This window comes from Mucilaginibacter panaciglaebae (genome assembly GCF_039539265.1).
In the GTDB taxonomy this organism is placed as follows: domain Bacteria; phylum Bacteroidota; class Bacteroidia; order Sphingobacteriales; family Sphingobacteriaceae; genus Mucilaginibacter; species Mucilaginibacter panaciglaebae.
Genome location: NZ_BAABCV010000010.1, coordinates 1 through 115343, shown reverse-complemented (window position 1 = coordinate 115343; position 115343 = coordinate 1). Strand labels below are relative to the sequence as shown.

Sequence of the window (115343 nt, the reverse complement as noted above, 5' to 3'; positions counted from 1 at the left end):
ACTTGGCATTCTGATTGATTGATTAATTAATATTAATGAGACAAAAAATTTATGATACTGCTGTAAAGCAGGAGCGTGCAGTGCTGGTTGGTGTTATTACCGCTAACGAGAACGACGAGCGCGCAAAAGAATACTTAGAAGAACTACAATTCCTGGTGGAAACCGCCGGTGCAAAAACCGAAAAGATCTTCACTCAAAAACTGGCCAAGCCTGATCGTGCTACTTTCGTAGGCTCGGGGCGTTTGGAGGATATCAAAGTATATGTGAAGGAAGAAGAGATAGACATGGTAGTTTTTGACGACGAGTTGAGTCCATCACAGTTACGTAACATTGAGAACGAGCTGCAGGTAAAGATACTAGACCGCAACAACCTTATTCTGGACATTTTTGCTAACAGGGCCCAAACGGCACAAGCCAAAACCCAGGTAGAGCTGGCGCAGCTGCAATACCTGCTGCCGCGATTAACCCGTATGTGGACACACTTGGAGCGCCAGAAAGGTGGCATAGGGATGCGTGGGCCGGGTGAATCGCAGATTGAGACTGACCGTCGTTTGATTTTGAATAAGATCTCATTATTGAAGGACCGCTTGAAATTAATTGACCGCCAAAACGAAACCCAGCGTAAAAACCGTACTCAAATGGTACGTGTAGCGCTGGTGGGATATACCAACGTGGGTAAGTCGACCATTATGAATATGATCTCCAAGTCGGACGTGTTTGCAGAGAACAAATTGTTTGCTACGCTGGACACAACCGTGCGTAAGGTGGTAATAGATAATGTGCCATTCTTACTATCCGACACGGTAGGGTTCATCCGCAAATTACCCCATGACCTGGTTGAGTGTTTTAAATCGACCCTTGACGAAGTGCGTGAGGCGGACCTGCTGGTACATGTGGTAGACGTTTCACATCCAAGTTTTGAAGACCATATCCGGGCGGTAAATGAAACGTTAAAGGATCTGGGCGCAAGCGATAAGCAGACTATTACGGTATTTAACAAGATAGACGCTTTCAAACCCATGCAAATGCACCCTGACGAAGAGGTGGAACCGGTAACGCTGGAGGATTTTAAACATAGTTGGATGGCCAAAAATAATAGTCCGGCAATATTTATATCAGCCACCAAAAAGGAAAATATAGAAGAGTTCAGGTCGATGCTCTATCAATATGTAAAAGATATACATATGGACAGGTATCCGTATGATCATTTGCTGTATTAATGCTCCAATCCTAAAGGGCAGGAATGTTATAGCAAAGGGTGGGGGTATGCTTCACCCTTTGCTATTTATAATTTGCCATTCTGAGTATAGCAAGAATGACAAAAAAGGGTATTATGTCAAAAAGATATTCTTCTCTATCGCCGGAATAATGCCTTTCTCCAACGCGGTATCAAACAGTAATTGAATAGCCTTGCGACCTTCCCCACCTAAATCGACAGAGTACTTGTTCACGTAAAGCTCAATGTGTTTATACATTACTTCTTCACTCATTTCCTGCGCATGCTGGCGGATAAAATCCAATCCTGATTTTGGATTAGCAAATGCAAACTCCACCGATTTTCGCAATACACGATTAATTTTATGCTGAACATCCTCAGGTAAATTACGATTAGCCACGATGCCGCCTAACGGGATAGCGCAGCCGGTTTCCTTCTCCCAGTAATCGCCCAAATCAATGATCTTATTAAGGCCTTTGTCCTGGTAAGTAAAACGATTTTCGTGGATGATCAATCCGGCATCAACGCGACCTTCTAAAACGGCATTTTCAATGTCAGAAAATACCAGCTCAACTTTACTGGTAGCTTGGGGGAATGCCAGTCCTAACAGGAAGTTTGCAGTAGTATATTTCCCGGGGATGCCTATTTTAAATTCTGAGCCCTGAGTTTTAAGTTTGGGGTAAAGCGCTTCAGGATCACCTTTACAGATCAGCATCGGCCCCACTCCAAAACCCAGCGCGCTGCCGGCATCCAGCAACACATAATTATCTACAACATAAGCAAAAGCGTGGTAGCTTAGTTTGGTGATATCCAGTTCGCGGCGAAAGGCTTTTTGGTTAAGCGTTTCAACATCATCATAAAACACCTCAAAGTCCAGGCCTTCGGTGTCTATTTTATGATGTATCAGCGCGTCAAAAATAAAGGTATCATTGGGGCATGGCGAAAAGCCAAGTGTCAGTTTCATGGTATCAGAGGTTAGAGATTAATTAATCAGGATAGCTGCGACATTCACTAATTCGCTCATGTATTATTAAAGCTGTCTGATCAATTCCAGCGCAAATGTATTCAGATTTTTAACAGCAAGCCCTATCTTCCAGTTATCGCGATTGCGTTTTTCTACATAATTTGACACTGCCCTGATTTGCACGCAAGGCACCTTCAGCTCGCGGCAGGCATAGAAGAATGCTGCGCCCTCCATGCTCTCCAATTGCGGGTTAACCCGATCAATAACTCCGGCTATGGTTCCTTCATTGCCGTGCACAGTATTAACCGTAATAGACGATACTTTTGGCAGCGCTATCTTTTGAGTAAAATGTCCGAGGCTGCTGGTGGGATTGAAAATGCTTGCGCCTAAGCCTAATTGTTCTATGTTAATGAAACGGGTATCATCTTCAGCACCCAGTTCCGCAAAGGTGTCTTTGGTAATCTCTACCACATCGCCCAATTGGATATTACGATCAAAGCTGCCGCCTATACCCAGGTTAATTACCAGGTTATATACGTTATGCGGCAAATGCCTGCCTAAGGCAAATGCCGTAGGCACCATACCTGCGCCTGTAACCAGCACCGAGCAGTTAGCTACCGATGTATGCCTGGGCATAAAGAGATTATCGGCCTCGTCTGATTTCTGCATACCCAGGGCTTGCATTAAAGGCTCAACCTCGGGTTGGGTGGCAACAACAATTAGTATGCGCATTGTGGCTTTTTATGCTAATATAACTAAAAAATTATCTGGCGTATTATCATCGTAATGTAATTGTCATGATAAGGGCAAACCGTATGCCGCAATTAAATAGCCTAACTAAACTTTTGTATATTTGCCATCGTAATTATTATGATGATACATATAACGCGCAAAGAACATTTTAACGCTGCACACCGCATGTACCGCGATGAATGGAGCGCTGAAAAAAATATTGAGGTATTTGGCAAATGCGCCAACCCAAACTGGCATGGTCACAACTATAATTTGTTTGTAACTGTTAAAGGAGATGTTACCGCTCAGACAGGTTATTTAATAGACTTGAAAGAGCTTAAGACTATCATTAACGACTACGTTATCGAGAAGCTTGACCATAGGAATATTAACCTGGATGTTGATTTCATGAAGGGCAAAATGGCATCGACCGAATTGCTTTGCATTGAGATATTCAGACAACTAAAAGCCCCCATCGAAGCTCATGCAGGTGTATTTTTACATTCTGTAAGATTATTTGAGACCGAAAATAACTCGGCAGAATATTTTGGCGAATAACCCCATATCATGATTGAAGATAGCAATATCCCCGACAGGGATGATGACATTAACGGCTACGAAAAAATTGACCGTTATAACCCTGAACTGATACAAAGCCTGTCAGTACACTACAAAGAGATTTTAACGCAATTAGGCGAACATCCCGGGCGCGAAGGGTTATTAAAAACACCTGAGCGTGTAGCTAAGGCCATGTTATATTTAACCCACGGGTATGATGTCGATCCTAAAAAGATATTAAACTCTGCCCTGTTTAAAGAGGAGTATAGCCAGATGGTAGTGGTTAAGGACATTGAAGTATACTCCATGTGCGAGCATCACATGCTGCCGTTTTTTGGCAAGGCGCATATTGCCTATATTCCTAACGGATATGTGGTAGGTTTAAGTAAAATACCACGTGTGGTCGACGCTTACTCGCGCCGTTTACAGGTTCAAGAGCGTTTAACCAATGAAATACGCGATTGTATCCAGGAAGCGTTGCAGCCTGTTGGCGTGGGCGTGGTTATTGAGTGCCGCCACCTGTGCATGTGCATGCGCGGCGTGCAAAAACAAAATTCGGTTACTACTACCTCAGCCTTCTCCGGCGGATTCTTCCAGGAGAAAACAAGGGCAGAGTTCCTTAACTTAATTTCGCAAAAATTAAGTTAGTGATCGAAAATTAGCTAATTAGAGATTGGGCTTTAATTCACACAATACCTTTTCAATAATGTTATTAACTAATCACTGATCGATTACCAGATTTGAAAACCAACTAATCTCTAATCAACCAATCACTAGTCACCACATATGAAAGCATACATTTTTCCAGGACAAGGCGCGCAGTTTGTAGGTATGGGTAAAGACCTTTATGAGCAATCTGAACAGGCCCGCCAACTATTTGAACAAGCCAACGATATTTTAGGCTTCCGTATTACCGACATAATGTTTAATGGTACCGATGAGGATTTAAAGCAAACCCGCGTTACACAGCCTGCTATATTTTTACACTCAGTAGTATTGGCTAAAACATTGACAGACTTTAAGCCGGCTATGGCAGCAGGTCACTCACTAGGCGAATTTTCCGCTTTGACGGCTGCAGGTGCTTTGTCATTCGAGGATGGTTTACGTTTAGTAGCGGCACGCGCCAATGCTATGCAAAAAGCCTGCGAGATACAGCCTTCAACTATGGCCGCTATTTTAGGCCTGGATGATTTTACTGTGGAGGACATCTGCCAGCGCATTAGTGACGTAGTGGTTCCGGCAAATTATAACTGCCCGGGTCAACTGGTTATATCGGGCACGATATCAGGCATCGACAAAGCATGCGAAATGATGACCGAAGCCGGTGCTAAAAGAGCTTTAAAATTAAATGTAGGCGGTGCGTTCCATTCGCCGTTAATGGAAGCTGCACGGGTTGAATTAGAGCATGCTATTGTACATACTAACATCAATAAGCCGGTATGCCCTATCTATCAAAACATAGATGCACGGCCGCATACAGACCCTGAGCAAATTAAACATAACTTAATTGCCCAGCTTACCGGCCCGGTTAGATGGACGCAGACCGTTATACACATGATTGAAGACGGCGCTACCTCATTTACCGAAGTTGGACCAGGCAATGTGTTGCAGGGGCTGGTTAAGAAGGTTGACCGCGCTATGCCTACAGCGAGTGCGTCGTTGGTATAATTACTTAGTTTAAATTAGGAAAAAGGGATTATGCAGTTAACTGCGTTATCGTGAAATCCCGCCTAAGTGCAGGCGGGATTTTTAGTACATACTCTCCAAAGACGCTTAATTCTCTGTGGCATCGCTTAATCTGCAAATAATGTTTTGTTGTTGTAACAAACAGATAGCAGCTTAGTCTATTATGCGGCTTCGTCTTTGGTGTTACGAACCAGGCTTATACCAGTGAAAAAGAATATAATTGCGATTATACCTATCACTGTCAGATTCGTGAAATCACCGCTGCGCTGGATAATGCTAACGCCGGTATAAATAAGGCCAATAATGCCCAAAATAGTGAGGATGGTGCCAAAAGTTCTTTTTACGTTCATTGCTTCGTTTATTTTTAAACAAGTAATAAATAACACTATATTTATTTTCAACTAAATCTAAAAGTCATGACAAGCCAAATAGTTTCATTATTTGTTGTTTTTATTTTAATCATTATTGTTTTCTCGTCGTTTGTAACTGTTAAACAAGGTACTATAGCCGTAATTACGGTCTTTGGCAAATATCGCCGCATATTAACCCCGGGCTTAAATTTTAAAGTGCCGCTCATTGAATCCATTTATTCAAAAATATCTATTCAGAATCGTTCGGTCGAACTGGAATTCCAGGCGGTAACGTTTGACCAGGCCAATGTTTATTTTAAGGCGATGCTGTTGTTTTCGGTGTTAGATCAGCAGGAGGAAACCATTAAAAATGTAGCCTTTAAGTTTGTGGACGAACGTAACCTGATGCAGGCGCTGATCCGTACGGTTGAAGGTTCTATTCGTGCATTTGTAGCTACTAAGCGCCAGTCGGAAGTATTAATATTAAGGCGTGATATTGTAGAGCATGTAAAAGAACAGCTTGACCAGATACTGGAAACGTGGGGCTATCACCTGCAGGATCTGCAACTGAACGACATCACATTTGATGAGGTGATCATGAAATCAATGAGCCAGGTAGTGGCTTCAAATAACCTGAAAGCCGCCGCGGAAAACGAAGGCCAGGCGCTGTTGATTACCAAAACCAAAGCTGCCGAGGCTGAGGGAAATGCTATCAAAATATCAGCTGAGGCCGAGCGTCAGGCATCGCAGCTTCGTGGTCAGGGTGTGGCGCTGTTCCGCCAGGAAGTAGCTAAGGGTATGACAGTAGCTGCAAAAGAAATGGAGACTGCACATATGGATACTTCAGTAATCTTATTTACCATGTGGACCGAATCCATTAAGCATTTTGCAGAAAACTCTAAAGGTAACGTGATTTTCCTGGATGGCTCGACCGACTCGATGCAAAAAACCATGAAGGAGATGATGAGTCTCAGCGTTTTACAGGCAGAAAAGACTAAAAAATAAATAATAGCTCGTTAAGTTAATAGAATAAACCTTTGCGTTTTGGCGTAGTCCAAAGGGGCAAATATTTAAACTATTAATTTAATGAGATTGATTTTCGTGAGGGCGATCTGCGCTTTAGGCATCACCCTGTGTGTAACTGATTTAGCCCTCGCCCAATCAAGCTACAGGCAATTAACGGTTAACGATTTCAGGGGAGCGCCCCAGAACACCGGCGACAATACTGTCGCTCACACTAAATGCACTATTGATTTTAAGTATTATCTTGCCGGTATCCGGAACGGGGCTTACCAACTTACTTTTGATGTAAGGGTATTGATGCGCCCGGATAGATCATGGATTGATTTTCGTCGGGTTACTACGCAAGCCATGTTGCGACGTGTGCTTAACCACGAGCAGGGGCATTACAATATATCTTGCTTAGAGCAGCAGGAAATTTTGCGTGAAGCCAGTCGGCTGCGCTTTAGCGAAAACTACCGCGCCGAGGCAAGTGCACTATTTGACCGCATACATGCAAAATACGACCTGCTTAACCAAAATTACGATATAGATACCCGCCATATGCTTGACGACAAACAGCAGCACAGTTGGGATGTATATTTTCAGCGCCGGATAATGTATGCGCCGCCAATTGCAAAAGCGGGTTATTAAAATCCCTTTTTGCGCGTCACTCCTGGTTTTCGCGCCTTTTTACTCTCAGTAACGCCGACACCCTCGGCACCATACTGACGGGCCATTTTGGCTATTCGGTCTTCCAGGCTCTCAGTCGTAAATCGTTCGCGGCCCAGGCTGTCTACCATTATGGGGAAGGCAAACGGGGTAGGGCGATCAACAGTTTTCAAGATGATGTTTTGTGTTTGAATGCGTTGCAAAGCAGCGCGTAGCCTGAATTCTTCGAGCTGAAAAGCTAATGCTTCATTATAAGCCTGACGTACCAACAGGTTATCGGGTTCATACTCGCTGAATACATCAAACAATAACGACGACGATGCCTGTAAATGTTTGTTTTTAACCTGTTGACCGGGAAAACCTGTAAATACGAGTCCGCCAATATGAGCAATGTCTCTAAAACGGCGACGGGCCATTTCATTAGCATTCAAACTGTGCTGAATATCGTCAAGTAAATTATCTATCGAGAAAAAATCGGCATCTTCTAAAACTTCTTCAATCGGTACGTCATCATCGGTTAGCAATTCAAAACCATAATCGTTCATAGCAATAGAGAAACTGGTTGGCCTTATGCGTGCTATGCGATAGGCCAGCAAAGATCCCATCCCCTCATGCACCAACCGGCCCTCAAATGGATAAAATAACAAGTGATGCCCCTCTCGCGATTTAAACGACTCGATCAAAAACTCATGGCTTTGGGGCAGGTGCGATAGTTCCTGCTGCAAATTAAACAGGGGTTTTAACGCTTTAACCTCAATATCCTTTTCGATGCCATGGGCTACTTCATCCAGTTTGTCTCTGAATACTGCCGCCAGTTGCGATGACAGCGGCATGCGCCCACCGTTCCAACTGGGTATCATTCCTTTGTTAGCGTTTGATTTTTTGACATAAGCGGTCATCTCCTTTATACGTACAAACTCCAGGCTACGGCCTGCAAACCAAAAGGTGTTGCCCGGTTTTAGCTTAGAGATAAAAGACTCCTCAACCGTCCCAAGGCTGCCTCCGCTGAGCCACTTTATGCGGATGCTCATATCGCTGGTAATTGTACCAATGCTTAAACGATGTCGCATGGCCACGCGCCGGTTGAAAACTTTATATACTCCGTTCTCGATCTCGACCTTTAAAAATTCATCATACTGCGCCAGTGTTTTCCCGCCGTGAGTAATAAAATCCAGCAATTGGTTAAACTCACTGCGACTCATATCGGCAAAAGCGTAGGTTGTCTTTACTTCGTCAAAAAGCTCATCTGCACGGAAACCTTCAGAAACCGCCAATGTAACCATGTACTGTATTAGCACATCCATTGCCAATAAAAGCGGATCGCGGCTTTCAAATATTTTGCGTTTTATGGCTTCTTTGAGTGCCGCACCTTCCAGTAATTCCAAAGAATGTGTCGGTACAAAATAGGCTTTAGAGACCGCTCCGGGATGGTGGCCGCTTCGACCGGCCCGCTGCATGAAACGCGCTACACCCTTAGGACTGCCCACTTGCACAACGGTATCTACAGGGCGAAAATCCACGCCCAGGTCCAGGCTTGATGTACAAACTACAACTTTTAGGGCCTCGGCGTGCAAGGCTTGCTCCACCCAGTTTCTCAAATCATTGTCCAGCGATCCGTGATGCATAGCCATTACGCCTGCATATTCCGGGTAATTATCTAAAATAGCGTGATACCAGATCTCTGACTGTGAGCGGGTGTTGGTGAATATGAGTGTGGTTTTGCTTTTGGCTACAATCTCCATTACCTGCGGCAAAAGTTTCAATCCTATATGCCCTGCCCACGAATAGTTTTCGATGTTCTCTGGTATAATGGATTGGATATCCAACTTTTTGTCCACATTGGCACGCACCATTTTAACCTGCTCTGGTGGAAAATCATTACCTAATAGTACTTCTGCGGCTTGTTCCAGGTTGCCGATGGTTGCGCTGATACCCCATATTTTAAGTCTTAAGTCTGTAGTTTTAAGTCCTAGGTCTTTTATTCTTGAGATTTTAGACTCCTGACTTCCGGCCTCAGACTTCCGGCTCATGAATTTCAACCTACTCACCCCCAACTCCACCTGTACGCCGCGCTTAGTGCCCAGTAGCTCATGCCATTCATCGACTACTAAAACCTGCAGACTTTGAAAAATTTTGGGATATTCTTTCTGAGCCAGCATCAGGTGCAGGCTTTCGGGAGTGGTGAGTAATACTTCGGGTAGTTTTTTCTTTAGTGCAGCTTTTTCGGCAGCCGACGTATCGCCGGTGCGTGTGGCTATTTTCCAGGGGATTTGCAGGTCATCGCAAACCTCTTGCATAGCTTTGCGGATGTCGTTGGTGAGCGCACGTAAAGGCGTTATCCAAAGCATCTGCAAGCCATTGTTTTGCCTTGTTTGATAGTCGGGGTGCTTATTGATGAAATCGGCCAGGAAAGGCAGAAATAAAGCGAAAGTTTTACCGCTGCCGGTGGGCGCATTAAGTAAGCCTGAATAGCCGGAAAGGTAAACCGATTCCATCTCGCGCTGAAACGGAAACTGGTGCCAGTTTTTTCGTTGGTACCAATCCTGTATAACTTTTTGCCCCGGGCTCATCATTATGTAGCTAACAAAATAGCAAATCTTTTGTGAAGAAAATAAAAAGTCCCGCCTGCAAAGGCGAGACCAATATTATTTTGCTGATCAAATGACTTATTTCTTCTCAGGCATTAAAATTAGCTTGATCAAATTAGTACTGTTCAGATACTTGTTGGCTGTATCTTTAATGGTTTGTGCGCTAACGTGCTCCAAAGTCTGTACGCGCGACAAAAGTTTATCCGGATTTTCCTGGTTTTGGGCAGCCGACGTTAATTCAGCTTGCCAGAATGCATTTTGTTTGTATTGTGATTGTATGTTATGTGCCTCCCGCTCTACAAACAGCTTGGCCTCGTTAGCTGTAGGGCCGTTTTGTTTAAGTTTGTTGATCTCGCCCAATAAAAAAGTTATCGCTTTATCAGTATTACCCGCATCAGCCATGAATGAGATAGTTACTTTATAGCGGCCTTCCGGAATTTTAACATAGCTTGCACGTACGCTTGGCGAATAAATACCATTGCCGTCTTTTAATGAGTCGACCAGACGGATATTAAGCACTTCTTCCAATCCGTCCAATTGAAGGTTGTTGGCATCGTTATAAGCATAAGCACCGTCAAATATCAGCTGAACGGTTGATTTATCGCCTGTGCCTTTAGTTATAGTTTTGGTGATCTGCCCTGCCGGCGGATGTATATTCAGATTTTTAAATGTCTCGTGGCTATTTGTCGACGGCAAGCTGGCCAGGTAAGTAGCCACAAACGGGATAATATCTTTCACCGTAAAATCGCCGGTAATGGTAAAAGTAAAATTGCTGGCATCGGCAAAGCGAGCTTTATAAAAGTCATAAGCTTTATCAAGGCTGGCAGCGTTTAGCTTGTCTGCGGTTGCAGGCATGCTCCTGACGTTGTATCCGCCTAAAACAGCTAATACCGTATCCTGGTAAACGGTACCGGGATCATCTGCGTTTTTTACTAGTGCTGATTTTGCCTGATCAATATAGTTTTTCCAAACCGTTGCATCCTTACGCGGATTGGTAAAATACAGGTAAAGCAACTGCATCGCCGGCCCAAAGTTATCTGCTGATGCATAACCAGAGACACCTTGTGAAATATCGCTGATATAGGGGGTGATGCCGAAGCCCTTATCGCCGATCATTTTATTGACCTGTGTTTGGTTAAATGAGGCAACACCGCTGCTGGCAATAACCTGCGCCGCTATATTGGCCGATGTGAAGTCGGCATCAGGAGCCAATGAAGTACCTCCCATGGCATAAGCCGAGATCAGCACCTGGTTAGGAACAAATGTAGTGGGCTTTAAGATAACTTTAGCTCCGTTGGATAGTTGAAGATTAATAACTGACAACGTGCTGTCAATTTTTATATCGATAACTTTGCCGGGGATTGGTGGTTTATCCATAAATGGCACCGCGCTATCATCTACATAAGCGGTAAGCCCGTTGCCCGCTTCGGCTACCCATTTTAATACGGTTTGCCCGGTGGGGAGCTTGTCTTTTTCGCTGTCATCAGCCTCGATTAAAATTACGCGGTTTTGATCGCTGATTAATCTGGCAGCCAATGTGTTAATATCCGTCAAAGATATTTTGCCAATGTTATTTATGTAGTAATCATACTCGTAATCAATACCAGGGATAGCCTGTTTGATGATAAATGCATGCTCATATTCGGTAGCAAGGTTTGCAGAGAGCGAATTGTCTTTAGCAGAATAAGATGCCGAAACCTGTTGCAAAATGTTTTGCTTGGCGCGTTCTAACTCGGTTAATGTAAACCCAAATTTACGGATACGCTCGGTTTCAGCTACTACAGCTTTAAATGTGGTTTCCAGATCTTGCGGTGATTTTGCTAACGCGATGGTTGTAAAAGCATCTTGCTTGCCAATAAATTCGGCGTAGCCGGCCTGGCCGTATTTAATAGGCGGCGAAGGTATTTTGGTCAGATCGCTTATCCGACTATTGATTAACTGGTTAAATATCGCAATGCGCATGTTCTGCATTTCATCGGCAGGCGTTTTAACAACTGTCCCCGGATGTTTGGACACCATTTGGATAAACGTATAAGGGAAACCCTTTTCAGTAGCAAGTTTTACAACTGTGCCCGGCGCCGCAGGCACTGTAAATTGAGGTTGTGGCTTTTCAGTAGCCGGGTTTCTTAATGATGCAAAGCTGAATCTGATCATTTCTTCAACCTTTTTCGGGTCGAAATCGCCCACGGCTACAATGGCCTGCATATCGGGCCGATACCAATCTGCATAAAAGCTTTTGATGGCTGCTACGTCCATGTTTTTTAGAGTAGCCTCGGTGCCCATAGGCAACCTGTTGCTATAGCGCGAGTTATTTAAAAGGACGGGTAATGTGGCTTGTTGTAATTTATCTTGTGGATTTTTGCCACCCGCAGCAGCCTGTTTAGCCATTAGGTCTTTCTGTGTGTCTAATGCTGCCTGATCAAAAGTGATGCGTGCAGCCCAGTTGGCTAAAAGATTAAATCCATCAGCAAATATTTTCGCGGTGTCCGTTGGTACGGTTAGCTGGTAAGTAGTTTCATCAAATGAGGTAAAGGCGCTGATATCGGCACCGTAACGGTCGCCCAGTCTGGCTAAATAGTTATCCAGATTTTTTTTGGGGAAGTCGCGGGTTCCTTCAAAAGCCATGTGTTGCACCAACATGGCCATACCACGTTGTGCATCAGTTTCTAAAACCGAACCAACTTTAGTTACCAGCATTAATTGAGCTTTACCTTTTGGCTGGCTGTTGGCTCTGATATAGTAGCTTAAGCCATTAGGTAATTTTCCTGCAATTACGTTTGCATCAAGCGGTAATACATTTGGATTGGCAGCCTTTGCAGCCGGTTTTGCGGCGATATTTGTAGTAGCTTTATTTGCGGGAGGAGTTCTTTTCTTCTTTACCTGGGCAATAACATTGCCCGTAGTGAAAAGCAATGCCGATGCCCCTAAAAAAACGATATGTTTAAAATTCATTTCAAGATCTGGAATATTATTCTGCTAAGATGCAAAAACGGTAAGAATAGTTAAAAATTATGGTAATGTTTATTCATTGGCCTGTTTTATTTTGCGTTGAATTTTAACGCATTAACTATCGCGAATTTCAGATTTTTAAAATCTGAAATTCAGGCTTGTTAATGTTAAACCTTGATGAAGATCTTTCGTTTATACAAAACCCACATCATTGCCCAGATCAGCAGCGTCATGCAAATAGCACTTACCAATGAGGCATTTTTAGGCGACAGGTAGGGCTGAAAAAGTATCTGGTACAATGACGAGTTGCCTGGCCGTATTTTATTGATATAATGCGGGATAAAATCTGACAACACATAGGCTGTTATAGCGTTAGCCCCAAAAGGCACAAAGAATGTAGTGAAACGTTTATGCCCCTGTACATCTATAAGCCAGTACGAAGCGGTTAGCGCAATGGTAGACCAGCCAGCGGCGTACAATACAAATGAGCTGGTCCATAAAGCTTTATTGATAGGGAAGAATAGGTCCCAAATCAATCCCAATACAATAGCCAGTGTCCCGTAGAAAAACATCCAGCTTGCTTTCACAGCATCCTCGCGGTCTTTGCGTTTTAGCCATGTGCCCACACGTATGCCGAATAAGCCTGTTGCGATAGCAGGCAATGTACCCAATAAACCCTCCGGGTCCCAGGTGTGCGATTCGCTCCATAAGTGATTGGTGGTAAAAACCAGGCGGTCAAGCCAGGCGCCTATGTTAGTTTCAGGATTGAGGCTTGCTACGTGCGTGTCAGGCACGGGGATAAAATTCATGAGCAGGTAATAAGCTATCAGTGATGCGGCAAACACCCAATCGCGCACGCGTTGCGATGCCTTGACGTATAGGACTGCGCAGATAAAAAATACCAAGCCGATACGCTGCAATACGCCCGGAAAACGCAGATGCTCAAAACCGGGATGCAGAATTAGTTGAATGCCCAGGCTTATTGCAATCAAAACTACCGCACGGCGTAAGGCCCCCCATAATATTTTTGCATGGTTAGCCGGATCGGCAGCTTTGCGCTCCATTGAATAAACGATAGACACCCCAACAATAAACAGAAAAGTGGGGAAAATCAGATCAGTAGGCGTGCAGCCGTTCCATTTAGAATGCTCCAATGGAGCGTAGATATTACCCCAGTCGCCGGGGTCATTAACCAGCACCATCGCAGCCACGGTAATACCGCGCAGCACATCTAAGGACAGCAGTCGCTTGTTTTGTGGTTTTGCCATTTAAAGGAGTATAATGCTCCTAAGTTAGTTAATAATAGCTAAAGCGTTGCGTATACATATTTAACTGTCCTGGTTACAATACCATTACTGGTTCTGCGGGTTAGCGGGTAACCATCGCTGTTATAAGTATAAGTGTAGGTTATCACCGCGTTGCTGTACATTGCTTTTTGGGTCAGAATATTATTTGTTGAACAGACATCGGCCGAACCCGCCATTGCACTTTTAATAGCTAACGACCAAGCAGTATAGGGGCTTTTCTTATCGTCGAAAGTGTAAAAGTTTACCTGGTCTTCCAGGTTATAGTCAGATTTGATCAGGTTATTATTGGCGTCAAATGTATACACGGTAACCTTGTAGCCGCTATCGCCATTAATGTGCAACTCGGTCACGTTATTTCCGGTATACACATAAGCATAGTTATCAACTAACTGGGGCACATGAGTGTAAGAGTGTCGCACGGCCGTTGTTATTTTTCCGCCGTTATAGCGAAACTCCTGGCTATATATGCTAAACTGGCTATTTAAATTATTGGTAATTGAAAAAAGTTCGCCATAATCATTGTAGACAAACGTATAGTTGCCTCCCGTAGATTTTTCTGTTGACAGCCTTTTTTTATCATCGTAGGTGTAAGTGGTGGTGGTGATGGTAACGCCATTTTTAGTACTATCTGAAAAAATCTGTCCAACCAGATATTTGATCTTATTGGTAGTTACTGTTGGCGATGTAAGAGTAGCCGGGACAGAATCGACCTTTTTGCAGGAGACACCAAGCGATGCCAACAAAATAGTTAGTGCTAACTGGTTTACGGTTTTCATAAGGATTGGTTTTGGAGGTTGTAGTAATAAAGTTACAGAGGCTGCCTGTAATAACCAAACACCAATCCTTACCTATACATCAGAAATAATAACGCTTAAAAGCCTCCATAGCAGCATAATCGGCCAGACCCAGTTGATCGTACGCTTCGGCGGTCTCGCGGTTGCGGTCTTCGGCGCGTACCCAAAACTCACGAGCATCCTCGCCGGGGAATACGGCCGGATCTTTTTGCGATTGGTGCTTGAATATGGCATGACGCTTAAGCAGTACTTCGTCGGGCGATAATGGTACGGCCATTTCAATTTCATGCGTAGCAAACTCAAACCACGCACCACGATACATCCACAGCCAGCAATCTTTAATCCAGTCTTCGGTGTCTTTTAACTGATTCAACGCAGCCACGATGATATTAAAACATACGATGTGCGTGCCATGCGGGTCAGCAAAATCGCCGGCGGCAAAAATCTGGTGCGGTTTTACTTGTTGCAGCAGGTCGATAGTCATTTGTACGTCGATCTGGCTTACAGAGTTTTTACTGACCTTGCCTGTTTCATAAAAAGGCAGTGCCATAAAGTGGATATGATCATCATGCAAACCTGCAAAGCGTGCACCTGCAATAGCCTCGCTTTTGCGGATAAAACCTTTTACTGCCCTTACTTCGGGTGTGTCTATCTGGTTAGGTTGTTTAGTTGCAAAGAACGCACGCATGTCGCTATGAATTTTTTGCAGTCTACCGGTATCGTCGCCAATGCTTTGATTAAAATCGATGGCAAACTCCATGTAGCGTAATACGTCGTCATCCCATACCGCAGTATTGCCCGAGGTTTGATAGGCCACGTGCACATCATGCCCCTGGTCAACCAGGCGTATAAAAGTACCACCCATTGATATCACATCATCATCAGGATGGGGTGAGAAAATAATGGATCGTTTTTTGGCAGGCAATGCACGCTCGGGCCGCTGGCTATCGTCGGCATCTGGTTTGCCGCCCGGCCAGCCGGTAATTGTATGCTGTATCTGGTTAAATATGTCAATGTTAATTTCATAAACCGGCCCTTGCTCTGTAGCCAGCTGCGCCATGCCATTGTTGTTGTAATCTTCCTCAATCAGCTTAAGGATAGGTTTGCCAACTTTTTGCGACAGCCAGATCACGGCTTTCTTTTTAAGTTCGTTGTTCCAAACGCAGTCTTTAACCAGCCATGGGGTATCAAAGCGCGTTAATTCTGAAGCAGCAGGATCGTCCAATATAAATTCTACATGTTCTGACAATTGCAGATACGTAGCCGGAACTTCTCCGGACAATTCGCCTTCGACAGCCTTTTTGATGATCGGCGCTTTCTTTTTGCTCCAGGCCATCAGGATGATCTCGCGGGCCTTGAATATGGTGCCCACACCCATGGTTATGGCTTTAGTAGGTACTGCATCTTTACCACCAAAATCGCGCGCGGCATCGGTACGGGTCAGGTCGTCTAGAGTAACTAAACGTGTGCCTGAGTTGGGTGCAGATCCCGGTTCATTAAAACCAATGTGACCGGTACGGCCAATACCTAATATTTGAAGGTCAAGTCCACCCAGCTCTTCGATTTGCTTTTCATAGTTTAAGCAAAAAGCGGCAATATTACTTTCAGCCAAAGTACCATCAGGGATATGAATATTAGCCCGGTCTATATCTACATGATCAAACAAATGCTGTTTCATAAAGCGCACATAACTTTGTGCCGATGTCGGCTGCATCGGGTAATACTCGTCAAGGTTAAAGGTGATAACATTTTTAAAACTCAGCCCTTCTTCGTTATGCATGCGAATCAGCTCGTCGTAAACTGCTATAGGGGTAACGCCGGTAGCTAAGCCTAATACTGTTTTTTCGCCTTTAGCTTGCTTGTCGCGGATGAGTTTAGCTATACGTTGTGCCACAGCAACAGCACCTGCAGCAGGGTTTGGATATACGGTTACCGGCAGTTTTTCATACCGGGTTGCTTCTAATAAATTTAATCTGGCCATAGTTAACAGGTTGAACGGGAGCAGCAAATATCGCAAATAATTAATTTAAGTTTGCCTCGGCCTGATAATTTAGTGCCAACCATTCGTATCTTACAGCACCAATATGGCAGCCCTGAATACCAATTTACAGCACCTAACCAAAGCGGCACAAAAGGCCGGGCGGATAGGTATTGGTTTAATGTCGGGTACCTCATTAGACGGGTTGGATATTGCGATCTGTAAGTTTGCGGGTAGTGGTTTGCAAACTCAATTTGAGTTACTGCATTTTACCACCATCCCCTATCCCGACAGCTTTAAAGACGATGTGCGCTCAGTGTTTTCGCGCCGGCAGGTTGACTTGGAAAAGGTTTGTCTGTTGAATGATTTCATAGGTGAATATCATGCTGAGTTAATCCTTCAGACGCTGAAAGATTGGAAAACAGATCCCACTGAGGTGGATTTTATAGCCAGCCACGGGCAAACTATTTACCATGCGCCAAAACGTTTACACGGGCATGAAGGGTATCCTAGCGCAACGCTTCAGGTTGGTGACGGCGATCACATCGCCGTAAAAACCGGTATTCTGACCATAAGCGATTTCAGGCAAAAACACCTAGCTGCCGGCGGTGAGGGCGCCCCGCTGGCTTTGTATGGCGATGTGTTGTTAGGGAGTAAAATTGGTGAAGACCGGATATTACTAAACATTGGCGGTATTGCCAACTTAACTTACTTACCCGGCAATGGCAATTTAGAGAGGGTATTATGCTCAGACATTGGCCCCGGTAATACACTGATAGATACCTTTTGCCGCAGTCTTTTTGATAAACCGTTTGATGAGTATTCGGCTATCGCATTTTCAGGCTCGGTTAATGACGATCTGTTGAGCTCATTGTTCCGGCACCCATTTTTTGCCGAGACAGTACCCAAAACTACCGGACCGGAACTATTCAGCGAAGATTATGTGCGCAAGGCCCAGGAGCGCTCAGATACCAGCCATATTAATGCAGAAGATCTGATAGCAACGCTGAGCGCATTTACCGGTAAAGCCATTGTTGATTTTGTAAGCGCGCATCTGCCTAAAGGCGCAAAGCTGTTTGTAAGTGGTGGCGGGGCGCGTAATCTTTTTGTGGTGCAGTACCTGCAAAGGCATTTGCCCGAATCCCTTATCGGCGATACCGCAGAGCTTGGTATTGATCCCGACGCTAAGGAAGCTATTTTATTTGCGTTATTAGGCAATGAGGCTTTGGCAGGCGAGGCTTTAGTTATTGGGAACAATCCGGCAGTGTTAATGGGTAAGTTTAGTTTTGCGGGATAATATTACAGATATAGAGACGCCATGCATTGCGTCCCTATGAATCACCAAAAACCGTATATTCGTCAAAAAACTTTAACTATCATGAACGCATACAGCATCGTACAACACCTGCACTCAGGTTTCAGGTATATTGTCCTTATTCTGTTTATTTATGCCATTATAGCTGCCTTTGTAGGCTGGCTGGGCAACAGGCCTTACACTAACGGCAACAGGTTAACCAATTTATTTGCCATGATATCTGTCCACACGCAATTGCTGATAGGCATTGTGCTGTACTTTTTAAGTCCGCTGGTAGCTTTTAACAGCACTACCATGAAAGATCCGGTTACGCGTTACTTTACAGTTGAGCACTGGGTAATGATGCTAGTTGCAATAGCTTTAATTACCATAGGCCACAGCAAATCTAAGAAGTTAATTACCCCTCAAAGCAAGCACAAAATTATTGCCCTGTTTTACAGCATTGCACTATTAATTATAATAGGTGCTTTAGCTGCAGGCAAAATATCTATCTTAAAATAAGCTGAAAAAAAGTATAAAAAAATTTGACAATTCAATTTTCTTTATAAATTTGCGTCCACGATGGTTAAAAAAGTAAATAATAAAAGCTGGTGGCACCAATTAAATTTGGCAGCCGGATAACTTTTTGACCATAGGAAACTAATCAATTGTAAACCTAATACAAAGACCCGGCGACCCTCATTCGCCGGGTCTTTTGTTTTTACAATATATTGAACTAATAATGAAAAAATATAAAATTAATACCACCTACAAACAGCAGCTTGCCGATACCACCACCCCGGTAAGCATTTACTTGCGTTTACGTGATGTATTCCCCAATTCTCTGCTGTTAGAGAGTTCTGACTATCATAGCCGCGAAAACAGTACCAGCTATGTTTGCTGCGATCCGATCGCCGGCATCACTTTGAATGACGGGCAGCTTAACCAACGCTTCCCGGACGGCAGCGAAGAAACGCTGGAAGCAGGCAAGTTTGAGCTGATAGAACAGATCAATGAATTTAGGAACAGCTTTGAAACCAATGCGCCGCCGGTGAAAATTACGGCTAATGGTTTGTTTGGTTATTTTACCCATGAGGCGGTCGAGCATTTTGAGACTATACGTTTGAAACAAAGTGACGATACCACGCGCAAAATTCCAACCATGCAATATAATATCTATCGTTATATCGTTGCGATAGACCACTTTAAAAATGAGTTGTATACCTTCCATAATCAGCCCGAGGGTGATACCGATACTACCGGACTGGATAAAATTCATGACCTGATCAAAAACAAGAATTTTCCAGAATATAGTTTCCAAAGTAAAGCCGAGGAGCAGTCAAATTTAACCAACGAGGATTTCATCGCAATAGTTGAAAAAATGAAGCAGCACATTTATCGCGGCGACGTTTTCCAGATCGTTCCGTCAAGAGCGTTCTCTAAACAATTTACCGGTGATGAATTTAACGTGTACCGTGCGTTGCGTTCTATTAACCCATCGCCATATCTGTTTTATTTTGACTATGGAAATTTCAGGATATTCGGCTCATCGCCCGAGGCGCAGATCACCATTAAAGATCGTCAGGCCACCATTTATCCCATTGCAGGTACCTTTAAGCGTACCGGCGACGACGAGAAGGATGCAGAACTGGCTTATAGCCTGAAGAATGATCCGAAGGAATCAGCCGAGCACGTGATGCTGGTAGATCTTGCCCGTAACGACCTGAGCCGCCATTGTGAGCATGTTGAGGTTAAAGCTTTTAAAGAGGTACAGTATTATTCGCACCTTATTCACCTGGTATCTATGGTGAGCGGTGAGCTACTGCCTGATGTGCCAACTTTTAAAGTGGTAGCCGATACCTTCCCGGCTGGTACACTGAGCGGCGCCCCGAAATACAGGGCTATGGAGATCATTGATCAAAACGAAAATATCAAACGCAGCTTTTATAGCGGCGCTATAGGCTATCTGGGCTTTAACGGCGACTTTAACCATGCTATCATGATCCGCTCATTCTTAAGCAAAAATAACACGTTGCATTACCAGGCAGGGGCGGGCATTGTAGCCGGCTCTGTACCGGAAAGCGAACTAAATGAGGTAAATAACAAGATTGCCGCGCTGCGAAGAGCTATTGAACTGGCCGAAGAATTATAGCAGTTCAATTGTGAAATTTATAACAAAAAGAATCTGATAGAACTTAATTTTGTGTATCCCTGTTAATTTAAAGAGAAGTGAGGTGAACTATGGCAAATAAAATATTGATTATCGACAATTATGATTCATTTACGTATAACCTTGTACACCTTGTAAATGAAATTGGCCTGCAATGCGATGTATGGAGAAATGACCAGTTTAAAATTGAGGATGTTGATGCTTACGACAAAATAATCCTGTCGCCTGGTCCGGGTATACCTTCAGAAGCAGGTTTGCTGTTAAAGGTGATTGAAAAGTACGCGCCCACAAAAAGTATTTTCGGTGTATGTTTGGGTCAGCAAGCTATTGCTGAGGTGTTTGGCGGCACATTATACAACCTTAAACAGCCAATGCATGGTGTAGCCACCACAATTGCGGTAACCGACGACAGCGAGCCTTTATTCAACGGCTTACCACACGAGTTTAAAGTTGGCCGCTATCACTCATGGGTTGTCGACGAAAAAGCAATGCCTAAAGTATTGACCGTTACCGCGATAGACGAATCGGATAATTCAGTAATGGCACTGCGCCATACGCAATATGATGTATGTGGTGTGCAATTTCATCCCGAATCTATCCTTACAGAATTTGGTAAAGAAATGATGAAAAATTGGTTAACCTCTACCCCCGAAGGCGGAGTAGTTAATAAATTGGTTAGCTTTGCCAACTAATATTAACCATAAATACTTAACCGACGCTCCACTTTAGGACGCTGGGGGCTTATGAATATCCTTGATAAAATTGTACTTAATAAAAGGGCCGAGGTAGAATCGGCTAAAAAAGATACCAGCATTAAAGAGTTAGAGTCATCGGCATTGTTTGGCCGCGCGACTTACTCTTTTAAAGAGTTTTTAAGCGCGCCTGACAGGACCGGCATCATAGCTGAGTTTAAGCGCCGCTCGCCCTCAAAAGGTATTATTAATGATCAGGTAGGTGTAGAGGGAGTAACTACAGCTTATGCTGCAGCGGGTGCTTCGGCTTTATCTGTACTCACGGATAAGGATTTTTTCATGGGTACCAAGACCGACTTGTATAAAGCTCGTCAGGCAAATCAGATACCTATTCTGCGAAAGGATTTTATGATCGATGAATTTCAGGTAATCGAAGCTAAATCTTTAGGTGCCGATATTATCCTGCTAATAGCCGCCATATTAACCCCCGAAGAAATTGATGCGCTGGCCAAACTGGCAAAAAGCCTGGGACTGAATGTTTTGTTAGAGGTTCATAACCTTGAAGAATTAGAACGTAGTATTAATACTAATCTGGATGCTATCGGCGTCAACAACCGCAATCTGGCCGATTTCACGGTATCAGTAGAAACATCCTACAAACTGGCTGAACACATCCCGGCACAGTTTATGAAAATCTCTGAAAGCGCCATCAGTGACCCTGACACGATTAAAGGGCTGAAGAAAGCGGGATTTAACGGATTTTTAATTGGCGAGAATTTCATGAAGCAGGCCGACCCTGGTGCGGCTATGGCTGAGTTTGTGAAAGGGTTATAGAACTCTTGTTATTGTTAGTTAAGTACCGCAATGTCAATATCAATGGTAGTAAGTAATATAAAGGGCAGGTAGTTTTAATATATAAAAGAAATTTACGGAAGGGGCCTAAATTTACTGGAAAATAAACATCCTATGAGTTCGCAAACCCACGATGACAAAACCTTTATCGATGCTGCCTTCAAAAAAGAGCCAGTCAGAAATGCAGAGTACAACAACTGCACCTTTAAAAGATGTGACCTTACCGAGTGCGAATTTGCGCTGACCAAATTCATTGATTGTGTTTTTGAAAACTGCAATTTGTCAATGATCAAGTTAGAACGATGTACACTTAATAATGTGTTGTTTAAGCAGTGTAAAATGCTGGGTATCAATTTTACATCCTGTGAAGATTTTCTGTTTAATGTTCAATTTGAATCCTCCTCACTCGATTATTCTTCGTTTATGATGAAGAATATTCCAAGAACTAAATTTATCAAGTCGTCTTTACGGGAAGTAACCTTTGCACGAGCCAATATCACGGGTTCTGTGTTTGACTATTGTAATTTAGAGGGGGCGATCTTTAATGACACCACTTTAAATTTAGTAGATTTTACTACTGCCGAAAATTATATTATCGACCCTGAATTAAACAAGATCAAGAAAGCCATTTTCTCGGCGCATGGACTGGAGGGCCTGTTGTATAAATATGACCTTAAGATAGTCTAAACGGCAAATCCAGTATCAATGTTTGATATTCTTATCGGCAAAATCAAATACTTTTTTCAATAGCGGCGTAGAGCGCATACCGCCCAAATTTTTGCGGATCTCTGCTTCCTGTGCAGCAATTTCAATAAAAAGGCCTTCAATAGCTTTTTGCGTGGCGTAGTTAGCTATATCCGGATTTATTCTTTTGACAAAAGGTATTTTGTTATAGGTGCTGGCTAATGATCCGTAATATCTGGTGGCATTCACTTTATCTAAACTCACTTTAATAACCGGTTGAAATTTAGCAGTTAAGTCGTTGGTGGTAGAACGTCTGAAATATTGGGTAGCTGCATCTTGCTGGCCCAGCAGGATGTTGCTTACATCCGTCAGTGTCATCTTCTTTATGGCATCAACAAAAATGGGAGCCGCCTGTTTGGCTGCATCTTCGGCGGCACGATTCAAGGACAAAATTGCATCGTCGCATACTTTATTAAAGCCCATTCTGCGTAGCGTTTTCTCAGCTTTTTGCGCCTCAGGAGGTAGCAGGATTTTTACTGCCGCATTAGCGAAAAATCCGTTTACTGCAGATAGCTTTGTGGTGCTGTTGAGCGTTCCCTGCTCCAAGGCTTGTTTTAAGGCAGTGCCAATTTCAAGATTTGTCGGAATTGCCTGAGCCCGGCTCGACAGTGTTAAACAAACAACCAGTAACGGCAGTAGCAGCAGTGATTTTTTCATGACTGCAAATTAATAAAAATCAGGATTGATTAATAGCCGAGGCCGCGAATCAGTGCAAATAACAAACCGGCTATCAACGCAGAAATAGGGATAGTAATGATCCAGGCCCAAACCAGGTTGATGGTAACACCCCAGCGTACTGCCGATACACGTTTGGTTAAACCTACGCCGATAATTGAACCAGTAATGGTATGTGTAGTTGAAACCGGTATGCCAAAATGCTCGGTGAAACCTAAAGTAATAGCGGCGGCAGTTTCGGCACTAACACCTTCAAGGGGGGTGATTTTGGTGATCTTGGTGCCCATGGTTTTAACAATCTTCCAGCCGCCAGACATGGTGCCTAACGCAATTGCCGAATAACAAGCCAAAGGTATCCATTCTGGCATAGCGGCGCCCGTGCCTATAATTTTTGAAGCAATTAACGACAGATATAAAATACCCATCACCTTTTGCGCATCATTGGTGCCGTGGGCAAAGCTCAACAAGCCCGACGACAGTAATTGTAAAACTTTAAACCAACGCTCGGCTGCTGCAGGACGGGCATTTTTACAGATATGTAAAATGATGATAGTAATAACATAGCCCACAAACAAACCTATAAAAGGTGCCAATACAATGTACAGGATAATAGGGACAATATAATGCATGTTAACCGCCATAAACGCGTTGGTGCCCATGTACAGCGCGTTGGTCATGCCTGCCCCGGCAAAACCGCCTATTAAGGTGTGCGATGAACTTGACGGAATGCCAAACCACCAGGTGGTTAAGTTCCAGGTAATAGCTGCAAGCAAACCCGCCAGTATAACGTGCATGTTAACAAAATCCTGAAAAACAATTTTTGAGACGAAGTTCGCAACTTTATGATCTTTAACCACAAAATAAGCGAGGAAGTTAAATGCTGCGGCCCATAACACAGCCTGAAACGGGGTTAATACTTTGGTTGAAACAACAGTTGCAATGGAGTTGGCAGCATCATGAAAACCATTGGTGTAATCAAATATCAGCGCCAGTGCAACAACTAATACTAAAAGGGTAGTAACCATTTATTTTACCGGTTGATTAGGCGTTCTTAACTAATATAGATTCCATAACATCTGCAGCGTCCTCGCACATATCAGTAGCAGTTTCTAAAGCAGCATATATTTCTTTATACTTTATTAAGCGGATGGCATCTTTTTCGTAAAGAAAAAGGTCGGCAACAGCGCGGTCAAACACATAATCGGCCTGGTTCTCAACACTGTTGATGCGAATACATGAGTCGGCAATAGCGCGTACATTTTTAAGGTCTTTTAACTCGCGAACTGCTTTTTCCAAATCAACGCTGGCTTGCAATACCAATTCTGACAGTTTGCGGATATGTTCATTATAATCCTCAATACGATAAAGGTTCATGCGGTTGGCTGCGCCTTGTATGTAGTCGGCTACATCATCAATAGCGCTGGTTAATGCGTGAATGTCCTCGCGGTCAAATGGCGTGATAAAGTTTTTACCCAGTTCCAGATAAACCTGGTGGGTTATCTCATCGCCGCGATTTTCCAATTTGTCAATTTGCTTAAATAACTCCTCGCGGGTTGCCGGATTGCTGCTATTAACAGTTTCAACCAATATAGTAGCCATAGCCACCACGTTGTTTGATGCTTGCTCGAACAATGGAAAAAATACCTTTTTGTCCTTCGGAACAAAATATTGGAAAATGCTATTTAATGACATAATTATTTAATGTGAGTCAAAGGTAAGCTTGTAATGTTAAATTAATGTTAACTTTTCAGGATAGGAATATGCGTAAAAGGTATATTCTGACCTACTTTTTGCAGCGTAAAGCCAAAGGTTGAGCCAACGCCTTCTGTGCTGCGCACGTTAATGGTTTGCTGATGTGCTTCTACAATATGCTTAACAATAGCCAATCCCAGGCCCGAACCTCCAATTTGCCTTGACCGGCTGGTATCCGTACGAAAAAAGCGTTCAAACAGCCGTGGCAGGTACTTTTCTTCAATGCCCATACCGTCATCTGTCACTTCTATTAATACTTGATCGTGCAACTCAAACAACGTGATCCAGGTGTTACCGCCTTCTTTTCCATATTTAAATGAGTTATCAATAAGGTTAACCAGTACCTGGGTAATTTTCTGCCGATCTGCATTTACCTGTATCGCCTCGTCATATTTTTGTTTGAATATTAATTTAATATGGTGCTGTTTGGCCTTTATTTCCAGCGATTCAATAACTTCCTTGATCAAATCATTGATCTTGAACCTGGAATAATTAATCGGTAATTCACCCGATTCGAGCTTGGAAATCTCATCAAGGTCTGTAATCAGATAACTTAGGCGATCAACGTTTTTCGATGCTTTGTCTAAAAACTGCCGCGCCATATCGCGGTCTTCAAAATCATCATCCTGCAAGGCCTCAATATAACCCTGGATAGCAAAAAGCGGGGTTTTAAATTCGTGCGAGATATTCGATAAGAAATCGCGCCTGAATTTTTCCTGCGTACGCAGCATGTCGATCTCAATTTTCTTTTCCCGGGCCCATTCCTGCACCTCTTGTTCAACGTCATTGATAGGGTCAGAGCTCATGTGCTCGCCCAAGGCATCGCGCAGGTCGCGGCCCAGTTTTAAGTTATGGATGAGTTTGTAGATGAGTTTGATCTTAGAATAAACATACTTTTCAATCAGCCAGTAAAAAACAATAAAGCTTGATATGATAGTGGCCACAAAAGTAATAGCCATGTCATAAAATTTATGCTGAAAGTAATAGTTAACCGCCGAGATAGTAATGGCTACCGCCAGCGCGTTGATGAAAACCAGTACACGTAATTTCATAGCATAAAGGTAACAGATTTGTAGTTGATTAGCTACAGTAGCGATGTTAAGTGAGCGTTAAGGATAGGTTATGCATTTAATACTACTGCTTATGTTCCTTTGTCAATTGATGTAACGACAAAAAGAGAAAGCGCGGTATCTTAATTCACCAGTAACTTATACCCCTTGCCGTGCACATTGATGATCTCGACACACGGGTCGTCTTTTAAATACTTGCGTATCTTGCTCAGGAAAACGTCCATACTGCGGCCGTTGAAGTAGTTATCATCGTGCCAGATGTGCAGCAGTGCTTCTTCGCGGGTAAGCACTTCATTGCGTTTTAAGCACAGTAATCTTAACAGCTCTGCTTCTTTGGTCGACAGTTTTTGCTGCGTGCCATCTATACCAATAATTTGGGTAGTATAGTCAAAGTCATATTTGCCTATTTCGAAACGGGTAGGCTGGGCTTCTTCTTTTTTGCCTGTATTTTCGGTGCGCTTTAACAGCGCATTAATGCGCAATAACAGCTCCTCGATACGGAACGGTTTAGTGATGTAATCGTCGCCGCCCAAGTTGAACGCTTCAGTCTTATCCTCGATCATGCCTTTGGCAGTAGCAAAAATAATAGGCACCTGCGGATTGATCTTGCGGATGTCTTTACCCAGCGTGAAACCATCCTTTTTGGGCATCATCACATCCAATATCAGTAAATCGTAGTTTTGCTTGGTAAAAGCCTGCAAGCCCTCCTCTCCATCTGTACATAACACAACATCAAACTTGCCTTTTAATTGCAGGTAGTCCTGGAGTAACAAACCCAGGTTCGGGTCATCTTCAACCAGTAATAATTTTTTCATGGAGCAGGTTTTGTGTGGTTTATGTTTTATTAACGGTTAATGAAAGCTCATTATGTTAAGCACCCTGAAATTTCAACTCAAACTCAGATCCTTTATCTTTTTCAGAGCGCACGTTTATTGTGCCATTTAATCGTTTTACTATGGTATTAACGTAGCTCAACCCCAAACCAAAACCCTTTACATTATGTACGTTACCGGTAGGTATCCGATAAAATTGTTCAAATATCTTAGCCTGCTGGTCGCGGCTCATGCCAATGCCTTTATCGGCTACTTTGATAACCACCTGCCCGTTTTTATTTGAGCTGCTGATGGTGATATGCGGCCTTTCTGTACTGTATTTTATGGCGTTGTCTATGAGGTTATATAACACATTCGAAAAATGGAGTTCATCGGCGTTGATCACGGCATTTTCAGCATCCAGCTCAAGTACAACCTCGGCCTCACATTTCTGTAATTTAAGCGACATGCTATCTACCACTACGCTTATCATCTCATTAACGTCAATTGGTTTTTTCTCCAGCTTGAAGTCGTTCTTGTCAATTTTGGCAATGTTTAGTACCCGCTCAATATGGCTGCCCAGGCGCTCGTTCTCTTCGTAAATAATATTCGCCAGGCGGGCAATGCGGGTCCTGTCTATAGCCACTTCGCTGTCTTTCAAAGCCTCAGCAGCTATCATAATGGTTGATACCGGCGTTTTAAACTCGTGGGTCATGTTGTTGATGAAGTCGGTCTTCATCTCAGATATCTTTTTTTGGCGCAGGATGGCGAACAGCGTAAAACCAAAGCAAAATATAAGTACCAGTAACAGCCCGCCGGTAACGCCCATGGTTGCGGTCATGCGGCCAAGTATAAGCGAGTTTTTTTGTGGAAAGGACAGCCTGATCATCCCCGGATCATTGATTACCTCTTCTTTAAATATCTGGGTGTTATAACTGTCAGACGCATTGAAAACCGGCCGCGCACCTGTTTTGTCCAAAGCGGTGGAATAGATTACCGAGTCATTTTTAGCGGTAGATATTTCATAGCTAAATGGCAGGTAGATGCCTTGGTTCTGCAACTCGGTGCGTAGCAGGGTGTCTACAAAAAGCGGATTATTGATACGTTTACGTAAAGGTTCGTTGGATCGCTGGTACTCGTTCACCACATTCTGGATAACGTTTTGATGGTTCTTACCTTCCAGATTTTGGAGCGAGTCGGCCGCCAATAATTTTTTAAAGCGATTAACCTGTTCTGCCTTCCGCTTACGTTCCTGTTCGGCAACCCATAGCGGGTTTATCCTTGTTTTGGTAATCAGCTGCTCGCCAAATTGCGGATCGATGTATACCATGCGCTGCACAATATATTTGTCGATTTTGCGGTGGTTATTAGGTTCAGGCGTCTGAATAACCGGTGTAAAACGGCCATAGGCTACACCATTTTCGTCAGTGCCTACTTCAAGATGTAGTTGTATGCGGCTTTCCAGTTCCTCAAGGCGCTGGGTCATCAGCATATGTTTCAAGCTGTCGCGCAATGCAGCCAGCTTATGTTTGCGGCGTAATTGTTTTTGTAGCGAGTCTTTATTTGACGACGAAAATTTAACGTTAGTGTTGCCTTTGTCGCTGATCTCGATAGTTTGTTTCTCGGTAAGTGGTTTATAGTTCTCGGCCATACGGCTGGCCTTGTTCATCAAAAAGTTATCGGCATCTTTTCTTTTTAACTTCTCTACAACGTTGCTCAAAGCCTCATTAACCGAACGGTCAAACAGTGTTGACTGTAAATTATACGACTGCACTAAAAAGTATAATTGCGTAGCAAGCACACCCAATAGCGCAAAGCCCATCAAGCCAATAATTATGCGTATGCTGCTCTTTTTCAATCCGGTTACTTTTAAGTAAAAACAAAAATATTTGAAATTAAGCTACAAAAGCTGCATTTAACAATTTTTAACATCTTGGTAAGGGCATTGAGGTTTGGCTAAACGGATAATGCCTGAAGAAAGATTAATTCGTAACCGATTAAGCTAAAGCCACTTTAATTTACTTTTGATCTGCCCATAAATGAGAAGGTAGTGCATAGCGTAATAGGTCGCACATGTTTTTTCATTGCCGTTGGCTGAGGCCTAACAAAACAGGCTGCCTTTTTGAGACAGCCTGTTCATGATGCTTTAAGATGTTAATATAGCCTTATATCAATTAAAATGGCAAATCATCATCTTCGGGCGCCGAGCTGATATCAGCCGGAGCAGCGTACTCTGGGGCAGGGGCGCTGCCTGCACCGTTAAGCACGTTAACGCGCCATAACTGCATAGAGTTAAAATAGCTTTTCTTGCCGGTTTTGTCAGTCCATGGACGGCCTCTTAAGTTAAAGAAAACCTCTACATCGTCGCCAACTTTCAGGTTATCTATCAGGTTGCAGCGGTCTTGAATAGCTTCAAATTTCAAGTACTCCGGATATTGCGGATTCTCTACATATTCAACTATCAATTCTCTTTTTTTCAATGCTTCTGTAACCTGCATTGTTGGGAATATCTCGTGTACTTTACCCTTAATTTCCATAATTTCAAAAAATAAAAACGTAAAGTTAACAGATAAAAGTGTGTAACATCGCACAATATTTAGTAAGTTTTCCACACTGGTATATCCATTGTCCGAACAAATATTGTGGCAATGTTTTTTAAAGGCTACTTTTGCAGCTTATCTAAAAATTTAAACAAACAGGTTAGCTATTTAACTTGTTTAACGCTATATAATGTCAGTTTTCCAAACCGAGAGTAAAATCATCATCACCTGTAATAAAAGGTTATCGCCTTACCTTCAACAAGAAGTCGAGGAGTTAGGCTTTACGCCTGTCCGCATTTTTCAAACGGGGATAGAGCTGCAAGGCACCGTTACCGAAACCATCCCTCTTAATCTAAACCTACGTTGCGCCAGCCAGATATTATACCTGCTTAAAAGCTTTACGGCTGCCAATCCGCAGGAATTGTATGAGGAACTGGTACAGATCGAATGGGAAAATCTGATAGATTTCAGCGGTTACTTCTCGGTGACCTCCAACGTAAATAATGAGCATATTTTAACGCCACTATTTGCTAACGTAAAGGTTAAGGATGCTATTGTCGACCGTATTAAATCGGTAAAAGGCATCAGGCCCAACTCGGGTGCCGATGCTAATAAAGCCGTCGTGCATTTATACTGGCAGGACGACCGCGCGGAGATATTTTTAGACACTTCCGGCGAAACACTGGCCAAACACAGTTATCGTAAAATCCCCGGTAAGGCACCTATGCTCGAGGCATTGGCTACATCAACCATTATGGCTACCAATTGGGACCGCAACAGTACTTTCATTAACCCCATGTGCGGTTCCGGAACTCTGGCTATCGAGGCAGCTTTGCTGGCTACAGATAAACACCCCGGACTTTTCCGCATGAATTATGGTTTTATGCATATAATGGGTTATGATGAGCAGGTTTTTTTTGCCGAACGCCGCCTGTTAAAAGATAAAGCAAAGAAGGATATCGGCTTTAAGATCATCGCCACAGATATCTCCAAAGATGCTATTGAAGTATCGCAAAAAAACGCCCGCACGGCCGGTGTAGAACATTTAATAGAATTCAGCGTTTGTGACTTCGAAGAAACGCCGGTGCCTGAAGAACCCGGGGTGGTTATGTTTAACCCTGAGTACGGCGAGCGACTGGGTGTGCATACCAAGTTGGAAGCTACTTATAAGCGTGTAGGCGACTTCATGAAAAAGAAGTGCCTGGGTTATCGTGGTTACATTTTTACCGGTAGCCCTGATCTGGCTAAGAAAATAGGTCTGCGCGCCTCAAGACGCATTGAGTTTTACAATGGCAAGCTGGATTGTCGTTTGTTAGAATATGAATTGTATCAGGGCAGCAAGCGCGAGCCTAAAGAAGATATTTGATGAAGAAGATATTATTAGTTACTGCAATATTACTAACTGCTTTTTTTGCCCGGGCGCAGGAAACGCTGGCTTTTCCATTTCAGGGTGGCAAAGATGCCATGAACCGTTTTTTTAAAGATAGCGTGATGGTACCGCAAGCGTTAGTTAAAAGCAGGGCCGCGGGTACGGTAGTGTTTAAGTTTACTGCCGACGAAAACGGTACTATTAAAAAAATTATTATTTATTATGCAGATGATATTTCACTCACCCAACCCTTAATTGAAGCGCTGAAACGCTCAAACAAAAAATGGGTTATTCCAAATCATGAAAAAATGCATGATTTTATTATTCCGTTCAGCATAAATTTTACGCCGCCTGCCGTTGCAAACGCTGGGTTTACCAAGGCTGCTTATAGCTTTTATACGCACCGCAAACCCGTACTTTCTTACGATCAGATACCACTTGATATGGCAACTTTGCTGCCCGCTGTAAGCATAAATTATGATCTAAATCAATAAATTATTTTTTATTTAAAAAAATAAATCCAGACGCTTGAAATTTTCGTTGTTAGGGGTAACAACCCCTAAACACAACATGAGTGCTAAGTTAAATGCAAAAATTAAAGCCATTGCGGCAGTAGTCAGAAAAAAACGAGAAGAAAAAAATTATACTCAGGAATACCTGGCTTATAAACTAAACATTTCTCAGAATGCATACAGCAAAATTGAGCTGGGTTACACTAAAATAACTGTTGAAAGGCTGTTTCAGATTGCCGAGGTCCTGGAGATCAGTGCAGCCGACCTGTTAGACGCGGATTCAAAAGAACCCGGGCAGGAAGTTTTGCGTAGCAGTACCGTTTAAAGAGATTTCTATATTTGCAGCTCACATTTGCAATATGGATCATTCAACCATAATCAACAGTACTATACATTTTGTTAAAGACACGCTGAAAAATGCCGAGGGCGGGCATGACTGGTGGCACGTACACCGCGTTTGGACCAATGCTAAACTTATTGCACAGACCGAAAAGGTAAATCTGCTTACTGTAGAACTAGCTGCATTGCTGCATGATATCGCCGATAGCAAATTCAACAAGGGTGATGAAGAAATAGGTCCGGAAACTGCAGGCAAGTATCTGGCCGGTATTGGTATCGACCCTTTTACTATTCAACACGTACAAAATATTATCAGGTACATGTCTTTCAAAGCTGGTTTTGATGCGCCGGTATTTCACTCGCCCGAGCTGGCTGTAGTACAGGATGCCGACCGCCTGGATGCCATAGGTGCTATCGGCATTGCCCGCGCTTTCAACTATGGTGGTTTCAAAGGCCGGGAGTTATACAATCCCGAAGTTAAGCCCGACCCAAATCTGAGTAAAGACGCTTATAAAAATTCGACCGCACCAACCATTAACCATTTTTACGAAAAGCTGTTATTGCTCAAGGATAAAATGAATACCCAAACCGGTAGGCGTTTAGCTGCCCAGCGCCATCAATTCATGGAAAACTATCTGGAGCAATTTTATATAGAATGCAATTTGAAATAATATTTTTAGGCAAGTCTAAAAATATTATTAGATTTGCCTAATCATGATCCTTTTATGAAAAGAAATTTACTTTTTACAATTACATTATTTAGTGCCGTAAAACTTGCTTCGGCACAGGATAGCTTGAAAAACGAGCGTTTTAGTTTTCATTTTCAGCAAACTATAATTACGCAATACAAACCTGCATTTTCGGCTAAATACACCGGCGACAACAGTTTACAAACCGGTATGGAGACGCAAAGCTCGCTTACGTCAACGCTGTTTGGCGGCGCGCGTTTGTGGAAAGGTGCCGAAGCATATTTTAATCCGGAGATATCCGGCGGATCTGGTTTAAGCAAGACACTGGGTGTAGCCGGCTTCCCTAACGGCGAAACTTTCAGAGTAGGCAGTGCATCGCCGGCTATTTATATTGCCCGTTTATATTTAAAACAAAATTTTGAGTGGGGGACAGAAAAGGATACCATTCAGCCGGGTCTCAACCAATTGGGCGGCTTGTACAGCAAGCATTACTTTTCAATCACCGCCGGTAAATTTGGTATGGCCGATTTTTTTGACGGTAATGAATTTAGCCACGATGCGCGTACCCAATTTATGAATTGGGCGCTAATGGATAACGCCGCCTGGGATTACCCGGCCAATACACGCGGTTATGCCCTGGGTGCTGTTGCCGAATTAGGCATGCCCAACTGGACACTACGATTTGCTTATACACTTTCAACTGTTGAAGCCAATGGTTCAGTATGGGATCAAAAGGTTGGTAAGGCCAATACGCAAACCTTAGAGTTTGAGAAACGCTATACCATCAATGGTTTAAGAGGTGCTACCCGCATATTGGGTTTCATGAACAATGGTAAAATGGGTAAGTATGATCAGGCGTTGGCTTTGAGCCCGGTGGCTCCTGATGTTGACATAACGCAAGCTTATGGTAGGCGTAAATATGGTTTTGGCATTAGTGCCGATCAGTATTTGACCAATAATTTCGGTGTATTTGCTAAGATAAGTTATAATGATGGCCATACCCAAACCTGGTACTTTACAGAGATCGATCGCTCCCTGAGCTTTGGCGCTACACTGAACGGCTCAAGTTGGACCCGTAAAGATGATGAGTTGGGCCTGGCTTTCGTCGGCAATGGCGTATCGGCATCGCATCGTAATTATTTAGCTGCGGGAGGCTATGGTTTTATTATTGGCGATGGTAAGTTAAACTACGGTACCGAAATGATTGCCGAATTGTATTATAAACTCAACGCCTGGCAAAGTAAATTCTTCTTGTCGCCCGATTACCAGTTTATTGTAAATCCTGCCTATAACAAAGACCGCGGACCGGTAAATGTATTCTCGATCAGGGCACATATCGAATTTTAAGTAACAAAAGCAAGATAAAATACGATAACGTCTTTAAACATCGTTAATTCGCAATATGAAACGAACTTTCTTACTGCTTCTACCTCTATTAGTTTTATGCAACGTCGGGTTTGCACAAAAAAGTAACATCCTTAAAACCGATATTAAATTTCAATTAAAAAATCTTGGTATAAAAACCGGAGGCTCATTCAATGCCTTACAAGCTAATATTAATTTTAATCCTGATAAACTGGACAGCAGCAGTATTGAGGCATCGCTTGATGTTAGTTCTATTAACACCGACAATGATCTGCGCGACAGCCACCTGCGCAGCGACGAGTTTTTTGATGTGCAGAAATACCCTGCTATCACCATAAAATCTATATCGTTTAAACATAAAAGCGGCAATAATTATGTAGGTCAGTTTAATCTTACTATAAAAAGTCAAACTAAACAGTTCGAAATCCCTTTCATTTATACTACCGATGCTACGTCGGCAACCTTTAAGGGCGGCCTTAAGCTAAACCGCCTTGATTTTAATGTCGGGCCGAAGAGTTTGGTAATGGGTAATGAGGTGTCGGTAAGTATTGAGGTGCAGGTAGCCAGGTAACTCTCCGAGCTCATCATAATAAAGGCGAATAAGACAGGTCAAAATTGACTATACTGTTTCAAAGTGTTTCACTCTGTTCTCGCAATCGTCTTATTGACAGATCATTATGCCAATTTGGTGTTTCAGGTGTTTCACTTTTTTAAAGTGAAACACCTGCTTTGTTTTATGCCGATAATTAAATAAGTTTGTTAGGTAACTGACTTATTCACAACATGAACAGAAAGATATTTTACGCGTTGCTGTTATCAGCAGTAACGACACTGTCCGCATTTGCGCAAACTGATCAGCAAATGCTGGATAGGATCAAAGAAGAAGGCCTCAACAAATCTGAGGTTATGCAAACCGCCTTTTATTTAACCGATGTTTCGGGCCCCCGTCTGGCTAACTCGCCGGGGTTAAAACGGGCGCAGGACTGGGCGGTAAATCAGCTCAAAACCTGGGGCATGGTAAAGGCCACCCGCGAGCCCTGGGGCAAATTTGGCAAAGGCTGGGAAGTACAGAAAAACTATGCGGCTATCACAGCGCCTTATTATCATGCCATCGTCGCTATCCCCAAGGCCTGGACACCTGGCACCAACGGACCGGTAAAAGGCAATGTAGTATTGATAAAGGCCGACAGCGTATCAGACCTGGACAAATACAAAGGTACTTTAAAGGGGAAGATTGTAATGCTGGATGTTAAAGGCAATGTTGAAAATACTTTCAGGCCGGATGCTACCCGCTTAACAGATTCGGCTTTAACAGCAATGGCTAATGCTACACCTGCGCCTGCAAGGCAACAGCGCCGGGCAACAACCGGTGGGCGTGGTTCACTAGCCTCAATGCTGGCATTGCGTTCTGCCCTAAGTAAATTTTATGTGCAGGAAGGAGTTGCATTGGTGCTAAGCCAGGCACGCGGTACTGATGGTACGGTGTTCACAACCAATGGTGCATCCTATGCCGATACGGCGAAAACCGTAGCGCCCGAACTGGAAACCAGCGGCGAAGACTATCAAAGGATTTTACGCCTGGTTAAGGCCGGCATCAAGGTTGAAATGGAGGCTGATATCAAAACCCAGTTCCTGACCAATGACTTGCAAGGTTATGACGTAGTTGGCGAGATACCGGGAACAGATAGTAAACTTAAAGATCAACTGGTAATTATTGGTGGCCACCTCGACTCATGGCATGCCGCTACCGGCGCTACCGACAACGCGGCGGGCAGCGCGGTAATGCTGGAAACAATGCGCATTCTGAAACGTGTGGGCTTTAAGCCACGCCGTACCATACGCATTGTATTGTGGAGCTCTGAGGAACAAGGGTTGTGGGGTTCAAGATATTATGTACTTAACCATTTTGGCGACCCTAAAACCATGGTTTTAAAACCTGAGCAGGCAAAAGTATCGGCCTACTACAATTTGGATAACGGTACCGGCAAGATCCGTGGGGTATATCTGCAAGGCAACCAGGCAGCCGGACCGATCTTTCAGCAATGGTTAGCACCATTTAAAGATATGGGTGCAGGTACAATTACTATCAACAATACAGGTGGTACAGACCACTTGTCCTTTGATGCGGTTGGTATTCCGGGTTTTCAATTTATTCAGGATAATATGGATTACAGCACCCGTACACACCACAGCAATCAGGATACTTATGATAAGTTAAGTGAGGCTGATTTGAAACAAGCTGCCACCATAACTGCGTGGTTTGTTTATAACACCTCGCAGCGCGATGAAATGATGCCGAGGAAACCGTTACCGGAAGTCGCTAAGAATTGAAAATAAGGCCTCGCATTGCGGGCCTTTACTTTTTAACTGATCCACGCGCGAATGTGTATCAATTTGGATCATTTGGATCGGCATGGACAGTTAATTGATTGATTATTAATAGATTGTGGTTTTTGTTTTGCAAAAGTGGATCACTTTGGATCACTATTACTGACTTTTAAGTCTTCTTTTGGATCAGGCATTCTTATCAAAGCCTGTTAAAAAATTCGGTTTTGGGAGCTCCTCAAAAAGGTGATTTTTCTTAGTATGTTCATGCTGAACAAGTTCAGCATGAACGTTTAGGACAATATTACTCCAGCCCAATCTTTTGATGCTGATACGGTATCTCTACATCATGAAAGCCATGCGCTTTAAGCGTTTGGGCAAAATGTTGCTGCACATCGTACTCGCCGTGTACCAGGAAAATCTTTTTAACTTTATCAGGGTCCTGGCAGTTCAAAAAGTGTAATAAGTCCTCGTAATCGCCATGGGCGCTCATGGATTTTATGGAGCGTACGTTAGCCTTTACCTCATACTTATCGCCAAAAATATAAACCTCCCTATCGCCATGCACTAAATGCCCGCCTAAAGAGCCTGGTTCGCAGTAACCAACAATCAGGATAGTGGTTTTTGGGTTTTGGATGTTATTTTTAATATGATGCTTAACGCGACCGGCCTCTGCCATGCCCGATGACGATATGATCACGCAGGGGCGGGGATCATCATTCAGCGCAATGGACTCTTCGGTTGACTGAATAAAACGCAAACCTTTAAACGCAAACGGATCTTCATCTACCTTTAAAATCTTGCGCACCTCGTTATTATAAACCTCCGGATGATCTTTCAGTACCTGGGTCGCTTTGTCAGACAGCGGGCTGTCAACATAATAAGGAACATCCGGCAATATGCCTTTCAATTCAAGGCTGTTCAGCGCGTATAACAGTTCTTGCGTGCGCCCCACACTAAATGCCGGGATGATGACCTTACCCTTTTTAATCAGACAGGTTTCTTTGACTACTTCGAGCAGCGCATTTTCAATAGGTTCCAATTCTTTATGTAATGAATCGCCATAGGTCGACTCCAATATGATATAATCGGCCTGAGGAAAACGCTGTGGGCTTTTCAGCAACAAATCGCCATAGCGGCCGACATCGCCACTGAAGGTTAAATGCGTATGCTTGCCGTTTTCATTAACAGACAAGTGTACCGCGCAGCTACCCAGGATGTGGCCCGCATCTGTAAAATGAAATTTTACAGATGGAGTGATAGCATATTCTTCATGATATTCTACTATCTTGAAAAGGCGTAAAGCCTCCATGGCCTGTTCATCGGTATACAGTGGCTCTAAAAGGGGCAATCCTTTTCGTTCGCGGTGTTTATTGCTGTACTCTGCATCGCTCATCTGGATCTTGGCCGAGTCGAGCAGCAGGATGCGTGTCAGATCCATAGTAGCTGATGTGCAGAATATAGTGCCATTAAAACCTTCAGCTACCAGGCGTGGTATCAGTCCGCAGTGATCAATATGCGCATGCGACAGGATCATATAATCAAGTTTTTTGGGGTTGAAGCCAAAATGTCCGTTTAGTGTTTCGGTGTTTTCTCCTAATCCCTGAAACATCCCGCAATCTAACAGGATGCTGGTTCCGTCTTGCAAATGTATTAAGTGTTTACTGCCGGTTACGTTGCGTGCAGCACCATGAAAAGTTATATCCATTTATAATTAATAAGTATGAAGAGTAGCAACGAAGATGACGAAAAAATGTTCAATTAAAAATTAACTAAAAAATTAGTTGTAAATATCGTTTGTAACTAATAACTTCGTTTAAGATTATAATCAAACTCGTTCATTAAATATTAAGATCCATGGAAATTAAAGAATTAACCCGTGCCGAAGAGCAGTTAATGCAAATACTTTGGCAAATAGAAAAGGGCTTTGTAAAAGATGTCCTGGAGCATCTGCCCGAACCTAAACCGGCGTATAATACGGTATCAACCATTATACGCATTTTAGAAGCAAAGGGCTTTGTTGCTTACAAGGCTCACGGCAAAAGCCATGAGTATTACCCAATCATCAGCAAGGAGCAATATCAAAGTTTTGCTACAGATAAGCTGATGAGCGGATATTTTGATAATTCTGTAAAGCACATGTTCTCCTACTTTGTCAAGAAAGAGAAAATTGACCTTAAGGAAGCTGATGAGATCATGAAGCTTATTGAAAAACTTAAAAAACAATAATTATGACCTGGTGGCATTATTTGATACTGGTAAATTTTTACCTGGTATTGTTCTTTGGCTTTTATGCGCTGTTATTGCGTAAGGAAACGTTTTTTCAGCTTAACCGCATTTACCTGGTGTCGGCGGCATTGTTGTCGTTCTGCATACCACTTATACAGGCTGAATGGGTAAAGAACCTGTTTATTACGCAGCGCGTACAGCAGACGATATACGGCGGTACCCTTGAAGCAATTTATACAGTTAAGCCGGCGGCCGCTGTGCAGAGCACGCTTACGCTCGGCGAAATCATTAATGCCATCTATATAACCGTTACCTTGTTTTTAATATTAAGGCTGATGTGGCAATTGCTCATTTTGAAAAAAGCCATTGAACGCCCTTCGCCGTCAGCGGCGTATTCATTTTTTAAGAAGATAAGCCTGGGCGAAAATGTGTCTCACTCATCCGTTATTGCCGAGCACGAAGCCGTACACGCAGGACAGTGGCATTCGATAGATGTAATGATCATCGAGACTGTAATGATCATTAACTGGTTTAACCCGGTGGTTTACCTGTATCGCTTTGCCATAAAATATATCCACGAGTTTATTGCCGACCTCCAGGTAATTGAGCGGGGTACCGACAAGGTGGATTACGCCCTGTTGTTGCTAAGCCAGACTTTTAACACTGACACGCATAAACTGGTTACGCCTTTTTATAACCATAGCTTATTGAAGGAACGCATTAAAATGCTGCAAAAAAATAAATCGCACCGTATTATGTTAACCAAATACGGACTATCGGCACCCTTGTTTATTTTGATGATGATCTTGTCGTCGGCTACGGTGAAAAACAGCAGGGCCATTACCGTCCTTAATAAAAGAACAGAGAAAGCCTTGAAAATGCCAGCGGCTGATGTTGTAGATATTGTAACTGATAATGTCAATGTACCTGCTGGAAATAAAGCTAAACAGCCTGATCGAATAAACAAGACGGTGAACGGGACGTCAGCAAACATCAGTAAAACCGATACCATACCGGATAAGAAAGTCTTTTCTCAAGTGGAAAGTCAACCTGTTTTCCCCGGTGGTTTAGATGGATTTATGAAATTTTTAAGTAGTACCGTACATTATCCGCAAGCAGACAGGAACAATAAAGTCGAAGGTATGGTGATTGTAACTTTTATTGTTGAAAAAGACGGTTCCCTGTCTGAAATAACAGCTGTACGCGGGCCAAGTGAAACATTGAAGCAAGCCGCCGTCGATGCGCTTTTAAAATCGCCTAAGTGGAAACCGGGTTATCAAAATGGCCATGCGGTACGCGTATCGTATACTGTGCCTGTGAAATTTAATCTTTCTCAGGCCGAAGATAAAGTTTATACCCAGGTAGATAAACAACCCATGTTTCCCGGGGGCATGGACGCATTTTTGAAATTTCTCGGTAACACTATCAGGTATCCGAAAGAGGATCGTGAAAATGGCGTTTCGGGCAGGGTGATCTGTAACATGGTGGTTGAAAAAGATGGTTCGCTTTCAAATATCCATGCGCTGCGCGGCCCGTCAGAGACTATAAATGCGGAGGCTGTAAGAGCGCTGTCAATATCGCCTAAATGGGCTCCGGGCATTAGCAAGGACGGAAATCCGGTAAGGGTATCTTATACTGTGCCGATTAATTTTACACTCGATACTGAGGATGATGCAACACCACGTATCAAGCTTGACTCGCTGTTAAAGTCAAAACAAATAGGTAAAAATTCGCCGCTTTATATTGTTGATGGTGTGGAATATAAAACCGGCATGTCGTTATCAGATATTAAACAAGAGGATATTCAATCGATAGAGATATTAAAAGATCAAACGGCCACCAGGTTGTATGGCGACCGTGGTAAATATGGCGTTATAATAGTTACCACAAAGAAAAAGAAATAACCATCCAAACCCTTCATAATTGAAAGCCTGCGATTGTATAGTCGTGGGGTTTTTTGCTGATGCGGAAATAGCTAAGCTATTGAAAATGAATAAATAATAAATATAAATTTATATATTTATATAAACCAATAAATTAAACCATTATGAACTGGAAACTAATTTTTCAACTTTCGTGCTTTGGTCTGATTATGGCCTTTGCCACTGTATCGCTTATCCCTGAAAAGGTAGAACCTGTCTTTTGGGTGGTAATATTTGTATTTTGTGCGGTAGTGATAGCCAGGGCGGCGCCTGGTAAATATTTTTTGCACGGCTTTTTGGTAAGCCTGGTAAACTGTGTATGGATAACTGCGGTGCATATCTATTTTTACAATAGCTATGTTGCACATCATGCCGACATGGCCTCTATGTACACGGGTATACATCCGCGCCGGATGATGCTGTTATATGGCCCGCTATTTGGGGTATTATTTGGCCTGATTTTGGGTGTTTTTGCATATGTGGCGTCAAAATTGACTACTAAAAAGGCTGCCGGAGCCTGAAATATCATTTTTTTTAATTTAACAAATGATGTTAGGCATAAATTGTTAATTTTGCCCCTAAGACAAATATCAGATCAACGTAATACAACATAATTATAATGAAACCTTTCATTTCAAAATCAGCTTTCGGATTTATAAACTATGCACTTGCATTGCTGCTTATTGCATCGCCCTGGGCATTCGGCTTTTCACACATTAAAGGCGCTGCATTGCTGGTGCCCATTTATCTGGGATGGTTGCAATTGATCATGTCCCTGTTTAGCGACAATCCGCTTGGTTTTAGACAATTGAGGGTTTTCCCTGTGCAAATGCATAACTGTGTTGACTTATTGATGGGTTTTTTCCTGTTGACATTGCCTTGGGCTTATGCTTTTAGCGACCGCGTTTTCTGGCCACACTTACTGATGGGTTTGGCTTTATTAATTAAAGCTATCTTTACTCAAGAATCGCCATTCTTAACTCGTCCGCACCGCAGTTTGCCAGAAGCCGGTATCACATCAATTGATGCAAGCGAAGGCAGATTAAATCACTAAGATTTACCCACATCATAAAAAAGCAAGCGGGCCTGATTTTATCAGGCCCGCTTTTTTGTTACCGGTATTAATAAAAATTATATCAATTCATTGACATAAACAAAGTTTGGCATTAAATTTATGGTACTCTATTGAAAATGAATTGTTAAGGAGGCTTGTTAAACCTTAAACACATTTGGTAGTCAAAAAAAACAACAGATTAAGTTATGAGGATAGTGCGCGTTTACCTGGAGTATTACTTTGGCGGTTCGGCCAGGGTATCAGATTTAGTGTGCCAGGCCGGCATTTACTAAAAGCAAAGGGGTTTAATATCAATTGATATTAAACCCCTTTTATTTATACTGTTAATGTGATTATTCTATCACAGTTACTTTCAGCATATTGGTTTTGCCATGGTTAACAATCGGGATGGCGGCTGTGTTAATTACCACATCCCCTTCTTTGACCATTCCTTCGGCTTTAAGCAAGTTATTTACATCGGCAATGGTTTGATCCGTGCTTTCAACTTTATCGTAGTAGAAGGTCCGTACGCCCCAAACCACGCTTAGTGCATTTAACAGGTGTTTGTTTGAAGTGAATATGAAAGTATGCGCTTTAGGGCGGTAACTTGATATCTGATAAGCTGTATAGCCGGAGGTAGTCATTGATACGACACCTATTGCGTTTGTATGATCGGCCAGAGAAGCAGCAGATTCGCAAATGGCATCGCTTAAGTAGCTGGCATTATTTGCTTCAGGGTTAGCATCTTTTTGAGAATGGTACGGATAACCTAACTCCTCGACATTACGAACAATTTTTGCCATGGTTTCGATAACGATCAACGGGAATTCGCCTACTGATGTTTCACCGCTTAGCATTACCGCGTCGGCACCATCTAATACAGAGTTGGCCACGTCATTCACTTCGGCGCGGGTTGGACGAGGAGTGGTGATCATTGACTCCAGCATTTGCGTAGCAACAATTACCGGTTTTGATGCCGCCCGGCATTTACGGGCAATCATTTTTTGCAATAATGGAACTTCCTCTAAAGGTAATTCAACGCCCAGGTCACCACGGGCAACCATTACGCCATCAGTGGCGGCAATGATCTCGTCAATATTTTCAATAGCTTCAGGTTTTTCCACCTTAGCAATTACTTTGGCTGCTTTACCGCTGCGGGCAATTACTTGTTTTAGTTCAACAATGTCGCCGGCATTACGTACAAATGAAAGGCCTATCCAATCCAGGTCCCACTCTAAAGCGTATTGAAGGTTTGATAAATCCTCTTCGGTCAAACTTGGGATAGATACTTTGGTGTTTGGCAGGTTAACGCCTTTGCGCGATGTCAGGATACCGCCGTGAACAACCTCGCAAACTACAGTATCCAATTTATTGGTTTCCAAAACACGCATCTGGATCTTTCCATCATCTAACAAGATGATCTCATTGGCTTGTACGTCCTGCGGGAAAGCTTCATAAGTGATGTAGATCTGGTTGTCATCACCAATACACTCTTTGGTGGTAATATTAATATGTGTACCATTAATCAGGTGTATGCCACCATCTTTTACCAACCCAATACGGATTTTTGGTCCTTGTAAATCGGCCAATATGGCAACGTTGGTTTTGTGTTGCTCGTTGATCTCCCTGATCAGATCAACAAATTTTTTGTGATCTTCAGGTTTTCCATGCGAAAAATTAAGACGGCAAACGTTTACGCCGGCCTTAATCATCGCCAACAAGGTTTCTTTTTTGGAGCTTGCGGGCCCCATGGTGGCAACAATCTTGGTACGATTATAAGGTATGTTCATAGTTATTGGGTTCTCTGTTATTTGGCTGCGCGACATTTGCGCATGCGGTACTTTCAAATTTTGCGCTAAAATAAGAGATTTTCGCGTGATTTTATTTTTTTAGGATCAATCTTTACCGCCGCAACTATTTCGGATATCCTATTTAGCCCCGAAATAATGTTTTCCAGGTCTTTATCGTCAATATAATTTTTAATCATCAGGAAATAATCTGCCTTTTTCATTTCAGGTATCAGGTAGCCATCGGTGCCTTTGTTGCCAATAAAAAAGAAATCGGTTTCACTGGCCTCCCAATTATAGGTATAAAATGAGAAATATGAAGGGGCAGCGCCCGGATGAATGTCGACGGCAAGGTCTTCAGTCTTGACGAAATCGAAGTTTAAACACTTGTTAATTAAGTAACAAATACGGTAATCTTTTAGTGATGTTGTAACTGCAATAAGTACAAAATCAAGATCAATCTCAAACTTTAAAAATTTCTTGTTCAATTATCATTACATTTGCGCCCGGCAAAAATACAAATTGAAACCTTTTGCTTTTAAAATTTGTTACCATCAAAGGAAAAAGTTTTACATTTGATATTTAACAGATTTTATTTTTCTTTGCACTGAAATTATTAATCATTAAACAATAAAACTATGTCTGATATCGCTTCAAGAGTAAAAGCTATAATTGTAGAAAAATTAGGTGTTGACGAAAGTGAAGTAACACCTGAGGCTAGCTTCACCAATGACCTTGGTGCTGACTCTTTAGACACCGTGGAACTTATCATGGAGTTTGAGAAAGAATTTAATGTGGCTATACCTGACGATCAGGCTGAAACTATCGGCACAGTAGGTCAAGCCGTAGCTTACCTTGAAAAAAACGTTAAATAAGCTCTCCTTAATTTAATTAAATGGAGTTTAAACGAGTTGTAGTAACCGGGCTAGGGGCACTTACTCCAATTGGCAACACTGTTCCAGAATACTGGAACTCGTTGATTAATGGAGTAAGTGGCGCTGCTTTGATCAAGAGTTTCGACACTACTTTGTTCAAAACAAAATTTGCATGCGAAGTCAAAGGCTTTGATGCAGATGCTTTTTTGGGCAGAAAAGATGCGCGCAAGCTTGATCCTTTTGTGCAGTACGCCCTGTATAGCACTGAAGAAGCAGTAAAAGACGCTGATTTAGATTTTTCTAAATTAGATGTAAGTCGTATCGGCGTTATCTGGGGATCCGGTATCGGTGGTTTAAAAACGTTTTTAGATGAAGTTACCAATTTTGCCAAAGGCGATGGTACACCAAGATTCAATCCGTTCTTTATACCAAAAATGATTGCCGACATTGCTCCGGGCCATATTTCTATTAAATACGGTTTGCGTGGACCAAACTTCTCTACAGTTTCTGCATGCGCATCTTCAAATAACTCACTAATTGATTCATTTAACTATATCCGTTTGGGTAAAGCTAATATGTTTATAAGCGGTGGTTCTGAAGCTATTATTAATGAAGCCGGTATAGGCGGATTTAATGCTATGCACGCACTGTCTGTACGTAATGACGATCCGGCTACGGCTTCACGTCCGTTTGACCTTGACCGCGATGGTTTCGTGGCAGGCGAAGGTGCCGGTACCATTATTTTGGAAGAACTGGAACATGCTAAAGCACGTGGTGCTAAAATATATGCCGAGATGATAGGCGGTGGCATGAGTGCCGATGCTTATCACATGACTGCTCCGCATCCTGACGGCTTAGGCGCTGCTTTTGTAATGCGCGCAGCACAGGAAGATGCCGGTGTAACGCCAGCTGATATTGATTATGTAAATGTTCACGGAACATCAACACCAATTGGTGATCCGCAGGAAATTAAGGCTATTCAGGACGTATTTGGCGAAGATGTTTATCGTATTAACATTAGTTCAACCAAATCAATGACCGGCCATTTACTAGGTGCCGCAGGTGCTGTTGAGGCAATTGCTTCAATCCTGGCATTGAAAAATGGCATTATACCCCCAACCATTAACCACTTCACTGACGATCCTACTTTTGATTCGAAAATAAACTTTACGTTTAACAAGGCTCAAAAAAGAGAGGTAAGAATTGTACAAAGCAATGGCTTCGGTTTTGGTGGCCACAATGCTTCTGTAATATTTAAAAAGTACGAAGAATAAGATAGTGGATGCCTGTTGGTCGGTTATATAAGCTTTATTTTTCTCCACACAGAAAATATGTTAAAGTATTAAAGAATTTGCTCGGTTTCGTGCCGGGCAATTTGTCTTTATACCGATTGGCATTCAGGCATAAGTCGGCTGCACAAAACGTCAAAAAGGGCGTTAAGAACAGCAATGAGCGCCTGGAATTTTTAGGCGATGCTGTTTTAGGCAGCGTAGTAGCCGAAGTGCTCTTCAAACTTTATCCCTATGAGGATGAAGGTTTTTTAACCGAACTGCGATCAAAAATTGTTAGCCGCGCTAATCTTAATCAGCTTGCCCGTAAACTGGGTTTCGAGCAGCTGATAGAATATGATAACCGGGCATTAGGGCCAACCAGGCAGGGATCTTTACTTGGCGATGCCTTTGAGGCGCTGGTTGGTGCGGTGTATCTGGATAAAGGTTATGATTTTACTAAAAGCTTTTTAGTTAACAACATCATTAAAGCTCACGTGGACATTCATACCCTTGAGCAAACCGAGACCAATTTCAAAAGTAAGCTCATCGAATGGTGCCAGAGACACAGTAAAGACATATCTTTTGATCTGGTTGATAATGGCGATGGCGAGAATGTTAAACTCTTCACTGTTCAAGCCAGTGTTGACGGCCAGATTATGGGCCTGGGTAAGGAGTTCAGTAAAAAGAACGCCGAAAAACTCGCCGCCGAAAAAGCCTGCGAGGCTTTAGGTATATAACACCCGCACCTCATCCTGAACTTGTTTTTCAGGATCCCGATATGTTTTATTGCTTTACTATCGCCGTTTCAAGATACTGAACAAGTCAGCATGTACTTCGCTTGTTTAAACACAAAACCCGGCTGCATCTCGCAGCCGGGTTTTTTTTACGATTAATATATATAATTATTAAGCTAATTTTACATTTACCGCGTTAAGGCCTTTTCTGCCCTGTTGTGGCTCATAAGTTACTTCGTCGTTTTCACGAATTTTGTCGATCAAGCCTGATACGTGTACAAAGATTTCTTCGCCACTTTCGGTTTTGATGAAGCCGAAGCCTTTAGAGTCATTAAAGAATTTTACTGTTCCTGTTGCCATTATGAAAATTGAATTAAATTACTGCAAGGTAGAGGAAAATATTTAATATCCAATAGTTGAGACGCTTTTTTGATTGTTTTTTATTCTTTAATGACACGCTAATACTGGGGTTAATAGCCTCCAGATCGGCAATAGGTGGGAGTTTGTTGGGTGTAAATATTACAATGCTATCAAATGTGTTATAGGATTTAGGTAATTACAGTTAGACAAAAAAAGCGCATTTTTGTAATATGCCTACTGGAACTCTTTTTTTGATACCCGTGCCGCTTGCAGAAGATGCCGCAGCTAAAACCTTTACGCCTTATCTGGTTGATACCATAAATCATATCAAAGAGTACATTGTCGAGAATGAAAAAACAGCCCGCCGTTTCCTGAAGGAAGCCGGACTGAAGACGCCGCAAAGCGAATTGGTAATCCATGACTATGGCAAGCACAACCGCAATAGTAGCCTTAAGCCGTTTTTCATGGGCTTACAGACAGGGAAAGATGTGGGATTAATGAGTGAAGCCGGATGCCCGGGGATAGCCGATCCTGGAGCAGATATAGTAGCCGAGGCGCATCGCCGGAATATAAGAGTGGTGCCGCTGGCAGGACCAAGTTCTATTTTATTAGCATTAATGGCATCAGGATTCAACGGGCAAGGGTTTGCCTTTCAGGGATACTTGCCCATTGACAAAGCCGACCGCAGCCGCAAGATCAAAGAACTGGAAAATTTATCTGACAGACTTAATCAAACGCAGATATTTATAGAAACGCCGTTTCGTAACAATCCGCTGTTGGAAGAAATTTTGAAAAGCGGCAGTCCTAAAACCAAGCTCTGTATCGCCTGCAACCTTACTGCGGCTGACGAGTTTGTGCAAACCAAGACTATCGCCGAATGGCAAAAACAAGTGCCTGATCTGCATAAAAAGCCAACTATTTTTCTATTATCACGTTCTGTTTAAGTGATCAATCAGCAGCATACTCAGGTTTTAATTGTCGGTGCAGGTCCGTCAGGGTTAATGATGGCTGCACAGTTACTGCGGCATGGCGTGCAACCGGTAATTATCGACAGTAAACAAGGGCCTACAGATCAATCTAAGGCCCTGGCTGTGCAAGCGCGATCGTTGGAGATTTACCGGCAACTGGGAGTGGTTGAAACCATTATTAACAATGGGAAGCAAGCTGGCGGAGTGGCGCTGAATGAAGGGGGCAAAAAACTAGCCGGGCTATCATTAGAGGACACGGGCAGGGGACAAACTAAATTTCCTTATGTGTTCCTGTATCAGCAAAGCAAAAATGAGCGCACACTGCTGGACTTTTTAACTGCGAACTGTTGCCCGGTTTATTGGGATACTAACCTGGTATCGTTAACTCAGGGTGCCGGTAAAATAGAAGTGCAATTACAATCGGCGGCGGAGCCGGTTACACTTACTTGCAACTGGCTTATAGGAGCAGATGGCGCACATAGTACTGTGCGTAAGCAGTTACAAATACCTTTCAACGGCGACACCTACGCTCATGAGTTTTACCTGGCAGACGTTGAACTGGATAATAAAAAGCTTAGCGATACGCTTGTTGACCTTTACCTTTCGAAAAAAGGATTTGCCGGATTCTTTCCGATGCCTGAGAAAAACTGTTACCGTATTATAGGCAATCTGCCTGAAAATGTAAAAACCGAAGATTTAAAATTGGATGACGTGCTTCCCCATTTAAACAGCGTTACCAAATCCGTCATCAACGTAGCTGATATTAAGTGGTTTACTACCTATCGCCTGCATCATCGCATGGCGGATAGTTTCAGGAAGCAGCGTTCTTTTTTAATTGGTGATGCAGCTCATATCCACTCGCCCGTTGGCGGGCAGGGCATGAACACCGGGCTGCAGGATGCTTATAACTTAGGCTGGAAACTCGCAGGCGTTTGTACTGGTCAACTTAGCGAACAGATATTAGAAAGTTATGCCGCCGAGCGAATACCCGTGGCTAAAGAGCTGCTCAATACCACCGACCGCATGTTTAAAGTAGTGATGTCGACCGGTTGGTTTACCATGCTTTTTAAACGCTGGGTATTGCCCGGATTACTTCAATTTGTATGGAACAGGCCTAATATCCGTGAATTGTTTTTTAGGCGGGTTTCGCAGATCTATATCAATTATCGACATAGCAAGATTAGTTTGCATTTGAGTAACGCCACACAAATAAAAGCGGGAGACAGGCTGCCCTACCTAACTGTTTACGACGAAAAGAAACAAACCGCGACCGATTTGCATGAATGGTGCAGCAAGCCCGGTTTTACATTGATTGTATTAGGTAAATTAAAAGAGATAGACCTGTTTACCCTGGCCAAATGGATCACTCAAAACTACAATGGTGGTCTGAATTTTTACTACCTGCCGCCGTCGGCCAAAAATAAACACATATTTGAGCACTTCGAGGTTGCAAAAGATAAAAAGAAAGCGCTAATTATAAGGCCGGATATGCACATCGGTCTTGTAAATGATGTGGTTGATATTGATATGATGGATAACTACCTTAACAAGGTAGCCGGACTAGCAAAGCAGCTAATTAACCGTGGATAGTCTCAGATTTTCCATAGTTTTTTACAACCTCAGCCTCATAAGTTAAAAACTCTTTCCAGCGTTTGTCAACATCAATAGTTTCAGCATATTTCTTAGCCAGATTAATGAACATGGCATAATGTGTAGCCTCGCTGATCATTAGTTCGTGATAAAACTCGGAAAGCTTCGCATCATTAATATTTTCTGACAATACCTTAAAACGCTCGCAACTGCGTGCCTCAATCATGGCTGAAAACAATAAGCGGTCGACTAACTGCGCCTCGCGCCCGCCCCCAATAATGATGAATTTACGCAGCTCGTTTACATAATCGTCCTTACGCTCACGGCCCAGCACGTAACCACGATCTAAAATGATCTGGTGCACACGCTTAAAATGATCCATCTCCTCCTGCACCAGATCAGTCATTTGTTGTACCAGGTCGCTCAGGTTGGGGTTTTGAACGATAAGTGTAATAGCGTTCGACGCTGCCTTTTGCTCGCAAAAGGCGTGATCAACTAACAACTCTTCAATATTGCTTTCTACGACGTTCTTAACCCATTTTGGGTCGGTTGGCAATTGTAGTTTTAAAATGGTTTTCTCGCTCACGATGTAAAGATAACTGATGGAGTTTGATATATTAAAACACAATTTAAACCGATGCCACAAAGCTATTCATCGATTGGGGTGATATCATTTGGCAGACGAAGAATCGTGAACCTATTTTATCGCCGACCTTAAAATCCGAAGTTTTTGAAGTTATTAATGATATTGCGAACGATCATGAAATTATGGACTGTATCAATGTTGAAGATCATATTCATTTGTTGGTGCGTTTGCGTACTGATCAATCTGTCGCAGATGTTGTAAAGACAATAAAGGGAAACTCGTGGGAATAATTTAAAGATGATCCGGAAAAGTATATTACAGGGCAAGATGGTTTTGCAGTATTCAGCGTTAGCCCTGATCAGCTACAAAATGTTCGCGGCTATATTTATAGTCAGGAGAGACATCACCGCTACGACTTATACATTATACAAACTCTTACTCTCAATAAATTTCAATACCGCGTCAGGTACAAAAAATTGCACGTTCTTTTTCTCGGCGATGGACTTACGGATAAATGTAGCCGAGAGTTCCATTTGCGGCGTCATTGTAATGGTTACGGCCGGGTGAGATGCCAGTTCGGCATTTTCATACCCTGGGCGGGGATATACAAATATTTTATAGTCGCGCAGGATAAGTTTGTAGTTTTTCCATTTATGCAGGCTAGCCAGATTATCGGAACCCATAATCAGTGCAAACTCATGCTGCGGATATTTTTCTTTTAGATGAGTAAGCGTGTCAATGGTGTATGATGGCTGTGGTAATCTCAGCTCCACATCACTTACTTCTATATTCTGGGCATTGTCGGTAGCCAGACGGGCCATTTCCAGGCGGTCATAGGTATTGATCAGGTCTCCGTATTTTTTAAAGGGGTTTTGAGGCGATACCACCAGCCATACTTTGTCAAGCGTGGTATGATTGGCCAGGTAGTTGGCTATAATAAGGTGGCCAATGTGGATAGGATTAAATGAGCCAAAGAATAATCCAATTTTCATTTTAATTTTGCAATTGGGAGTTAGCAATTGACAATTTAACCGGTGCCAGTTTCCGGAAGACTTAGATTGAGTATCGAACAATTTAAGCATCCCAGGGATGCAAACTGCAAATTATTTCATTAGGAAATTCTTAACCAACTGCTCAGCTTCTGCACATGCCGTTTGAAGGTCGTGATTTTTGAGTATAATATCAAATTTAGGAGCATAATTCAGTTCTTTTTCAGCTTTGGCAAAACGCTCTTTCAGTTTTTCTTCACTGTCGGTGCCACGGCCTGTTAAACGTTGCTTCAATACCTCTAACGACGGTGGTTGTACGAAAATAGCCAGAGCTTGTTCCTCGTATTTGCGTTTAAGGTGCAAGCCGCCTTCCACGTCAATATCAAAGATCACCGTTTTACCTTCGTCCCAGATACGCTCAATTTCAGTGCGTAGCGTACCGTAAAAGGTGCCTGAATACACTTCTTCAAACTCAACAAAGTGTTTTTTTGCAATGCGATGCAAGAATTCTTCTTTACTGATAAAATAATAAGACTTGCCGGGCTGCTCGTCGCCGCGAGGTTGCCGGGTAGTAGCCGAGATGGAAAACGCAAGCTCAGGAAATTTAGTAAGCAGGTGTTTAACTATAGTAGTTTTTCCGGCTCCTGATGGTGCAGAAAATATGACGAGTTTTCCTTCTTTCATTAGTCATGAAGTCATTCATCATTGGGGCACTACTATTAAGCTCAATAACTTAATGACTAATGACACAATGATCAATCTATAATACGTTTAGTAGTTGTTCTTTAATTTTTTCGAGCTCTTCTTTCATGCCTACTACCAGTTTCTGGATGTTGGCATCGTTTGCTTTTGAGCCCAGAGTATTTATTTCGCGGCCGATCTCCTGAGAGATGAATCCAAGTTTTTTACCGTTGGCATCGGCATTCTTTAAAGTCTCCAGGAAATACTCGCAGTGTGTTTTCAAGCGGATCTTTTCCTCGGTGATATCCAGTTTGTCGATGAAGTAGATCAGCTCTTGCTCAAAACGATTCTGATCAATCGCCTCGCGGCCGACAGCCTCATTTAAAAACTGGTTTAAACGCTCGCGGATAACCGGTATACGTTTAGGCTCTTCAATCTCAATCAGTTTCAGGTTTTGTACAATGATATCGATGCGATATTTCAAATCTTGCTCTAATACACCGCCTTCGTCACTCCTAAACTGCTGAAATGCGGACATTGCCTGGTTAAAGGTTTTCTCAACAAGCTTCCACTCATCTTCAGAGAGCGTTTCTTCGTCATATTTCACAACCTCTGGCAAACCCAAAGCCAATTGAAGCAGGTTACCGGCAGGCTCGTTTAGCTCGGCACTAACTGCCTTTAATTGTTCGTAATAGTTTTTTAAAAGCGCCGTGTCAATACCGGCAGCTTTCGCAATTGTATTGGCCTGCTCAACATTGATAGACAAATTTACCTTACCACGCTCAATTTGCTTACTGCATTCATTACGTAGCTGGAACTCTTTCTCAGAAAAAATTTTGGGCAGGCGCAAAGACAGTTCGAGAAACTTACTGTTCAGGGATTTAATTTCGACGGTATACTTGGTGTTACCCGAGTCGAAACTGGCAATTCCATATCCTGTCATGGATTTTATCATGCGCAAAGATAGTTTTTTTTCTTCAGTAGCTATGGTGTGATGTTAAAACGCCCCGGACATCGTTGAATAACTGCTATAAGTTGCCAAAAATTAACATTTTTTTACAACTGCACTCAAATGCAATGATTAGTTTTGTGTTCTTGAATCAATTATATATATACCGCCGGCTTAGCATTCTTATTGCTTTTTTTGTTTGTTTGACATTCAGCGTATCGGCTCAGCAAGTTGTATATTTTAAAGGTGTTGTTTTTAAGAAGAACTCGCCTGTTACCATTGCTTTTGCATCAGTAACAAATCTTAGCCGTAAAAACATTCCCGAGGTTTTAAGCGACAATGTCGGCAGTTTTCGTATACAGGCGGCTATAGGCGATACGCTGCTTTTTAAAAAAACCGAATACACCCCTCAGATCGTTGTTATTCAAAGTTACTCGCCGCTTTCAGTATATATGCAGGCAGTTATTCATCTTGAACAGGTTACCATTAAAGAGGTAAGCAAGCAAAAGGAATTGAATGATGCACTGGACAATTACAAGAAAAAAGGCCAATATTATACGCTTGACCCAAGCGTATTGTCGGTTTTGATTTCTCCGCTTAGCGGATTATATGAATTGTTTGGAAAAGCCCCGGCACAGGCACGTAAATTTCAACAGTATTCTAAGCAAGAAATGGAGCGCATTGAGGTTGCCAAACGTTATAACAAAACCGTTGTTAAAAAAATAACCAATATGCCTGACGAGGATCTGGAGGACTTTATGTTCAACTTTACACCAAACGTCGAAGATATACGCGCCTGGACTGATTACGATATTATTAGTTATGTTAAGCGTTCATACGCTTACTTCAAAGCCAACCGCAATTCTTATAAGCTGCAAAAGCTTAATTGAGCTATTGAAAGATAAAAAGGGATGACCAAACGATCATCCCTTTTTTATAAGCAGGAGGCTAATCTCTAACTACGCCTCTACTGACTGACCAACCAAGTGGTTAGCTACCAGGTATTCTGCAATTTGTACCGCATTGGTAGCAGCGCCTTTGCGCAGGTTGTCTGAAACAATCCAGCAGTTCAAAGTATTTGGCTGGCTTTCGTCACGACGGATACGGCCTACAAATACTTCGTCTTTATCGTGCGCGTCAAGCGGCATCGGGTACTTCAGGTTAGCTACATCGTCGGTCACTACTATACCAGGAGCTTTTTCAAGGATAGCTTTAACTTCGGACAGGTCGAAATCATTAGCAAATTCAATATTTACTGATTCTGAGTGACCGCCCATAACCGGGATACGTACTGTAGTCGCAGTAACACGGATACTGTCGTCGCCCATAATTTTGTTGGTTTCTTTAACCATTTTCATCTCCTCTTTGGTGTAACCGTTTTCGGTAAACACATCGATATGAGGTAATACGTTCAGGTCGATTTTGTAAGGGTATGCCATAGGTCCATCTATGCCGGCACGTTCGTTCATTAACTGGTCGACAGCTTTTACACCTGTACCGGTTACTGACTGATAGGTTGAAACCACTACTCTTTTTATTTTGTAACGATCATGCAATGGCTTTAAAGCAACCACCATTTGTATGGTAGAGCAGTTAGGGTTAGCGATGATCTTATCTTCGGGAGTTAAAACATGGGCATTAACTTCTGGTACAACCAATTTTTTGGTTGCATCCATACGCCACGCCGATGAATTGTCAATAACAGTAGTGCCTGCTGCAGCAAAAAGCGGGGCCTGAGCCAATGAAGTGCCGCCACCTGCCGAAAATAAGGCAATATCGGGCTTCTGTTTAATCGCATCCTCAACAGAAATAACCTTATAAGTCTTACCCTTGAAAGTGACTTCTTTACCTACACTTTTCTCTGAGGCGACCAATAATAGCTCTGTAATGGGGAAGTTGCGTTCTTCAAGAACCTGCAACATTTTGGTGCCTACTAATCCCGTAGCACCTACAACTGCGATTTTCATTGTATTTTAATTGTTTCTAAATAGTAAACGAAGTTGCCTTGCGGCGTTTCATTTTAATTAATTTGTTTATTATAATTTATCGGAGGGCAAATATCGTGATTTTTTGCTTATAGTCAGCACTTAATGTAATGATATTGCGATATCATTCAAATCAATTTCTACCTTTGCTTAACTGATACTCTTTATGACCGAAACTATAATTGTGCTGGGTTCCAACGGGCAAATTGGCACCGAGCTGGTAATGAACCTGCGTGCCAAATACGGCAATAACCAGGTAATCGCATCTGACATCCGTACAACTGATAATGCTGCTATAAACTCAGGTCCGTTTGAGCTCGTTAATGTGCTTGACAAAGACAATCTGCATCAATTATTCGAAAAGTACCCACCAACACAGGTATATCTTCTGGCGGCTATTTTGTCTGCCGTAGGCGAACAAAAACCAAAGCTGGCGTGGGATTTGAATATGAATGGCCTCATTAACGTGCTTGACCTGGCGCTTGAATTTAAAATTCCCAAAGTTTTTTGGCCAAGCTCTATCGCCGTTTTCGGTCCGCATTCACCAAAAGAAAATACGCCGCAATTTTGTGTCATGGACCCTAATTCGGTTTACGGTTTTAGTAAACTGGCCGGCGAACGTTGGTGCGAATATTACCATGCAAAATATGGTTTGGATGTACGAAGCATCCGCTATCCGGGGCTTATCGGCTGGCGGTCTGAACCGGGTGGTGGTACTACTGACTATGCCGTAAATATTTTCCACGAGGCTTTAGCTAACAGCAAATATGAAAGTTTCCTTTCGGCAGATACCGCCCTGCCAATGATGTACATGGAGGATGCCATCCGCGCTACTATTGAACTGATGGAGGCGCCCGCCAGTAAATTGACTATCCGTTCTTCATACAACCTTGGTGGAATAAGCTTTACGCCGGCCACGCTTTCCGCAGAAATAAAAAAACACCTGCCTGATTTTGAGATCAGCTATGCCGATAGCGACCCGCGTCAGGCTATTGCTGACAGCTGGCCCAATAGCATTGACGATACCTTTGCCCAAAGAGACTGGGGCTGGAAACAGAAGTTTGATTTAGCCAGCATGACGGCCGATATGCTGGAGAATCTGAAAAAATAGCTTAATATACGAAAAGTGCAAAATTCTTTACCTTTTCGTATATTTGAGTATGACTAAGCAGGCTATCATCTATAGCAAAAGATGATATCGTCTTAGTTATCTTTCCTGACATCACTGCGAGTTTCATCACCACTCAATTACAATGGCAAGAAAAAACAGATTTGCTGTTGAATATTTCCTTAGTGAATAGGCTAAAAAAAGCATCGCTACTCCGCACCGGTAAATCTGCACGTTGAGCAAAGACTTAGTACAAGGACTTCTAGGTAAATTAACAGGCTCAGAAATTGAAGAACTTAACCAAAAGCTTAAAACACTCTTGCAGTTGCACTAACCTGTCCGCTATTTTCAATCTCTAACTAAAACATAAACATTATATTTGCACCTCAGAGCCCTGCCTAAACAGGGTTATTAAGTATACTATGGGAAGAGCATTCGAGTTCCGTAAAGAAAGAAAGTTTAAACGTTGGGCCAAGATGGCCATACAGTTTACCCGTTTGGGCAAAGAGATAGTGATGGCGGTAAAAGCAGGCGGCGGCGACCCTAATACCAACTCGCGCTTACGTACTGCTGTACAAAATGCTAAGGCGGTTAATATGCCTAAAGATCGTGTTGAGGCCGCGATAAAACGCGCCACCAACCGAGACGAGAAAGATTACGAAGAGTTGGTATATGAAGGGTATGCGGCTCATGGTGTTGCCGTGTTGGTTGAAACCGCCACAGATAACACTAACCGTACCGTCGCCAACGTACGTAGCTACTTTACTAAATATGATGGTGCACTGGGCAAAACCGGCTCGCTTGATTTTATATTCACCCGTAAAGCAGTGTTTACTTTTGATCCGGGCAGTCGTGATCTGGAAGAACTGGAATTTGAACTGATTGACGCCGGTTTAGAGGATTTGTTTGTAGAGGCTGACGAAGAGGGAAATGATATTGCTGTACTTCACACAGCTTTCGAGGATTTTGGTAAGATGCAAAAAGCCCTTGAAGAAAAAGGTATTGAAGCGAAATCAGCGAAGTTGGAGCGCATCCCTCAATCATTCAAAGAAGTTACTGAGGAGCAAGCTGTCGATGTATTAAAGTTGATTGACCGCTTAGAGGAGGACGACGACGTACAGGCGGTTTATCATAATATGGCTGAGTAAGCAGCCTCCGCCAACCCTCCGGGGGTAGGGAGGGCTTTAAAAATGCTTAATAATAAAAAAGTCTCCCCTCGAGGGAATTTAGAGAAGGTCGATATGCCACTATTCACCAGACGCAAGCAAGATAAAAAAGCTAAAGTTGTTTTTAGTGGCGACTTACTTTTGGTTGAATTTGATGGTGGTAAGCCGCAGGTTTTTCCGTTAGATTGGTTCCCGGCATTGAAGTCCGCCACTGATGAAGAGCGTGCAGATTGGGACCAAACGGATAAAGGCATACGGTTTAATAAATTGAATCTTGATATTAATACGCAATAGAACCAGGAACAAAGAAACAAGATTTGAATGTGTCTTGGTTCTTGACTCTTAATTCTTGTCTCTCATACAACAATGACCTTCGAAGAGTTTTTTAAAAAGAAACGGATTGATCTGGCGGCCTTTCAACAAGGCGAGCCGGTGCTATTTGCCGAGTTTAAATTACACTTTGAGCAAATGGGCGAAAAGAGTTTCGACCATACTAAGAAATACTGGTTCAATAAACTGCGCGGACAATACCATTTAGCCCCCGAAATAAAAACGGAAAAGCCGAAAGCCGAAAATCAGCTTGCCGAGCAAACAGTGGTAGAGGAACTGAGCGAGCTGACGGCGGCCATACCTCAGATAGATTCTAATCCTGATGTTAATGGCCCAGCCGAGTCGTTACCAGAAAAACCAAAAGTTGGTTTTACGCAGCGTTTCAAAGCCGGTGTTACCAAACCAACTGAACAGGCTGCTCCTATAGCTTCTGAAGAAAAGCAAGAAGGAACGCCAGCTATTGAGGATAAGCCCAAGGTTGGTTTTACGCCGCGTTTCAAATCCGGTGTTACCAGGTCAATCGAACCTGTTATTCCTGCAACTCCTGAAGAAGAGAAACAGGAATCAACAATTACCGAAGAAACACAGAAGGTTGGTTTTACGCCAAGGTTCAAGGCCGGTGTAACTAAACCAGCAGCGGCTCCAGCCGAAGAGAAGCCCACGGAGCATAACCCTGCCGAAGAAAAACCTAAAATCGGTTTTACGCCAAGGTTTAAGGCCGGCATGACGGAAACCCCCAAAGAGCCGAACGCGGAAGAACCTGTTCCGTTAGAAGCAAAACCTGTTGAAGAAAAGCCCGCGGAAGAAAAGCCTAAAATGGGTTTTACGCCAAGGTTTAAAGCCGGTGTTACCAAAGTAACAGCTACCCCCGAGGGGCAATCTAAAGCTGAAGAGGCGGCTCTGCCTGAAGAAAAACCTACCGAAGAAAAGCCGTCTGAAGAAAAACCTAAAATCGGTTTTACGCCCCGTTTCAAAGCCGGTATTACCAAACAGGCGCCACCACCGTCGGAAGAATAAAAATGTCGCTGTAACAATTCAGCTTTTAGGCGTCTAAGTTTTACAGAAACTTAGAATCATGAATTGGAAACTAAATCTTAAGAAAACTCCAAAAACAGAGAAGGCCAAAAAATCAAAAACCCGTGAATGGGTTGATGCGGTAGTTTTTGCCGTTGTGGCTGCTACTATTATTCGTGGCTTATTGTTTTCAGCATACGCTATTCCTTCCGGCTCAATGGAAGGCACCGAACTTACCGGCGATTATTTATTTGTGAGCAAGATCAGCTACGGGCCGCGCATAGCCAATACACCGTTAGCTGTGCCTTTTACCGAACCGGTGATGTATGGCATAAAAACTTATTCGGGTGCCATTCAACTGCCTTACTTCAGGCTGCCGGGCCTCGGTCATATCAGAAACCAGGACATTGTGGTGTTTAACAAACCTGATGAGGCCGGCCCCGGATATAACATCCCGGTTGATGAGCGAACTACGCTGATCAAACGTTGCCAGGCTATTCCCGGTGATGTACTAACAATTATTAATGGTCAGGTTTATATTAACGGTAAAGCCGCGCGAAATGCGCCCAAACAACAGACTTCATACACAGTTCAAATTACCGGTCTGCCTATTAACCCGGATATCATGCGCGAGCAAAATATCTCTATCCGACAGCAGTTGGGGCCCGATAGTTATGAGATGATCATGCCTTCATCGGCTGCTGATATTATAAAAGGTTACTCCAACGTTAAAAGTATAACGCCGGTTATTGCGCCTGCCGGTTCTTACGACCCGGAGATCTTCCCCCATAATGAAAAATTCAAGTGGAATGTAGACAACTATGGCCCCATCCGCCTACCCAAAAAAGGTTGGACAACGCCATTGAACGACTCTACGCTTACTTTATATCGCCGTGCAATTGAGGTGTATGAAAACAATAAAGTTGCCATAAATGGTAATGATATATTGATTAACGGAAAGAAAGCCGGAAGTTACACCTTTAAAATGGACTATTACTGGATGATGGGCGATAACCGCCATGACTCGTTAGATTCAAGATTTTGGGGGTATGTGCCCGAAGATCATGTTATTGGTAAAGCTATGCTGACTTTCTTCAGTACCGACTCAACGCAGAGTTTCTTTAACCGTATCCGTTGGAACAGGGTGTTGCGGCCGATAGAGTAATAACGTTGTTAGGTATTAAGCGGGTGTCATCTGAGGCATAAATCCGGCCTATAAAGGTGAAATGACAATAATTGCCTTCAATGTCATCCATCAACGGTAGAGATCTATACGCATGCTAAGGGCAAAGGCCTTACGATCGAACTTTTAAAGCCTCAGGGTGACACCATTCTATTTTTAGTTGTCATGGGCAGGCTCTCAAAGCCTGGCAGGTGGGCCATCGCTCAGCCTTCGACATAGCTTAGGGTTAAATGGAAGCCTTATTTTATATTTAATTGTAACCAATAAATACCTACCTTTGCCGTCATTATAACAAAAAATAACATGGCTTATAATTTATTAAAAGGCAAAAAAGGAATAATTTTTGGCGCATTAGACGAGAACTCTATCGCCTGGAAAACTGCCCAGCATTGTCATGCAGAAGGCGCCGAAATTGTGTTAACTAACGCTCCTATAGCTTTACGCATGGGCGCTATAAATAAACTGGCCGAAGAAATTAACGCTCCGGTTATTCCTGCCGATGTTACCGTTGCTGCCGATATTGAAAATTTATTTGCTAAATCAATCGAGCACTTTGGTGGTCAGGTTGATTTTGTGCTACATTCAATAGGTATGAGTATCAACGTACGTAAAGGCATCCCTTACTATGAAAATAACTACGAGTTTACACATAAAGGATTCGATATATCGGCTTTGAGCTTGCACCGTGTGCTTCAAACTGCGATGAAAATGGATGCTATTGCCGAGTGGGGATCAGTAGTCGCGCTTACTTACATTGCTGCACAACGCGTGTTCCCGGATTATAACGATATGAGCGATAATAAAGCGGTGTTAGAAAGCATTGCACGCAACTTTGGTTACTACTATGGTACCAAAAAGAAAGTGCGTATCAACACGGTGTCGCAATCGCCAACCCGTACTACTGCAGGTTCGGGCGTAAAAGGGTTCGATGGCTTTATCAATTATGCCGAAAAAATGAGTCCGCTGGGTAATGCTGATGCAGACCAATGCGCCGATTACCTGGTTACCTTATTCTCTGACCTGACCAAAATGGTTACTATGCAAAACCTGTTCCATGATGGCGGTTTCTCTTTCACCGGAGTAACGCAAGCGGTTATTGATCAAATGGAAAAATAACATCTGGCAATTAATGTCAATAACAAAAGCCAACCTTCTGGTTGGCTTTTGTGTTTTAAATAAGCTAATAAAAATCCCCTCCGATTGCGAAGGGGATTATATATTATCGAAAGATCAATATATCTGTTTTAATCGAAATCAATTATTCGGTTTCCACACTTAGTTTATCACCGGTAACTTCTTCCTTAATTTTAGCTTCCAACTCGTCCATTAGTTCCGGGTTATCCAGGATCAACTGTTTAACAGCATCACGTCCCTGACCTAAGCGGGTCTCGCCATAGCTAAACCATGAACCTGATTTTTTAATGATGTTATGCTCAACACCCAGGTCAATGATCTCGCCGGCTTTTGAAATACCTTCACCAAACATAATGTCAAACTCGGCAATACGGAACGGCGGGGCAACTTTGTTTTTAACGATCTTAACTTTAACGCGATTACCTGATACTTCGTCAGTATCTTTAATTTGCGATATACGGCGAACATCTAAACGTACCGAAGCATAAAACTTCAAGGCGTTACCACCGGTAGTTGTTTCAGGGTTACCAAACATCACGCCGATCTTATCGCGCAGCTGGTTGATAAAGATACAGCAGCAACCGGTTTTAGAAATGGTGCCGGTTAGCTTACGCAAGGCCTGCGACATCAAACGGGCATGCAACCCCATTTTTGAATCGCCCATTTCGCCTTCGATCTCGGCTTTTGGCACCAGGGCCGCAACTGAATCGACAACCAGAATGTCAATAGCGCCTGAGCGGATCAGGTTATCAGCAATCTCTAAAGCCTGCTCACCATTGTCCGGCTGTGATATTAAAAGATTTTCAACATCAACGCCTAATTTCTTGGCATAAAAACGGTCGAATGCGTGCTCCGCATCAATAAACGCGGCAATGCCACCTTTACGTTGTGCTTCTGCAATAGCGTGAATGGCCAAAGTAGTTTTACCTGACGATTCAGGGCCATATATCTCAATTACGCGGCCTTTTGGCAAACCGCCAACACCCAATGCAATGTCAAGGCCCAATGATCCGGTTGGGATTACCTCTTGAGGTTCGATAACATTATCGCCCAATTTCATGATGGTGCCTTTTCCGTACGACTTTTCCAGTTTGTCTAGTGTAAGTTGTAATGCTTTTAATTTATCTGCGTTGCTCATCTTTTAATAATATCTTTAGCAAATATAAAACTTATTTTTAAGATTACTAATAATTTTAGTAATTATTTTAATTGGATTATTAAACTTAGTTAACTTAATAAAGCTGGTCAACTATTGTTATCAACACTGCGCTTTTTGAGCTCTTTGCTAATGGTATTCAGCGATTTTTTTAGCTTGGCATCTTTCACCTTTTTTAATCGCAACGCTTCTGCTTTTTCCAAGGCTTTCTCCGTATGTGTGCGCTCATAATAACGGCAAAACCAGGTAAGCGGGCAAATGTCGCACTTAGGATTACGCGCAACACAAATATACCGCCCATGTAATATCAACCAGTGATGCGCTATAGCCAAAGTGTTTTGCGGCAGATATTTGACCAGTTGTTTTTCAACAGCCAGCGGCGTGCGCGCATTGGTAGTTAAACCGATACGGTCGGCCACACGAAAAACATGAGTATCCACGGCAATGGCCGGCGCATCATAAACTACCGAGGCGATAACATTGGCGGTTTTACGGCCTACACCGGGCAGCTTTTGTAATTGATCGATATCTGCAGGAACTATACCGCCAAAATCGGAAGTCAGCATTTGAGCCATACCCACCAAATGCCTGGCTTTATTGTTTGGATAACTTACGCTGCGGATATAATTAAATACTTCGTCTGAATTTGAGGCTGCCAAAGTTTCGGCATCCGGGAAGCGTTTAAACAAATCAGGGGTAACCTGGTTAATGCGTTTATCTGTACACTGCGCCGACAGGATCACCGCTACAAGCAACTCAAACGGATTAGAATAATGCAATTCAGTTTCGGCCTGCGGCTGATGTCTGGAAAAATATTCGACGAAATGGTGATAGCGTTCTGATCGTTGCATGGCGGCTTAATAACCATCAAAAGTAAAAAAGTATGCGGGAGTAACGACAATGCCAGCAACTTTTAAACAAAAAATCCCGGGCAGAATTAGCGTCTGCTCAGGATTCAAGGCTTTTATCGCCCATCAGCAACTAACGTTTACTTTTTGAATAATCAAGAATGTAATGGATCGTTTGAAGCTTTGGTTGCTTTTGCAAAAGCTCCAGTTCAGGCCGTAATGAATGATAAAAAATCAAATCATCGGCCTCAAGGTTCTCTTTTACATTTTCCTTTTTCACTTCGTCGTTGTTGTGGTTGCCAAGTGCATTTAAAGTAGTAGAGGTTTCACCCATAAGCTGTGTTTTGTTGATCAGTTTGTATACATTGTATAACGTGCGCTATTTCTATTTATTTTAACCACATGAAAATTAAATGAAATTTTTCTTCTCGGTTTATAATCAGTTATAGACTTAATTAAATATAGGCTAATTTTTAATTTGGCGCTAAACTTTGAGTTAAAAATTCCCTGCGTCCTGGATGGTAATGGTAATAAAAAAGGCTACGCACACATGGGATGGCGTAGCCTCATACAATGATTACTATTTGGAAAACTAGTTTTTTAGACTAAGCTCTTTGGCCTGCATCATTTTTCGCAGGTTATTAAGGGCATAACGCATCCGGCCCAGTGCGGTGTTGATGCTTACTTCGGTAATGTCTGCAATTTCTTTAAAACTCATGTCGCCAAAATGGCGCATAATCAAAACTTCCTTCTGCTCAGACGGTAATTGTTGTATTAGTGTTTTCAGATCTTTATGGGTTTGTTCGCGTACCATACGGTCCTCGGTACTTTCGTCGTAGTTACCCAGCACCTCAAAAATGTCAAAGTCGTCGCCATTGCTAACCATTGGCGCACGCTTTTCGCGGCGGAAATGGTCGATGACCAGGTTGTGTGCAATACGGGTTACCCAAGGTAAAAACTTACCTTCCTCATTGTATTTACCCGCTCTTAAGGTATTGATAACTTTGATGAACGTATCCTGAAAAATATCTTCAGCAAGGTACTCGTCCTTCACTAACAGATAAATAGAAGTGTATATTTTGGCTTGATAGCGGCGGATAAGTTCTACTAATCCTTTTTCATCGCCACCAATGTAAAGATGGATTAGATCCTGATCACTTTGCAATTGAAAATCCATATAAAGCGTTTACTTTAACTTAGTTAAATAAAATTGTTAAGTATAGCTTCTAATCGATATGGATTCCTTTAGGGGTTAATAAAATTGTTACATCAAATTAAATAAATTTCATCGTAAAAAACAAATAATTTTTTTCTGTCATAATATTTTTTGTATCACGATGTTATTTGGATACTGCTAAATATTTTAGGATTTTTGCACTTTCAAAAAAATCGGCTCAATTATTGGCTATGTCTGTCAGACTTTATTTTTTGAGAAGGTTTAATCGCTTGATACCATAGTCGATAGTCCATAGACCATGGTTAATCAGAGGAAACTATGGTCTATCGGCCATGGACCATGGACCCAAAATATCAACGAATGAACGAAGCAGATAAAGATCCGCAAAAAAATATCATCATAAAGGGCAGCCGCGTGCACAACCTTAAAAACCTGGACGTAGCTATCCCCAAAAATAAGCTGGTTGTGATAACGGGTATGTCGGGCTCGGGCAAATCATCCCTTGCTTTTGACACCTTGTATGCCGAAGGTCAGCGCCGGTATGTAGAGAGCCTTTCGGCCTATGCGCGTCAGTTTTTGGGCAGGATGAATAAGCCTGACGTCGACTATATTAAAGGCATTGCGCCGGCTATTGCTATTGAGCAAAAGGTTATCACGTCGAACCCACGCTCTACCGTAGGTACATCTACAGAGATCTACGATTATCTGAAACTGTTATTCTCGCGTATTGGCAAAACTATTTCGCCGGTATCAGGCGGTATAGTTAAGCGCGACTCAGTTACCGATGTCATTAATTTTATCATGACTCTGCCTGACGATGCGCAGGTTACTATACTATGCCCGCTGCATCCGCACAATAACCGCAGTCTGAAAGAGGAGTTGGCCGTATTGATGCAAAAAGGATTTGTAAGGGTAGAGTATGACGCGGCCATATCGCGCATTGAGTCATTACTGGAAGACGAATCCATCGCTAATGGCCCGCTGGTGAGCGATCACGGCCTGAAGATCATCATCGACCGCATAACTAAAGATACATCCGACGAAACCGTAAGCCGCCTGGGCGACTCGATCCAAACCGCATTTTTTGAAGGCAAAAGCGATTGCCTCGTTTATTATCAGGAACCTGAGGCTGATACTGAAAGCCAACGTTTCTTTTGCGACCGCTTTGAACTGGACGGTATCAAATTTGAGGAGCCTACGCCAAACTTCTTCAGCTTTAACAACCCTTATGGCGCCTGCAAGCGCTGCGAAGGCTACGGCAAAGTAATTGGTATTGACGAGGATTTAGTTATCCCAGACAAAAGCAAGACCATTTACGAAGGCGCGATAGCCCCATGGCGTGGCGAGAAAATGCGCGAGTGGAACGACCAATTGGTTAAGCATGCCCTTAAGTTCGATTTCCCGATCCATCGCCAATATAATCAACTTACCCAGGAGCAACAGCGGCTATTATGGACCGGTAACCAGTACTTCCGCGGCCTTGACGAGTTTTTTAAGGAAATGGAAGCGCAGACCTACAAGATACAATACCGGGTGATGCTATCCCGCTACCGCGGCAAGACTACCTGCCCCGAGTGTAAAGGCAGTCGCCTGCGTCAGGATGCTACTTATGTGAAGATCGAGGGCAAGTCTATTACCGATATTGTTTTGATGCCTTTAGATAAAGCCCTGGCATTTTTCCAGAACCTGGCGCTTAACGAAACCGATGCCAAAGTAGGCAAGCGACTGCTCACCGAGATCACCAATCGCCTGAGTTTTTTGGTGGATGTGGGTTTAAGTTATTTGACTTTGAATCGTTTGTCTAATACCTTGTCGGGCGGTGAGTCGCAGCGTATTAATCTGGCTACTTCGTTGGGTAGTAGTTTGGTTGGCTCTATCTATGTGTTAGACGAGCCCAGCATCGGCTTGCACCCGCGCGATACCCAGCGCCTTATCAGCGTGCTGAAATCACTGCGCGATGTCGGTAATACGGTTCTGGTAGTTGAGCACGAGGAAGAGATCATGAAAGCTGCCGACCACATTATTGACATTGGCCCCGCAGCAGGCACCCACGGCGGCGAACTCATTTTCAGCGGCGACTATGCCGCCATCATTAAAGACGACAAAAGCCTAACCGGCAAATACCTGAGCGGACGGGAGGAGATAGCCATCCCTACCCAACGCCGCAAATGGAACGACTTTATAGAGATAAAAGGTGCGCGCGAGAATAACTTGCAGCATGTTAACGCCAAATTCCCGCTGGGTGTGTTTACTGCCGTTACCGGTGTATCCGGCTCGGGCAAGACCAGTTTGGTTAAACGTATTTTGGCGCCCGCTTTACAGAAGGCTTTGGGCAACTACAACGGCGAGCAAACCGGCAGCTATGATGCCATCGAAGGCGACTACAGCAAAATTGAACAGGTTGAGCTGGTTGACCAAAACCCTATAGGCCGCTCATCGCGGTCAAACCCGGTTACTTATGTTAAAGCCTGGGACGAGATACGTAACCTGTACGCCGCCCGGCCTGCGGCCAAGGCTGCGGGGTTAAAGCCCTCGGCTTTCTCTTTTAATGTGGAGGGTGGCCGTTGCGACGTTTGCCAGGGCGAAGGCGAGGTAAAAATAGAGATGCAGTTTATGGCCGACATCTTCCTGACCTGCGAGACCTGCGGCGGCAAGCGCTTCAAACAGCATATTCTGGACGTTACCTATAACGACAAGAACGTGGCCGACGTACTGGCCATGACCATCGAAGATGCGCTGGAGTTCTTTGCGGCCGAGCCCAAGATCATAGCCAAGATCAAGCCTTTGTTTGAGGTAGGTTTGGGTTATGTGCAGTTGGGGCAGTCGTCTAATACCTTGTCGGGAGGGGAGGCGCAGCGCATTAAGCTGGCGTCGTTTTTGGTGAAGGGGAACAACCCCCATAAGACCTTGTTTATCTTTGACGAGCCGACCACCGGCCTGCACTTTGCCGACATCAAGAAGCTGCTCAAATCGTTTGATGCGTTGCTGGAGCATGGCAATACCATCATTGTGATAGAACATAACATGGACGTGATCAAATGTGCCGACTGGGTGATAGACATTGGCCCCGAAGGCGGCGACCGCGGCGGCAAGGTCGTCTTTGAAGGCCTGCCCGAAGACCTGATCAAACTCAAAGACAGCTATACCGGCCAGTTCCTCGCCGAGCGGTTTGGAGGTTGAAAATTAGTTGATGATCATATACATAGCTGTTTCACTTAAAAGTGAAACACTTTGGAACAGTTGAAACACTATTTTGTATTAAGTTGTTGATGCATAATTGTTTATGAAAACTGGCTGAAACAAAATGAAACAAAGTATTCGTCAGGATTTTTATAGGTAATATCTGCGTTATGTGCTGATAATCAGGCGACTGTAAATTGACCGTTTTTGACGGGGTGAAACAGGGAAAGTGAAACGGTATTTTCAATTTTCCGCGCCTGGCCGGGGTTCTCAAACCCGGGCCAAGTCCGAAACATCGCAAGCGGAACGCCTGCTGTAGCAGGCGGTAACCAACTCCACCATGTCATTGCGGGGAGCGAAGCGATCTCTGCATAACTAAGCGCATTTGCTTATTGCCTGATAACGTTCATTCGCCGCTAAGGCTATTATTTTTTCGTGAGTTGTTCGTTTTTAAAGGTACTTAAAAGGGGTGGGGCCGTTTGTCACCAACAACCCGTGTGTTGGCCCTGTATTATAATAATACATGTGTATGTGACACACAAATACGGGCGGGAGAAAGCGCATTATTCAGCAGGACGTTCATGAGCGCAGGAGTTTTTTATCATAAGTTATTGCGAAGATAAAACTAACAACGAGTTTGACGCACGGTATCTTCAAACCGATTTAAGGTATGGCCGGCGTGTTCAGGGAGTAATTGCAGGGCGTTAGGTTTGTTCTTACTTTTCTTTTAATTGATGGTATCGTCATTCGTGAAATCTGTCTTTACAACAATTTCGCGGATGATCTTGTCTAACTCATCAGCCGACTGTTTGAGCATCGGCAATGCGTCGTTTTTAAATATCCCGGATGTATCATTCACTAACAGGTCTATCAACCCCATTATGCGTGCAAGCGGTGCCCTTACTATATGCGACTGGAACCAGGCGATTTCGAGCAGTTGTTTGTTTTGTTGCTCAATTGCCGTCAGGTAGTTCATGCGGTCTGTAATGTCGCGCTCTATGGCGATGTAGTTCTGGACATTGCCATCAGCGTCGGTTACGGGCGATATAGCAAGCGAGGCCCAGTAGGGCTGTCCATTCTTCTTATAAAATACTGCCTGAATCTGGCAGTTTTGTTTCAGTTTCATGGCTTCTTCCAGCTTGGCAATTTCGGTCTGGTCGGTTTCAGGGCCTTGTAGCATGGTAAGGCTGCCAAGCTTGATTTCATGCGGCGTATACCCTGTTATGTTATGAAATGCAGCGTTAGCATAAATGACCGCAGGCGCACCCTGGTTGTTGGGCCTCGCTTCGGTGATGATGACCGCATCCGTTGTACTGGTGACAACAGATTCCAGCAGTTTAAGATGATGCTCTTCTTCTTTTTGGTGTGTAACGTCTTTCATCGCGCCAATCATCCGCGAAGGTTTGTCTTCTTCATCGCGGGTAAGTACAACGCTGTTACAAATAATGGCAAAGGTGCCGTCTGCTTTTTTAAACTGGTATTCGTCTTGCCACCTGTCTTGCCGTCTTTCGCTTAATAGGCTTTCTATTCGGGCCTTTACCCTTGACCGGTCTTCGGGTTGCAGCTTGTCTTCTAACCAGCTTCGCTGAACTGAGGTACCCGCTTCGGCATAGCCAAATAAGGTACTGAAACCTTCGCCCAGGAATACGGTATCAGACGCAATGTGCCAGTCCCAGATAGCGTCTGATGAAGCTCTTGCCGCCTGGCGGAACCGCTCGTTACTGCGGAGGAGCTCGGCTTCGGCCTTGATCTTTTCGGTCACATCCTGACAAATAACCATCCGCGCATTGGGACTGTTAAAGTCGATCGCGTGTCCGGTAATATCGACCAAGATAATTTCGCCGTTTTTTTTGACATGCCGCCAGTAAACAGTTGGCTTTTCGCGGTTGTTATGCAACCCCTGTAGCAGCTCTTTAAGTGCATCTATATCTTCGGTCGGCCTGATATCCATGATGGTCATCGACAGAAATTCTTCTCGTGAGTAACCGTAATGCCGTATGGCTTCTTCATTTACTTCAAGAATGCGCAGTGTTTCCTGGTCATAGATCCACTTGGGTAAGGGGCTAAGATTGAACAATTTGCGGTATTTTTCTTCTGATTGCTCTGCTTCATGTTTGGCCAACATTAATCTTTGTTCGGCCTCGATATGCTCGGTAACGTCGCGGAAGTTGTCAATAAGGCCCTGAATGTCAGGGTCATCAAGCAGGTTGGTGATGGTTGCTTCTATCCAGCGCCAGGTGCCATCTTTATGCAGCAGGCGGATAGGCGAGGCGTTTACCGGCACCCCCGGTTGAGCGAATACCGCGGACATTACTTCTGCCGATTTTTCGCGATCATCCGGATGGACGGTTTGAAATACATCCATTTCCATGGCCTCTTCTGCCGAATATCCCGTTATCTGCTCTGCTGCCGGTGAAACATACATAACCTTTCCTTCGGGCGAAAGAATGGCGATAGCATCGGCATTGTTTTCTACCATTCGCCTAAAGCGTTTTTCGCGCTTGTTTACTTCCTCTTCTGCCCGTTTTTGACGGGTAATATCCCTGCCCGAAATACATAAGCCAATCACAGTATCGTTTTCACGCACCGGGTTCACAGCAAAACTGAACCAGCATGTTTCGCCGTCGGGCCGCGGGTAAGGCCTTTCATATTCTATTGTTTCTCCCGCAAATACACGTTTAGAAAGTACGCGGAACACATTTGCGCGGTCTTCTGCCAGGTAGTCCAGTAAGGACGTACCAATCTTAACCGCTTTATGATCGCCGAGTTCAAAAATAAGTTCGCCGGCTTTATCATTATGGGCTATGATTTCGAGTTGGGCATTAACCAGTACAAAGCCCTCAACCGTATGGTCAAAGATGGTACGGAGATTTTTTTCAGATTGCCGGACTTTATCCTCGGCGCGTCTCCATTTGCGGATGTCAGTGATCTCGGTGCAATATCTCTCTTCTCCGGCGGGTGTGGTAAACCTCACCGATGAGTATTCGCAGGGGAACCGTTCACCGCTCCGGGCGATGCCGGTTACCTCGCCACGAGACTTTCCGTCCCTTTCGCGCTGCAGCAGGAGCTGATGTAGCTTTTGGTCCTCTTCTATAATGTCTGGTCGGCCAAGGTGTTTCATTTCTTCTTCCGAATACCCAAATATTGAACAGGCAGCCTCATTTACGGCCAATACCATACCGTTTTTATCAGAGAGAAAAAAAGCGTTTTGTGCCGTCGCGAAAATGCTTTCATAAGGAAGGCCCGTGGTTTCGGGCAGTGAATTCTGTACTGCTTTGTTTTCAAAGATCTCTTGTGTAAGCTGAAATAGGTAGACAACATTGCCCGTCTCATCAACCACAGGAATATATTCGAGTATCCAGAATCTGAGCTTACGTTCACCGGTGTTGTCTGGCAGCCGGTAAGAAATGGTCCCGGGTGTCTGTGGTTCTTTGAGGCGGATTGCCTTGTTGATACTCTGTTTGGTACGTTTTATCGGCGAGTCAGGGTTGTCCAGGTGTTGATCAGGGAACACGTCAAACAAAGCCCGTCCGCAAAGGTCCTGAGACGACAGCGCAAACATGTGTATGTAAGCTTCATTTGCCTGTACTATTTTAAACGGCTCATCTGCAGCTAAAATTAGCGCAGGAACCGGAATGTCCTCAAAAATACTTTCAAGCTTATCAATCGTTAGCATAGATGTAATTGATTAAGACAGGTTACACGAGCACTAATTTAAGAAATGGCACTCAATTGACAAAACATTCTTATGTGCTGCTTAAGCGGGATCAAACCCCAAGGCGTTCAGTCATGATCTCTGCTTGCTGCATTCGCTTCGTAACAAACAATGATTCAAATAGATAATGCATTCTGTTAAAAAATGTTTTTAAAAAGTACTTTGAAATAAAAAGTAAATTGATAACTTTATATTTCAAAGGACGCACTGTTTATCGCAGGTTATTCATTAAGAAAACTATAAACTTAAACAATCATGGCACCAAACAACGATTCAAAAACGCAAGTCAAACAAAGAACAGGTAGGGTTATCGGTTTTATTGAGGGTCAGCAGGCTTCCTGCTGTTATTTAAAATGCTAATTCTTGACAGGCATTCGCGCGAAGATGAGCTGGCTCCGGGTATAGTGATTATAATGTCATTGATCAGCGGGATGATATTTGCCGTTGTGGGGAGTTTTATACAGAACTATTTGTCTAAGAACAGCTAAACCCGGATAATAAGTTTATCGCCTCAGGATACGTTGTTCTACTATCTGCATTAACCGGCCGCGGAAACTCCGGCTCACAGGGATTTCGTTGTGGCCGATTATGATGCGGTTACCATCTATAGCCTCAATCTGCGACAGGTTAACGAGAAAGGATTGGTGAACCTTTACAAAATCATGGCCGGGGAGTTGGGCCTCCAGGCTTTTGAGCGTGAGGTAGGCAAGCAGCTTTTTTTCAGTGGTGACGATGTGCACGTAATTGCCGACACTTTCTGCATACAGCACGTCTTTTAGTTCGATCTTTTCGATGCGTTTATCGCTGCGAACAAAAAGATAGCCCGTGCCTGCTATCAGGTGCTCACGCATTTCTGCGTATTCGCGTACTTTCTGCATAGCTTTCAGAAAGCGGTCAAAGGCGATGGGCTTTAACAAATAATCGATGATATCCAGTTCATAACCCTCCAATGCATAGTTTTGGAAAGCCGTGGTAAGGATAATCATTGGTTTAACAGGTGTACGCTTTAGCCATTCAAGGCCAGAAAGTTTGGGCATCTCAATATCCAGCAGTATAAGGTCGGCCTCATTTTGCTTTATAAAAAGTTCGGCTTTCATTGTGTTCTCGCACTGCCCGCAGGCAGAAAGGAAAGGTATCCGTTCAATAAATTCGCGCAATACTTTTCTGGCTATGGGCTCATCATCAACAATCAGGCAGCGTATCTTTTTCATAACGTCAGCATTAAGTTAACCGAATAAATATTATTATCGGCCTCGATGTCGAGTTGATAGTTGGATGGATATAATAGCTCCAGCCGGCGTTTAACATTGCGTAAGCCAATGCCGCCACCATCCTTATTCTCTGCAATCTCATACGAATTAATGCAGGAAAAGCGCACCTGCCCCGCATGTTCGGTTAGGCTGATGGTTACAAAGTTCCGGGTATGATCTTCGCGGGTAATAAATTTAAAAGCGTTTTCAACAAAAGCAATAAAGATCAGTGGGGCAACCATCAGGCCCGGATCAGCGATATTTATTGTCAGGTCTGCCGCTACATTGGCATTGCTTCGAGCCCTCTGCAGGGCAACATAGCTTTCAAGATAGGCCGCTTCTTTCCCCAGTTCTATCAGGTCTACATCTGCCTCATACAGGTTATAACGGAGTAAGTCAGAAAATTGCAGTAACACGTTACGCGCGGTTTCATTAGCGCTGTCAATATTGCCATAGATGGTATTTAAACCGTTAAACAAGAAATGCGGATTCAGTTGTGCGCGTAAATAACGTAATTCGCTATGTAACTGCTCTACTTCTATATTCTTTACCCTTTCATTTTGCTGGCTCCAGCGCAGGCTGAAGAGCAATAGCGTTGAGATCAGAATAGACCAGAAGCTGTCGAATAGGTTCCATTTAAAATAGGAAGGCAACGTCATAGTATTCTTTGGCCAAACAAGCGTATCATAATATTGCAGGCTGAGGCTTTTAAGGTAGGTGTTCAAAATCACCAGCGCCAGGACACTGAGCAGGTAAAGCGTTATTTTCCTTTTATCGAGTAATTTGGGAATTAGCAAAAAAGCATTTACATAGATCAGCATGGCCAGCAGTCCGATAGAGACGGCCAGTGGGGCCAGGCTGAACAGCCAGCCTTTTTTGTGGATATAGTCTTCCACATTCATCAGGTTATAGATGCCGTATACCAGCCAGACAATAAGGTGGAACAGATATTTGCCCGAAAATAAACGTAACAGCCATGACTTCATGATCAAAAATAATATTAATTACCTGATCGTATGTTCCTCATTTATTGTTATTTCCGGATCTCACGCCGGAAACGCTTCTTACCCTGTTGCTGACGTCAGTTATCAAATAAGTTTTTTCAACGGACAGGTGTTCTTTACATTCGGTTATGATCAACATTGCACGAATACGTTCCATTGACCTGTTGCGCGGCGCTGTGATGGTTTTGATGGCTATAGATCATATCCGCGTTTATTCAGGCATTCCTGCCGGCGGGCCCGACCCGGCAATTTTTTTCACGCGCTGGATCACGCATTTCTGTGTTTCAGGCTTCGTTTTTTTTGCCGGAACGTCGGCCTTTTTGTACGGGCAAAAGCTCCATAAACGCAGGGTGCTGTCGCGCTACCTTTTTACACGTGGCCTGTGGCTTGTTTTGCTTGAATTGACCCTGATCCGTTTTTTTTGGTCGTTCGATGTCAATTTGACCTCGTTTGTACTGGCGGGTGTAATTTGGATGCTGGGTTGGTGCATGGTGCTTTTAGCGATAATGGTTTGGCTGCCGTTCCGGGTAATATGGATCACAAGCCTGGTCATCATTGCCATACAACAAGTTTTTGGCCTGGTTCCTCCCGGTTGGTCTTGGTGGAACTTTTTTTATACGATCAGCGAGGGAGCGCCCGGCAATATAAATGTCTTGTATGTTATCCTGCCCTGGATAGGTGTGATGATGGCGGGTTATGGTTTCGGTGCCCTACTGCAATTAGAACCTCCGCGCCGCGACCGGCTTTGCCGCCGGATAGGTTGGTCCGCAATCGTACTGTTTCTTGTGGCGGGTAGTGTTGTGGCATTACAGAGAGGCGGGGACGTACCCTTTCTTTTCCGGTTGCTTGCTCAGCAAAAGTATCCGCCATCCCAGTTATACCTGCTCATGACGCTTGGCCCGATCATTGTGCTGGTGCCATTTGCAGAAAAAGCAAAAGGCTGGGCAGCAAGAATCCTGAGTACTTTTGGCAAAGTCCCCTTGTTCTACTATATCTCACATATCCTGTTAATTCACGCTACTGCTTTACTGGTTAACTGGTTTAGGACGGGTGATACCTTGCAAGAACATTACCTGACCGCGCCTTTTTGCGGCTTGCCCGAACCGCTGCGCTGGCCTTTGCCTTTGCTGTATATCGTGTTTATCTTTATAGAAATCTTTCTGTACCTGGCTTGCCAATGGTATGGCCGTTATAAATCATCACACGCCGAAAAAGTATGGCTGAAGTATTTGTAAGCGATAAAGCAAAGGCCGACGAAAACGCACGTAATGGGGAGCTTGAGGCGGTAACAGCGTTTCTGCGACGTTACCCGGGGCATCTGCATTTTAAAGCGCCCTGGTATGCCGAAGCTGGCTGCGACTGGTCAAAGCCAGCGGCGTTTAATGCCAAACAAATTATCAAGCATAAGCATTGGTTTGTGAGTTGGGCGGAGTATGCTGCATTCCGGGAGCAACTGGAGTCGGACGTTGAGCTGCAGCGTTTCGAGGCCGCTGTCAATGCGATTTGCGACGGCGATTTTGCTTTTTTAAAACGATTATTAAATGAGGATGCGGAACTGGTACAGAGACGTTCACTGCGTGGCCATCGTGCGACACTTTTGAATTATACCGGGGCCAATGGCATTGAAGACTGGCGGCAAAAGACACCGGCAAACATCGTAGATATAGCGCGCCTGCTGCTGGAAACCGGTGCGGATACAGATGCCTGGGGCGATATGTATGGGGGTACATCTACCCTCGGGCTGGTAGCAACCAGCGTACACCCGGTTATCGCAGGTGTGCAGGAACCGCTGATGGATATCCTGATCCGGCATGGCGCCGACCCAAACCGGGCGGTTGCGCCTAATTATACCGGGGGGATGCTGATACTGGCCTGTATTCATAATGGACGCTATGAGCCTGTTCATTACCTGGCGCGACACGGTGCGAAGGTAGATCTGGAAGGCGCTTGTGCTTTGGGCGATCTGGAAAAGGTGCGGGCACTTTTTGACGAAGCTGTATCTCAAAAACAAAATATCGGCCTTACGTGGGCCTGTCAATATGGTCATATTCCTGTAGTAGATTTTTTGCTGGAAAAAGGCTTGTCAGTAAATACCGCCATAAACGGCACCACGCCGTTACTGGCTGCCGCTTTTGAAGGCCAACTGCAAATGGTCATCAAATTGCTGGATTGGGGAGCCGATATAGAAGCCGTAAATGACTATGGAGGTACTGCACTCGGACAAACGCTGTGGTGTTTATATAACCATCGTTGTCCGGATCATTTGCAGATTATGGAATTGCTGATCAATCGCGGCGCAATTATCAAAGACGATTGGCAAACTTATATAAATGAAATAAGAGCACATGGATAAAGAGTTACGCATCGGCGGTTACCGTTTCCCTATGGTTTACGTGCAGGGAACCGGTGAAAGGTATTATCGCTTCGGTTTAGAAAATTCTCAACTACAGGTAAGCATCAAAGACTTTTATCTTTCAACTTACACTGTAACTCAACAAGTATGGCATCAGGTAATGGGTGTTAACCCCTCACACGCAAAGGATGATTTTAAGCCGGTGGAATGTGTTTCGTTTGATGATGTCGCTGAGTTTTTGAAACAGCTGAATTATTCTCAATTCTCTGACGAGGCCAGCAATAAATTCCGGCTCCCAACAGAGACCGAATGGGAATATGCTGCGCGGGGTGGGAACTATTGGGGCGAATATTTTGTATATAGTGGAAGTGATAATATTGAAGATGTAGGCTGGTATAAACGTAATAGTGGTGGACGTACCCATATCGTAGGCCAAAAGCAACCCAACCAATTGGGCATTTATGATATGAGCGGTAATGTATGGGAATGGTGCCAGGATTATTTTCAGCCTGCTATCAGAGAAATACCATTGGACGGCAGCCCTTGCCTGAAAGAAAATGAATACCGGGTGGTCAGAGGCGGTTGTTTTCACAATTATGGCATCCACTGCGCAGCTATGAAGCGTTACGAGATCATCGCCGACAGCAGGGACAACTCGGTAGGTTTCCGGATAGCTGTTAGCGCTTGATATCAACAGGCGATACTATAAATGAGAAAACGATCAAAAGATTTTCCATAAGCTTAGATGACATGATCCAGCCACCAGAACTGAAATTACACTTGCCCATGAATATAGGCAGTGGTAAGAAAGCGACCACCACGCAGGTGTGGCTCATGCTGCAGGCGGCTTATTACGGCGATCTGGAAAAAGTGCAGGCCCTGGCCAGTGAATGTGAAGGTTTGTTGTATGCGCAATATAATTATGCCCCACCCATCCATTTTGCAGTACGCGAAGGACATATTGAATTGGTGAAGTACCTACTGAGCCGGGGTGCGCATGATTCTGCGTACCGCTTTTACCCCTTTCTGGATAGTATGCAAACGGTAGCGCTTGACCGCGGATATAAAGAGATCGCAGCACTATTGGATGATTATGCCGGTAAAGATTGTGCGCGCTACAAAGGAGACAACGGTAAGATAACTTACAATCGCACATCACAACAAAAAGAGTTTGAAAAAGCGGTGAGCCGTAATCAGCTCAGAAAGGTCAAGAATATTTTAGAGCAGCATCCTGAGTTTGCGCTGGATGATACTTATTTCTGGAGTGAAGGAATATTGACGGCGCCGGTCAAAGAAGGTGGTTATGCAATGGCAGATATGCTGATCAGTTATGGAGCTAAAGTGCCGAAAATATTGAAGTGGGCGCAGTTCTATTATTTTGAGACTTTGGCGCATGCTGAATTCATCATGGCACGCGGCATGGATGCCAATACCATAAGCTGGCAGCATGTGACGCTGCTGCATGATATGGCACAAAAAGGTTATCTGGATAAAGCCGCCCTGCTTTTAGGTTATGGTGCAGCTATAAATGCCCTGGACGAAGCATATCTGTCAACGCCGCTCGGCCTGGCAGCACGCTGGGGACACCTGCCAATGGTAGAGCTTTTATTGACACACGGCGCTGATCCAAAACTGGCAGGGGCCGACTGGGCAACGCCATTGGCCTGGGCAGAAAGTAAAGGACATAAGCATATAGCCGAACTGCTTAAACGTGTTTGATGAGTAATTTATAGTTATCATCTAATCACGCTAACCCAATTTATAACAGTTCCAAATAACATTGTGACATAACCGTACTTCGGTTTATTTGTTATAATTTGTAAATTCGCCGCACACCTTATTTTAAGGGGGATACACACCTGCCGCAAATAAGGAGTAGTTATTTTTCTACTTACTTAAATATATACCCATGGCTTTTGATATAGACATGATAAAAAAGGTTTACGAGCGCTACAGCACGCGTGTGGCTGCTGCCCGTACCGCAACCGGCAAACCTTTAACTTTAACTGAAAAAATATTATATGCTCACCTGAGCGAGGGCGAAGCTAAACAGGCCTATGCACGCGGTGTAGACTATGTTGATTTTGCACCTGACCGTGTGGCTATGCAGGATGCTACTGCACAGATGGCGCTGTTGCAATTTATGCAGGCGGGCCGCCCGCAGGTTGCTGTGCCTTCAACCGTGCATTGCGATCACCTGATTCAGGCTAAAATTGGCGCTAATGAGGATTTGAGCACTGCTAAGGATGTAAATAAAGAGGTTTATGATTTCCTGGCTTCGGTAAGTGATAAATACGGCATTGGTTTCTGGAAACCGGGTGCAGGTATCATCCACCAGGTGGTATTAGAGAACTATGCTTTCCCGGGTGGTATGATGATTGGCACCGACAGCCACACACCAAATGCGGGTGGTTTGGGTATGATCGCTATCGGTGTTGGCGGTGCCGACGCCTGTGATGTAATGGCCGGCTTACCATGGGAGCTTAAATTCCCTAAACTGATCGGTGTTAAGCTAACCGGTAAATTATCGGGCTGGACATCGGCTAAAGATGTTATTTTAAAAGTTGCCGGTATACTAACTGTTAAAGGCGGTACCGGTGCTATTGTTGAATATTTTGGCGAAGGTGCCGAAGCGCTGAGCGCAACCGGTAAAGCTACCATTTGTAACATGGGTGCCGAGATTGGTGCTACCACTTCAGTATTTGGTTATGGCGAAAGAAGCGAGGCTTACCTTCGCGGTACTAAACGTGCCGATATTGCTGATGCTGCCAATGCTATTAAGGAACATTTAAATGGCGACCCTGAGGTTTACGCAAATCCTGAGCAATACTTTGACGAGGTAATTGAGATTAACCTGAATGAGCTGGAACCGCATATTAACGGTCCGTTTACGCCTGATCTGGCCTGGCCATTGTCAAAATTTGCAACTGCGGTTAAAGAGAATAACTGGCCTGAAACTTTAGAAGTTGGTTTGATTGGTTCATGTACCAACTCCTCATATGAGGATATTACCCGTTCGGCTTCATTGGCCAAACAGGCTATTGATAAGGGGCTGAAGGCTAAAGCCGAATTTACCATCACACCGGGCAGCGAGCTTGTACGTTACACAGTTGAGCGCGATGGTTACCTGGATACCTTCGACCAAATGGGCGGCATAGTATTAGCTAATGCCTGCGGCCCGTGTATCGGTCAATGGGCACGTCATACCGACGATCCTACCCGCCGTAACTCCATCATCACTTCGTTTAACCGTAATTTTGCCAAACGTAATGATGGTAACCCCAATACCCACGCTTTCGTAGCGTCGCCGGAAATAGTGACTGCTTTTGCTATTGCGGGCGACCTGACCTTTAACCCGATTACGGATTACCTGACCAACGAAAAAGGTGAGCAGGTAAAGCTTGATGAGCCGGAAGGTTTGGAAATGCCGATAAAAGGTTATGCAGTTGAAGATGCAGGCTACCAGGCTCCGGCCCAGGATGGCAGCCGGGTGGTAGTTAAGGTTGACCCTAATTCATCACGTCTGCAATTGCTTGATCCGTTTAAGCCTTGGGAGGGTACAGATATTACCGGTTTGAAATTGCTTATCAAGGCTAAAGGTAAGTGTACTACCGACCACATCTCGATGGCCGGTCCGTGGTTGAAATTCCGCGGTCACCTGGATAATATCAGTAACAATATGCTGATAGGTGCTATCAACTACTTTAACAATACAGCCGACAGCGTTAAAAACGAATTGACCGGCGAATATGGCCCGGTACCTGCTACCCAACGTGCTTACAAAGCGCATGGCATAGGTACTATTGTAATAGGCGACGAAAACTATGGTGAAGGTTCATCGCGCGAGCATGCGGCGATGGAACCACGTCACTTAGGCGTACGTGCAATATTGGTAAAATCGTTTGCCCGTATTCATGAAACCAACCTAAAAAAACAAGGTATGCTGGCTATCACTTTTGCTGATAGCAACGACTATGAGAAAATACAGGAGGATGATAAAATCGATATCGTAGGTTTAACCACTTTTGCTCCGGGCAAACAGTTAACCGTTGTATTACATCACCATGATGGTACTACAGAATCGTTTGCGGTTAACCATACTTATAACGCTCAGCAAATAGAGTGGTTTAAGGCAGGTGGCGCTTTGAATATTATCCGTAAGCAAATGGCCTAGTAAAGGTAAAAGCTGAAAGGTAAAAGGCCTTCCCGAAAACGGGAAGGCCTTTTGTTTATCGTAGAGAGGCGATGCATTGCGTCTCTACGGGGTTTGGATATTTTATTTAATATCAAACATCTTCATGCCCTCGCGGCCGTAAAATGTCGGGAAATACATCATTTCGGCTTTGGCCGGATTTACGTGATAGCTGCCGCCATAACGTGGCGTAAGCTCAACCGAATATTTGTATTTGCCTGCTGTCAGTTTACGGCAAAATATGCTCACTTTGTTTTTAAAATATTCCCGGTGCACTTCGCCGTAGGCCCAGCCCTGGTTTTTGGTGGTATAACTACAGCCGGCAGGGATAGGTATCTCAATCATCACAAAATCGACATCCGCATTAACGGTTACCTCGGCATTTAGGGTGATGTTCTGGCCGCCGTTAACTTTGGTTATTCTGCTTCGCCCTTTCTCAAACCAGGTTTCAACACTGAAATCGCTGTTTACCTTTTTAGGCGCCGGGTTCCAGAATTTTTGGTAAGCAGTCAGGTATATAGGCAGGTCGCCGGTTTTGCTGACGGTTATTTTGCTGCCGGCATTTAATTTCGTTTCGTACGGAAATCTGGTCACCGTCTCGTTTTTATCACCGCTGATCTTTAATACTGCCGGCTCAGGTGGTTGGTCGTCAGTCATCATATCAGGCAAAATGGTTTCCAGTATCTCTGCCGATTCATAGGTGTTGCGCCAGTAACCGCCAGCACGTTGTTCTAAAAAGTAATTACGCAGTTTGATTAAAAGCGGCCCCTGGTCCTCAATTTTTAAGATCCGGTAAGCCATTAAGCTTTCGCTGATAGAATTATCATAAAAATTATAGCCTTTTTTGCCCCAATAAATATTGCCAAACATGGTATGGTGCATGTTTTTAAGCAGGCTGTCTAATACAATTGGCATACCTGCAAGCAGGCGCACATACATCAACCGGTATTTTTCTATTTCGCTTTGGTTCTTTTTCGTGGCGATGGCCTTTTCATAGTCGGTTATATAGTTTTGCAAGTTGATACCAGGACTTAACGACTGTAGAAGGGGGATACACCTCAACATATCCGACGGATCCATTCTGTTCATTTGCCCTCGCAGTGCAGCTATCATCATCCCAACATCCGGATAAACAGGATACCCCCGTTTTGCGGCCGCTACCAGGCTTTCAATGACATGTTGGGTTATCCACATCTCCGGGGCGGTGCCCTTCCACCATCCCCAGGTACCATCCATATTTCTATTGTCTGTTAGTTTTTTAATGATGTCCTGAATGTCTTTATCCCATTTAAATGGTTGTTTCAGGTAGTTGCGTATTTGTCTTTCGGCCAGCAGCCCTTTCAATTTAGAGGCCAGCTGTTCATTACATAAGTACTCGTAAGTGCGTAAATGTCCGGTTTCGTCAAGCAGTACATCAATTGCTGATGATTCTGCCCTAAGCGTGGCTTCTTTTAAACCGGGATTGGTTTGCAGGGTAATAGTAGTATCTTTTTGTAATACATCAAATGAGCCTTGGGTTTCCAGGCTACCCTGCTCAAATAGCGGGATCATTCGGCGTTCGCCATCGAAATAGCCGTTGTCGCGCGAGATAGCGTATTCAAAAGTGAGGCTGTCAGCGTCATTTGCCTGCATTTTAAAGGTATCAATATGGGCATTTTGCATGCTGATGCGCTTATTGGCAATGGTTTGTCCGTTGTATTTGAAATAGCGGTTAAGTACCAGTGAATCGGTAGTATAATTCATCACCTTGCCTAAAACCGAAAAGCTATCGCCCCTAACCGCAAATACCGGCGACACCAGCGAGGCGCTCAACGGCTTAAATGATTTTACCAGGCTTTCAATGCTGCCCGCTTGCTGATGATCGGACATTCCGAGCACGAAACTGCGCCAGCTGGTAATATCATCCGGATAGGTGACATTAAACCGGGCTTTGCCGTCGGCGTCTGTTTTTAAACGCGGCTGCCAGTAAGCGTAGTCAGAAAAATGATTGCGTAACATTTGCATCTGTGTACCCTGCTCGGTAAGTGCGCGTTTGGTCGTTATAATAACTACGCCCAACGCACCCTCATTACCGTAAATAGCCATGGCAGCTTCGGGGGTTAATTCAGAACGACTGGCTATCTGCTTAGTGTCCATAACAAAATCTTTCCCGTTCAGCATGATTTTGACACCGTCGACAATATATAATTTCCCCGTAGGCGTGTTGTTTTGGATGTTGAGCCCGGCCACTTTGCCTTGCAACAACTGCTCAACACCGGGAGACTGGTCGCTGTAGCCAGTGATAACATATGACGATCCGGTAGTTTGATCACGTGTTTGCCTGATCAGCGGAGCATAAATCTCGTCATACGCCATTCTTGGATTGGCCGTTAAACTGATACTCACAATCTCGCCCGGTGCGATTTTTACTTTGGTAGTTTCGTAGCCTGCCGATTTGATCACCAGTTGCCCATCTTTAGGCACTTTTATTCGAAATTTTCCATCATTCCCAGCTATAGTTTTTATGCCGGTGCCTTCAACAGTTATTAAAGCCCCGGTTAAAGGTGCTTTGGTCATAGAATCAACAACCCTTCCCCCCATTTCGCCGGTTAGTACCGATATATCCATGTATTTTTCGTTAAAGGCTTGCCTTAGGGCTGCTTTGGCATCATCATTCATGTAGTTTAAGTCTGATTTGCGCAGGGTTGCATAGATCTTTAAACTCACGCTATCGGGTTGATGCGGCTGTATAATGCCCGCGTTGTAGTAATTAAAGCCATTTGGTTTTACCACAACGTTCTCCATCAGATAGTAGCTGTTGTCTTTAAATAAAAACAGTATCCGGTAACGGTCCGGAAAAAACATACCCAGGTTAGACTCCCGGCCTGGGTGTACCTCCAAAAAGTTGGGGTCGTTATTTTTGTAAACTAGTATGGCTTTTACGTACGGCTCTTTACCATTGGCCGGTTTGCCGGGTTTTACCGACAGCCAGGTATTATTATAGGGTATATTTTTAGAAACATAATTGTTCCGGATACGCTCGTCCACATAATCTCGCCAAATGGTGTCCGTTTCGGCCAGGGTCAAAACATTTTGGTGGTAATTGGTGTCGGCAAGCCGGTTCTTGAGATAGATGCGATAATAAGCGGGATCTAAGGTTTTTTCTTTGATCAAATCAGGAGCAAACAGAAACGAATATCGCCCCTCAGGCTGAAAGCTGTGGGTAAAATTATCCTTGATATTAAACATCGCGTTACTGTTACCTAGCAATGGCCCTATCAATAGCCGGACACGATTAGCCAGAGGATTGTAGGCGTAATAAGCCGGACGCGTCATGTAATTAAGCAAATACACCCTGCCGTTCTGAGTAATGGTGGCCATGTGCTGGCGAAAATTGAGGTCGACACCTATGGTATATTCATGCAATATGCTTTGCTCATACCTTGTCAGGGTATCGGGCATTGGTTTTACCGAAAGGTCGCTATTTTTTGAATACGCAGGATTCAATGCCAGGATCAGTCTTTCGCCTTTTTTAACTTCTACGTTATTCAGCACGATGTTTTGTTCGGCAGTTCTGAAACGCAGCGAGTGTTTGCCAGGCGTCACCGCAAAGCTATAGCGATGCATATCCTCTGTCTGCCAGAAATAAACCGGGCTTTCATCGACATATAAAATGTGTACCGGCTGTATGTCGCCATTCATCACAACAAAAGGGGATACCTGGGTAATGGTATCACCTGTGCGCCCAGCCTGGCGATATATGCTGTCGGTATGGGTAAATTTGTAATACTCAATGGTATCCAATCCCATACTTTTTGCCCAATATTGCCAGTTAAGTTTTAGTTTACCGGTATCGGTAAGTTTTTTTACAATCAGCAAGGGCTGGTGTTTCAGATCATACCGGTCGCCCAGGTATGGTATTTTTGGCACTACATAATCTTCAAACTTGCTGGTAATGGCAAATGCGGTTAGGTCAGCATTGGGTACGGGCTTGCCCTGATAGTCTTTCACTGTTACCTCGATATTGGTTTTCAATCCCGGCGAGACAACTGCAGGCTGGTTCACGCTGACATTGAGCATCGTGTTTATGAAAGGCACGGTTTCTTCGATGTTGTTTGAAACGCCGCCCTGGTATGGATTTATCCGCAGCAACACCGGTCCTGAATATTTGAGGGGCTTTTTGTAATGAAGATCGGTTGACGCGCCCTGATCAAATATTTTTTTACCGGTAAAAATGGTATACCAGAATTTTTGGGCGGCATCCGTCTGTACGTCGATAAAGATCGAATCGCGGGTGCGGTAGGCCAGCTTGTTTAGATTATATCGCCATGCGTTTACATATGCAGTGGCCGAAAGCGTATCTGCAGTAACAATGAACGACAAGGCGTTGCCTTTAAATTTCAGATCAAGAGGCAGCCGAACGGGTATCGCTTTAAGCGTGTCGTCTCCGGCTAAAATCCGGGTGAGCATGCCATTTGCCGGGCTGCTTTTTCCGTTTATCAGGTATCGCGCCTTTAAGGTATCATGAGCTAATGTCACGTCCAGTTTTGCGGGGTGATAGTTCCATGAAAAACTTTCATATTTCTGTATAAGCTGATTATCACTGCTTAACAATTTGAAATTAGCGTTAAAATTCAGTGTTGCTTTTGGAAAGATAGAATCCGGGATGATCAGCTTAGTTTCGCCAAGGGGATCCAGCTTGAGTTCGTGTTGCCATAGCGTATCAGGTATAAATATATGATCGGCACCGTATTCGGTGGCATAAGTCCGCGTGAATACTAAGTTAACCCTGCCGTCGGGTATATTCAGATCGTTTTCGTCGTTGGCTCTTAAATATATGGCGATTGGATTGCCCGGCGATTGCGCGCGGCCACTTACCCTAATGTTTAGACGATTGGACTTGAGGTTATAATCTTCGTACTGAAACATGCCAGTTTGATAAATAATATATTTATGATCATCGCCACCATGCAATACGTTTTTTTGCTTTTTTGAGCGTTTTATTGAATCGACGGATTCAAGCGAGACCATGTAGCGGCTGTCAAGATCAAGATCAAGGCTGTCTGTTAACTTAAATTGAAAATCGAAACCGCCATTGCGATAGGCGTCTGCATATCCAATCAACTTCGGCTCATCATCCTGGTAGCCGTTTATGTATAACCTTACAGCAAGCTTCTTTTCGGTAAGGGGTAGTTTAGATTTTTTTTGCAGAATAAAAGCTTTCAGCTTCACCGTATCGCCGGGGCGATATTTGGGTTTGTTAAGAACCGTATAACCGGGATAGCCAACTGGGCGCCGGTAATTAGGTATTTCGTCGGCTTCAGGCGTGCTGAATATAGCTCTTATCTTTTTCCAAACGTTGGTCAGCCAGCTTGTTTTCTGAGTTGATGAAGTGTAATAATATCTATACTTATCCTCTGTAACCTTAAAAAAATTGCTGACGCCCTTATAGCTCAACCGGTAAATAGAATCTTTTTTGGGCCTTTTGATATGGTATGTTTCGGCCTTCACATCGTAGGGGATAGCTTTTTTACCAATGTACGGTTTGGCATCGGTGATTGTATTGCCGGCGCTGTCGACCAAAATAAACTGACTATTAACATCATTGTCCATTAAAACAAGCTGTGCGTTATGGTTTTGTATCAGCTTATAATTTAGCTTGTTGTGCACAGCGGCAACTTTTAGGTAGTTACCCGCAGGCAGCACTAGTTTGTCGGGGTGATCCGTTAAAAATCGTGCGACTTCATGCGTTAGGGCATTGTCCTTGATCTGGTTTTGGTGTCCTGTCAAAAATAATAAGGTCGAGGCGTCATCCAGGCGATAAATGTAGGTATATACACTGCGCTCCCGGCTATCCAAAAGGCGTTTTTGCGCAAACAGGGATAGTGTGACCAATACAAACAGAAATAATAAGGCAGATTTTTTCATGATAGGTTACATGGTTACTCAATAGTAATAAATTATAACCAAAAGAAAAAGTGGGACACGATGCATCGTGTCTCTACAGCTTTTTAATTCGTTTTAAGGTGAGCAGGTTCTGTGCGTTCAAACTATAACCCGATATATTATTTTGATACAGGTTTACGCGTTTGTCATAATATAAAACCACAACCGGGGCATTGTCCATAACAAGCTGATCCATTTTATGATATAAGTTGTAACGTTCCGCATGGCTTTTTACATTATAGGCTTGCTCAAAAAGCCGGTCGAATCCACCATTGCTGAACCCGGTATAATTTGGCCCGAACGGTATTTTATTTTTAGAGTAAAACAGCGACAAGTAATTCTCGGCATCAGGATAATCGGCTATCCAGGTGCCGTAAAAAAAGTTGATACTGTTCTTAGCCACCATTTCGCGCAGACTGGCACCCTGTATCACCTCTATTTTGGTTTTTATGCCCGCCCGCTCCAGCTCGCCTTGTATATATTCTATGAGGTTATGGTAGGCAACCGTGGTGGTAAGTGTAATAAGCGGCAGGTTTTTTCCCTGTGGAAAGCCTGCCGAGGCCAGCAGTTGCGAAACTTTGCCAAGATTATAATTATAACCTTTTACCTCAGCACTGAATCCGGGCATCCCCTTGGGGACAAATCCGGCCGTGCCCGGCGTGCTCAGGCTGTTACGCAGGTATTTCACCAGTTTTTCTTTGTCGATAGCGTAGTTAACGGCCTGGCGTATTTTCAATAAGCGCAGCGGCGAATGCTTCACGATGGGTAGTGTAGTATCTACCAATATCCCAAGGTATACGGTATTCAGATAAGGGCCGGTGCTCATTACAAATTTGTTCTTGTATTTGCTGGTTATATGTCCTGATTTGGTCAGGATATCATCGCGATAGCTACCATCAATATCATTAAAAAAGTCCAGTTTCTTTTTGATAAACTCCATGAATGCGGTCTGCTTATCATCAATGAAAGTAGCACGTATGGCATCAAGATAAGGCAGTGAATTGCCTTTGTTGTCCTTTTCCCAATATTTTGGATTTTTAAGCAGTACCAGTATTTCGCCTTCTTTCCAGTACCTGAACCGGAAAGGGCCGGTACCTACCGGGTGACTGCGGAAATCCTTACCATAAAAATCTACCACCTCATGCGGCACCACCGAGCAATATTGCGCGGTTAGCATGCTTATAAAAGGCGCAAATGGTTGTTTTAGCGTAATTCTGAAAGTGGTGTCATCCAAAGCCTGAAAAGCTTCCTTACCCGCTACCTTATCACTAAATATCCATGATCCTGATGATGCTACCTTTGGGTCGATGAGCCGGCCAAAACTATATACAAAATCGGCAGCAACCACCTTGCGGCCTGTGCCGTTTTTAAAATGCAGATCGTCCTGAAACGTAACATCATTGCGCAGATGGAAGGTGTAAACTTTGCCATCGGCCGATATATCCCAGCTTTTGGCAATACAAGCCGAAGTTTTCAGGCTGTCGTCAATTTGCACCAGGCCGTTGTAGATCTGGTTATCCATCCAGATGGTGTTGTGGTTACGGCAAAAGGCAGGGTCGAGTGAGGTAAGGCCTTCGTCGAGATTAATGTTGAAAACGGTTTGATGCCCGTTAGTGTCTGATGAACTGCACGAGGACAATATGGCACACAGCAATAATAAAATACGCAGACAGCGGATCAATTTATTCATCATGGCTAAAATACTCAATAAAGCGGTTATTAGTATCACAGCAGCCCGATATAACAGTGCAGTGTTATAAAAAGGGTTTATGAGGGATTGCTCTGGTCATATATATACCTGACCGTTCTATAACACTTAGGTACTGTTGTACAAATGTTAAAAGTTTATTAACTTAACTCTCCCAAACATTGATACCTTATCTTATGAAAATAACATTTATTATATTAACAGCCGGGCTTTTTTGCAGTACGCTTGCTAAAGCTCAGGACACCACCCCGCAGCACCCCGTCCGCTCCATCCATTACCAATTTATTGATAAAGACAGTGTAAAGCTGGCCCTCAACGAAGACTTTGAGCTGATAGAAGACAGCTGCGCATCGATTTTCAGGTATGCACGTTTAGATACCGCTTTTGGTAAGTTTTCAGGCCATATAAGAGATGTAAATAAGGCCGATCCCAATGTGGTCCGTACAGAGGGCACTTACGACAAAGATGGAAATAAGGAAGGCCTTTTTGTCAGTCATTTCGCAAATGGTCAACTCGAATCTAAAGGAAGCTTTGTAAAGAATAAGTTTGACGGCAAATGGGAATTGTATTATGATAACGGCAAGCCCCGTATGAATTTTGAAGCACATGGCCATGATGTACAACTCACCGATTACTGGGACCCTACCGGAAAGAAAATTGTTGACAATGGCAGCGGTAAATACCGGTTTAATGTAGACCAGATATATTGGGAAGGCCACCTGATGGACGGCAGGCCCGTTGGCTCATGGTATGCCTACAGGAGCGGTAAAGACGAGCCGCCTATAATGACTGAAATGTATAAGTTGGGTGAATTCCAGGTGGGAAGATCGCCGAGCGGTAAGGAGTATAAAGATAGCGCCCGAATGGAATTGGTATCTTTAGATCTGTTGCCTTTTACGCGCGCAGAGGCGTTAAGGACATCGGCTATACCATGTGGTGTTATAGCCAGTAATATCGTTCATCCGCAATATAAAGACGGTATGGATATATATAACAACCTGTTGTCAGAAGAAGTTGCACAGGCGTTAAAAACAACCGATTTAAAGCCCTTTAAAAATAATAGTTTCAGCGTTAATGGTATTGTTGATGATAAGGGTAAACTGGCTAATCTGGAGGCCGTCGATTCCTTTGATCCGGCAATAACCCGCTCGTTAATAACTGCGCTTAAACGCATGCCGGCATTGGAACCTGTTATGGTAAACGGCCGCAGAGTGAAAGTGAAGGTGCAGGTTAATTTCATCTTTAACGGTGGTTTTTGCAGGTTCAATTATGCATTTAGCACCGCCGGGAATTAAAAGAACCAAATTTACCGGTCAAATAGCCCTATATACGTGCAGGGTTATTTGATCTCCACCCTGATTAATAGACATAGCTTAAATGAAAATTTTACTGGTTACATTAATAACTGCCCTGCTTTTTTGCAATTGTGCGCATGCCCAAACCGGACGTCCATTCAGGTCTGTGCATTTTAATTTTATAAGTAAAGACAGCATCAACTTATCGCTTAATGAAGATTTTGATTTAATAGAGGACAGTTGCAGCCAGGCAACCCGTTATGCACATTTTAATATGAAGCTTCATAAGTTTGTGGGAAAAATAAAAGATGTAAGTCGCCTTGATTCAAATATTGTGATGACCGAGGGGACTTATAATGCTGACGGGGAGAAAGAGGGCCCGTTTATTACCCGATATGTTAACGGCCAGTTGCAAGCCAAAGGCAACTTTGTAAAAAATAATTTCGACGGTAAATGGGAGATGTATTATGACGATGGAAAACCTAAACTGTTTTTTGAAGCAAACGGCAGTGACATTATTATAACTGATTATTGGGATGCTGCCGGAAAGAAACTGGTTGACAACGGTAAAGGCAAATATAGTGCTGCCTCAAACGGGCTTTGTTGGGAAGGGCACTTGCTGGATGGCAAACCTGAAGGATCATGGAGTATTTTCAAAACGGACGATGTATCTAAAACGCCGCTGGAAACCGAGAAATACAAAGGCGGTGTTTTCCAAAAAGGAAAATCGCCCATTGGCGAATATACGGACGCGCCACGTATGAAATTAGTAAGTACCGACATGCTGCCATTTGTGAGAGCCGAGGCATTAAAAGTTTCGGCACGCGGATGTAACGACGCTAAAGCCAAACATATTGTATATGTACAATACAAGGAAGGTTTTGACAGATATAGCGATGCTTTGACAGCTATAATATTCTCTGTTTTCAGGTATGTTGATCTGAGGCACTTTAGCAATGGATTCAGTATTGAAGGCGAGGTGAATGATCAGGGTTTTCTGACCAACCTGCAAAGTTATGACTCGTTTAATCAACAGGTTTCTAACGCATTGATTTATGGGCTAAAGCAGGCTCCCAAGCTTGAAGCTGCTTCTATTGACGGCCGTAAGGTTAATGAAAAGGTTAAGTTTAACTTTAGTTTCGGCGCGGGGACATATAGTTACAATTATAAATTTGGCGAGGTGGTAGATAAATCAGCAGGCGTCACAAAAAAATAAAAAGAAAAGCCCGGCACATTATTGCACCGGGCTTTCTTTTATCTAATCTTTTGGTATCTATTCAACCACCGGGAACGCAGATATCCTTAACCGCGCGCCACCCATTGGCACTAAGGTTAAGGCTGTGCCGGCAGCGTTGGTTTTTACCGGGCTTTGCGGCAGCAGGCCACATAAGCCATATTGATCAATAGTCCAGCCGGCAATTTGCTTGCCTTTGGCTTTAAGCTCGATAGGTGCATTGGCATTAGTAAACGGATTGCCGTCCTTTGGCCATGCCTTACGTATCACGGTAAATGATTTGTCGGGATGTTGAGCGTCTATCAACAAACCATAATTCCAGGCGGTAGACGGATAGATCTCGAATGATGGCCATTTGTTTGGGTCGGCAGTTGGTTGCCAGTGCGAATCGCCCATGGCTGTTGTGGTGCTGTTTCCTTTTTTGTAAGTCTCACCAATTTTTAGCGAATAAGTAAGCGGGCCGTAGTTTACACTCACGCTGTTTTTATTCTGAGCCCATTGGCGTACCATGATGTGCATTGGCAATTTCAGGCTTATTTTATCGCCGTTTCTCCATTTATCGGTTAGTTTAATGTACCCACCCGGAATAGCCTTCATTTTGATTGTTCCGCCATTAACTGCAATGCTGGCATTTTTACACCAACTTGGTATACGGAAATATAGCGGAAATGGGGCTGTAACCGGCTTTGTAGCAGCTATAGTAAAATTAACCACATCATTAAACGGATATTGGGTAGCACTGGTAATTTTAACGATGTTGCCTTTACCCACTTTGGCGGTAATGGTTCCGGCCTGGTATAGTTGGGCGGCAAGGCCATTATCTGGCGTAGCCATCCAGGCATTCTCGGCATAATAAACCCAGCCTGCGCTATGGTTATGCTGGCAGCAACGGCTGCTAAAAGGGTTCATCATTAAAAACGGACCGCTATTGTCGATACCGGGCGAATGATTCTTGCTGTCATTTTGTACCATGTTAGGTGCGGTTAAATAACGTAAAGCCTTATAATCGCTGGTAAAAGCAGCCGGGAAGGTGTTAAAAGCAACATCCTCGCAGTTATCGGCCCAGAAAGTATCGCCGGTATATTGTAACAAGTATTCGTCGCTGGTCATTTGTTCAACCATGCCGCAGGTCTCAACTGCCTGGCGTGGGTCGTCATAGCCTTTGCGTGCATTCTCGTCGGCACCAAACATACCGCCCGGCACCTGCCCGTAAATATCGCGGATCAGTTTAAAGTCGTTGTATGATGCATTAAGATCAGCCGCGTTATGGCTTTGCAGCCAATAAGTAGCAGGTTCGCGGAAACACTCGGCCACGTTAACGTTGTGCCAGGTAGGCAAATTATTAGCCTGGCGCCAGTTGGCGGTGTTTTTATCGACTTTGGTAGCTAGATCTAACAAGAATTTGTCGCCCGTGATATTGTATAACCAGTAAATGCTTACCAGGTAATCGCCACCGCGGCTGTTCTCCCAGTAATCTTTCAGAAACTTATCATCGGGATACGCCTGCATCCATTTAAAATAGTTGGTAATACAGGTTATAACGCGCTGGTCATGGCTGTAATCGTAATAACTGCGCAGGCACCATATCATAGGCATATTGGCCCAAAGGTCGCGGTTGCCATTACGTTTGGTGATGACGGGGCCCATGTCGCCGTCGGGACGTTGATTATCCAAAACGGCATTGATCCAGAATTTTGTTTCTTTGATCATTTTAGGGTCGTTCAGCATATAGGCCATATCACCGTAGCCCTTTAACCAGTAAGGGAGCTCTTCCCATCCATATTTACCCTTGCCATCTTTACTCAGCCAGGCATTATCGGTTTTTGACAGCCAGATACTGATCTCGCCCAGGTTACCGGTCAGGCCATTGCGTTGTAGTTCTAATTGCTTTTTTAACCAGCCCGCTGGCTTAAAAGCAGTAACCGGCAGCTTGATAAATTGCTGCGGTACCAGCGGAACGCGGTTGCTCGCGTAATAAGCGTTAGTACCTTTGGTGTCGGCCCTGGCCAAGGCCTCGGCAGTCTGAGCATAACTGTGCGCACCGCAAGCCAACAGTATCAACAGGTAAAAAAATGATTTTCTCATAAATTATAAATAACAGGCATTAAATGCACATAGGTTGGAATGGTAAATATAGCATTTATAGCTATTACTACCAATGAAGCTATGCTGTGTTTAGTGCGCAATGTAAATGTTATCTATAAACTGGGAACAAAGCTGGCTTTAGCCAAACATGCGATAGGCATCTATAATCTGAATAAATTTGCGCCCGCCTTTAAAGGCATCTGCTTACCTTTCCAAACAAAAATACCTGTAGTGCCCAATGGAAGATTCAGTTTAATATTCCAGATCTTATCTTTCAGCTCATAACTAACGGCAACCTTCCCATCGGGATGGGGTATCTCGCCGCTGGCATTTTTCAAATCGCCCAGATGCGGCTCTATCCTGATCTTTTTGAAACCCGGTGCATAACTATCTATCCCTAAAACAATACGAAAAAACTCAATGTTAGGGCTTGATCCCCACGCATGGCAGTCGCTGCGGCTGGAGGGCACGTTGCTCATTTCGGCCCAGGTGGTCAGGCCCAGTTTAATGTCCTCGCGCCAGATGTCGAGCCATTTCAGGTAATTGTTACCCAAACCCGCCTGCGTTAGTGCTTGATGCAGATAATATTTAAAGTAGATGGTACATTGGGTCAGGCTGGCATCGGTTAATAATTTATGGGCAATGGCCGGCGCAGTTGTTTTTTCGGCTACGCCGGCTAGAATGGCTAGCGAATTGGCATGCTGCGAAAACTGTTTTTTATCTTCATTATCGGCATATAAACCTTTGCCTGCATCCCAATACTTAGCTTGGATGGTGTGTTTCAACTGCGCTGCTTTGGCGCTGTATAAAGCAGCAAACTCAGGCATGCCTAGTTTGGCCTCCATCTCGGCAGCTTGTTGATAGGCGATCAATAATTGCAGATCTAAAATAGATGAGCCGCCCTTACTGCCCAATGGCGGCGAGCCACCACCCCAGCCGTCCGACCAATCGACAAATATCCAGTAAGGCACATTTTGTAAGGAGCCATCGGCCTGTTGATAACGGCTAAAAAAGTCAAGTACCCCGCGCTCGCCCTGTAGCTTACCTTTTATGAAATTGGCGTCGGCGCGGTACATCCAATAATCATGCAGTACGCCGATATACCACAATGAAAATGTAGATATGATCTGTGGACTAAATGACGGATGCCTGCTCAGCGTAATACCTTCGCCCAGGCGCGAATGATCCATCAGGTTAATGGCGTTGCGCATTAGGCGGTCGTCGCCGCTGTTGTAATAGCTCACCATGGCTTGTATGCGGGTATCGCCAATATATTGGAGTTGCTCGTAATACGGGCAGTCCATGTAAGTTTCAATAGCATCCATCTTCGCAGTGCGCCAGCCAATGTCGAGCATCTGTTGCAGTTCAGGGTTATCAGTTTTAAGCCATGCATTAAGTTGAAACGGATAACCTGTTGAAGTACCATAAATGTCATCGATCACCAAAGGCTCATCGGCCGTATGAACAATCAATTTAATGTACCGGAAAGTGCGCCAAAACATCGTTGTAAAGCTTTGCCCGCTGGTGCCATCAGCAATTAAACTATCCTTGCGGCCACTTAACTCTTTGCCTTCAACAGCATTCCTATCGCCTTTGCGGTTACCAAACTTTTTCAGATTATCAAACATCGACTCGTTATAAGTTAGCGAGATACCTGCGCCTTTGCCTTTGCTGAAATTGAGCGTCAGGTAAGCGTTGGTCAAATAAGTTTGATCTACTATCAAAGTAGCAGTAGTATTTGACGGAATGGTTAAAGCAGTTTTATTAGCCGGAAAACCGGCCGGTACACTGACATTAACCGCTTTGCGCAAGCTCGGTATACGCTGATAAACCCGCTCCATTTGCGGTATCTGCGATTGCACCAGCATCCACCCAAAAGCATCAGACATCCCTTTAGGTTTACCAACATCCACAATTGATGCCCCAGGCCATGAACTGTCATCAAGATCTTTTGATATTGCGTTTTTAACCGTCTTATTTTCATCAACCAACTCGCCCGGGCCGGCAACATAATAAGCGCCATAGCCCAAACTTACCGGTAGGGGTTTGTAGCCCTTATCGCGGCTAGCTTTCCATGAAGTGTTGGTATTCACAATATCTTCGACCACAGTAGCGCCTTTCAAAATAAACGCGGTGCGAAGGCTGATCTGCGCTTCAGGGCGAAATTCGGCCTCATTCCAAACCTGTGCTGCAATGGTATTTTTGCCGGCTACCAGATAAGGTGCCAGGTCTACACGCTCATAGTTCCAGAAATAAGTATCCCCACGTGCCGGTCCGCAGGACACCAGAGCGCCATTAACATATAATTTGTAACGATTGTCGGCAGATACATTTACAAAAAACGAAGCCGGTTTTGCGGCCAGATCGATCTGTTTGCGGAAATAAAACACGCCATAATCGCGACCGGTTTCGCCGCGGGCATTTATCCAATAGGCATTCCAGGGCCTGGTAGCCACAGCCATATCCGGCGTTTGCGCCAACGCCGGGCGCAGCCATAACAAGCTCAGCAACAATAAAGCAGCAGTAAAAATTGATTTCATTCAGGTATATACAAGTGGTGTTTAAATATAGGGATAATAAAATAATTGGTGTCCTGTACTGTCTTGTTGGTTTTAGGTTTTTTATTATGTGCCATTGCTTCCTTCCCCGTAATGACGCCTGGGTAATATTATTCTTATCTTTGCCACGTCCCGGATAAAAACCGGGCAGCATGTATGATCAAAGAAATTGAAATAGTTTGCCCGCCCGGGCAGCAGGATGATCAGGAAGTTTTAAAAAAACTTTCGGCATCGGCCCTAAAAATATCCCCACAAAAAGTTAACGCGGTGCACGTTTACAAACGCTCTATAGATGCGCGGGGCAGGCGGGTGGTTTACCGCATGCAGGTTAAGGTGTATGTTGATGAAATTTATCATCCTGAAACTTATACCACTCAATATCCTGATGTTAAACAGGCTAAACCGGTGGTGATTGTCGGCGCTGGTCCTGCGGGATTGTTTGCCGCTTTACAGTGTATTGAGATGGGCTTAAAGCCTATTGTTATAGAACGCGGTAAACCCGTAAAGGAGCGTCGCCGTGATCTGGCAAATATCAATAAACAAGGGTTGGTAAACCCTGAAAGTAACTATTGCTTTGGCGAGGGCGGGGCAGGCACTTATTCGGACGGTAAGCTGTATACACGCTCCACCAAACGCGGCGATGTCAATGCCGTACTCAAAACCTTCACAGCTCATGGCGCATCCGAAGATATTTTGGTGGATGCCCGACCGCACATAGGTACCAATAAACTACCGCAGATCATTACTGCCATCCGCGAGACTATACTAAATGCGGGCGGTAAAGTACTATTTGATACCAAAGTTACCGGCTTACTGGCCGATTTTGGAAAGATACAGGGCGTTAGATTGGCGTTGGGCGATACCATTAAAGCCAACGCCGTGATTCTGGCAACGGGCCATTCGGCACGCGATGTTTTTGAAATGCTGCACCGGCAAAATATTCTGATCGAGGCCAAGCCGTTTGCATTGGGCGTCCGCATTGAGCATCCGCAGGAAATTATTGACCAGGCGCAATACCACTGCGAACACCGGGGGCCTGATCTGCCGCCGTCATATTATAATCTGGTTGAACAAGTGGATGGTAGAGGGGTATTTTCTTTCTGTATGTGCCCGGGCGGTATCATTGCCCCTTGTGCTACAGAAGAAGAAGAAATTGTAGTAAATGGCTGGAGCCCGTCAAAACGTAATAATCCGTTTGCCAACTCGGGGACGGTAGTGCAAATTAACCTGGAAGATGTGAAAGGCGATAATGCCGATCCGTTCAAGATGCTTAACTTTCAACACAGCATAGAGCAGGTTGCTTATAAAGCCGGGGGCGGCAAATTAGTTGCACCAGCCCAACGCATGGTTGATTTTGTGAATGGTAGATTATCTGCCGATCTGCCAGAAAACTCCTATCTGCCCGGAACAAAAAGCGTCGAACTAAAAGAAGTACTGCCAACCTGGATAAGCAACAGACTGCGCGATGCACTGCCGGTTTTTGGTAAAAAGATGAAAGGTTATTTTACCAACGAGGCTATTTTGGTTGGTGTGGAGTCGCGCACATCGTCGCCTGTAAAAATACCGAGAGATAAAGAAACTTTGCAGCACCCGCAAGTGCAGGGCTTGTTTCCTTGCGGCGAGGGGGCGGGCTATGCAGGTGGCATCATATCTGCTGCTATTGACGGGATAAATTGTGCCGTAGCGGCGGGAAAAATTATTTAAGTTGTCATTGCGAGCGTAGCGTAGCAATCGCGAACTTTGCTTCCTTGCGATTGCTACGCTACGCTCGCAATGACAAAACTTTATATCATGACCATCAACGAAAAACTACAACAAGAACTCGAAAAAGTATTATCAGGCCAGCCCTGGTACGGCGAGCCCATCTATGCTATTTTAGATAAAGTAACTTTCGAGAGTGCTTATGAGCGCACAGGCCGCGCACACACCGTTGTTGAGGTTATTATGCACATGGTAAGCTGGACCGAGGAAGTGATTGACCGCCTGAATGAAAAACCAGCCTCATTACCTGTAAGCGGCGACTGGCCCCAACCCGGCGAGCCCAATGAAAAGAAATGGAAAATGTGGATTGACGACCTTAAGCTGGTCAACGTAAACCTGCTGCAAACCATCCGCGATTTCCCTGAAAACAAATGGGACGAACCTATTATTGATGAACGTGAAACAGAGCCGGTTACTTCTTACAAAGAATTAGTGTATGGTTTTATCCAGCATCAGATCTATCATGCAGGGCAAATTGCGGTGTTGTTGCGGGCGATTAACGGATAATTAATTTTGTCATGCTGATTATAAAATCCGGGGCCTGTAAAGGTGCAATGACAGCCGTGATACCCTATTCTGTTTTTTTAATTGTTATGCTGAAGAACGAAGCATCTGCCGGTAGGCAATAGCTCGCAGATCCTTCGCTATGCTCGGGATTACAAAAAACTATTGTTTCCCTTTAGGGGGCTTAATACTCCAGCTCGGTACAATTAAAGCCGGCGTTGTTTAGCAAGGTTTCTATATACCTTGGCGACAAATCATTTGATACCACCCGCAGAATTTTATCGCAATCTTCCAGATCAATATTCCAGTCGCTTATTGCCGGCACGGCAGACAATACCGGTTGTACTTTACTTACCTGCTCAGGTGCAGATACATCGGTAGAAAATATCAGTACGTTCATAATTTGTGTTGTAAGTTTAGTTTAACAAAATGTCATTGCGGGTGCAGCGCGGCTCTTGATAACTACCAGGACGCGAACCTGGCATTCTTGCGATTGCTTTGTGGTTCCTGCCCCGCAATGACATGTGTTTTTTAATCTTCAGTTTTCTTTTCCTGATCTTCAGCCTCAAACTGATCCCAGGCCTGCTTAAAGGGATGGTCTCCGGTGTGGTGGCCCCATGGTCCGCAAGCACGGTCACGCATTTTTTGCTTGAACTTATCTTTTTGCTCGGGTGTCATACTGCGAAAACGTTCCTGCATTTTTTCACGCATCCATGGGTTACCGCCCCAGGGGTTGCCCCCCCACGGATTACCACCCCATGGATTACGTTTACCCCGGCCAAAGCCAAACAATATCTTACACAGTACAAATATGCCCATGGCCTGCCAAAAGGTTATGGCGCCCACGTGTAAAATGTCGGGCAGCAGGTTGTTCCAAAGCTGCATCACTACAAAACTGACGAGCGATAAGAAGGCGGCTACCGCAATGGGGATAAAGATAAACCGGCCTTTAAAAAATATTTTTTTCATGTCTTTAATTTTAATGTGTTATAATCTCCTGATATAATTGTTGTAACCTGTCTCGCAAATGCAAAACTGCGTAGCGCTTGCGCGATACCAGCGTATTTACGTTTACACCCGTCAGTTCTGATATTTCCTGGAAGGTCATATCGTCCATTTCCTGCCAGATGAATACCTGTTTTTGTTCTTCAGGCAGTTCGTCAAGCGCGGTAAACAACTGTTCCCAAAACAGGTTACGCATGTACTCGCTTTCGGGGGTTGTTTCTTCGGGCATCAGCAAGTCTGCAAAGGCCGAGGTATCGGTATCCTCCTCGTCATTGCTGCCGAACAGGTCATCAAGTAAACTTTCTGATTTCTTTTTGTGCTTGTCTGTTATTTTATTCCTTGCCACTTTATACAGCCAGGCGCCTGTCTGCTCAATTGGTTCAGAATTTACCAGGGCGCTAAACTGGTACCACACATCCTGCAGAATGTCTTCAGCATCGGCATCATTTTTTACCCTTTTGCGGATAAACCCGAGCAAGTTTTTACCATACGCCTTTATGGCGCTTAATACATGGTTGTTTCTTTCTTCGGACATTAATGATGTAGCAATCAATTTATTACTTGTTTAAAGGTAGAGACGACTCACACCTAAAAACATTTTAAAAATTTTAATTTATTTTTAATATCGCTATTTTGACTATCAAAACGCCCTATTATTACAACTTGGCAAAATATTTGAATAGGGTTTGTTAAGCCCTCTCCCATGGAGAGGGGATTTGACGGAAAGATAAGAGAGAGGGCTTATTTTAACCATGGCAAATAAAAAGACATTAATTTTAGGTGCTACGCCTAACCCGGGCCGCTATGCTTATCTGGCAGCACACCGTCTAACAAGTCACGGGAATGCCATTGTAAACGTTGGCTTAAAAACCGGCGAGGTAGCGGGCGTTAAAATTGAAAAGCCGGAGGCTATTCATCAAGATATCGATACTATCACGCTATACGTTGGTCCGCAAAACCAGCCGCCTTTGTACGATTATATTTTAGCTACTAAGCCCAAACGGATCATTTTTAATCCCGGTACCGAGAACTCAGAACTACAACGCCTGGCTGATGCCGAGGGTATTGAAACACAGTATGCCTGTACGCTGGTGTTATTGTCGATAGGGGAGTATTGAAACCCCTAACCCCTGAAGGGGAGGGGGAAATGATAATCAAACTGGGGTCGTCACCCCTGAGGCCTTCGAAGAGTGAGCGTTAGGATTAGCACAGGTTTATTGACCTATCATGCTTCTGGCCCGCAGGCATGACATAATTTATATTGTCATTGCGTGGCAATCGTGAACATTGCATCCTTGCGATTGCTTCGTCGTTCCTCTTGGCAATGACAGTAAATAATCTTGCTCTGGCATGTCATCGTCATAGACTGCCGGCTTTATAACTCAGCATGACAGCCTTTAATTATCCCACCAACTCACTCACAATCTTTGCAGACAACAAGCAAAGCGGAATACCACCTCCGGGATGCACGCTGCCGCCGCAGAAATACAGATTTTTTATTTTGGCCGATTGATTGGCATGGCGCATAAAGGCGGCGTACTTACTGTTTGATGATGTACCATAGATCGATCCCTGATAGGATGAGGTGTTTGTTTCGATGTCGCGCGGATCAAGCACGGTTTCGCTGATAATGAGTTTGCCTATATTCTCATTTAACCTGGTCGACAACTTGGCCAGGATGTTTTTGCGTGCCTCCGTTATGAGCGTATCCCAATCTTGCCCGGCATTGGCGGGTACATTGATCATCACAAACCAGTTTTCGCAATCAGGAGGAGCATCCCTGTGTTTTAGTTTTGAGGTAATGTTTACGTAAACGGTTGGGTCGTGGTAAATGGTTTTTTGTTGCCAGATGTGGTCAAACTCCGCTTTATAATCGGCACTAAAAAAAATATTATGTAATTCGAGTTTTTGGGATTTTTTATTGATGCCCCAGTAAAACACCAAAGCCGAACTGCTGCGCTCCTGTTGCAAAACCTTTTGCGGATGCAGCCTGGGCTGATCTTTCAAGAGCTTTTTATAGGTAAACCAGATGTCCATATTAGATATCACAACGTCGGCAGTTATTTCTTCGCCATTTACTTTAATGCCGGTGGCCTTACTGCCGGTAAGCAAGATGCTTTCAACCGGCGATTTGTAACGAAACTTAATGCCCAGTTCGGTAGCCAGTTTTACCAACGCTGTGATGATACTATACATCCCCTCGGTTGGGAAGTAAGCACCGTAATGCTGCTCCAAATGTGGAATAACGTTTAAAGTCGCGGGCGCTGCATACGGGTTCGACCCGTTATAGGTAGCATAACGGTCATAAAACTGAATCATACGCGCGTCTTTAAACAGACTTTGGTTAGCCCGGTGCATCGTACGGCCGGCATCCAGTTTTTTTATATTCAGCAGTGCCTTAAAGCCATCTTTAGTAAAAAAACTTTTTAATCCGCCGAAAGGTTTTTGAAGGAAAACGGGGTTGGTCAATTCATAGATCTGCCGGCTTTTGGTTATTTGTTTTTCTGTTGATGTTACCGGTTCGCCAATATGCGCCGCCATTTCTTCTTCAAACTTGTCCTTGTCGGCATAGGCGGTCAATTTGGTGCCGTCCTCATAAAAATATTTGCATATAACGTCAAGCTTCTGGTACTTAAAATATCGCGAGGGCTCTTTGCCGGCCAATTCAAAAAGCTCATCAATGTATTGCGGCAGGGTAAGCAAACTTGGCCCCGCATCAAAGCGGAAGTTGCTTTGTTGTACCTCGCCGAGTTTACCGCCTGCTGTGCCATTGGCCTCAAAAACTTCGACTGTATAGCCTTTAACCGCCAGCCTGATAGCCGAAGCTATACCCGCTATACCTGCACCAATAACAACCGCTTTTTTGGACGACATGATGCAAAGTTAATAACCAATGGGAGATTTTCTATAACAGGTGACATTCTGCACAAAAATGCGGTGCTCGCAAGATGCTGAGTATTAAAATTCGAGCCCGCTATAATTCGGCATCAAGGCAAATGCCAATGAACGCCTGGTAATCCCAACGCTCACCCTTCGAGAGCCTCATGGTGACACTCTTTCATTGTAGCAATATATCTACACCCTGCTGTGTACCCCCTCTGCAATCTCCTCAATCATCTTTTTATTAAAAGCCGGCAGGTCATCAGGTTTGCGGCTGGTCACCAAACCGTTATCTACAACCACTTCTTCGTCTACCCACTCGGCACCGGCATTTTTAAGATCGGTTTGCAGGGATGGGTATGATGTTAGCTTGCGGCCCCTCAGCAAGCCCGTCTCAATCAATGTCTGCGGACCGTGGCAAATGGCTGCTACCGGTTTGCGTTCATCTAAAAATGCAGAAGCAAATGCCACTGCGTCTTTGTTTTGGCGCAATTTGTCGGGATTTAATACACCACCAGGCAATATCAGCGCATCGTAATCGTCAGGATTCGCTTCGCTTAATACTTTGTCTACATCTACCTCAATGCCCCAATTGGTCTTGTCCCACGCCTTAATGCACCCGCTTTTTGGTGATATAATATCAACCTTTGCTCCGGCAAATTTCAAAGCGTCAACCGGGCTGGTTAATTCTACCTGCTCAAATCCTTCTTCGGTAAGTACTGCTACTCTTTTATTATCCAACGTTGCCATAACCTATTAATTTAAATATCTATTAATAGTACAGGCCGTTTGGGGTATTGGTTTGTAAAATTTGGAAAAACTATGAACTTACGAAGTTCAAAGCTTCGTGATGCTGAACAGCTTTAAAGTATGGCCAGGTGCGATTCATTTCTTGGGGGGGGCACTAAGGGGGGGATCAATAAATTTGGAGGCGAAACCCCTGCCTGCCTTAGCGCGTATTCAGCCGTACCCCTCCCCGGGGAAGAATTGTATTTTGGCATGGATTAGACTTACTAAGTATCAAAGCTTGTCAGTCTACGCTCAATGATGGGTTATTTATTCTGATAAACAATCAGCATCGTCAAATCCTCATCGCCCGCGGGTTTGATGCCGTGACTGCTGCCCGGCAGGGTTAATATAGCATCGCCGGTAGTAACAGGGATATTCTTGCCATTCATTTTCAAATCGCCTTTGCCGTTTAGGATGTAGTAGATCTCCTGCTCTTCCTGCAGGTGATAACCTATGGACGAACCGGCATGCAATATCCGCTTGCGGAAAGTTATTTTGTTACCCTTAAAATTTTTGAAGAAAGGAAAGGCGGTGCTTTTACCACCACCATTGTGCGGACCGACGTCAGCCCTGGCGATGTCGTTTTCATGATCCAGTAAATAGCCGTTGTCTTCCTGTCTGAACGTAAAAGCGGCAAGGAAGATCAGCGAGAATGTTAACGTGGTGATGAGGAATGTTGGAAGATGGAATTTTATTTTCATGACAATTGAATTTAGATGTCATTTCGAACATAGTGAGAAATCTATACAAACGCAAAGCAACTATGTAAATACAGGTGTATAGATTTCTCCCGATGGTCGAAATGACAAAAATTATTTATTAGCAGGGCTGTCACCCTCAGGCACTCGAAAGGTGAGCGATGGCCTGCCCTCATGCTTCGAGTGCCTCAGCATGACACCGTTGCGCTTAAGCGTTTAACAACTCCCTGGCATTCTGCAAGGCGCTTTCGCCCATCTTATCACCGCTCAGCATTTTAGCTACTTCCTGCACGCGTTCATCTTTACTTAATTGCTTAATGCGCGTACGTGTGGTATCTGCCCCGTCATCCTTATACACGAAGTAATGGCTTTGACCCTTACTGGCAATTTGAGGCAGGTGCGTAATGGTGATCACCTGCAGATTGTCGGCCAATTGTTCCATGATCTGACCAACCTTGTTGGCTACCTCGCCGGATACCCCGGTGTCAATTTCATCAAAAATTATAGTCGGCAGGGCGGTATTTTTAGCAATGAGCGATTTAATGCTCAGCATCAATCGCGATAGCTCACCGCCGGAAGCTACCTTACTCATCTCGGCCAATGCATGGCCTTTATTGGCGCTGAATAGAAAGCGGACAGCATCCGATCCGTTATCCCCCAAACCCCCTGAAGGCGAGTTACGTCCGCTTTCAGTTAGCGGAGACAGCTCGATTTTGAGTGCCGAGTTAGCCATGCCCATTTCGGCAAGGCTGCTTAAAACCTCTGCCTCAATGGTTGGAATAGCTTTCTGTCGACCCGCCGTTAGTTGTGCGGCCAGTTGCTCCAGGTCTTTTTTATCGGCAGTTAATTGCTGCTGTAATTTCTCTATGGCTTCGTCGCCAAAAACGGCTTGTTGTATTTTTTCCGACAACTCGTCCTGTAATTGCAATAGTTCCGGGTTTGTGCTAACGCGATGTTTCTTTTGCAGGTTATAGATCAGGCTCAGGCGCTCGTTTACTTCGGCGGCACGGGCCTCATCGGTATGCGTGCGCTGTTCAATATTCTCTATTTCGTTGGCGATGTCTTTAAGTTCAATAATGCTGCTGTTCAAACGTTCCTGCAACTCTTCAATCTGCGGATTGAACTTAGTCAGCAACCCTAACTGGTGTGCTGCTTCTTTAAGCTGCGATAGGGCAGCAGCCTCACTATCCTGCATCAGGTAGTTTGCGCCCAACAAGTTCCGTTTTATCTCTTCGGCGTTGTTGAGGGCGTAAAGTTCCTGTTCCAAAGTTTCCTGCTCATCGGCCGATAGACCGGCTTTTTCCAGCTCGTCAAACTGAAACTGGTAATAGTCGAGATCGGCCTTAGCTTTGTCGCTATCTTCAATAAGTTGCTGTAATTTGGCGGCAGCCTTTTTATAGGCGCGAAATTTAGTCTGATAATTGCTCAATAACCCCGGATGTTTAGCCACCGAATCGACTACCAGCAACTGAAACAACGGGTCATTGATCTCCAGCGTAGCATGCTGCGAGTGGATATCGATCAGCCTTTCACCCAATAGTTTCATGGCATTCAGGTTTACGGGCGTATCGTTCACAAAAGCGCGCGACTTGCCATCGGCAGAGATCTCGCGACGCAAAACCGTCTCGGCTTCATAATCCAGGTCGTTATCCTCAAAAAAATCTTTTAAATGAAAGTCAGCAATCCTGAAAGTCCCCTCAATTACACACTTTTTCTGCTGATTAAAAAAATACCGGCTCTCTGCCCGCTGCCCCAATATCAGCGACAGCGCACCCAGGATGATCGACTTACCCGCGCCGGTCTCGCCGGTCAGGATGTTAAGCCCTTTGTCAAAGCTAATCTCCAGGTTGTCAATCAAAGCGTAGTTACTGATGCTGAGTTTTTGAAGCATAAAAGGTATTGTTCGGTTTTGCCACTAAATTACAAAATACGCATTGTTATCACGCGCACAAAACAAAAAAGAGGGGAAACCCCTCTTTTCATACTTAACTAACTAAAATTTAAACTGATTGATATTATTGATGAATTTGGTCAATAATCGTCTTTATAGCCTCCATAACAACCTGCGGATTGTCGTTCTGAATGTTATGGCTGCTTTTTGCATCTAAAATAAACTTAGCATTGCTGGACAAACTGGTCATATTTCGCAGTTGCTCATCGCGCTCGGCCCGGAGTTGTTTCCATTGTTCATCAGGTGTACCGGGTGGCTGGCTACGTATCCCGGCCCCGATAATAACCAACGGACGATTACCCAATTGCTGCGGATGCCGCTGAGCTGCCAAATATATTTTCTGAAACTCCTCTGCCATATAGTCGGCAGTGGTATCATAACCCGGGCTTACGGTTAACTTTAACTGCGGTTGCGGTATAGGTTTGCCGGTTGCTTTTTCGCGCAGCCGTACCCACCCTCCGTATTTCATGCTGCCCAAAACGCTGCTTTCATGTGTCGGGTCGACCAGCACAATACCGGCAACATTGTTTCCGTAGCGTTCTGTATACAGCCGTACTAATAAACCTCCAAGAGACTGCGCCACCAAAATGACATTGCCCTTGGTGCCGATAGCTTTTAGCAGTTTATGCAGTTCCAGCACTTCCTGAGCCATAGTGCGCGGCAGGGGGCCGGCTTCACTTTTCCCGGAACCCGCTCTGTCATAAGCAACTGTATGCAGGTTATCCGGAAGTAAGGCCTTTACCTTAACCCAATCCTGCGAAGTACCGCCTGCGCCAGATTCAAATACTATAGTCAGCTTTGAATCCTGCGGGCCTTGCTCAACCACATATAATTTATGGTTACCTACAGTTACCAGTGTATCTTTAAACACGGGCGTTGCCTGCGCAGGGTTAACCAACCCGGATACCAGTCCGGCTATTAATAACAGGACCTTACGCTGGTAGACAAAGCAAAAAGCTTCCATTGATTTTTTTAGTTATGCAGACTGAACCTATTGATGATTTTTGCTGGTATCCTGCTTTCCGTTATCAATACGTATATCGACATCCTGGCTTTTCTTATAATCAAACTTTTTCTCTGCCTGATCTTTCTGTGCCTTTGTTTCAGTCTTACGGGCTTTTACCTGTTCTTTTTTTGCCTGCTCCTGATATTTGAAAGCCTTTTTTTCTTCATTGACAGCTTTTTCAATATTTTTTCGTGCAGCCTTTATGGTCTTAGCCTGCGGTTTTGAAGTGGTGTCTTCCCGATACGATCTCGATAAGTCGTCCAGCGATTTCTGAACATCTTCCATGCCCTTTTTAAACTCCGGGCTGTCATGCTGTTTAGCCATGTCCTCTATGCTTTTCTTGAATTCAGGGCTGTCGTAGTATTTTGACAGTTCGTCAAAGTGTTTCTTAAACTCCGGGCTATCGTAGTATTTAGTCATGTTCTCGATACTTTTCTTGAACTCAGGGCTCTCATAGTATTTCGACATATCTTCAATGTTTTTCTTAAACTCCGGGCTGTCGTAGTATTTAGCCATGGCCTCCACGCTCTTTTTAAATTCGGGCGAGTTAAACTGTTTGCTAAAGCCCTTTACGCGCTTCAGGTACCCGGGCGAGCTAAATTGCTTGGAGAATTTCTCCATATGCTTTTTAAATTTGGGCGAATTGAAGTTTTTGGCAATCTTCTCATTGACCTTTGCCATAGCTTCCATCTGGTGCTTCCAGGCATCGCTGCTATACAATTCGCGCATGGCTTTAAATCTGGCAGTGTCGCCCGGCGAAATGGTAAAGCTGCCGAAAGTGCCTTTGTTAAGGAATGCATTCTTGTCATCCGCAGGCAGATCATTAACAGAGTTATATTCGGTTTTAACGCCGTGCTCATCCTCCACAACAATTTTATATTTTTTGTTTTTGATGATGGTGTCTGTTGCCATTGCCAATCTGGTGGTATCGTTAAAATACCTGATGCTCAGCCTCTTTTTGTGTTTAACAGGCGCAGGCGGCTCGGGCGCAGCGGGCGGCTCAGGCGCAGTAATGGCCCTGGCAATCATGCGGATGGCAGGAGCGTTTTTAATGACTACTTTCCCATTTTTAATTTCAGGGTTAAGCCAGGCTATGCTGGTAATGCTGAAGGTAAGCGCCAGCAGTGTAATTAACACCGGGCGTATATTTACGGTATTTGTTTTAGTTTTCATGATACGTTCAATTCGGTTTAATAATGCATACTTTTTGGTAGTAGCAGCAAGGGCCAGTTGCCACTGGTATTGTTTATTTTCCTCGAGTTTTAACAATGCTTGTGCGTATATAAACGGACTGCCGGTGACACGCACAACCATATCGTCGCAGCAGTTTTCTCTTTCTTCGTTGATGATCTTGCCTACCAACCGGGCAAACGGATTAAAAAACAGCAGTATCCCTATAACCTGCTGAATAAAATTTAACAGGTAATCATTACGCTTAACGTGGGCCAACTCATGCAGCAATACCGCCTCCACCTCCTCAGTACTCAGGCGCAGGGTAATTGCCGCAGGCATCAGGATAATAGGCTTGATAAAACCCGTAATGCAGGGCACGTCCACCCACTCACTAAAGGCAGCCTGTACATGCTTGCCTATTTGCAGCGGCCTGGTGAGCCGTTTCATGGTGTTATCAAAACCCGCGTCGGTAATGTTTTGGCGGATGCGGTATATGTTGTTCCAGGCCAGCGTAAGTCGCAGCGCATTAAATACTACGCCTACTACATAAACCATCGTCAGCCAGGGCATGTATTGCGATATGCCGAAATACAGCTTGTTGGCAGGTGCAGCAACCTCGCTCATAGCCGCAGGCAGGGCCAGAGGCGACACCTTGAGCGCAACGGTCGACAGCCAGTTGTATTGGTTAAGCTCTTTAAACAGCGTCACCACAAACCAGCCCAGCATAAACACCAGGGCGCCATAGCTAACCCAATACTTCACTACAGCCGATCGCCCCGGAAAAGCCAGCATAAACAGCCTCAGAACAATAAAAACTATTAAGCCCTGCCACAATGAGTGGATAATGGTTATACCTAAAACCTGGCTCATGTTGTATAGTAGATTTTGCATGATCTTTAATCTTATTTATGCCCGCAGACGCGAAGCATCGCGTCTCTACAAATGGTTAATTTTAATTTCCAATTAATCTTGATCCCTGGCTCTTGATTCTTGACTCTCAAACTGCCGCAGGTAGTTTTTAATCGCATCAATCTCGTCAGACGATGCGCGGTGCTTGCCCAGGGCCTGTATCACCAAATCGGCGGTCGACCCTTTGAAAACCGTGTCCATCAGCTTGTCCAGCGCGCTGGTTTGCGCCTGCCCGCGGGTAACTAATGCTTTATACAGGTGCGTCTTGGCGTTGGTATCGCGCTCCACCAAACCCTTGTCGGCCATTATCTGCATTAATTTAAGGGTGGTGGTATAACCCGCATCCTTGCTTTTAATCAGTTCCTCATGCACATCGCGCACCGTGCATTGGCCCAGTTTCCATATCACCTGTAATATCTCCAGTTCGCTCTCCGTTGGTTTAATTTCCATATCTTTTTGTTCTTCTACGAATATCTTCGTACAAAGATGTACGATAGATTTCGTATATGCAAGAAAAACTGAAAATATTTCAGTGATTGATTGGTTGATCGGGTTGGAATTGAGGTGTTTGCGAGGGGTTGGTGAGGACAGAGGGTAGGATTTATCAATCATAGTTCCCCTCCATGTCATCGCGAGCGAGGTACGAGCGTGGCGATCTCTGGCAAAGCGACAGGTTTCCCTCTTGAGAGGGGGAGGGGTGTGTTAACCAAGCGACAAGCAAAAACAAAGGCCCTGGGTAATTCCCTCCCCACGGGAGGGGTAGGGAGGAGTTAACCCAAGCGATAAACCCCAATGAACTAAATGATGGCGTTCCCGCCTGCCGGCGGGCCGTGCTTTCCACTCATACGCCTGCAAGGCCTTAGGCGCGGGGCCGGTATCCGTTGCAATCACTAACGCGGGGGAGGTGTAGGCTGGAGAATGAACGTTTGTAACACAATTATCTCAACGCGCGTCATAGTGAGGTACGAAGCAATCTCTGCACAGGACATTCGAGTATGAAGCTATTGCGAATTAGGATATGAATGAAATGATAAAATGGTCCTTTAAGGATATAACGCGATTTATTGTCAGTAGAGATTTATATTGAAATTAAACATTGGTAATAGCTGTTACACAAAATCAACAAAAAGCCCAATCAAAGCGCTTTTGTTTCAAATTACTAATTTTAGTTTGTTATTCGGCTTGTTCTGTTTTAATGTCATATATAAGTCGGTTTCATTTATACCGAGCACCAATTGAATCTCACTGGCAGTGTAACCCAAATCATTAATGAATGAATCGGCGGCTCTTTTTACAATCACAGCCTCATCAATGTCAACATCTAAAGTCTCTTTTTTACGCTCGCCCTGTCTACTGAGCTCTATCTGTAAAGACATATATTTAGAATGATCAATAAAGCCTCTTTTATGCGCCGTGTAAATGAGCGCAGCTTTCGAGACTTTCCAGTATTGCTTAAGCGTTGATAATTCTCTAAACTTCAACCCCATCAAATCACTTCTGGAGTCCATATAGGGCAATAAAAACTCGCCTGCAAATTCGTTGGCCTGCTCTTCAATTAATTTCTCCGGCAAATCTAATAGATCGAATCTAAGGTGCATAATCAGATGCCCTAATTCATGTGCAAGGGTAAATCGCTTACGATCATTAGGCATCTGATCATTAATGAAAATAATAGATTGACCTGAGTTCGTAAATAATGTCATGCCATCAAACTTATCGTTTGAGTCACTAATAAAATAGACAATGACACCATTGCGTTCAACAAGTTTGACTAACTTATCAATTGGGCCAGAAGATACACCCAAATGCTGTCTAATTTTTCTCGCGATGACCGCCGGTGTATTCTCATCGCCAACCTTTATCGCTGGAAATTTGCAATCTGGGATGTCAATATCTTCTAAAAGAGCGTCGACCCAAATCATGATACATTTCATTCGTGCTTCAAGCGTAGTTTGTGCTTTTCTCGGCATAGTAGCCCTTTTTCGAAAATAATGATTACCAGGTTCAGTAACTGGCTCTTTTTTATCGAAAAAACTTAATGGAAAGTCGAGGATAAGTCCAATGTTTTTAAGCGTCTCTGTAGGGATTGTCAATAACCCTTTCTCCATTTTTGAATAATTACCCTGATTCAAATTTGGCACTTTCTCAACTAACTCCAATTGTGTTAATCCTCTCGCTTCTCTAGCAAGAGTTAACATCTTGAAATTAAAAGTACGTTGCATTGTTTGTTTGGTTTATATAGATAATTTATAAATATGGGGGTGGATATAGGCCCCCAATATTTATGAAGATTTTTTGATATCAGTATCGCGTCTTTTTGGTGTAATAGCGATGTCATCATCATTGTTTCCTTGAGGTTTGATTGGGGTAAATAATTCCGTTTGAATACCAGCCTCGCCTCCGCGGTTCAACAAGTCAGAAACCCAAAGCTTTTTGCCATCCTTAATAAAAACAGCAACAATTTGTTTAATTCGCTCCCAAGATTCATCAACCGTATAGCCGATAAATACAATAGGCAAATCCTCTTCAAAATCAATTGCCATTTGAGAAAATATTTTTCTGGAATTACGTGTGCCAATGTTCGATGGCATCAATCTTTCGTCCAACTTTTTAAATAAAAGAATAAAATCCTTGCTTCTATGTAAATAAAAGCGACTCGATTTTGACTCTTTCATTTCATTAGGAAATTGATCAAAAAGCAAGCCTTTTATATTGCCATTCATTAAAGTAGACTTGGTCATTCGCATTTGGAATTTACCACGTTTTGTACGCATGTCTTCTAGAGTCATCTGGTGCGCGTGTAAAATAACATCGATAAACGCATCGACATCACCATCAAATGATTGCTCAAAAGCAATTAAAGTAGACGGCAGTTTTTTTTTCGAGCCATCTTCATCATTTGATAAATAATCGTAATTTTGTGCCATACAGTAAAATTTAAATTAATACAAGATCAGCCTGCTACCCACAGGCTTTTTTTGTATAACAAATATACATAATTTTTATTAAAAAGTTGTACATATTTTTATTTAAATTATTGTATTTTTCTGCCGGTTACTTTGTTAATTTCGCCCTCCTGCTCGACGTTTGCAACTGCGGACTACTATACTCAAAGTCTTTAAACTTGCAAGTCCAGAGATTGCTTCGTACCTCGCAATGACGCGCTGGCGAGAGATGCCTACGCACTGATTGACTTGTCCTGAACTAGGATTACACAAAAAAGTGTAAACGATGAAAAAGAACAAAGAAGAAAAGATTCTGCAAGAGCGTTTGATGTCGGGGTCAAGTTTTCGTACTTTAGCATTAAAGCACGGCTTATCCTATGGCTGTGTATATCGCATGGTAAACAAAGGCATTACAAACCCGGAAAAAGAAAACGCTAAAAGGCAAGTCAACGCAGAAGATTTGCCGGATGATGTAAAGTTGTTAAAAGAGCTGCTGCGCAAAGAGCGGCTGAAAACAGAGTTGTTGAACAATATCATAGATATAGCAGACAAGGAGCTGGGCACGAACATCAGAAAAAAGTCTTTCGCCCATGTTGGTGTTATCACCAACATATACTGAAATGCCGATAAAGCCCAATAGCCCATTGATGTCGTTGGTGATAACACCAACAACGGGCCTGATTATAGAAACCACCGCTTCAAGTGATCATGAAGTTTAAAATACTGATAGTATGGTTATCGCTTGGCTTGCTTGCAGGTTGTAATCAACCACATCATTTTAACAAGGCGCAACTTAAAAAAGCGCTGTTTACTTGTTTGAATAATAAACAACTAAAATGGTGGCTATTTCCAGATACTTTACTCAGTAAACAAAACCGGGTTCACCTTTATGGCAACGTAATACTCAACGATTCCGTGAAAATAGACAACCGAGTTTATTACATCGGCAAAGGGACAGGTAACATAAGTCGGGACACCGTTTTTGTTTTTAGGCTTCATTATAAAACGGAAAGAATTGCCACGATACATCTGATTTATCAGCCGGGCACCAGCTTTCAAATATTTAGCTACTGCGACTTTGTTTTTGATAACAACACCTGGAAACCCCAACACCAAACTACCGGAATTATTGATGGCCGTTTTAAATACTAAGAGTGATTTAGAAAGCCGGAACGAAAGGCCTATCGGGGCCTGATAATTTGCTTAACTAGGGCAGCGATATTGCGTTTCCGTCCATGACGCGGCGCAGAAATAAGGCTTGCAGCGACGAACTATTAAAGCCCGGCCATCGGCCAAAGCAATGGTTGGTACCTAATGCTAAGTTAGTGTCAAAGCCTGGCCAACTTGAGTGCATTTGGAGGACGACCAAAGTGTAAACCACAGCCCGGATTATCTCTCAACACTATCAACTCTATCCAGGACGAACTGATCCACCGGGTGATCCAAAAATGACTTAAAAGTCATAAAAAGTGATCCAAAGTGATCCACTTCGGGAATACCTAAACTGTTAAATATTTGATTTTCAGTTGATTGAAATTTTAAGATGATCCAAATGATCCAAATTGATACACACTCGCGCGTGGATCACTACGCACCCTTGCGTTAGGGATAGGAGTGGATACCGGCCAGTCGGCCCACTGAGCGCAGGCCGCGGCTAAGGCCCGGCGCAGTATGAACGGATAGCCCGGGCCGCAGGCAACGCCCCTGTTGCTTTGGCGCAGACCTGTTTCACTTGTTCATTAGTTCATTGTGCGTGTCGCGTGGTTAACACACCCCTGCCCCTCTCAAGAGGGGAGCCTGATGCGCTGGCATCTTCAAATCTTCAAATTATCTCATCTGCGCATCTACTGCTTCTGTAGCTCCTGGTACTTGATGCCGTTGGCCGGGTCGGCCTGGGTAAAGATGTTGAAGGCGTTGATGCGGGGCTGCGGCTCGGTATGGGCGTAGATGGACACCAGCTCGTCGGCCTTGGCGGTGAAGAACACCAGCGGCAACATGGCGCCAAGGCGCTGGCGGTCAATCTGGGTGAGCACGGGCAGCAGGTCTGAAATGGTTTTGCGGCCTTTGGCGGGGTTGTCGGCCATTACGTCGAGGCCGTTGCGGTGGTAGTCGTATATAAAGCTGCGCAGCGGGGCGTACAGCTTATTGTTGAGGTTCTCGATGAGCCAGTAACGGTTGGTGTTGCTGTCAAAGGCCTTCCACCCCTTATAAGGCGAGGTCTGCGCATTGGTGACCACGGTTTGGGCCAGGCCATAGTAATAAGTGCCGCCCAGTCGCGAGAAGCTGTCGTTATCCATACCGGCTATCACATAGGCATAAAAGGCCATTACCGAGCTTAGGTTAGAGGTAAAGCTCTGGTCGGAGTAGTCGATGGTCTGGCCCTCGGTATAGGTAAATTCGAAGTCCTTGTCGTTAACGCTGAGCAGGGTGGTGGTGTAGTTGGAGTTAAATACCGGCCGCAGCGACTGCACCTGTAGCTCGCCGCTAAAGTTGCTGCCGCCGTCCCAGGCAGTAATGTTGAGTATAAAGTTGCAGTCGATACGCTCTTGCGGCTGTATGGGGTCGGTAAGCCATTTGTGACCATTCAGAAAATCCTTCATCGCTGTCTCCAACGACTGGAATATACGCTTATTGGTGGTCTGAACTTTAGGGGCAAGTACGGTGACGCGTGCGTTCAGGTCCTGCGCGCGGGCTGCGGTCAGGGTTAAGAACAGCAGTATGGTGTAAATGCCTAACGTTTTCATTTCTTCAATAATGATATCACCTTAATACAAATATCCTTAGCCACATCCTCTTTACTTTTCAGGTCGAAGCTGGTTTTGTGCAGGTGGCGGTCAATGATGGTTACCTTGTTGGTATCTGTAGCAAAACCTGCCCCCGCATCGCCCAGCGAATTGAGGACTATAAAGTCGAGATTTTTCTTCTGTAGCTTAGCTACGGCGTTTTGTTGCTCGTTGTTGGTTTCAAGGGCAAAGCCTATCAATAGCTGGCCTTCCTGTTTATGATCGCCCAGATATTTTAATATATCAGTAGTTTTTTTGGTTTCGATGATTAGCGCGCTGTCGTCCTGTTTCTTTATTTTTTGCTGCGCGACGGTGATGGGGGTGTAATCGGCTACGGCAGCACTCATGATGCAGATACCTGCATCGGCATAATATTGTTGACATGCTTCCAGCATCTCGGCAGCCGAAGTGACGTCCACACGCTTAACCGAGCGCTGTTTTGCTTTCTGTGCCGATGGCCCCGAAACCAAAATAACGTCGGCACCCAACCGCGCAAGTTCATCCGCGATAGCGAAACCCATTTTACCGGACGAGTTGTTGCCAATAAAACGCACCGGGTCGATAGCCTCATGCGTCGGGCCGGCGGTAACCAGTGCTTTTATATTAACTAAAGGAAGTTTCTTTTTGATATCGGCAGACAAGAACCCGATGATATCGTCTGGCTCGGCCATGCGGCCCTCGCCGTGCAGCCCGCTGGCTAACTCGCCGCTGCCGGGAGCAATCATGATATTACCAAAGCCTTGCAAGGTTTTGATATTAGCTGCGGTCGACTGGTGCTTCCACATATCCAGATCCATAGCGGGCGCAAAGTACACCGGGCACTTGGCCGACAGGTATACGGCAGTAAGGAGATTGTCGACTAAACCACCGGCCATTTTAGCCAGGGTATTGGCGCTGGCAGGGGCAATGACCATCAAATCGGCCCAAAGGCCCAATTCGACATGGTTATGCCACTCGCCCGTATCGGCGACGAAGTATTCAGTAAATACCGGGTTTTTAGATAAGGTGGCCAGGGTAAGCGGCGTAATAAAATTAGTGGCATCGGCAGTCATGACGACCCGCACGTTAGCGCCGGCTTTAACCAGTAGCCTGACCAGTAAAGCCGATTTGTAGGCGGCAATACTGCCACATACGCCCAATACCACATTTTTACCTTCGAGCATTTTGTAAGTCAAAAGTTAGCAGTCAAAATTCAAAACAATGTTGACTTAATCCGCATAAAAATACAAAAGTCAAAACTCAAAAGGCTATATGCGCTTCTGAATTTTGACTTTAAACTTTTTCCTTGAAGATCTTATTCTTCTTTAGCCGGATTGCGGTAGTAAACTTTATCGTCTAAAAATTCCTGAACTGCAACCAATGTTGGTTTAGGCAATTTTTCGTAATATTTAGAGATCTCAATTTGCTCACGATTCTCGAAGATTTCTTCAAGGTTATCGTTTGATGAAGCAAACTCAGAAAGTTTAGCATGCAATTCTTCCTTAACATTGTTTGAGATCTGGTTTGCCCTTTTGGCCATAATTACCAGCGACTCGTAAATGTTTCCGGTTGCCACGTCCAACTCACGCAAATCGCGGGTTACTGTGCTGCTTGCAATGGCAGGTTTGTTCGCATTATTATTATTGTTATTACTCATATTCTTGTATGATTATGGCGTTACTTTTTTATGAATGTCTTGTGTTTCTGAACGTTGTTGTATAAATACCGAGTCTTTACGTGCTAATCTGCGTGCAAGTTTCTCGTTTTCTCTGGCATCGGCTAATATTCTTTTAACCTGGGCTATACCAGCCTGGCTGTCTTTTCTTAATTCCTGAGCCTGGGCAGTATAAGCGCTTTTTGGATACTTGTCGAAAAACTGGTCGGCAGATGCTATGGCCTGCGTATAACGTTCTTCCTGCTTGTACTCGCGGCTTTGATGCGCATACTCGTATTGCGCTTTAATAGTTAGAAATTCTAGTTCCTCGGCATATTTAGTATCCGGATAATCGCGTAAAACATTGCCAAACGCTATAACAGCTGACTGGTTTTCGCCAATAGTTAAATATAACTTAGCGTTCGAGTAAGCTTTAAGCTCCAAACGGTCGCGTAAGTCTTGTATCAGTTTGCTAGCCTCGGCAACCCTGTCGCTTTTAGGATAAAGGTTGATGAACAGTTGCAACTTTTCAATACATTTATAAGTGTTCTCCTGGTCCAATGAGTAAACAGGTGCATCCAGGTAATAACAATATGCAGTCAGAAAGCGAGCCTCTTCAGCTCTTGGATCAGATGGATAAGAAGTAGCAAACTCATTAAAGTGATAAGCTGCCGATGTATAATCTTTAAGCTTATAGTTAGCCATAGCGTTCAGATAAAACAAATCTGTAGCACCTTCAGTACCCCGATAACGCGAAAGCAATGTTTCAAACAAGCCCAATGCCTTAGCATATTCTTTCTTGTCGTATAAACGCTTACCCTCCTGGAATTTTTTAGCATTATCGTTACTTGCTTTAAGCTTTTCGTACTTACTGCGGCAGCCAACATCTGCAAGCAATAATACAATCAATAAGCCGGTAAGTAACAGAATTTGTTTTTTAAACATTTTGCAAAGATAACGAATATTATAAATCAGTCAATTATTTATTTAGTGTGGCTAATATATAAGCTGTATTTTACTATTATATGAAGCGTGCCGATATTTAACATCTTTTAACCTTTAATATTATATATGTTAGATTTTAGTTTGGATGATTGACGAGATTAAATAATGTATATAATATATAGATTTAATTTCTTGCTCGTTATTGAGCGTACGCGTTGCCATACCAGGTCGATCTATATATACTAAATAGTTTTACCGCTGTCGCGGGATGCATGTAAAGTAGCCAATGTTATGACCAATTACCGGTGTTCTAAAAATCCCTTAAATTTTTTTGGCTGATTTGCAGCAGGTTAGTGATTGCAGGCTTTTTTTTCTTGTGAATCATTTGCATCAATCAAAACTATACGTACCTTTGCAGCCCGCAAATGAGGAAGCGGGATGTTCTTAAAAAGACAAAAAACACGAAGCGAAAATTATTTTAAAATAAAATTTGCAGATACAAAAAAGGTTCTTACCTTTGCAGTCCCAAAAGAAAGGGGCGCTAAAATAAGCGAAGTTTCGAAAGCGATTTTCGAAATTAAAAATTGAAAAGTTAACGGCGATTAAAAGTCGAAAACATATAAAATCTGAACCGTGAGGCGAAGAAAAAAGTTCTTTTAGGAAATAGAAAATCATGTAGCGAGCGGGCTTCAACGCCTCGAGAGAGGAGAAGAAGTTTGTTTGAAAGAAGAGAGGATCGAGGTTAAGTTATTGTATAAAGATATATACAAATG

The 115343-nt window shown here is 43.9% G+C and carries 101 protein-coding genes; 50 read left to right on the top strand and 51 right to left on the bottom strand.

Features of this window, described 5'->3' with window-relative positions:
- The first annotated feature begins 35 nt into the window (after positions 1 to 35).
- Entirely contained in the window at positions 36 to 1220 is a 1185-nt protein-coding gene (hflX, locus tag ABD772_RS14430) for a GTPase HflX (protein ID WP_345105871.1), read from the top strand.
- A 111-nt stretch (positions 1221 to 1331) separates the two neighbouring features.
- Here the strand turns inward: hflX and ABD772_RS14425 are convergent, their stop codons facing one another.
- Both ABD772_RS14425 and mqnB read right to left on the bottom strand, forming a co-directional pair.
- Complete coding sequence (locus ABD772_RS14425) at positions 1332 to 2180, bottom strand: menaquinone biosynthesis family protein (protein ID WP_345105869.1); 849 nt, start codon at positions 2178 to 2180, stop codon at positions 1332 to 1334.
- A 66-nt stretch (positions 2181 to 2246) separates the two neighbouring features.
- Positions 2247 to 2912 (bottom strand): futalosine hydrolase, encoded by a 666-nt coding sequence (mqnB, locus tag ABD772_RS14420; RefSeq protein WP_345105864.1) that lies wholly within the window; start codon positions 2910 to 2912, stop codon positions 2247 to 2249.
- Between the two features lie 141 nt (positions 2913 to 3053).
- Here mqnB and ABD772_RS14415 point away from each other — a divergent pair, with 141 nt between their 5' ends.
- The 3 genes from ABD772_RS14415 (at position 3054) to fabD (ending at position 5138) form a co-directional block, all read left to right on the top strand.
- On the top strand, positions 3054 to 3470 hold the full coding sequence (locus tag ABD772_RS14415; protein ID WP_345105985.1) for a 6-pyruvoyl trahydropterin synthase family protein: 417 nt from the start codon (positions 3054 to 3056) through the stop codon (positions 3468 to 3470).
- A gap of 9 nt (positions 3471 to 3479) precedes the next feature.
- Positions 3480 to 4118: a GTP cyclohydrolase I FolE gene (gene folE, locus ABD772_RS14410; RefSeq protein ID WP_345105861.1), complete on the top strand. Its 639-nt coding sequence runs from the start codon at positions 3480 to 3482 to the stop codon at positions 4116 to 4118.
- A 138-nt stretch (positions 4119 to 4256) separates the two neighbouring features.
- The gene (gene fabD / locus ABD772_RS14405) at positions 4257 to 5138 is read left to right on the top strand and encodes an ACP S-malonyltransferase (protein ID WP_345105858.1); all 882 of its coding nucleotides are present in this window, start codon (positions 4257 to 4259) and stop codon (positions 5136 to 5138) included.
- Positions 5139 to 5317: 179 nt separating this feature from the next.
- Here fabD and ABD772_RS14400 read toward each other — a convergent pair whose 3' ends face one another.
- On the bottom strand, positions 5318 to 5506 hold the full coding sequence (locus tag ABD772_RS14400) for a hypothetical protein (RefSeq protein WP_345105855.1): 189 nt from the start codon (positions 5504 to 5506) through the stop codon (positions 5318 to 5320).
- 66 nt (positions 5507 to 5572) lie between these two features.
- Between ABD772_RS14400 and ABD772_RS14395 the strand changes: the two genes are divergently transcribed.
- A complete protein-coding gene (locus ABD772_RS14395; RefSeq protein WP_345105852.1) occupies positions 5573 to 6511 on the top strand; it encodes an SPFH domain-containing protein in 939 nt (312 codons plus the stop codon).
- Between the two features lie 81 nt (positions 6512 to 6592).
- The gene (locus tag ABD772_RS14390; protein ID WP_345105850.1) at positions 6593 to 7159 is read left to right on the top strand and encodes a DUF922 domain-containing protein; all 567 of its coding nucleotides are present in this window, start codon (positions 6593 to 6595) and stop codon (positions 7157 to 7159) included.
- On the opposite strand, the gene ABD772_RS14385 is transcribed toward ABD772_RS14390, so the two are convergent.
- The 5 genes from ABD772_RS14385 to nagB all read right to left on the bottom strand — a co-directional run bounded on the left by ABD772_RS14385 (position 7156) and on the right by nagB (position 16796).
- Entirely contained in the window at positions 7156 to 9747 is a 2592-nt protein-coding gene (locus ABD772_RS14385; RefSeq protein WP_425562836.1) for a ligase-associated DNA damage response DEXH box helicase, read from the bottom strand. The genes ABD772_RS14390 and ABD772_RS14385 overlap by 4 nt on opposite strands.
- Before the next feature lie 96 nt (positions 9748 to 9843).
- Positions 9844 to 12717: a M16 family metallopeptidase gene (locus ABD772_RS14380; protein ID WP_345105844.1), complete on the bottom strand. Its 2874-nt coding sequence runs from the start codon at positions 12715 to 12717 to the stop codon at positions 9844 to 9846.
- Positions 12718 to 12881: 164 nt separating this feature from the next.
- Positions 12882 to 13982: an acyltransferase family protein gene (locus tag ABD772_RS14375; RefSeq protein ID WP_345105841.1), complete on the bottom strand. Its 1101-nt coding sequence runs from the start codon at positions 13980 to 13982 to the stop codon at positions 12882 to 12884.
- Positions 13983 to 14020: 38 nt separating this feature from the next.
- Positions 14021 to 14797, bottom strand: coding sequence for a hypothetical protein (locus ABD772_RS14370; RefSeq protein WP_345105839.1), 777 nt, complete (start codon positions 14795 to 14797; stop codon positions 14021 to 14023).
- A gap of 79 nt (positions 14798 to 14876) precedes the next feature.
- A complete protein-coding gene (gene nagB / locus ABD772_RS14365; RefSeq protein WP_345105837.1) occupies positions 14877 to 16796 on the bottom strand; it encodes a glucosamine-6-phosphate deaminase in 1920 nt (639 codons plus the stop codon).
- Positions 16797 to 16899: 103 nt separating this feature from the next.
- Between nagB and ABD772_RS14360 the strand changes: the two genes are divergently transcribed.
- From ABD772_RS14360 to ABD772_RS14335, 6 genes are all read left to right on the top strand, one after another.
- The gene (locus ABD772_RS14360) at positions 16900 to 18090 is read left to right on the top strand and encodes an anhydro-N-acetylmuramic acid kinase (protein WP_345105835.1); all 1191 of its coding nucleotides are present in this window, start codon (positions 16900 to 16902) and stop codon (positions 18088 to 18090) included.
- 81 nt (positions 18091 to 18171) lie between these two features.
- Positions 18172 to 18609, top strand: a complete 438-nt coding sequence (locus tag ABD772_RS14355; protein ID WP_345105833.1) for a cytochrome B — start codon at positions 18172 to 18174, stop codon at positions 18607 to 18609.
- A 220-nt stretch (positions 18610 to 18829) separates the two neighbouring features.
- Positions 18830 to 20239: an anthranilate synthase component I family protein gene (locus tag ABD772_RS14350; RefSeq protein ID WP_345105830.1), complete on the top strand. Its 1410-nt coding sequence runs from the start codon at positions 18830 to 18832 to the stop codon at positions 20237 to 20239.
- Between the two features lie 89 nt (positions 20240 to 20328).
- The gene (locus tag ABD772_RS14345; protein WP_345105828.1) at positions 20329 to 20949 is read left to right on the top strand and encodes an anthranilate synthase component II; all 621 of its coding nucleotides are present in this window, start codon (positions 20329 to 20331) and stop codon (positions 20947 to 20949) included.
- 51 nt (positions 20950 to 21000) lie between these two features.
- Positions 21001 to 21783 carry an indole-3-glycerol phosphate synthase TrpC gene (gene trpC / locus ABD772_RS14340; protein ID WP_345105826.1) on the top strand — a complete coding sequence of 261 codons (783 nt, stop codon included), beginning with the start codon at positions 21001 to 21003 and terminating at the stop codon, positions 21781 to 21783.
- 132 nt (positions 21784 to 21915) lie between these two features.
- Complete coding sequence (locus tag ABD772_RS14335) at positions 21916 to 22488, top strand: pentapeptide repeat-containing protein (RefSeq protein WP_345105824.1); 573 nt, start codon at positions 21916 to 21918, stop codon at positions 22486 to 22488.
- Between the two features lie 15 nt (positions 22489 to 22503).
- Here ABD772_RS14335 and ABD772_RS14330 read toward each other — a convergent pair whose 3' ends face one another.
- The 7 genes from ABD772_RS14330 to ABD772_RS14300 form a co-directional block, all read right to left on the bottom strand.
- On the bottom strand, positions 22504 to 23202 hold the full coding sequence (locus tag ABD772_RS14330) for a DUF4197 domain-containing protein (protein WP_345105821.1): 699 nt from the start codon (positions 23200 to 23202) through the stop codon (positions 22504 to 22506).
- 29 nt (positions 23203 to 23231) lie between these two features.
- Positions 23232 to 24245: an inorganic phosphate transporter gene (locus ABD772_RS14325; RefSeq protein WP_345105818.1), complete on the bottom strand. Its 1014-nt coding sequence runs from the start codon at positions 24243 to 24245 to the stop codon at positions 23232 to 23234.
- A 16-nt stretch (positions 24246 to 24261) separates the two neighbouring features.
- Positions 24262 to 24912: a DUF47 domain-containing protein gene (locus ABD772_RS14320; protein WP_345105815.1), complete on the bottom strand. Its 651-nt coding sequence runs from the start codon at positions 24910 to 24912 to the stop codon at positions 24262 to 24264.
- Positions 24913 to 24959: 47 nt separating this feature from the next.
- Positions 24960 to 26024, bottom strand: coding sequence for a sensor histidine kinase (locus tag ABD772_RS14315; protein WP_345105812.1), 1065 nt, complete (start codon positions 26022 to 26024; stop codon positions 24960 to 24962).
- 140 nt (positions 26025 to 26164) lie between these two features.
- The gene (locus tag ABD772_RS14310; RefSeq protein WP_345105810.1) at positions 26165 to 26857 is read right to left on the bottom strand and encodes a response regulator transcription factor; all 693 of its coding nucleotides are present in this window, start codon (positions 26855 to 26857) and stop codon (positions 26165 to 26167) included.
- 55 nt (positions 26858 to 26912) lie between these two features.
- Positions 26913 to 28712, bottom strand: a complete 1800-nt coding sequence (locus ABD772_RS14305; RefSeq protein ID WP_345105807.1) for a sensor histidine kinase — start codon at positions 28710 to 28712, stop codon at positions 26913 to 26915.
- Positions 28713 to 29028: 316 nt separating this feature from the next.
- Entirely contained in the window at positions 29029 to 29391 is a 363-nt protein-coding gene (locus ABD772_RS14300; RefSeq protein WP_345105804.1) for a DUF3127 domain-containing protein, read from the bottom strand.
- Positions 29392 to 29584: 193 nt separating this feature from the next.
- On the opposite strand from ABD772_RS14300, the gene ABD772_RS14295 reads away from it, so the two are divergent.
- From ABD772_RS14295 to ABD772_RS14265, 7 genes are all read left to right on the top strand, one after another.
- Positions 29585 to 30760 carry a THUMP domain-containing class I SAM-dependent RNA methyltransferase gene (locus tag ABD772_RS14295; protein WP_345105802.1) on the top strand — a complete coding sequence of 392 codons (1176 nt, stop codon included), beginning with the start codon at positions 29585 to 29587 and terminating at the stop codon, positions 30758 to 30760.
- Positions 30760 to 31257, top strand: a complete 498-nt coding sequence (locus ABD772_RS14290) for a hypothetical protein (RefSeq protein WP_345105799.1) — start codon at positions 30760 to 30762, stop codon at positions 31255 to 31257. Before ABD772_RS14295 ends, ABD772_RS14290 begins: the two co-directional genes overlap by 1 nt.
- Positions 31258 to 31333: 76 nt before the next feature.
- Positions 31334 to 31600 carry a helix-turn-helix domain-containing protein gene (locus ABD772_RS14285; RefSeq protein ID WP_345105797.1) on the top strand — a complete coding sequence of 89 codons (267 nt, stop codon included), beginning with the start codon at positions 31334 to 31336 and terminating at the stop codon, positions 31598 to 31600.
- A 34-nt stretch (positions 31601 to 31634) separates the two neighbouring features.
- Positions 31635 to 32285 carry an HD domain-containing protein gene (locus ABD772_RS14280; protein ID WP_345105794.1) on the top strand — a complete coding sequence of 217 codons (651 nt, stop codon included), beginning with the start codon at positions 31635 to 31637 and terminating at the stop codon, positions 32283 to 32285.
- Positions 32286 to 32339: 54 nt separating this feature from the next.
- A complete protein-coding gene (locus ABD772_RS14275) occupies positions 32340 to 33650 on the top strand; it encodes a carbohydrate porin (protein ID WP_345105791.1) in 1311 nt (436 codons plus the stop codon).
- A gap of 55 nt (positions 33651 to 33705) precedes the next feature.
- A complete protein-coding gene (locus ABD772_RS14270; RefSeq protein WP_345105789.1) occupies positions 33706 to 34239 on the top strand; it encodes a YceI family protein in 534 nt (177 codons plus the stop codon).
- Between the two features lie 212 nt (positions 34240 to 34451).
- The gene (locus ABD772_RS14265; protein ID WP_345105786.1) at positions 34452 to 35999 is read left to right on the top strand and encodes a M28 family metallopeptidase; all 1548 of its coding nucleotides are present in this window, start codon (positions 34452 to 34454) and stop codon (positions 35997 to 35999) included.
- Positions 36000 to 36297: 298 nt separating this feature from the next.
- Here ABD772_RS14265 and ABD772_RS14260 read toward each other — a convergent pair whose 3' ends face one another.
- The gene (locus ABD772_RS14260) at positions 36298 to 37701 is read right to left on the bottom strand and encodes an MBL fold metallo-hydrolase RNA specificity domain-containing protein (protein WP_345105784.1); all 1404 of its coding nucleotides are present in this window, start codon (positions 37699 to 37701) and stop codon (positions 36298 to 36300) included.
- 149 nt (positions 37702 to 37850) lie between these two features.
- Here ABD772_RS14260 and ABD772_RS14255 point away from each other — a divergent pair, with 149 nt between their 5' ends.
- The 4 genes from ABD772_RS14255 to ABD772_RS14240 all read left to right on the top strand — a co-directional run bounded on the left by ABD772_RS14255 (position 37851) and on the right by ABD772_RS14240 (position 41198).
- Entirely contained in the window at positions 37851 to 38222 is a 372-nt protein-coding gene (locus ABD772_RS14255) for a BlaI/MecI/CopY family transcriptional regulator (RefSeq protein WP_345105781.1), read from the top strand.
- A 2-nt stretch (positions 38223 to 38224) separates the two neighbouring features.
- Positions 38225 to 40126, top strand: coding sequence for a TonB family protein (locus ABD772_RS14250; protein ID WP_345105778.1), 1902 nt, complete (start codon positions 38225 to 38227; stop codon positions 40124 to 40126).
- Between the two features lie 143 nt (positions 40127 to 40269).
- Positions 40270 to 40665, top strand: a complete 396-nt coding sequence (locus ABD772_RS14245) for a hypothetical protein (protein WP_345105776.1) — start codon at positions 40270 to 40272, stop codon at positions 40663 to 40665.
- Positions 40666 to 40763: 98 nt separating this feature from the next.
- Positions 40764 to 41198, top strand: coding sequence for an SPW repeat domain-containing protein (locus tag ABD772_RS14240; protein ID WP_345105773.1), 435 nt, complete (start codon positions 40764 to 40766; stop codon positions 41196 to 41198).
- A 353-nt stretch (positions 41199 to 41551) separates the two neighbouring features.
- On the opposite strand, the gene pyk is transcribed toward ABD772_RS14240, so the two are convergent.
- Together pyk and ABD772_RS14230 are read right to left on the bottom strand one after the other, a co-directional pair.
- A complete protein-coding gene (gene pyk / locus ABD772_RS14235) occupies positions 41552 to 42988 on the bottom strand; it encodes a pyruvate kinase (protein WP_345105770.1) in 1437 nt (478 codons plus the stop codon).
- 65 nt (positions 42989 to 43053) lie between these two features.
- Positions 43054 to 43473, bottom strand: coding sequence for an IPExxxVDY family protein (locus ABD772_RS14230; RefSeq protein WP_345105767.1), 420 nt, complete (start codon positions 43471 to 43473; stop codon positions 43054 to 43056).
- Between the two features lie 150 nt (positions 43474 to 43623).
- Between ABD772_RS14230 and ABD772_RS14225 the strand changes: the two genes are divergently transcribed.
- Genes ABD772_RS14225 through rnc form a run of 3 tightly spaced genes read left to right on the top strand, consistent with a single transcriptional unit; the run spans position 43624 to position 45868 of the window.
- Complete coding sequence (locus ABD772_RS14225; RefSeq protein WP_031266521.1) at positions 43624 to 43860, top strand: acyl carrier protein; 237 nt, start codon at positions 43624 to 43626, stop codon at positions 43858 to 43860.
- A gap of 20 nt (positions 43861 to 43880) precedes the next feature.
- Complete coding sequence (gene fabF, locus ABD772_RS14220) at positions 43881 to 45134, top strand: beta-ketoacyl-ACP synthase II (RefSeq protein ID WP_345105764.1); 1254 nt, start codon at positions 43881 to 43883, stop codon at positions 45132 to 45134.
- 8 nt (positions 45135 to 45142) lie between these two features.
- The gene (rnc, locus tag ABD772_RS14215; RefSeq protein WP_345105761.1) at positions 45143 to 45868 is read left to right on the top strand and encodes a ribonuclease III; all 726 of its coding nucleotides are present in this window, start codon (positions 45143 to 45145) and stop codon (positions 45866 to 45868) included.
- Positions 45869 to 46036: 168 nt separating this feature from the next.
- Here rnc and ABD772_RS14210 read toward each other — a convergent pair whose 3' ends face one another.
- Positions 46037 to 46225 carry a cold-shock protein gene (locus ABD772_RS14210; RefSeq protein ID WP_345105758.1) on the bottom strand — a complete coding sequence of 63 codons (189 nt, stop codon included), beginning with the start codon at positions 46223 to 46225 and terminating at the stop codon, positions 46037 to 46039.
- A gap of 230 nt (positions 46226 to 46455) precedes the next feature.
- Here ABD772_RS14210 and ABD772_RS14205 point away from each other — a divergent pair, with 230 nt between their 5' ends.
- On the top strand, positions 46456 to 47169 hold the full coding sequence (locus tag ABD772_RS14205; protein ID WP_345105755.1) for an SAM-dependent methyltransferase: 714 nt from the start codon (positions 46456 to 46458) through the stop codon (positions 47167 to 47169).
- The gene (locus tag ABD772_RS14200; RefSeq protein WP_345105752.1) at positions 47170 to 48783 is read left to right on the top strand and encodes an FAD-dependent monooxygenase; all 1614 of its coding nucleotides are present in this window, start codon (positions 47170 to 47172) and stop codon (positions 48781 to 48783) included.
- Here ABD772_RS14200 and ABD772_RS14195 read toward each other — a convergent pair.
- A complete protein-coding gene (locus ABD772_RS14195) occupies positions 48770 to 49369 on the bottom strand; it encodes a MiaE family protein (RefSeq protein ID WP_345105748.1) in 600 nt (199 codons plus the stop codon). The two genes, ABD772_RS14200 and ABD772_RS14195, sit on opposite strands and share 14 nt — an antisense overlap.
- Before the next feature lie 68 nt (positions 49370 to 49437).
- Between ABD772_RS14195 and ABD772_RS17590 the strand changes: the two genes are divergently transcribed.
- A complete protein-coding gene (locus ABD772_RS17590; RefSeq protein WP_425562835.1) occupies positions 49438 to 49659 on the top strand; it encodes a transposase in 222 nt (73 codons plus the stop codon).
- 126 nt (positions 49660 to 49785) lie between these two features.
- Here the strand turns inward: ABD772_RS17590 and nadD are convergent, their stop codons facing one another.
- The 3 genes from nadD to ABD772_RS14180 form a co-directional block, all read right to left on the bottom strand.
- Positions 49786 to 50361, bottom strand: coding sequence for a nicotinate (nicotinamide) nucleotide adenylyltransferase (gene nadD, locus ABD772_RS14190; RefSeq protein WP_345105745.1), 576 nt, complete (start codon positions 50359 to 50361; stop codon positions 49786 to 49788).
- 111 nt (positions 50362 to 50472) lie between these two features.
- A complete protein-coding gene (gmk, locus tag ABD772_RS14185; RefSeq protein ID WP_345105742.1) occupies positions 50473 to 51042 on the bottom strand; it encodes a guanylate kinase in 570 nt (189 codons plus the stop codon).
- A 76-nt stretch (positions 51043 to 51118) separates the two neighbouring features.
- The gene (locus ABD772_RS14180; protein WP_345105739.1) at positions 51119 to 51982 is read right to left on the bottom strand and encodes a YicC/YloC family endoribonuclease; all 864 of its coding nucleotides are present in this window, start codon (positions 51980 to 51982) and stop codon (positions 51119 to 51121) included.
- A gap of 209 nt (positions 51983 to 52191) precedes the next feature.
- Here ABD772_RS14180 and ABD772_RS14175 point away from each other — a divergent pair, with 209 nt between their 5' ends.
- A complete protein-coding gene (locus tag ABD772_RS14175; RefSeq protein ID WP_345105736.1) occupies positions 52192 to 52878 on the top strand; it encodes a hypothetical protein in 687 nt (228 codons plus the stop codon).
- A gap of 69 nt (positions 52879 to 52947) precedes the next feature.
- Here the strand turns inward: ABD772_RS14175 and ABD772_RS14170 are convergent, their stop codons facing one another.
- Positions 52948 to 53955, bottom strand: coding sequence for an aspartate-semialdehyde dehydrogenase (locus tag ABD772_RS14170; RefSeq protein ID WP_345105733.1), 1008 nt, complete (start codon positions 53953 to 53955; stop codon positions 52948 to 52950).
- A gap of 184 nt (positions 53956 to 54139) precedes the next feature.
- Here ABD772_RS14170 and ABD772_RS14165 point away from each other — a divergent pair, with 184 nt between their 5' ends.
- The 6 genes from ABD772_RS14165 (at position 54140) to ABD772_RS14140 (ending at position 59890) form a co-directional block, all read left to right on the top strand.
- The gene (locus ABD772_RS14165; RefSeq protein WP_345105729.1) at positions 54140 to 55084 is read left to right on the top strand and encodes an NAD-dependent epimerase/dehydratase family protein; all 945 of its coding nucleotides are present in this window, start codon (positions 54140 to 54142) and stop codon (positions 55082 to 55084) included.
- 419 nt (positions 55085 to 55503) lie between these two features.
- Positions 55504 to 56229 carry a YebC/PmpR family DNA-binding transcriptional regulator gene (locus tag ABD772_RS14160; protein WP_345105726.1) on the top strand — a complete coding sequence of 242 codons (726 nt, stop codon included), beginning with the start codon at positions 55504 to 55506 and terminating at the stop codon, positions 56227 to 56229.
- Between the two features lie 42 nt (positions 56230 to 56271).
- Positions 56272 to 56541, top strand: a complete 270-nt coding sequence (locus ABD772_RS14155; RefSeq protein ID WP_345105723.1) for a DUF2442 domain-containing protein — start codon at positions 56272 to 56274, stop codon at positions 56539 to 56541.
- Positions 56542 to 56613: 72 nt separating this feature from the next.
- Positions 56614 to 57594 (top strand): hypothetical protein, encoded by a 981-nt coding sequence (locus ABD772_RS14150; protein ID WP_345105720.1) that lies wholly within the window; start codon positions 56614 to 56616, stop codon positions 57592 to 57594.
- A 58-nt stretch (positions 57595 to 57652) separates the two neighbouring features.
- On the top strand, positions 57653 to 58756 hold the full coding sequence (lepB, locus tag ABD772_RS14145) for a signal peptidase I (RefSeq protein ID WP_345105718.1): 1104 nt from the start codon (positions 57653 to 57655) through the stop codon (positions 58754 to 58756).
- Between the two features lie 321 nt (positions 58757 to 59077).
- Positions 59078 to 59890: an enoyl-ACP reductase FabI gene (locus tag ABD772_RS14140; RefSeq protein ID WP_345105715.1), complete on the top strand. Its 813-nt coding sequence runs from the start codon at positions 59078 to 59080 to the stop codon at positions 59888 to 59890.
- A 142-nt stretch (positions 59891 to 60032) separates the two neighbouring features.
- Here ABD772_RS14140 and recA read toward each other — a convergent pair whose 3' ends face one another.
- The 4 genes from recA to ABD772_RS14120 all read right to left on the bottom strand — a co-directional run bounded on the left by recA (position 60033) and on the right by ABD772_RS14120 (position 63089).
- Positions 60033 to 61046 carry a recombinase RecA gene (gene recA / locus ABD772_RS14135; RefSeq protein ID WP_345105713.1) on the bottom strand — a complete coding sequence of 338 codons (1014 nt, stop codon included), beginning with the start codon at positions 61044 to 61046 and terminating at the stop codon, positions 60033 to 60035.
- 107 nt (positions 61047 to 61153) lie between these two features.
- A complete protein-coding gene (gene nth, locus ABD772_RS14130; RefSeq protein ID WP_345105710.1) occupies positions 61154 to 61915 on the bottom strand; it encodes an endonuclease III in 762 nt (253 codons plus the stop codon).
- Positions 61916 to 62045: 130 nt separating this feature from the next.
- Complete coding sequence (locus ABD772_RS14125; RefSeq protein ID WP_345105707.1) at positions 62046 to 62246, bottom strand: hypothetical protein; 201 nt, start codon at positions 62244 to 62246, stop codon at positions 62046 to 62048.
- Positions 62247 to 62504: 258 nt separating this feature from the next.
- On the bottom strand, positions 62505 to 63089 hold the full coding sequence (locus ABD772_RS14120; RefSeq protein ID WP_345105704.1) for an RNA polymerase sigma factor: 585 nt from the start codon (positions 63087 to 63089) through the stop codon (positions 62505 to 62507).
- A gap of 360 nt (positions 63090 to 63449) precedes the next feature.
- Between ABD772_RS14120 and uvrA the strand changes: the two genes are divergently transcribed.
- A complete protein-coding gene (gene uvrA, locus ABD772_RS14115; protein ID WP_345105702.1) occupies positions 63450 to 66269 on the top strand; it encodes an excinuclease ABC subunit UvrA in 2820 nt (939 codons plus the stop codon).
- Between the two features lie 727 nt (positions 66270 to 66996).
- On the opposite strand, the gene ABD772_RS14110 is transcribed toward uvrA, so the two are convergent.
- Positions 66997 to 69945, bottom strand: coding sequence for a PAS domain S-box protein (locus ABD772_RS14110; protein WP_345105699.1), 2949 nt, complete (start codon positions 69943 to 69945; stop codon positions 66997 to 66999).
- A 392-nt stretch (positions 69946 to 70337) separates the two neighbouring features.
- On the opposite strand from ABD772_RS14110, the gene ABD772_RS14105 reads away from it, so the two are divergent.
- Positions 70338 to 70472 carry a hypothetical protein gene (locus tag ABD772_RS14105; protein ID WP_345105696.1) on the top strand — a complete coding sequence of 45 codons (135 nt, stop codon included), beginning with the start codon at positions 70338 to 70340 and terminating at the stop codon, positions 70470 to 70472.
- A 15-nt stretch (positions 70473 to 70487) separates the two neighbouring features.
- Here the strand turns inward: ABD772_RS14105 and ABD772_RS14100 are convergent, their stop codons facing one another.
- Complete coding sequence (locus ABD772_RS14100) at positions 70488 to 71195, bottom strand: LytR/AlgR family response regulator transcription factor (RefSeq protein ID WP_345105693.1); 708 nt, start codon at positions 71193 to 71195, stop codon at positions 70488 to 70490.
- Positions 71192 to 72220: a sensor histidine kinase gene (locus ABD772_RS14095; protein ID WP_345105690.1), complete on the bottom strand. Its 1029-nt coding sequence runs from the start codon at positions 72218 to 72220 to the stop codon at positions 71192 to 71194. The genes ABD772_RS14100 and ABD772_RS14095 overlap by 4 nt, the downstream gene beginning before the upstream one ends.
- Positions 72221 to 72366: 146 nt before the next feature.
- Here ABD772_RS14095 and ABD772_RS14090 point away from each other — a divergent pair, with 146 nt between their 5' ends.
- The 5 genes from ABD772_RS14090 (at position 72367) to ABD772_RS14070 (ending at position 78765) form a co-directional block, all read left to right on the top strand.
- Entirely contained in the window at positions 72367 to 73473 is a 1107-nt protein-coding gene (locus tag ABD772_RS14090) for an acetyltransferase domain-containing protein (RefSeq protein WP_345105688.1), read from the top strand.
- Entirely contained in the window at positions 73455 to 74591 is a 1137-nt protein-coding gene (locus ABD772_RS14085) for an ankyrin repeat domain-containing protein (RefSeq protein ID WP_345105686.1), read from the top strand. Before ABD772_RS14090 ends, ABD772_RS14085 begins: the two co-directional genes overlap by 19 nt.
- A complete protein-coding gene (locus tag ABD772_RS14080; protein ID WP_345105684.1) occupies positions 74584 to 75279 on the top strand; it encodes a formylglycine-generating enzyme family protein in 696 nt (231 codons plus the stop codon). Before ABD772_RS14085 ends, ABD772_RS14080 begins: the two co-directional genes overlap by 8 nt.
- Positions 75280 to 75377: 98 nt before the next feature.
- Positions 75378 to 76310 (top strand): ankyrin repeat domain-containing protein, encoded by a 933-nt coding sequence (locus tag ABD772_RS14075; RefSeq protein ID WP_345105681.1) that lies wholly within the window; start codon positions 75378 to 75380, stop codon positions 76308 to 76310.
- A 190-nt stretch (positions 76311 to 76500) separates the two neighbouring features.
- Positions 76501 to 78765 (top strand): aconitate hydratase, encoded by a 2265-nt coding sequence (locus tag ABD772_RS14070; protein ID WP_345105679.1) that lies wholly within the window; start codon positions 76501 to 76503, stop codon positions 78763 to 78765.
- Positions 78766 to 78867: 102 nt separating this feature from the next.
- On the opposite strand, the gene ABD772_RS14065 is transcribed toward ABD772_RS14070, so the two are convergent.
- Positions 78868 to 84690, bottom strand: a complete 5823-nt coding sequence (locus ABD772_RS14065; protein ID WP_345105676.1) for an alpha-2-macroglobulin family protein — start codon at positions 84688 to 84690, stop codon at positions 78868 to 78870.
- A gap of 73 nt (positions 84691 to 84763) precedes the next feature.
- Entirely contained in the window at positions 84764 to 86401 is a 1638-nt protein-coding gene (locus ABD772_RS14060; protein WP_345105674.1) for an ABC transporter substrate-binding protein, read from the bottom strand.
- A 191-nt stretch (positions 86402 to 86592) separates the two neighbouring features.
- Between ABD772_RS14060 and ABD772_RS14055 the strand changes: the two genes are divergently transcribed.
- The gene (locus ABD772_RS14055) at positions 86593 to 87711 is read left to right on the top strand and encodes a toxin-antitoxin system YwqK family antitoxin (protein WP_345105672.1); all 1119 of its coding nucleotides are present in this window, start codon (positions 86593 to 86595) and stop codon (positions 87709 to 87711) included.
- 82 nt (positions 87712 to 87793) lie between these two features.
- A complete protein-coding gene (locus ABD772_RS14050) occupies positions 87794 to 88927 on the top strand; it encodes a toxin-antitoxin system YwqK family antitoxin (RefSeq protein WP_345105669.1) in 1134 nt (377 codons plus the stop codon).
- 57 nt (positions 88928 to 88984) lie between these two features.
- On the opposite strand, the gene ABD772_RS14045 is transcribed toward ABD772_RS14050, so the two are convergent.
- Together ABD772_RS14045 and ABD772_RS14040 are read right to left on the bottom strand one after the other, a co-directional pair.
- Entirely contained in the window at positions 88985 to 91030 is a 2046-nt protein-coding gene (locus tag ABD772_RS14045; RefSeq protein WP_345105666.1) for a beta-L-arabinofuranosidase domain-containing protein, read from the bottom strand.
- A gap of 161 nt (positions 91031 to 91191) precedes the next feature.
- Entirely contained in the window at positions 91192 to 93570 is a 2379-nt protein-coding gene (locus ABD772_RS14040) for an alpha-L-rhamnosidase-related protein (RefSeq protein WP_345105663.1), read from the bottom strand.
- A 174-nt stretch (positions 93571 to 93744) separates the two neighbouring features.
- On the opposite strand from ABD772_RS14040, the gene ABD772_RS14035 reads away from it, so the two are divergent.
- Both ABD772_RS14035 and ABD772_RS14030 read left to right on the top strand, forming a co-directional pair.
- Positions 93745 to 95292 (top strand): NAD(P)/FAD-dependent oxidoreductase, encoded by a 1548-nt coding sequence (locus ABD772_RS14035; RefSeq protein WP_345105659.1) that lies wholly within the window; start codon positions 93745 to 93747, stop codon positions 95290 to 95292.
- 69 nt (positions 95293 to 95361) lie between these two features.
- Positions 95362 to 95856, top strand: a complete 495-nt coding sequence (locus ABD772_RS14030; protein WP_345105656.1) for a DinB family protein — start codon at positions 95362 to 95364, stop codon at positions 95854 to 95856.
- Between the two features lie 181 nt (positions 95857 to 96037).
- On the opposite strand, the gene ABD772_RS14025 is transcribed toward ABD772_RS14030, so the two are convergent.
- The 3 genes from ABD772_RS14025 to ABD772_RS14015 all read right to left on the bottom strand — a co-directional run bounded on the left by ABD772_RS14025 (position 96038) and on the right by ABD772_RS14015 (position 97393).
- The gene (locus ABD772_RS14025) at positions 96038 to 96253 is read right to left on the bottom strand and encodes a hypothetical protein (protein ID WP_345105653.1); all 216 of its coding nucleotides are present in this window, start codon (positions 96251 to 96253) and stop codon (positions 96038 to 96040) included.
- 131 nt (positions 96254 to 96384) lie between these two features.
- The gene (locus ABD772_RS14020; protein ID WP_345105650.1) at positions 96385 to 96822 is read right to left on the bottom strand and encodes a hypothetical protein; all 438 of its coding nucleotides are present in this window, start codon (positions 96820 to 96822) and stop codon (positions 96385 to 96387) included.
- Positions 96823 to 96832: 10 nt separating this feature from the next.
- The gene (locus ABD772_RS14015) at positions 96833 to 97393 is read right to left on the bottom strand and encodes an RNA polymerase sigma factor (protein ID WP_345105646.1); all 561 of its coding nucleotides are present in this window, start codon (positions 97391 to 97393) and stop codon (positions 96833 to 96835) included.
- 217 nt (positions 97394 to 97610) lie between these two features.
- Between ABD772_RS14015 and ABD772_RS14010 the strand changes: the two genes are divergently transcribed.
- Entirely contained in the window at positions 97611 to 97976 is a 366-nt protein-coding gene (locus ABD772_RS14010; protein ID WP_345105643.1) for a CoA-binding protein, read from the top strand.
- A 283-nt stretch (positions 97977 to 98259) separates the two neighbouring features.
- Here the strand turns inward: ABD772_RS14010 and crtD are convergent, their stop codons facing one another.
- The 9 genes from crtD to ABD772_RS13965 all read right to left on the bottom strand — a co-directional run bounded on the left by crtD (position 98260) and on the right by ABD772_RS13965 (position 109191).
- Positions 98260 to 99732 carry a 1-hydroxycarotenoid 3,4-desaturase CrtD gene (gene crtD / locus ABD772_RS14005; protein WP_345105640.1) on the bottom strand — a complete coding sequence of 491 codons (1473 nt, stop codon included), beginning with the start codon at positions 99730 to 99732 and terminating at the stop codon, positions 98260 to 98262.
- A 201-nt stretch (positions 99733 to 99933) separates the two neighbouring features.
- Positions 99934 to 100488: a type 1 glutamine amidotransferase domain-containing protein gene (locus ABD772_RS14000; RefSeq protein ID WP_345105638.1), complete on the bottom strand. Its 555-nt coding sequence runs from the start codon at positions 100486 to 100488 to the stop codon at positions 99934 to 99936.
- 302 nt (positions 100489 to 100790) lie between these two features.
- Complete coding sequence (locus ABD772_RS13995) at positions 100791 to 101228, bottom strand: cupin domain-containing protein (RefSeq protein WP_345105636.1); 438 nt, start codon at positions 101226 to 101228, stop codon at positions 100791 to 100793.
- 205 nt (positions 101229 to 101433) lie between these two features.
- Positions 101434 to 103116: a DNA repair protein RecN gene (gene recN / locus ABD772_RS13990; RefSeq protein ID WP_345105633.1), complete on the bottom strand. Its 1683-nt coding sequence runs from the start codon at positions 103114 to 103116 to the stop codon at positions 101434 to 101436.
- A 124-nt stretch (positions 103117 to 103240) separates the two neighbouring features.
- The gene (locus ABD772_RS13985) at positions 103241 to 104140 is read right to left on the bottom strand and encodes an alpha/beta fold hydrolase (protein WP_345105630.1); all 900 of its coding nucleotides are present in this window, start codon (positions 104138 to 104140) and stop codon (positions 103241 to 103243) included.
- Between the two features lie 27 nt (positions 104141 to 104167).
- Positions 104168 to 106246 (bottom strand): M56 family metallopeptidase, encoded by a 2079-nt coding sequence (locus tag ABD772_RS13980; protein WP_345105627.1) that lies wholly within the window; start codon positions 106244 to 106246, stop codon positions 104168 to 104170.
- Positions 106247 to 106318: 72 nt separating this feature from the next.
- Positions 106319 to 106714, bottom strand: a complete 396-nt coding sequence (locus ABD772_RS13975) for a BlaI/MecI/CopY family transcriptional regulator (RefSeq protein ID WP_345105624.1) — start codon at positions 106712 to 106714, stop codon at positions 106319 to 106321.
- Positions 106715 to 107415: 701 nt separating this feature from the next.
- A complete protein-coding gene (locus ABD772_RS13970) occupies positions 107416 to 108486 on the bottom strand; it encodes a helix-turn-helix domain-containing protein (protein WP_345105621.1) in 1071 nt (356 codons plus the stop codon).
- A gap of 60 nt (positions 108487 to 108546) precedes the next feature.
- Positions 108547 to 109191 (bottom strand): hypothetical protein, encoded by a 645-nt coding sequence (locus ABD772_RS13965; RefSeq protein ID WP_345105618.1) that lies wholly within the window; start codon positions 109189 to 109191, stop codon positions 108547 to 108549.
- Between the two features lie 304 nt (positions 109192 to 109495).
- On the opposite strand from ABD772_RS13965, the gene ABD772_RS13960 reads away from it, so the two are divergent.
- Both ABD772_RS13960 and ABD772_RS13955 read left to right on the top strand, forming a co-directional pair.
- The gene (locus ABD772_RS13960) at positions 109496 to 109828 is read left to right on the top strand and encodes a hypothetical protein (RefSeq protein ID WP_345105615.1); all 333 of its coding nucleotides are present in this window, start codon (positions 109496 to 109498) and stop codon (positions 109826 to 109828) included.
- Positions 109829 to 109917: 89 nt separating this feature from the next.
- A complete protein-coding gene (locus ABD772_RS13955; RefSeq protein WP_345105612.1) occupies positions 109918 to 110361 on the top strand; it encodes a hypothetical protein in 444 nt (147 codons plus the stop codon).
- Between the two features lie 692 nt (positions 110362 to 111053).
- On the opposite strand, the gene porD is transcribed toward ABD772_RS13955, so the two are convergent.
- From porD to ABD772_RS13935, 4 genes are all read right to left on the bottom strand, one after another.
- Positions 111054 to 111953, bottom strand: a complete 900-nt coding sequence (porD, locus tag ABD772_RS13950; protein ID WP_345105610.1) for a type IX secretion system protein PorD — start codon at positions 111951 to 111953, stop codon at positions 111054 to 111056.
- A complete protein-coding gene (gene coaBC / locus ABD772_RS13945; RefSeq protein WP_345105607.1) occupies positions 111950 to 113155 on the bottom strand; it encodes a bifunctional phosphopantothenoylcysteine decarboxylase/phosphopantothenate--cysteine ligase CoaBC in 1206 nt (401 codons plus the stop codon). The genes porD and coaBC overlap by 4 nt, the downstream gene beginning before the upstream one ends.
- Before the next feature lie 131 nt (positions 113156 to 113286).
- Positions 113287 to 113628: a DNA-directed RNA polymerase subunit omega gene (locus tag ABD772_RS13940; protein ID WP_345105606.1), complete on the bottom strand. Its 342-nt coding sequence runs from the start codon at positions 113626 to 113628 to the stop codon at positions 113287 to 113289.
- A 12-nt stretch (positions 113629 to 113640) separates the two neighbouring features.
- Positions 113641 to 114570, bottom strand: a complete 930-nt coding sequence (locus ABD772_RS13935) for an outer membrane protein assembly factor BamD (protein ID WP_345105603.1) — start codon at positions 114568 to 114570, stop codon at positions 113641 to 113643.
- Between the last annotated feature and the right edge of the window lie 773 nt (positions 114571 to 115343).

Coding starts and splice junctions, on each gene's coding strand:
- hflX (WP_345105871.1), top strand. CDS start 36: ATGAGACAAAAAATTTATGATACTGCTGTAAAGCAGGAGCGTGCAGTG.
- ABD772_RS14425 (WP_345105869.1), bottom strand. CDS start 2,180: ATGAAACTGACACTTGGCTTTTCGCCATGCCCCAATGATACCTTTATT.
- mqnB (WP_345105864.1), bottom strand. CDS start 2,912: ATGCGCATACTAATTGTTGTTGCCACCCAACCCGAGGTTGAGCCTTTA.
- ABD772_RS14415 (WP_345105985.1), top strand. CDS start 3,054: ATGATACATATAACGCGCAAAGAACATTTTAACGCTGCACACCGCATG.
- folE (WP_345105861.1), top strand. CDS start 3,480: ATGATTGAAGATAGCAATATCCCCGACAGGGATGATGACATTAACGGC.
- fabD (WP_345105858.1), top strand. CDS start 4,257: ATGAAAGCATACATTTTTCCAGGACAAGGCGCGCAGTTTGTAGGTATG.
- ABD772_RS14400 (WP_345105855.1), bottom strand. CDS start 5,506: ATGAACGTAAAAAGAACTTTTGGCACCATCCTCACTATTTTGGGCATT.
- ABD772_RS14395 (WP_345105852.1), top strand. CDS start 5,573: ATGACAAGCCAAATAGTTTCATTATTTGTTGTTTTTATTTTAATCATT.
- ABD772_RS14390 (WP_345105850.1), top strand. CDS start 6,593: ATGAGATTGATTTTCGTGAGGGCGATCTGCGCTTTAGGCATCACCCTG.
- ABD772_RS14385 (WP_425562836.1), bottom strand. CDS start 9,747: ATGAGCCCGGGGCAAAAAGTTATACAGGATTGGTACCAACGAAAAAAC.
- ABD772_RS14380 (WP_345105844.1), bottom strand. CDS start 12,717: ATGAATTTTAAACATATCGTTTTTTTAGGGGCATCGGCATTGCTTTTC.
- ABD772_RS14375 (WP_345105841.1), bottom strand. CDS start 13,982: ATGGCAAAACCACAAAACAAGCGACTGCTGTCCTTAGATGTGCTGCGC.
- ABD772_RS14370 (WP_345105839.1), bottom strand. CDS start 14,797: ATGAAAACCGTAAACCAGTTAGCACTAACTATTTTGTTGGCATCGCTT.
- nagB (WP_345105837.1), bottom strand. CDS start 16,796: ATGGCCAGATTAAATTTATTAGAAGCAACCCGGTATGAAAAACTGCCG.
- ABD772_RS14360 (WP_345105835.1), top strand. CDS start 16,900: ATGGCAGCCCTGAATACCAATTTACAGCACCTAACCAAAGCGGCACAA.
- ABD772_RS14355 (WP_345105833.1), top strand. CDS start 18,172: ATGAACGCATACAGCATCGTACAACACCTGCACTCAGGTTTCAGGTAT.
- ABD772_RS14350 (WP_345105830.1), top strand. CDS start 18,830: ATGAAAAAATATAAAATTAATACCACCTACAAACAGCAGCTTGCCGAT.
- ABD772_RS14345 (WP_345105828.1), top strand. CDS start 20,329: ATGGCAAATAAAATATTGATTATCGACAATTATGATTCATTTACGTAT.
- trpC (WP_345105826.1), top strand. CDS start 21,001: ATGAATATCCTTGATAAAATTGTACTTAATAAAAGGGCCGAGGTAGAA.
- ABD772_RS14335 (WP_345105824.1), top strand. CDS start 21,916: ATGAGTTCGCAAACCCACGATGACAAAACCTTTATCGATGCTGCCTTC.
- ABD772_RS14330 (WP_345105821.1), bottom strand. CDS start 23,202: ATGAAAAAATCACTGCTGCTACTGCCGTTACTGGTTGTTTGTTTAACA.
- ABD772_RS14325 (WP_345105818.1), bottom strand. CDS start 24,245: ATGGTTACTACCCTTTTAGTATTAGTTGTTGCACTGGCGCTGATATTT.
- ABD772_RS14320 (WP_345105815.1), bottom strand. CDS start 24,912: ATGTCATTAAATAGCATTTTCCAATATTTTGTTCCGAAGGACAAAAAG.
- ABD772_RS14315 (WP_345105812.1), bottom strand. CDS start 26,024: ATGAAATTACGTGTACTGGTTTTCATCAACGCGCTGGCGGTAGCCATT.
- ABD772_RS14310 (WP_345105810.1), bottom strand. CDS start 26,857: ATGAAAAAATTATTACTGGTTGAAGATGACCCGAACCTGGGTTTGTTA.
- ABD772_RS14300 (WP_345105804.1), bottom strand. CDS start 29,391: ATGGAAATTAAGGGTAAAGTACACGAGATATTCCCAACAATGCAGGTT.
- ABD772_RS14295 (WP_345105802.1), top strand. CDS start 29,585: ATGTCAGTTTTCCAAACCGAGAGTAAAATCATCATCACCTGTAATAAA.
- ABD772_RS14290 (WP_345105799.1), top strand. CDS start 30,760: ATGAAGAAGATATTATTAGTTACTGCAATATTACTAACTGCTTTTTTT.
- ABD772_RS14285 (WP_345105797.1), top strand. CDS start 31,334: ATGAGTGCTAAGTTAAATGCAAAAATTAAAGCCATTGCGGCAGTAGTC.
- ABD772_RS14280 (WP_345105794.1), top strand. CDS start 31,635: ATGGATCATTCAACCATAATCAACAGTACTATACATTTTGTTAAAGAC.
- ABD772_RS14275 (WP_345105791.1), top strand. CDS start 32,340: ATGAAAAGAAATTTACTTTTTACAATTACATTATTTAGTGCCGTAAAA.
- ABD772_RS14270 (WP_345105789.1), top strand. CDS start 33,706: ATGAAACGAACTTTCTTACTGCTTCTACCTCTATTAGTTTTATGCAAC.
- ABD772_RS14265 (WP_345105786.1), top strand. CDS start 34,452: ATGAACAGAAAGATATTTTACGCGTTGCTGTTATCAGCAGTAACGACA.
- ABD772_RS14260 (WP_345105784.1), bottom strand. CDS start 37,701: ATGGATATAACTTTTCATGGTGCTGCACGCAACGTAACCGGCAGTAAA.
- ABD772_RS14255 (WP_345105781.1), top strand. CDS start 37,851: ATGGAAATTAAAGAATTAACCCGTGCCGAAGAGCAGTTAATGCAAATA.
- ABD772_RS14250 (WP_345105778.1), top strand. CDS start 38,225: ATGACCTGGTGGCATTATTTGATACTGGTAAATTTTTACCTGGTATTG.
- ABD772_RS14245 (WP_345105776.1), top strand. CDS start 40,270: ATGAACTGGAAACTAATTTTTCAACTTTCGTGCTTTGGTCTGATTATG.
- ABD772_RS14240 (WP_345105773.1), top strand. CDS start 40,764: ATGAAACCTTTCATTTCAAAATCAGCTTTCGGATTTATAAACTATGCA.
- pyk (WP_345105770.1), bottom strand. CDS start 42,988: ATGAACATACCTTATAATCGTACCAAGATTGTTGCCACCATGGGGCCC.
- ABD772_RS14225 (WP_031266521.1), top strand. CDS start 43,624: ATGTCTGATATCGCTTCAAGAGTAAAAGCTATAATTGTAGAAAAATTA.
- fabF (WP_345105764.1), top strand. CDS start 43,881: ATGGAGTTTAAACGAGTTGTAGTAACCGGGCTAGGGGCACTTACTCCA.
- rnc (WP_345105761.1), top strand. CDS start 45,143: ATGCCTGTTGGTCGGTTATATAAGCTTTATTTTTCTCCACACAGAAAA.
- ABD772_RS14210 (WP_345105758.1), bottom strand. CDS start 46,225: ATGGCAACAGGAACAGTAAAATTCTTTAATGACTCTAAAGGCTTCGGC.
- ABD772_RS14205 (WP_345105755.1), top strand. CDS start 46,456: ATGCCTACTGGAACTCTTTTTTTGATACCCGTGCCGCTTGCAGAAGAT.
- nadD (WP_345105745.1), bottom strand. CDS start 50,361: ATGAAAATTGGATTATTCTTTGGCTCATTTAATCCTATCCACATTGGC.
- gmk (WP_345105742.1), bottom strand. CDS start 51,042: ATGAAAGAAGGAAAACTCGTCATATTTTCTGCACCATCAGGAGCCGGA.
- ABD772_RS14180 (WP_345105739.1), bottom strand. CDS start 51,982: ATGACAGGATATGGAATTGCCAGTTTCGACTCGGGTAACACCAAGTAT.
- ABD772_RS14170 (WP_345105733.1), bottom strand. CDS start 53,955: ATGAAAATCGCAGTTGTAGGTGCTACGGGATTAGTAGGCACCAAAATG.
- ABD772_RS14165 (WP_345105729.1), top strand. CDS start 54,140: ATGACCGAAACTATAATTGTGCTGGGTTCCAACGGGCAAATTGGCACC.
- ABD772_RS14160 (WP_345105726.1), top strand. CDS start 55,504: ATGGGAAGAGCATTCGAGTTCCGTAAAGAAAGAAAGTTTAAACGTTGG.
- ABD772_RS14155 (WP_345105723.1), top strand. CDS start 56,272: ATGCTTAATAATAAAAAAGTCTCCCCTCGAGGGAATTTAGAGAAGGTC.
- ABD772_RS14150 (WP_345105720.1), top strand. CDS start 56,614: ATGACCTTCGAAGAGTTTTTTAAAAAGAAACGGATTGATCTGGCGGCC.
- lepB (WP_345105718.1), top strand. CDS start 57,653: ATGAATTGGAAACTAAATCTTAAGAAAACTCCAAAAACAGAGAAGGCC.
- ABD772_RS14140 (WP_345105715.1), top strand. CDS start 59,078: ATGGCTTATAATTTATTAAAAGGCAAAAAAGGAATAATTTTTGGCGCA.
- recA (WP_345105713.1), bottom strand. CDS start 61,046: ATGAGCAACGCAGATAAATTAAAAGCATTACAACTTACACTAGACAAA.
- nth (WP_345105710.1), bottom strand. CDS start 61,915: ATGCAACGATCAGAACGCTATCACCATTTCGTCGAATATTTTTCCAGA.
- ABD772_RS14125 (WP_345105707.1), bottom strand. CDS start 62,246: ATGGGTGAAACCTCTACTACTTTAAATGCACTTGGCAACCACAACAAC.
- ABD772_RS14120 (WP_345105704.1), bottom strand. CDS start 63,089: ATGGATTTTCAATTGCAAAGTGATCAGGATCTAATCCATCTTTACATT.
- uvrA (WP_345105702.1), top strand. CDS start 63,450: ATGAACGAAGCAGATAAAGATCCGCAAAAAAATATCATCATAAAGGGC.
- ABD772_RS14110 (WP_345105699.1), bottom strand. CDS start 69,945: ATGCTAACGATTGATAAGCTTGAAAGTATTTTTGAGGACATTCCGGTT.
- ABD772_RS14105 (WP_345105696.1), top strand. CDS start 70,338: ATGCTAATTCTTGACAGGCATTCGCGCGAAGATGAGCTGGCTCCGGGT.
- ABD772_RS14100 (WP_345105693.1), bottom strand. CDS start 71,195: ATGAAAAAGATACGCTGCCTGATTGTTGATGATGAGCCCATAGCCAGA.
- ABD772_RS14095 (WP_345105690.1), bottom strand. CDS start 72,220: ATGAAGTCATGGCTGTTACGTTTATTTTCGGGCAAATATCTGTTCCAC.
- ABD772_RS14090 (WP_345105688.1), top strand. CDS start 72,367: ATGATCAACATTGCACGAATACGTTCCATTGACCTGTTGCGCGGCGCT.
- ABD772_RS14085 (WP_345105686.1), top strand. CDS start 73,455: ATGGCTGAAGTATTTGTAAGCGATAAAGCAAAGGCCGACGAAAACGCA.
- ABD772_RS14080 (WP_345105684.1), top strand. CDS start 74,584: ATGGATAAAGAGTTACGCATCGGCGGTTACCGTTTCCCTATGGTTTAC.
- ABD772_RS14075 (WP_345105681.1), top strand. CDS start 75,378: ATGAATATAGGCAGTGGTAAGAAAGCGACCACCACGCAGGTGTGGCTC.
- ABD772_RS14070 (WP_345105679.1), top strand. CDS start 76,501: ATGGCTTTTGATATAGACATGATAAAAAAGGTTTACGAGCGCTACAGC.
- ABD772_RS14065 (WP_345105676.1), bottom strand. CDS start 84,690: ATGAAAAAATCTGCCTTATTATTTCTGTTTGTATTGGTCACACTATCC.
- ABD772_RS14060 (WP_345105674.1), bottom strand. CDS start 86,401: ATGATGAATAAATTGATCCGCTGTCTGCGTATTTTATTATTGCTGTGT.
- ABD772_RS14055 (WP_345105672.1), top strand. CDS start 86,593: ATGAAAATAACATTTATTATATTAACAGCCGGGCTTTTTTGCAGTACG.
- ABD772_RS14050 (WP_345105669.1), top strand. CDS start 87,794: ATGAAAATTTTACTGGTTACATTAATAACTGCCCTGCTTTTTTGCAAT.
- ABD772_RS14045 (WP_345105666.1), bottom strand. CDS start 91,030: ATGAGAAAATCATTTTTTTACCTGTTGATACTGTTGGCTTGCGGTGCG.
- ABD772_RS14040 (WP_345105663.1), bottom strand. CDS start 93,570: ATGAAATCAATTTTTACTGCTGCTTTATTGTTGCTGAGCTTGTTATGG.
- ABD772_RS14035 (WP_345105659.1), top strand. CDS start 93,745: ATGATCAAAGAAATTGAAATAGTTTGCCCGCCCGGGCAGCAGGATGAT.
- ABD772_RS14030 (WP_345105656.1), top strand. CDS start 95,362: ATGACAAAACTTTATATCATGACCATCAACGAAAAACTACAACAAGAA.
- ABD772_RS14025 (WP_345105653.1), bottom strand. CDS start 96,253: ATGAACGTACTGATATTTTCTACCGATGTATCTGCACCTGAGCAGGTA.
- ABD772_RS14020 (WP_345105650.1), bottom strand. CDS start 96,822: ATGAAAAAAATATTTTTTAAAGGCCGGTTTATCTTTATCCCCATTGCG.
- ABD772_RS14015 (WP_345105646.1), bottom strand. CDS start 97,393: ATGTCCGAAGAAAGAAACAACCATGTATTAAGCGCCATAAAGGCGTAT.
- ABD772_RS14010 (WP_345105643.1), top strand. CDS start 97,611: ATGGCAAATAAAAAGACATTAATTTTAGGTGCTACGCCTAACCCGGGC.
- crtD (WP_345105640.1), bottom strand. CDS start 99,732: ATGTCGTCCAAAAAAGCGGTTGTTATTGGTGCAGGTATAGCGGGTATA.
- ABD772_RS14000 (WP_345105638.1), bottom strand. CDS start 100,488: ATGGCAACGTTGGATAATAAAAGAGTAGCAGTACTTACCGAAGAAGGA.
- ABD772_RS13995 (WP_345105636.1), bottom strand. CDS start 101,228: ATGAAAATAAAATTCCATCTTCCAACATTCCTCATCACCACGTTAACA.
- recN (WP_345105633.1), bottom strand. CDS start 103,116: ATGCTTCAAAAACTCAGCATCAGTAACTACGCTTTGATTGACAACCTG.
- ABD772_RS13985 (WP_345105630.1), bottom strand. CDS start 104,140: ATGGAAGCTTTTTGCTTTGTCTACCAGCGTAAGGTCCTGTTATTAATA.
- ABD772_RS13980 (WP_345105627.1), bottom strand. CDS start 106,246: ATGCAAAATCTACTATACAACATGAGCCAGGTTTTAGGTATAACCATT.
- ABD772_RS13975 (WP_345105624.1), bottom strand. CDS start 106,714: ATGGAAATTAAACCAACGGAGAGCGAACTGGAGATATTACAGGTGATA.
- ABD772_RS13970 (WP_345105621.1), bottom strand. CDS start 108,486: ATGCAACGTACTTTTAATTTCAAGATGTTAACTCTTGCTAGAGAAGCG.
- ABD772_RS13965 (WP_345105618.1), bottom strand. CDS start 109,191: ATGGCACAAAATTACGATTATTTATCAAATGATGAAGATGGCTCGAAA.
- ABD772_RS13960 (WP_345105615.1), top strand. CDS start 109,496: ATGAAAAAGAACAAAGAAGAAAAGATTCTGCAAGAGCGTTTGATGTCG.
- ABD772_RS13955 (WP_345105612.1), top strand. CDS start 109,918: ATGAAGTTTAAAATACTGATAGTATGGTTATCGCTTGGCTTGCTTGCA.
- porD (WP_345105610.1), bottom strand. CDS start 111,953: ATGAAAACGTTAGGCATTTACACCATACTGCTGTTCTTAACCCTGACC.
- coaBC (WP_345105607.1), bottom strand. CDS start 113,155: ATGCTCGAAGGTAAAAATGTGGTATTGGGCGTATGTGGCAGTATTGCC.
- ABD772_RS13940 (WP_345105606.1), bottom strand. CDS start 113,628: ATGAGTAATAACAATAATAATAATGCGAACAAACCTGCCATTGCAAGC.
- ABD772_RS13935 (WP_345105603.1), bottom strand. CDS start 114,570: ATGTTTAAAAAACAAATTCTGTTACTTACCGGCTTATTGATTGTATTA.